The sequence below is a fragment of the Bradyrhizobium sp. ORS 375 genome (assembly GCF_000239775.1).
Classification (GTDB): Bacteria; Pseudomonadota; Alphaproteobacteria; order Rhizobiales; family Xanthobacteraceae; genus Bradyrhizobium.
Genome location: NZ_CAFI01000497.1, coordinates 1 through 108,364, shown reverse-complemented (window position 1 = coordinate 108,364; position 108,364 = coordinate 1). Strand labels below are relative to the sequence as shown.

The 108,364-nt window shown below is 64.3% G+C and carries 107 protein-coding genes and 2 pseudogenes; 70 read left to right on the top strand and 39 right to left on the bottom strand.

Translation table 11 applies throughout. The features are described from left to right. The 11 genes and pseudogenes from nifH to BRAO375_RS35515 form a co-directional block, all read left to right on the top strand. Positions 1-320: pseudogene (gene nifH / locus BRAO375_RS35565) on the top strand (nitrogenase reductase); the annotation flags it as partial. 84 nt (positions 321-404) lie between these two features. Further along, a complete protein-coding gene (locus BRAO375_RS35560) occupies positions 405-1,130 on the top strand; it encodes a nitrogen fixation protein NifQ (RefSeq protein WP_009032262.1) in 726 nt (241 codons plus the stop codon). Between the two features lie 16 nt (positions 1,131-1,146). Beyond that, positions 1,147-1,641, top strand: coding sequence for an iron response transcriptional regulator IrrA (gene irrA / locus BRAO375_RS35555; protein ID WP_009032261.1), 495 nt, complete (start codon positions 1,147-1,149; stop codon positions 1,639-1,641). Positions 1,642-1,970: 329 nt separating this feature from the next. Beyond that, positions 1,971-3,110: a homocitrate synthase gene (nifV, locus tag BRAO375_RS35550; protein WP_009032260.1), complete on the top strand. Its 1,140-nt coding sequence runs from the start codon at positions 1,971-1,973 to the stop codon at positions 3,108-3,110. 2 nt (positions 3,111-3,112) lie between these two features. Then, positions 3,113-3,904: a serine O-acetyltransferase gene (cysE, locus tag BRAO375_RS35545; RefSeq protein WP_009032259.1), complete on the top strand. Its 792-nt coding sequence runs from the start codon at positions 3,113-3,115 to the stop codon at positions 3,902-3,904. Beyond that, positions 3,901-4,239, top strand: a complete 339-nt coding sequence (nifW, locus tag BRAO375_RS35540; protein WP_009032258.1) for a nitrogenase stabilizing/protective protein NifW — start codon at positions 3,901-3,903, stop codon at positions 4,237-4,239. The genes cysE and nifW overlap by 4 nt, the downstream gene beginning before the upstream one ends. 257 nt (positions 4,240-4,496) lie before the next feature. Next, on the top strand, positions 4,497-5,342 hold the full coding sequence (locus BRAO375_RS35535; protein ID WP_009032257.1) for an electron transfer flavoprotein subunit beta/FixA family protein: 846 nt from the start codon (positions 4,497-4,499) through the stop codon (positions 5,340-5,342). A 47-nt stretch (positions 5,343-5,389) separates the two neighbouring features. Further along, positions 5,390-6,496 (top strand): electron transfer flavoprotein subunit alpha/FixB family protein, encoded by a 1,107-nt coding sequence (locus BRAO375_RS35530; protein ID WP_009032256.1) that lies wholly within the window; start codon positions 5,390-5,392, stop codon positions 6,494-6,496. A 19-nt stretch (positions 6,497-6,515) separates the two neighbouring features. Beyond that, the gene (locus BRAO375_RS35525) at positions 6,516-7,823 is read left to right on the top strand and encodes an FAD-dependent oxidoreductase (protein ID WP_009032255.1); all 1,308 of its coding nucleotides are present in this window, start codon (positions 6,516-6,518) and stop codon (positions 7,821-7,823) included. Positions 7,824-7,865: 42 nt separating this feature from the next. Next, the gene (locus tag BRAO375_RS35520; RefSeq protein WP_006609708.1) at positions 7,866-8,162 is read left to right on the top strand and encodes a ferredoxin family protein; all 297 of its coding nucleotides are present in this window, start codon (positions 7,866-7,868) and stop codon (positions 8,160-8,162) included. Between the two features lie 150 nt (positions 8,163-8,312). Next, positions 8,313-8,519, top strand: coding sequence for a TOBE domain-containing protein (locus BRAO375_RS35515; RefSeq protein WP_009032254.1), 207 nt, complete (start codon positions 8,313-8,315; stop codon positions 8,517-8,519). Between the two features lie 32 nt (positions 8,520-8,551). On the opposite strand, the gene BRAO375_RS35510 is transcribed toward BRAO375_RS35515, so the two are convergent. Continuing rightward, entirely contained in the window at positions 8,552-9,115 is a 564-nt protein-coding gene (locus BRAO375_RS35510; protein WP_009032253.1) for a DUF2478 domain-containing protein, read from the bottom strand. Between the two features lie 130 nt (positions 9,116-9,245). Here BRAO375_RS35510 and modD point away from each other — a divergent pair, with 130 nt between their 5' ends. Beyond that, positions 9,246-10,106 carry a ModD protein gene (modD, locus tag BRAO375_RS35505; RefSeq protein ID WP_009032252.1) on the top strand — a complete coding sequence of 287 codons (861 nt, stop codon included), beginning with the start codon at positions 9,246-9,248 and terminating at the stop codon, positions 10,104-10,106. A gap of 13 nt (positions 10,107-10,119) precedes the next feature. Here modD and BRAO375_RS35500 read toward each other — a convergent pair whose 3' ends face one another. The 4 genes from BRAO375_RS35500 to BRAO375_RS35485 all read right to left on the bottom strand — a co-directional run bounded on the left by BRAO375_RS35500 (position 10,120) and on the right by BRAO375_RS35485 (position 15,088). Next, the gene (locus tag BRAO375_RS35500) at positions 10,120-12,468 is read right to left on the bottom strand and encodes an ABC transporter substrate-binding protein (RefSeq protein ID WP_009032251.1); all 2,349 of its coding nucleotides are present in this window, start codon (positions 12,466-12,468) and stop codon (positions 10,120-10,122) included. Positions 12,469-12,573: 105 nt separating this feature from the next. Then, positions 12,574-13,485 carry an SEL1-like repeat protein gene (locus tag BRAO375_RS35495; RefSeq protein WP_009032250.1) on the bottom strand — a complete coding sequence of 304 codons (912 nt, stop codon included), beginning with the start codon at positions 13,483-13,485 and terminating at the stop codon, positions 12,574-12,576. A 500-nt stretch (positions 13,486-13,985) separates the two neighbouring features. Beyond that, a complete protein-coding gene (gene ahpD / locus BRAO375_RS35490; protein ID WP_009032248.1) occupies positions 13,986-14,531 on the bottom strand; it encodes an alkylhydroperoxidase, AhpD family in 546 nt (181 codons plus the stop codon). 2 nt (positions 14,532-14,533) lie between these two features. After that, the gene (locus tag BRAO375_RS35485) at positions 14,534-15,088 is read right to left on the bottom strand and encodes a peroxiredoxin (RefSeq protein ID WP_009032247.1); all 555 of its coding nucleotides are present in this window, start codon (positions 15,086-15,088) and stop codon (positions 14,534-14,536) included. Positions 15,089-15,661: 573 nt separating this feature from the next. On the opposite strand from BRAO375_RS35485, the gene BRAO375_RS35480 reads away from it, so the two are divergent. The 6 genes from BRAO375_RS35480 (at position 15,662) to BRAO375_RS35455 (ending at position 21,377) form a co-directional block, all read left to right on the top strand. Then, a complete protein-coding gene (locus BRAO375_RS35480) occupies positions 15,662-16,708 on the top strand; it encodes an ABC transporter substrate-binding protein (RefSeq protein ID WP_009032246.1) in 1,047 nt (348 codons plus the stop codon). Between the two features lie 17 nt (positions 16,709-16,725). Then, positions 16,726-17,529: an ABC transporter ATP-binding protein gene (locus BRAO375_RS35475; RefSeq protein WP_009032245.1), complete on the top strand. Its 804-nt coding sequence runs from the start codon at positions 16,726-16,728 to the stop codon at positions 17,527-17,529. Continuing rightward, a complete protein-coding gene (locus tag BRAO375_RS35470; protein WP_009032244.1) occupies positions 17,526-18,371 on the top strand; it encodes an ABC transporter permease in 846 nt (281 codons plus the stop codon). The genes BRAO375_RS35475 and BRAO375_RS35470 overlap by 4 nt, the downstream gene beginning before the upstream one ends. A 62-nt stretch (positions 18,372-18,433) precedes the next feature. After that, positions 18,434-19,357: an acetamidase/formamidase family protein gene (locus BRAO375_RS35465; RefSeq protein ID WP_009032243.1), complete on the top strand. Its 924-nt coding sequence runs from the start codon at positions 18,434-18,436 to the stop codon at positions 19,355-19,357. Positions 19,358-19,387: 30 nt separating this feature from the next. Then, positions 19,388-20,143, top strand: coding sequence for an SDR family NAD(P)-dependent oxidoreductase (locus BRAO375_RS35460; RefSeq protein WP_009032242.1), 756 nt, complete (start codon positions 19,388-19,390; stop codon positions 20,141-20,143). A gap of 121 nt (positions 20,144-20,264) precedes the next feature. Then, the gene (locus BRAO375_RS35455; protein WP_009032241.1) at positions 20,265-21,377 is read left to right on the top strand and encodes a mechanosensitive ion channel family protein; all 1,113 of its coding nucleotides are present in this window, start codon (positions 20,265-20,267) and stop codon (positions 21,375-21,377) included. A 2-nt stretch (positions 21,378-21,379) separates the two neighbouring features. Here the strand turns inward: BRAO375_RS35455 and BRAO375_RS35450 are convergent, their stop codons facing one another. The 3 genes from BRAO375_RS35450 to BRAO375_RS35440 are packed head-to-tail and all read right to left on the bottom strand — an operon-like array spanning position 21,380 to position 23,936. After that, entirely contained in the window at positions 21,380-22,081 is a 702-nt protein-coding gene (locus BRAO375_RS35450; protein ID WP_009032240.1) for a DUF1045 domain-containing protein, read from the bottom strand. A 5-nt stretch (positions 22,082-22,086) separates the two neighbouring features. Further along, complete coding sequence (locus BRAO375_RS35445) at positions 22,087-23,277, bottom strand: alpha-D-ribose 1-methylphosphonate 5-triphosphate diphosphatase (RefSeq protein ID WP_009032239.1); 1,191 nt, start codon at positions 23,275-23,277, stop codon at positions 22,087-22,089. After that, a complete protein-coding gene (locus BRAO375_RS35440) occupies positions 23,274-23,936 on the bottom strand; it encodes an LbetaH domain-containing protein (RefSeq protein ID WP_009032238.1) in 663 nt (220 codons plus the stop codon). The genes BRAO375_RS35445 and BRAO375_RS35440 overlap by 4 nt, the downstream gene beginning before the upstream one ends. A gap of 182 nt (positions 23,937-24,118) precedes the next feature. On the opposite strand from BRAO375_RS35440, the gene phnC reads away from it, so the two are divergent. The 4 genes from phnC to phnE (BRAO375_RS35420) all read left to right on the top strand — a co-directional run bounded on the left by phnC (position 24,119) and on the right by phnE (BRAO375_RS35420) (position 27,759). Continuing rightward, positions 24,119-24,928, top strand: coding sequence for a phosphonate ABC transporter ATP-binding protein (phnC, locus tag BRAO375_RS35435; protein WP_009032237.1), 810 nt, complete (start codon positions 24,119-24,121; stop codon positions 24,926-24,928). A gap of 75 nt (positions 24,929-25,003) precedes the next feature. Then, positions 25,004-25,936: a phosphonate ABC transporter substrate-binding protein gene (phnD, locus tag BRAO375_RS35430; RefSeq protein ID WP_009032236.1), complete on the top strand. Its 933-nt coding sequence runs from the start codon at positions 25,004-25,006 to the stop codon at positions 25,934-25,936. Between the two features lie 93 nt (positions 25,937-26,029). Further along, positions 26,030-26,914 (top strand): phosphonate ABC transporter, permease protein PhnE, encoded by an 885-nt coding sequence (gene phnE / locus BRAO375_RS35425; RefSeq protein WP_009032235.1) that lies wholly within the window; start codon positions 26,030-26,032, stop codon positions 26,912-26,914. Then, a complete protein-coding gene (gene phnE / locus BRAO375_RS35420; protein WP_009032234.1) occupies positions 26,911-27,759 on the top strand; it encodes a phosphonate ABC transporter, permease protein PhnE in 849 nt (282 codons plus the stop codon). The genes phnE (BRAO375_RS35425) and phnE (BRAO375_RS35420) overlap by 4 nt, the downstream gene beginning before the upstream one ends. Positions 27,760-27,766: 7 nt before the next feature. Here the strand turns inward: phnE (BRAO375_RS35420) and phnF are convergent, their stop codons facing one another. After that, positions 27,767-28,492 carry a phosphonate metabolism transcriptional regulator PhnF gene (gene phnF, locus BRAO375_RS35415; protein ID WP_009032233.1) on the bottom strand — a complete coding sequence of 242 codons (726 nt, stop codon included), beginning with the start codon at positions 28,490-28,492 and terminating at the stop codon, positions 27,767-27,769. A 119-nt stretch (positions 28,493-28,611) separates the two neighbouring features. Between phnF and phnG the strand changes: the two genes are divergently transcribed. From phnG to BRAO375_RS35370, 9 genes are read left to right on the top strand one after another with little or no spacing between them, the layout of a single operon-like run. After that, positions 28,612-29,067: a phosphonate C-P lyase system protein PhnG gene (gene phnG / locus BRAO375_RS35410; RefSeq protein WP_009032232.1), complete on the top strand. Its 456-nt coding sequence runs from the start codon at positions 28,612-28,614 to the stop codon at positions 29,065-29,067. Further along, entirely contained in the window at positions 29,067-29,678 is a 612-nt protein-coding gene (phnH, locus tag BRAO375_RS35405) for a phosphonate C-P lyase system protein PhnH (protein WP_009032231.1), read from the top strand. Before phnG ends, phnH begins: the two co-directional genes overlap by 1 nt. 3 nt (positions 29,679-29,681) lie before the next feature. Further along, entirely contained in the window at positions 29,682-30,785 is a 1,104-nt protein-coding gene (locus tag BRAO375_RS35400) for a carbon-phosphorus lyase complex subunit (protein ID WP_009032230.1), read from the top strand. After that, positions 30,782-31,666 carry an alpha-D-ribose 1-methylphosphonate 5-phosphate C-P-lyase PhnJ gene (locus BRAO375_RS35395; protein ID WP_009032229.1) on the top strand — a complete coding sequence of 295 codons (885 nt, stop codon included), beginning with the start codon at positions 30,782-30,784 and terminating at the stop codon, positions 31,664-31,666. The genes BRAO375_RS35400 and BRAO375_RS35395 overlap by 4 nt, the downstream gene beginning before the upstream one ends. Then, positions 31,659-32,453: a phosphonate C-P lyase system protein PhnK gene (phnK, locus tag BRAO375_RS35390; RefSeq protein ID WP_009032228.1), complete on the top strand. Its 795-nt coding sequence runs from the start codon at positions 31,659-31,661 to the stop codon at positions 32,451-32,453. The genes BRAO375_RS35395 and phnK overlap by 8 nt, the downstream gene beginning before the upstream one ends. An 11-nt stretch (positions 32,454-32,464) precedes the next feature. Further along, positions 32,465-33,163, top strand: a complete 699-nt coding sequence (gene phnL, locus BRAO375_RS35385; RefSeq protein WP_009032227.1) for a phosphonate C-P lyase system protein PhnL — start codon at positions 32,465-32,467, stop codon at positions 33,161-33,163. 16 nt (positions 33,164-33,179) lie between these two features. Continuing rightward, a complete protein-coding gene (locus tag BRAO375_RS35380) occupies positions 33,180-34,337 on the top strand; it encodes an alpha-D-ribose 1-methylphosphonate 5-triphosphate diphosphatase (protein WP_009032226.1) in 1,158 nt (385 codons plus the stop codon). Continuing rightward, positions 34,334-34,978, top strand: a complete 645-nt coding sequence (gene phnN / locus BRAO375_RS35375; protein WP_009032225.1) for a phosphonate metabolism protein/1,5-bisphosphokinase (PRPP-forming) PhnN — start codon at positions 34,334-34,336, stop codon at positions 34,976-34,978. Before BRAO375_RS35380 ends, phnN begins: the two co-directional genes overlap by 4 nt. Further along, a complete protein-coding gene (locus BRAO375_RS35370; RefSeq protein ID WP_009032224.1) occupies positions 34,956-35,567 on the top strand; it encodes a pyridoxamine 5'-phosphate oxidase family protein in 612 nt (203 codons plus the stop codon). The genes phnN and BRAO375_RS35370 overlap by 23 nt, the downstream gene beginning before the upstream one ends. Before the next feature lie 48 nt (positions 35,568-35,615). Here BRAO375_RS35370 and BRAO375_RS35365 read toward each other — a convergent pair whose 3' ends face one another. The 3 genes from BRAO375_RS35365 to BRAO375_RS35350 form a co-directional block, all read right to left on the bottom strand. Continuing rightward, complete coding sequence (locus BRAO375_RS35365; RefSeq protein ID WP_009032223.1) at positions 35,616-35,837, bottom strand: hypothetical protein; 222 nt, start codon at positions 35,835-35,837, stop codon at positions 35,616-35,618. Between the two features lie 1,296 nt (positions 35,838-37,133). After that, positions 37,134-37,460, bottom strand: coding sequence for a DMT family transporter (locus BRAO375_RS36910; RefSeq protein ID WP_009032221.1), 327 nt, complete (start codon positions 37,458-37,460; stop codon positions 37,134-37,136). A gap of 260 nt (positions 37,461-37,720) precedes the next feature. Beyond that, positions 37,721-37,981 carry a hypothetical protein gene (locus tag BRAO375_RS35350; protein WP_009032220.1) on the bottom strand — a complete coding sequence of 87 codons (261 nt, stop codon included), beginning with the start codon at positions 37,979-37,981 and terminating at the stop codon, positions 37,721-37,723. 222 nt (positions 37,982-38,203) lie between these two features. Here BRAO375_RS35350 and BRAO375_RS35345 point away from each other — a divergent pair, with 222 nt between their 5' ends. Continuing rightward, entirely contained in the window at positions 38,204-39,178 is a 975-nt protein-coding gene (locus BRAO375_RS35345; RefSeq protein ID WP_009032219.1) for a quinone oxidoreductase family protein, read from the top strand. Positions 39,179-39,270: 92 nt separating this feature from the next. On the opposite strand, the gene BRAO375_RS35340 is transcribed toward BRAO375_RS35345, so the two are convergent. Then, positions 39,271-39,546 (bottom strand): hypothetical protein, encoded by a 276-nt coding sequence (locus BRAO375_RS35340; protein ID WP_009032218.1) that lies wholly within the window; start codon positions 39,544-39,546, stop codon positions 39,271-39,273. A 141-nt stretch (positions 39,547-39,687) separates the two neighbouring features. After that, positions 39,688-40,305, bottom strand: a complete 618-nt coding sequence (locus BRAO375_RS35335; RefSeq protein ID WP_009032217.1) for an XRE family transcriptional regulator — start codon at positions 40,303-40,305, stop codon at positions 39,688-39,690. A 143-nt stretch (positions 40,306-40,448) separates the two neighbouring features. Here BRAO375_RS35335 and BRAO375_RS35330 point away from each other — a divergent pair, with 143 nt between their 5' ends. Together BRAO375_RS35330 and BRAO375_RS35325 are read left to right on the top strand one after the other, a co-directional pair. Further along, positions 40,449-40,985, top strand: coding sequence for a GcrA family cell cycle regulator (locus BRAO375_RS35330; protein WP_009032216.1), 537 nt, complete (start codon positions 40,449-40,451; stop codon positions 40,983-40,985). A 51-nt stretch (positions 40,986-41,036) separates the two neighbouring features. Next, a complete protein-coding gene (locus tag BRAO375_RS35325) occupies positions 41,037-41,636 on the top strand; it encodes a DUF6456 domain-containing protein (protein WP_009032215.1) in 600 nt (199 codons plus the stop codon). Between the two features lie 59 nt (positions 41,637-41,695). Here BRAO375_RS35325 and BRAO375_RS35320 read toward each other — a convergent pair whose 3' ends face one another. Further along, positions 41,696-42,052 carry a hypothetical protein gene (locus BRAO375_RS35320; RefSeq protein ID WP_009032214.1) on the bottom strand — a complete coding sequence of 119 codons (357 nt, stop codon included), beginning with the start codon at positions 42,050-42,052 and terminating at the stop codon, positions 41,696-41,698. 257 nt (positions 42,053-42,309) lie between these two features. Between BRAO375_RS35320 and BRAO375_RS35315 the strand changes: the two genes are divergently transcribed. Further along, a complete protein-coding gene (locus tag BRAO375_RS35315) occupies positions 42,310-42,741 on the top strand; it encodes a hypothetical protein (RefSeq protein WP_009032213.1) in 432 nt (143 codons plus the stop codon). A 53-nt stretch (positions 42,742-42,794) separates the two neighbouring features. Here the strand turns inward: BRAO375_RS35315 and bamA are convergent, their stop codons facing one another. Next, the gene (gene bamA / locus BRAO375_RS35310; protein WP_009032212.1) at positions 42,795-45,116 is read right to left on the bottom strand and encodes an outer membrane protein assembly factor BamA; all 2,322 of its coding nucleotides are present in this window, start codon (positions 45,114-45,116) and stop codon (positions 42,795-42,797) included. Positions 45,117-45,350: 234 nt separating this feature from the next. On the opposite strand from bamA, the gene BRAO375_RS35305 reads away from it, so the two are divergent. Further along, positions 45,351-46,406: a hypothetical protein gene (locus BRAO375_RS35305; RefSeq protein ID WP_009032211.1), complete on the top strand. Its 1,056-nt coding sequence runs from the start codon at positions 45,351-45,353 to the stop codon at positions 46,404-46,406. 44 nt (positions 46,407-46,450) lie between these two features. Next, positions 46,451-47,128, top strand: coding sequence for a methyltransferase family protein (locus BRAO375_RS35300; protein ID WP_009032210.1), 678 nt, complete (start codon positions 46,451-46,453; stop codon positions 47,126-47,128). A gap of 136 nt (positions 47,129-47,264) precedes the next feature. Here the strand turns inward: BRAO375_RS35300 and BRAO375_RS35295 are convergent, their stop codons facing one another. Then, positions 47,265-47,495: a DUF6894 family protein gene (locus BRAO375_RS35295; protein WP_009032209.1), complete on the bottom strand. Its 231-nt coding sequence runs from the start codon at positions 47,493-47,495 to the stop codon at positions 47,265-47,267. Positions 47,496-47,931: 436 nt separating this feature from the next. Here BRAO375_RS35295 and BRAO375_RS38820 point away from each other — a divergent pair, with 436 nt between their 5' ends. From BRAO375_RS38820 to BRAO375_RS35280, 3 genes are all read left to right on the top strand, one after another. Further along, positions 47,932-48,120, top strand: a complete 189-nt coding sequence (locus BRAO375_RS38820; protein WP_009032208.1) for a hypothetical protein — start codon at positions 47,932-47,934, stop codon at positions 48,118-48,120. A 371-nt stretch (positions 48,121-48,491) separates the two neighbouring features. Beyond that, positions 48,492-48,794: a hypothetical protein gene (locus BRAO375_RS36905; RefSeq protein WP_083842603.1), complete on the top strand. Its 303-nt coding sequence runs from the start codon at positions 48,492-48,494 to the stop codon at positions 48,792-48,794. A gap of 90 nt (positions 48,795-48,884) precedes the next feature. Beyond that, positions 48,885-49,238 carry a phasin gene (locus BRAO375_RS35280; protein ID WP_009032206.1) on the top strand — a complete coding sequence of 118 codons (354 nt, stop codon included), beginning with the start codon at positions 48,885-48,887 and terminating at the stop codon, positions 49,236-49,238. Between the two features lie 72 nt (positions 49,239-49,310). Here the strand turns inward: BRAO375_RS35280 and BRAO375_RS35275 are convergent, their stop codons facing one another. From BRAO375_RS35275 to BRAO375_RS35270, 3 genes are all read right to left on the bottom strand, one after another. Further along, positions 49,311-49,625: a c-type cytochrome gene (locus BRAO375_RS35275; protein ID WP_009032205.1), complete on the bottom strand. Its 315-nt coding sequence runs from the start codon at positions 49,623-49,625 to the stop codon at positions 49,311-49,313. 131 nt (positions 49,626-49,756) lie between these two features. Next, complete coding sequence (locus BRAO375_RS38940; RefSeq protein WP_283806115.1) at positions 49,757-49,891, bottom strand: hypothetical protein; 135 nt, start codon at positions 49,889-49,891, stop codon at positions 49,757-49,759. A gap of 266 nt (positions 49,892-50,157) precedes the next feature. After that, the gene (locus BRAO375_RS35270) at positions 50,158-50,406 is read right to left on the bottom strand and encodes a hypothetical protein (protein ID WP_009032204.1); all 249 of its coding nucleotides are present in this window, start codon (positions 50,404-50,406) and stop codon (positions 50,158-50,160) included. Positions 50,407-50,776: 370 nt separating this feature from the next. On the opposite strand from BRAO375_RS35270, the gene BRAO375_RS35265 reads away from it, so the two are divergent. Then, a complete protein-coding gene (locus BRAO375_RS35265) occupies positions 50,777-51,928 on the top strand; it encodes an OpgC domain-containing protein (protein WP_009032203.1) in 1,152 nt (383 codons plus the stop codon). Between the two features lie 6 nt (positions 51,929-51,934). On the opposite strand, the gene BRAO375_RS35260 is transcribed toward BRAO375_RS35265, so the two are convergent. Next, positions 51,935-52,216 (bottom strand): hypothetical protein, encoded by a 282-nt coding sequence (locus BRAO375_RS35260; protein WP_035643723.1) that lies wholly within the window; start codon positions 52,214-52,216, stop codon positions 51,935-51,937. Positions 52,217-52,401: 185 nt separating this feature from the next. On the opposite strand from BRAO375_RS35260, the gene rocF reads away from it, so the two are divergent. Continuing rightward, entirely contained in the window at positions 52,402-53,376 is a 975-nt protein-coding gene (gene rocF / locus BRAO375_RS35255; RefSeq protein ID WP_009032201.1) for an arginase, read from the top strand. A 73-nt stretch (positions 53,377-53,449) separates the two neighbouring features. Here rocF and BRAO375_RS35250 read toward each other — a convergent pair whose 3' ends face one another. Further along, a complete protein-coding gene (locus tag BRAO375_RS35250; protein WP_009032200.1) occupies positions 53,450-55,081 on the bottom strand; it encodes an NAD-dependent malic enzyme in 1,632 nt (543 codons plus the stop codon). Between the two features lie 195 nt (positions 55,082-55,276). Beyond that, positions 55,277-56,581 (bottom strand): NRAMP family divalent metal transporter, encoded by a 1,305-nt coding sequence (locus BRAO375_RS35245; protein ID WP_009032199.1) that lies wholly within the window; start codon positions 56,579-56,581, stop codon positions 55,277-55,279. A 114-nt stretch (positions 56,582-56,695) separates the two neighbouring features. Between BRAO375_RS35245 and BRAO375_RS35240 the strand changes: the two genes are divergently transcribed. Next, complete coding sequence (locus tag BRAO375_RS35240; protein ID WP_064742437.1) at positions 56,696-60,607, top strand: ATP-binding protein; 3,912 nt, start codon at positions 56,696-56,698, stop codon at positions 60,605-60,607. A gap of 97 nt (positions 60,608-60,704) precedes the next feature. Then, entirely contained in the window at positions 60,705-61,658 is a 954-nt protein-coding gene (locus BRAO375_RS35235; RefSeq protein WP_009032197.1) for a hypothetical protein, read from the top strand. 12 nt (positions 61,659-61,670) lie between these two features. Here BRAO375_RS35235 and BRAO375_RS35230 read toward each other — a convergent pair whose 3' ends face one another. After that, the gene (locus BRAO375_RS35230) at positions 61,671-61,856 is read right to left on the bottom strand and encodes a hypothetical protein (protein ID WP_009032196.1); all 186 of its coding nucleotides are present in this window, start codon (positions 61,854-61,856) and stop codon (positions 61,671-61,673) included. A gap of 540 nt (positions 61,857-62,396) precedes the next feature. Continuing rightward, positions 62,397-62,537, bottom strand: a complete 141-nt coding sequence (locus BRAO375_RS38315; RefSeq protein WP_175345416.1) for a hypothetical protein — start codon at positions 62,535-62,537, stop codon at positions 62,397-62,399. On the opposite strand from BRAO375_RS38315, the gene BRAO375_RS35225 reads away from it, so the two are divergent. The 5 genes and pseudogenes from BRAO375_RS35225 (at position 62,521) to BRAO375_RS35200 (ending at position 67,558) form a co-directional block, all read left to right on the top strand. Further along, complete coding sequence (locus tag BRAO375_RS35225; protein WP_009032194.1) at positions 62,521-62,781, top strand: hypothetical protein; 261 nt, start codon at positions 62,521-62,523, stop codon at positions 62,779-62,781. The two genes, BRAO375_RS38315 and BRAO375_RS35225, sit on opposite strands and share 17 nt — an antisense overlap. A gap of 650 nt (positions 62,782-63,431) precedes the next feature. Then, complete coding sequence (locus BRAO375_RS38815; RefSeq protein WP_009032193.1) at positions 63,432-63,587, top strand: hypothetical protein; 156 nt, start codon at positions 63,432-63,434, stop codon at positions 63,585-63,587. A gap of 1,113 nt (positions 63,588-64,700) precedes the next feature. Continuing rightward, a pseudogene (locus tag BRAO375_RS38980) lies at positions 64,701-65,222 on the top strand (phage terminase large subunit); the annotation flags it as partial. A gap of 410 nt (positions 65,223-65,632) precedes the next feature. After that, entirely contained in the window at positions 65,633-66,100 is a 468-nt protein-coding gene (locus BRAO375_RS35205; RefSeq protein ID WP_009032190.1) for a GNAT family N-acetyltransferase, read from the top strand. Positions 66,101-66,274: 174 nt separating this feature from the next. Then, positions 66,275-67,558 carry a CaiB/BaiF CoA transferase family protein gene (locus BRAO375_RS35200; RefSeq protein WP_009032189.1) on the top strand — a complete coding sequence of 428 codons (1,284 nt, stop codon included), beginning with the start codon at positions 66,275-66,277 and terminating at the stop codon, positions 67,556-67,558. A gap of 47 nt (positions 67,559-67,605) precedes the next feature. Here BRAO375_RS35200 and BRAO375_RS35195 read toward each other — a convergent pair whose 3' ends face one another. Continuing rightward, complete coding sequence (locus BRAO375_RS35195) at positions 67,606-68,334, bottom strand: CBS domain-containing protein (RefSeq protein ID WP_009032188.1); 729 nt, start codon at positions 68,332-68,334, stop codon at positions 67,606-67,608. Between the two features lie 161 nt (positions 68,335-68,495). Here BRAO375_RS35195 and BRAO375_RS35190 point away from each other — a divergent pair, with 161 nt between their 5' ends. Both BRAO375_RS35190 and BRAO375_RS35185 read left to right on the top strand, forming a co-directional pair. After that, positions 68,496-68,858, top strand: a complete 363-nt coding sequence (locus BRAO375_RS35190; RefSeq protein ID WP_035643710.1) for a hypothetical protein — start codon at positions 68,496-68,498, stop codon at positions 68,856-68,858. A 107-nt stretch (positions 68,859-68,965) separates the two neighbouring features. After that, positions 68,966-70,732, top strand: coding sequence for a PHA/PHB synthase family protein (locus BRAO375_RS35185; protein WP_009032186.1), 1,767 nt, complete (start codon positions 68,966-68,968; stop codon positions 70,730-70,732). Positions 70,733-70,776: 44 nt separating this feature from the next. Here BRAO375_RS35185 and BRAO375_RS35180 read toward each other — a convergent pair whose 3' ends face one another. Together BRAO375_RS35180 and BRAO375_RS35175 are read right to left on the bottom strand one after the other, a co-directional pair. Continuing rightward, a complete protein-coding gene (locus BRAO375_RS35180) occupies positions 70,777-72,321 on the bottom strand; it encodes a bifunctional aminoglycoside phosphotransferase/ATP-binding protein (protein WP_009032185.1) in 1,545 nt (514 codons plus the stop codon). A 17-nt stretch (positions 72,322-72,338) separates the two neighbouring features. After that, entirely contained in the window at positions 72,339-73,334 is a 996-nt protein-coding gene (locus tag BRAO375_RS35175; protein WP_009032184.1) for a zinc-dependent alcohol dehydrogenase family protein, read from the bottom strand. Between the two features lie 257 nt (positions 73,335-73,591). Between BRAO375_RS35175 and BRAO375_RS35170 the strand changes: the two genes are divergently transcribed. Next, the gene (locus BRAO375_RS35170; RefSeq protein ID WP_009032183.1) at positions 73,592-76,285 is read left to right on the top strand and encodes a bifunctional acetate--CoA ligase family protein/GNAT family N-acetyltransferase; all 2,694 of its coding nucleotides are present in this window, start codon (positions 73,592-73,594) and stop codon (positions 76,283-76,285) included. 31 nt (positions 76,286-76,316) lie between these two features. On the opposite strand, the gene BRAO375_RS35165 is transcribed toward BRAO375_RS35170, so the two are convergent. Then, on the bottom strand, positions 76,317-76,820 hold the full coding sequence (locus BRAO375_RS35165; RefSeq protein WP_009032182.1) for a hypothetical protein: 504 nt from the start codon (positions 76,818-76,820) through the stop codon (positions 76,317-76,319). Continuing rightward, positions 76,821-77,090 carry a hypothetical protein gene (locus tag BRAO375_RS35160; RefSeq protein ID WP_244423448.1) on the bottom strand — a complete coding sequence of 90 codons (270 nt, stop codon included), beginning with the start codon at positions 77,088-77,090 and terminating at the stop codon, positions 76,821-76,823. Positions 77,091-77,242: 152 nt separating this feature from the next. Between BRAO375_RS35160 and BRAO375_RS35155 the strand changes: the two genes are divergently transcribed. The 3 genes from BRAO375_RS35155 to BRAO375_RS35145 are packed head-to-tail and all read left to right on the top strand — an operon-like array spanning position 77,243 to position 80,267. Next, the gene (locus BRAO375_RS35155) at positions 77,243-78,379 is read left to right on the top strand and encodes an ABC transporter permease (protein WP_009032180.1); all 1,137 of its coding nucleotides are present in this window, start codon (positions 77,243-77,245) and stop codon (positions 78,377-78,379) included. Positions 78,380-78,381: 2 nt separating this feature from the next. Further along, positions 78,382-79,161 carry an ABC transporter ATP-binding protein gene (locus BRAO375_RS35150; protein WP_009032179.1) on the top strand — a complete coding sequence of 260 codons (780 nt, stop codon included), beginning with the start codon at positions 78,382-78,384 and terminating at the stop codon, positions 79,159-79,161. Positions 79,162-79,163: 2 nt separating this feature from the next. After that, entirely contained in the window at positions 79,164-80,267 is a 1,104-nt protein-coding gene (locus tag BRAO375_RS35145; RefSeq protein WP_009032178.1) for an ABC-type transport auxiliary lipoprotein family protein, read from the top strand. A gap of 22 nt (positions 80,268-80,289) precedes the next feature. Here the strand turns inward: BRAO375_RS35145 and BRAO375_RS35140 are convergent, their stop codons facing one another. Then, positions 80,290-80,607: a c-type cytochrome gene (locus BRAO375_RS35140; RefSeq protein WP_035643706.1), complete on the bottom strand. Its 318-nt coding sequence runs from the start codon at positions 80,605-80,607 to the stop codon at positions 80,290-80,292. A 139-nt stretch (positions 80,608-80,746) separates the two neighbouring features. Here BRAO375_RS35140 and BRAO375_RS35135 point away from each other — a divergent pair, with 139 nt between their 5' ends. Both BRAO375_RS35135 and BRAO375_RS35130 read left to right on the top strand, forming a co-directional pair. Continuing rightward, positions 80,747-81,460 carry a helix-turn-helix domain-containing protein gene (locus BRAO375_RS35135; RefSeq protein ID WP_009032177.1) on the top strand — a complete coding sequence of 238 codons (714 nt, stop codon included), beginning with the start codon at positions 80,747-80,749 and terminating at the stop codon, positions 81,458-81,460. Between the two features lie 577 nt (positions 81,461-82,037). After that, on the top strand, positions 82,038-82,769 hold the full coding sequence (locus BRAO375_RS35130; RefSeq protein ID WP_009032175.1) for a Crp/Fnr family transcriptional regulator: 732 nt from the start codon (positions 82,038-82,040) through the stop codon (positions 82,767-82,769). Positions 82,770-82,857: 88 nt separating this feature from the next. Here the strand turns inward: BRAO375_RS35130 and BRAO375_RS35125 are convergent, their stop codons facing one another. Together BRAO375_RS35125 and BRAO375_RS35120 are read right to left on the bottom strand one after the other, a co-directional pair. Beyond that, entirely contained in the window at positions 82,858-83,856 is a 999-nt protein-coding gene (locus tag BRAO375_RS35125) for a TRAP transporter substrate-binding protein (RefSeq protein WP_009032174.1), read from the bottom strand. Between the two features lie 62 nt (positions 83,857-83,918). Then, the gene (locus tag BRAO375_RS35120) at positions 83,919-84,605 is read right to left on the bottom strand and encodes a GntR family transcriptional regulator (RefSeq protein WP_009032173.1); all 687 of its coding nucleotides are present in this window, start codon (positions 84,603-84,605) and stop codon (positions 83,919-83,921) included. 421 nt (positions 84,606-85,026) lie between these two features. Between BRAO375_RS35120 and BRAO375_RS35115 the strand changes: the two genes are divergently transcribed. From BRAO375_RS35115 to BRAO375_RS35085, 7 genes are all read left to right on the top strand, one after another. Then, positions 85,027-87,114, top strand: coding sequence for a molybdopterin oxidoreductase family protein (locus BRAO375_RS35115; protein ID WP_009032172.1), 2,088 nt, complete (start codon positions 85,027-85,029; stop codon positions 87,112-87,114). Positions 87,115-87,276: 162 nt separating this feature from the next. After that, on the top strand, positions 87,277-87,543 hold the full coding sequence (locus BRAO375_RS35110) for a hypothetical protein (RefSeq protein ID WP_139031543.1): 267 nt from the start codon (positions 87,277-87,279) through the stop codon (positions 87,541-87,543). Between the two features lie 22 nt (positions 87,544-87,565). Next, positions 87,566-87,844, top strand: coding sequence for a hypothetical protein (locus BRAO375_RS35105; RefSeq protein WP_244423444.1), 279 nt, complete (start codon positions 87,566-87,568; stop codon positions 87,842-87,844). Between the two features lie 94 nt (positions 87,845-87,938). Continuing rightward, entirely contained in the window at positions 87,939-91,364 is a 3,426-nt protein-coding gene (locus BRAO375_RS35100; RefSeq protein WP_009032170.1) for an acyl-[ACP]--phospholipid O-acyltransferase, read from the top strand. Next, positions 91,364-92,101 (top strand): alpha/beta hydrolase, encoded by a 738-nt coding sequence (locus BRAO375_RS35095; protein ID WP_009032169.1) that lies wholly within the window; start codon positions 91,364-91,366, stop codon positions 92,099-92,101. The genes BRAO375_RS35100 and BRAO375_RS35095 overlap by 1 nt, the downstream gene beginning before the upstream one ends. Before the next feature lie 72 nt (positions 92,102-92,173). Beyond that, positions 92,174-92,953 carry an enoyl-CoA hydratase/isomerase family protein gene (locus BRAO375_RS35090; RefSeq protein ID WP_009032168.1) on the top strand — a complete coding sequence of 260 codons (780 nt, stop codon included), beginning with the start codon at positions 92,174-92,176 and terminating at the stop codon, positions 92,951-92,953. Positions 92,954-93,679: 726 nt separating this feature from the next. After that, positions 93,680-94,555, top strand: a complete 876-nt coding sequence (locus BRAO375_RS35085; RefSeq protein WP_139031542.1) for a GNAT family N-acetyltransferase — start codon at positions 93,680-93,682, stop codon at positions 94,553-94,555. Between the two features lies 1 nt (position 94,556). On the opposite strand, the gene BRAO375_RS35080 is transcribed toward BRAO375_RS35085, so the two are convergent. The 6 genes from BRAO375_RS35080 to BRAO375_RS35055 all read right to left on the bottom strand — a co-directional run bounded on the left by BRAO375_RS35080 (position 94,557) and on the right by BRAO375_RS35055 (position 101,477). Then, positions 94,557-94,919, bottom strand: coding sequence for a VOC family protein (locus tag BRAO375_RS35080; protein ID WP_009032166.1), 363 nt, complete (start codon positions 94,917-94,919; stop codon positions 94,557-94,559). An 84-nt stretch (positions 94,920-95,003) separates the two neighbouring features. Further along, the gene (locus BRAO375_RS35075) at positions 95,004-96,008 is read right to left on the bottom strand and encodes an SDR family oxidoreductase (RefSeq protein WP_009032165.1); all 1,005 of its coding nucleotides are present in this window, start codon (positions 96,006-96,008) and stop codon (positions 95,004-95,006) included. 106 nt (positions 96,009-96,114) lie between these two features. Then, positions 96,115-96,978, bottom strand: a complete 864-nt coding sequence (locus BRAO375_RS35070) for an MBL fold metallo-hydrolase (protein WP_009032164.1) — start codon at positions 96,976-96,978, stop codon at positions 96,115-96,117. A 65-nt stretch (positions 96,979-97,043) separates the two neighbouring features. Further along, the gene (locus BRAO375_RS35065) at positions 97,044-97,472 is read right to left on the bottom strand and encodes a GlcG/HbpS family heme-binding protein (protein ID WP_009032163.1); all 429 of its coding nucleotides are present in this window, start codon (positions 97,470-97,472) and stop codon (positions 97,044-97,046) included. A gap of 166 nt (positions 97,473-97,638) precedes the next feature. Next, positions 97,639-100,593 carry an FAD-binding and (Fe-S)-binding domain-containing protein gene (locus BRAO375_RS35060; protein WP_009032162.1) on the bottom strand — a complete coding sequence of 985 codons (2,955 nt, stop codon included), beginning with the start codon at positions 100,591-100,593 and terminating at the stop codon, positions 97,639-97,641. A gap of 122 nt (positions 100,594-100,715) precedes the next feature. Next, positions 100,716-101,477 carry a GntR family transcriptional regulator gene (locus tag BRAO375_RS35055; RefSeq protein ID WP_009032161.1) on the bottom strand — a complete coding sequence of 254 codons (762 nt, stop codon included), beginning with the start codon at positions 101,475-101,477 and terminating at the stop codon, positions 100,716-100,718. Between the two features lie 127 nt (positions 101,478-101,604). On the opposite strand from BRAO375_RS35055, the gene BRAO375_RS35050 reads away from it, so the two are divergent. The 6 genes from BRAO375_RS35050 to BRAO375_RS35025 all read left to right on the top strand — a co-directional run bounded on the left by BRAO375_RS35050 (position 101,605) and on the right by BRAO375_RS35025 (position 108,344). Beyond that, a complete protein-coding gene (locus BRAO375_RS35050; RefSeq protein WP_009032160.1) occupies positions 101,605-102,810 on the top strand; it encodes a pyridoxal-phosphate-dependent aminotransferase family protein in 1,206 nt (401 codons plus the stop codon). 208 nt (positions 102,811-103,018) lie between these two features. Continuing rightward, complete coding sequence (locus BRAO375_RS35045) at positions 103,019-104,212, top strand: pyridoxal-phosphate-dependent aminotransferase family protein (RefSeq protein WP_035643698.1); 1,194 nt, start codon at positions 103,019-103,021, stop codon at positions 104,210-104,212. Then, positions 104,212-105,009, top strand: a complete 798-nt coding sequence (locus BRAO375_RS35040) for an enoyl-CoA hydratase/isomerase family protein (RefSeq protein ID WP_009032158.1) — start codon at positions 104,212-104,214, stop codon at positions 105,007-105,009. Before BRAO375_RS35045 ends, BRAO375_RS35040 begins: the two co-directional genes overlap by 1 nt. A gap of 132 nt (positions 105,010-105,141) precedes the next feature. Next, entirely contained in the window at positions 105,142-106,128 is a 987-nt protein-coding gene (locus tag BRAO375_RS35035) for a tripartite tricarboxylate transporter substrate binding protein (protein WP_009032157.1), read from the top strand. 32 nt (positions 106,129-106,160) lie between these two features. Further along, positions 106,161-106,703 carry a tripartite tricarboxylate transporter TctB family protein gene (locus tag BRAO375_RS35030; protein WP_009032156.1) on the top strand — a complete coding sequence of 181 codons (543 nt, stop codon included), beginning with the start codon at positions 106,161-106,163 and terminating at the stop codon, positions 106,701-106,703. A 120-nt stretch (positions 106,704-106,823) separates the two neighbouring features. Further along, complete coding sequence (locus BRAO375_RS35025; RefSeq protein WP_009032155.1) at positions 106,824-108,344, top strand: tripartite tricarboxylate transporter permease; 1,521 nt, start codon at positions 106,824-106,826, stop codon at positions 108,342-108,344. Positions 108,345-108,364: the final 20 nt, after the last annotated feature.

Below are 108,364 nucleotides of genomic sequence, written 5' to 3'. Positions count from 1 at the left end.
CGGACAAGGAGCTGGAGCTGGCTGAAGCCCTCGCCAAGAAGCTCGGCACCCAGCTGATCTACTTCGTGCCGCGCGACAACATCGTGCAGCACGCCGAGCTGCGCCGCATGACCGTTCTGGAATACGCGCCGGAGTCGGTCCAGGCCAACCACTACCGTAACCTGGCGACCAAGATCCACGGCAATGCCGGCAAGGGCATCATCCCGACCCCGATCACGATGGACGAGCTCGAGGACATGCTGATGGAGCACGGCATCATGAAGGCGGTCGACGAGAGCCAGATCGGAAAGACTGCCGCCGAACTCGCCGCAACGGCTTAAGCAGTCTTGGTACCGGCCTTCCTCCCGTCGGGAGGCCGGTACCTCTTCTTCGAACTCTCATCGGCCTCGATAGGAGATCGCGCCATGACCATCGCAATCGTCGACACGTCGCATGCCGCCGCGGTGAACCTGCAAGCACCGCTCGCCTTCGAGGACGACAAGCGGCATCATGGCCGGCAGATCTACCGCCTGCTCACAGGGAACGACCCAGCCGAGGCGGTGATCGACGACGACTTCAACTTCGACCGCCACGTGATCGCATCGATCCTCGCAGTCTCGGCGATGGAGCATGGCGCGCTCGCTGAGCGCGCAGGGCTTTCGACCGTCGAGCTGATCGCGCTGCTGGCGCAGTTGTTTCCCGCCGCCGCGATCGATTCGACCTGGCTGCCGATCAACGGCGCAGCTCCAGCTCCCGATGACGACGAGATCGCGATGGTGCGCGATCTGCTGACGGCGCAGCGCTCGACCGATGGCGACGTCAGCCGCTGGCTCGCGGCGATGGTCGCTCGGCGCGCAATGGAGCCGAACCATCTCTGGGAAGACCTCGGCTTGCGCGAGCGTTCCGAATTGTCACGGCTGCTGATGCGCCATTTCGGGCCGCTGGCCAGTCGGAACACTCGAAACATGCGCTGGAAGCGCTTCTTCTACCGCATGCTGTGCGAGGACGACGGCTTCGTCATGTGCACGACGCCGGTCTGCACCCAATGCAACGATTTCGCGCTCTGCTTTGGCGAGGAGAGCGGTGAGAGCCGGATGGCCGAGCGGCGCCGCGAGGTGGCGCTGCAGGAGGCGGCCAACGCCGCCATGTAAGTCAAGGACTGCGACGATGTTGATGGACCCCCTGCTTGGATCTCCCTGCAACTCCGACCATGGACGCTGTCCCGAAGCGGAGACCTGCGAGGCTGGCGAGGCCCTGATGCGCCGCTGCGAGGACGCGCTGCGGCTGGCCGGTTTGCGCCCGACCCAGCAGCGCCAGCAGCTCAGCCGCATCCTGTTCGGCAATGGCAACCGTCACATCACCGCCGACGTGCTCTATGCGGAGGCGGTTGCGACCGGCATGAAGATCTCGCAGGCGACCATCTACAATACGCTCAATCAGTTTGTGGAGCTCGGTCTGCTCAGGCAGATCGGCGTCGACGGCTCCCGGTCGTTCTTCGACACCAACACCACGGTGCATCCGCACTTCTTCTACGAGGACGAGGGCGAGCTCGTCGACGTGCCGGAGGTCGTCGCGTTCGAGCAACTGCCTGAGCCGCTGCCGGGCTATGCCATGGAGCGGATCGACGTCGTCATTCACTTGCGCCGCAGCCGCCACGGCTGAGGCGCGCCATCGCGTCGATCGCAAGTCTTTCCATCTCCGGCACGTCCGATTTCCGACCCTGTTACAAAGCCGACAATCTCGGTCGTTCGGAAAACACACGCAAATTCATGCGATTAAAGCGATGGTCGGCCCTGGCATGGCCGTTGCTGAGTGACTGACAGGCCGTGGATGGAGCGTCGAGCTCTGGCGGTCGACACAGGTTGCGACGGAGCAAGTGAATGCCTGACGTCCTCGGACCGCGCGGGCCCAAGAATGGCATCAGGAATGCCCGGGATGCCGGCTCTGCTCCCGGGAGCAAGAATATTGGGAGGTCGAGGTCCGGGAGCCCGATGCCCCGGGTCATCCTGAACGACACCACGCTCCGCGACGGTGAGCAGGCTCCGGGCGTCGCTTTTGCCCTCGGAGAGAAGGTCGCGATTGCCCGCGCGCTGGCGCGAGCCGGCGTACCCGAGATCGAAGCCGGGACACCTGCGATGGGCGCGGACGAGATTGCCGCCATCCGCGCGATCGTGGAGGCCCGTCTGCCGGCCACCATCATCGGCTGGTGCCGGATGCGCGAGGCGGATGTCGATGCCGCCATCGCCGCGGGCGTCTCGATGGTCAATGTCTCCATCCCGACATCGGACGTGCAGATCGCGGCCAAGCTCGGCGGTGGCCGCAGCGTTGCGCTGGAGCTGCTCAAGCGCGTGGTCGGCTATGCAAGGGGCCGCGGACTGGACGTTGCGGTCGGTGGTGAGGATTCCTCACGCGCAGATGTTGGTTTTCTCGCTGAGGTGATCGCGACCGCAAAGGCGCTCGGCGCACGGCGCTTCCGCGTCGCCGATACCTTGAGCGTGCTCGATCCGGATGCGACATCGGCGCTGGTCGGAGCCTTGCGCGCGACCACGGACCTGGAGATCGAGTTTCACGGCCATGACGATCTCGGCCTTGCCACCGCTAACACGCTCGCGGCAGTGAAGGCCGGCGCGACGCACGCGTCGGTGACGGTCATTGGCCTCGGCGAACGAGCCGGCAACGCGCCGCTGGAGGAGGTCGCGGTGGCGCTGCGGCAGCTCTACCGCCGCGAGACCGGTATCGTGCTCGCTGAGCTCGATCATGTCGCCAATGTCGTCGCGGCCGCTGCGGCGCGCGCTATCCCGCTCAACAAGGCGATCGTCGGCGAGCATGTCTTCACCCACGAGTCGGGTATTCACGTCGACGGCCTGCTGAAGGATCAGCGGACCTACCAGGCGCTCGATCCCATGCTGTTCGGCCGTTCGAACCGGATCGTGATCGGCAAGCATTCGGGACTGTCGGCGATCACCTCGCTGCTCTCGGATCTGCGCCTGCCGGCGAGCGCCGATCAGGCCCAGCGCATCCTGGCGCGCGTGCGCAAGCATGCGGTCGCTCACAAGGGGCCCGTGCCGAAGGAAGCCGTTGCCGCCATCTGGCGCGAAGTCTGTGATCACCCGCATGCGAGCTTTGCCTGATCATGACCGACATCGTGGACAACCCGATTGCCAAGCCCGTCGCCGCAGAGGCGAGCCCGCCCTCGCTGTTCCGCCTGATCCGCGAGGACATCGGCTGCGTCCGCTCGCGAGATCCCGCTGCGCGCGGCGAGATCGAGACCTTGCTGACCTATCCCGGCATTCACGCGCTGATCTGGCACCGCCTCGCGCATCGGCTGTGGATCCGCGGCTGGCGATTTCCGGCGCGGCTGTTGTCATGGCTCGCACGTTTCCTGTCGAACGTCGACATTCATCCCGCCGCTCAGATCGGCCATCGCTTCTTCATCGACCACGGCGCCTGCGTCGTCATCGGGGAGACGGCCGAGGTCGGCGACGACGTGACGCTCTATCACGGCGTCACCCTGGGCGGAACGTCGTGGTCCCCAGGCAAACGGCATCCGACACTTGAGAATGGCGTCGTCGTCGGCGCCGGCGCCAAGATCCTCGGGCCGATCACGATTGGCCAGCGCACCCGGGTCGGCGCCAACTCCGTCGTCATCCAGAGCACGCCGCCGGATGTCACCGTGGTCGGCATCCCGGCCAAGGTGGTGCGGCCGGAGTTCACGCATCGCCGCACCGTCGGCCGCATCGATCTGGATCATCACCTCATGCCTGATCCGGTCGGCGAGGCGCTGTCGGTGATGCTCGACCGCATCGAGTTCCTCGAAGCGCAGCTCGCGCATGTCCGGCAGAAGGTGCGCCAGGGACCACCGCCGCCGGCGCCGATCAATGGCTGCGAGGTTGATCCGACTTTGACTCAAGGAGCGAAGCAATGACTGCGGCAATACCGAATGTGCTCGAGCAACTGAAGCAGACGTCAGCGGCCGAAGAGTTCTTCAAGCTGCTCGGTGTCGACTACGATCCCAAGGTCCTGAATGTCTGCCGTCTGCACATCCTCAGGCGGATGGGCCAGTATCTGGTCAACGAGGATTTCTCGGACGTCTCCAACGAGGAGATCGCAACCCGCTGTAAATCCTTTCTGGAGCAGGCCTATCAGGACTTCGTCGAGTCCACCCCGCTCGACCAGCGTGTCTTCAAAGTGCTCAAGGAAGCCGTCGCTCCGCCGAAGCCGGCGCCCAAGCCGTTCGTCTCGCTGACGACGCTCAAGTAGCAGACGAACTCATCATGACATGCGCAAGCGCCGCCGGGCTCTGCCGGCGGCGCTCTTGTTTCGAGCGAGCTGAGCGAATCGAAGTCCTGTCGTATTCCCGACGCGTGTTGCTTGCGACGTGTCGGACCTCTGCAGGTCTTCTCAGCAGAATTTCAAGTGCCCGGCGCAAGGCGTTGAAACGGCGACGATAATCATCGCGACTGAAACTGGTACGACAATTGCTGTCCTCATGGCAGGCCCTACACCGGAGAGATCGCATGCATATCGTCGTCTGCATCAAGCAGGTCCCGGACTCCGCGCAGATCCGCGTCCATCCGGTGACCAACACCATCATGCGCCAGGGCGTGCCGACCATCATCAATCCCTACGACCTGTTTGCACTCGAAGCCGCTCTGCAGTTGCGCGACAAGTTCGGCGGCGAGGTGACCGTGCTGACGATGGGGCCGCCGTCCGCCGAGGATTCGCTGCGCCGGGCGCTGACCTACGGCGCCGATCGCGCCGTGCTGCTGACCGACCGCTTCTTTGCCGGCGCCGACACGCTGGCGACGACCTATGCGCTTGCGACCGCCATCCGCAAGATCAGCGACACCTTCGGCGCGCCCGATATCGTGTTCACCGGCAAGCAGACCATCGACGGCGACACTGCCCAGGTGGGGCCTGGCATCGCCAAGCGCCTTGGCCTGCTGCAGCTGACCTATGTGGCCAAGATCAATGAGGTCGATCCAGCCGCGCGCACGATCGAGGCCGAGCGCCGGTCGGAAGGCGGTGTGCAGGTGCTCAAGACAAAGCTGCCCTGCCTGGTGACGATGCTCGAGGCGACCAACGAGATCCGCCGCGGCGCCATGGCGGACGCGCTGCGCGCCGCGCGGGCGCAGATCGTGACCTGGAGCGCCAAGGACGCCGGAGTCGAGGATATCTCGAAGTGCGGCCTGAAGGGCTCGCCGACCATTGTGAAGCGCGTGTTCGCTCCGTCGCCGCGAGCCGAGAAGGCAACCTTCGTCGACTTCGCCAATCGTCCGCCGGCGGAGGCGCTGATCGAGGAGCTGTTCAAGCGTCAGCCCAAGCTCGAGGCTGAGCTGATCTCATCCGCGCACGGCTTCTGACCTCGCCATTTGACACCGCCTTTTGAACGATCAACGGGACGACGACCATGAGCGAACCCACCAAAGCACCGCCCGCCGCTGCCGGTCGCGCCGCGACCAAGAAGGAGCTGCCGGAACACTTCAAGGCCTACAAGCACGTCTGGGTGTTCATCGAGCAGGAGCGCGGGCAGGTTCATCCCGTCTCCTGGGAGCTGATGGGAGCGGGCCGTCAGCTCGCCGACAAGCTGAAGGTCGATCTTGCGGCCGTCGTGATCGGACCGCCTGGAGAGGCTGTGCAGCATGCCGCGGCTGAGTCTTTCTGCTACGGCGCCGATCTTGCCTATATCGTCGCCGATGAGGTCCTCGCCGATTATCGCAACGAGGCCTACACCAAGGCGCTGACGGACACGGTCAACACCTTCAAGCCGGAGATCCTGCTGCTGGGCGCCACCACGCTCGGGCGCGACCTCGCCGGCTCGGTCGCGACGACGCTGCTGACGGGTCTCACTGCCGATTGCACCGCGCTCGACGTCGACGCGGACGGCTCGCTGGCGGCGACGCGCCCGACCTTCGGCGGCTCGCTGCTGTGCACGATCTACACCCTGAACTACCGGCCGCAGATGGCGACGGTGCGCCCGCGCGTGATGCCGATGCCGGAGCGGATCGAAAAGCGGGCAACCCGGATCATCGAGCACAAGCTCGGCATGGTCGAGGAAGACATTGTCACCAAGGTGCTGTCCTTCATTCCGGACCGCGACTCCGCCAAGTCCAACCTCGCTTACGCCGATATCGTCGTCGCTGGCGGGTTGGGCCTGGGCTCGCCGGAGAACTTCCAGCTGGTCAAGGGTCTCGCCGCGGTGCTCGGCGCCGAGTTCGGCTGCTCGCGCCCGCTGGTGCAGAAAGGCTGGGTCACCTCGGACCGCCAGATCGGGCAGACCGGCAAGACCATCCGCCCGAAGCTCTACATTGCCGCCGGCATCTCCGGCGCGATCCAACATCGGGTGGGCGTCGAGGGCGCCGACCTGATCGTCGCCATCAACACCGACAAGAACGCGCCGATCTTCGACTTCGCGCATGTCGGCATCGTCACCGATGCGATCCGGCTGCTGCCGGCGCTGACGGAGGCGTTCCGCGCACGATTGTCGCCGCATTCGCGCGACCGCATCGCAAGCTAGGCACCAGAGGAGCAGGGCAATGATCGAGGAACGTTTCGACGCGATCGTCGTGGGCGCCGGCATGGCCGGCAATGCGGCTGCGCTGACCATGGCCAAGCGCGGCATGAAGGTGCTGCAGCTCGAGCGCGGCGAGTATTCGGGCTCGAAGAACGTGCAGGGCGCGATCCTCTACGCCGACATGCTGGAGAAGCTGATTCCCGAGTTCCGCGAGGAAGCGCCGCTGGAGCGGCACCTCGTCGAGCAGCGCTTCTGGATGCTCGACGACAAGTCGCATGTCGGCCTGCACTACAAGTCGGACGATTTCAACGAGGAGAAGCCGAACCGCTACACCATCATCCGCGCGCAGTTCGACAAGTGGTTTTCCTCCAAGGTCAAGGAAGCCGGCGCGACCGTGCTGTGCGAGACCACGGTGACGGAGCTGGCGCAGGACGCCTACGGCAAGGTCATCGGTGTCAAGACCGACCGTCGCGACGGTGAGATCCATGCCGACGTGGTCGTGCTCGCCGAAGGCGTCAACGGCCTGCTGGGCACCCGCGCGGGCTTGCGCGATCGGCCGAAGCCGGAAAACGTGGCGCTGGCGGTCAAGGAGATGCACTTCCTGCCGCGCGAGACGATCGAGGCGCGCTTCAACCTCAAGGGCGACGAGGGCGCGGTCATCGAGGCCGCCGGCACGATCTCCCGCGGCATGACGGGCATGGGCTTCATCTACTCCAACAAGGAATGCATCTCGCTCGGCATCGGCTGTCTCGTGTCCGACTTCCAGAAGACCGGTGAGACGCCCTATGGCCTGCTCGAGCGCTTCAAGCAGCATCCGTCGGTGGCGCCGCTGATCGAGGGCTCCGAGGTCAAGGAGTACTCGGCGCATCTGATCCCCGAAGGCGGCTACAATGCGATCCCGCAGCTCTGCGGCGATGGCTGGGTCGTGGTCGGCGATGCCGCCCAGCTCAACAACGCGATCCACCGCGAGGGCTCCAACCTCGCCATGACCTCGGGCCGCATCGCGGCCGAGGCGATCTTCCAGGTGAAGTCGCGCCGCGATCCAATGACCAAGGAGAACCTCGCGCTCTACAAGAAGATGCTCGAGGAGTCCTTCGTCATCAAGGACCTGAAGAAGTACAAGGACATGCCGGCGCTGCTGCACAATCAGTCGCAGAACTTCTTCCTGACCTATCCGCAGCTCGTCTCCAAGGCGATGCAGAACTTCGTGCGCGTCGACGGCACGCCGAAGAAGGAGAAGGAGAGCAGCATGCTGCGCTCCTTCGTGAATGCGAGGTCGTGGACGGGGCTGTTCGGCGATGCCTTCAAGTTTGCCCGGGCTTGGCGCTAATCAGTGAATGAACCAAGCAGTTGAAGCGAAGGGAGATCAGAGATGAGCACGGATGTCGCGGTGCGGGTCGAAGACAAGCTGTTCTACAATCGCTACCAGGTCGATCCCGGCCGGGCCCATATCAAGGTCCGTCCACATACGACGCCGAGCCCGCAGCTGAAGGCGCTGCTCAAGGCCTGCCCGGCGCGCTGCTATGAGCTGAATGACTCGGGCCAGGTCGAGATCACCGTCGACGGCTGCATCGAATGCGGCACCTGCCGGGTGATCGGCGAGGCCAGCGGCGACATCGAATGGAGCTATCCGCGCGGCGGCTATGGCGTGCTGTTCAAGTTCGGCTGAATGATGCGGGGGCAATTCGGCGCATGTCAGGCGGGATGCGCCGTGCTCCTAAATGCTATATCGTGATTGATATAGGTCATTGAACTCGCGCGCCTGTTCTGCTTTCATCGGGCCGCAGCAACGATGCTGCTGAAAGATGAGGAGCGGCACGTGAAGCTGAGCGCACGGAATGTCTTGCCGGGAACGGTGATCTCGGTGTCCAAGGGAGCAACGACCGCCCACGTCAAGGTGGAGCTCGCTCCAGGACTGACGGTGTTCTCGGCCATCACGAACGAGGCGGTCGAGGAGCTCGCACTCGCCGTTGGCGACCGTGTCTCGGCCGTGATCAAGTCGTCCGACGTGATGATTGGCAAATAGCTGCCTGTGATGGCGGGAGCCGTCTGTGTGCCTCAGCCGGCACTCGCCGACTGTGAGCTCAGCGTCAGCCACCAGGCGTCCATCGCGGAGCGCGACGGCGGCAGCAATGTGCCGAAGTCACCCGTGAAATCCCGCCAATCCGACATGCATTTCTGCGGCACGGCGGTCAGCACCGGGATTCCGGATGTGATCGCGTCGGCCAGCTCGCCGCGCAATCCGCTTCCCGACGCCTCCTGCTTGGAGAATTTGTTGATGACGATGAGATCGGCATGGGCCGCGATGGCGCGATGAACGGCCATGCCGGCTTCGGCGAGGCCGGCGGCATCGAGCTTGCACGCCGTGGAGCCGCTGCCGAGGTCCTGGCAGATCGAGATCGTGTCGCCATTGGTGAGGTCGATGACGTCCATTCCGCTCTTGCGCCCGACCTCGTCCCTGGTGTTGCGCTGAACGATGCCGCCGACGCGCACGCCGCGTTGCTGGAGACCCTGGACGAAATCATCCAGCAGGGTGTCGGCATCGTCGCCGGGTCCATAGAGAACGGCGGCCAGGCGGGGCGGGGCGGGCTCTGCCGGCTCGGGGTGTTGATGCAGCGTCATGGAGTGACCTCAGGCGGCTGCCGCCATTCCGCTCGGCCGGCCAGAGCATGCTGGGCCGGCGCTCGGACGCGCGCAGGACGCCGTAGATATATCGGGAATATGGCCTCGCGACCAAGAGGAGATCTCGCACGTGCCCACCACCGCCACCTCCCATGATCTGGAGGCGCTGCTTCGCGATGACGTTCCGTATGGCGACCTGACGACGGAGGCGCTCGGGATTGGCGCGGAGCCGGGCGAGATGCAGTTCTGCGCGCGCGACCGGATGGTGCTGGCGCTGGCGGAGGACGCGGCGGCACTGATCGAGCTGGCCGGCTGCCGTGTCGACCAGCTTGCCAGCAGCGGTACGGCGCTCGAAAAGGGAGCTTCGATCCTGCGGGCGCATGGATCCGCCGCCGGCTTGTTGCGGAGCTGGAAAGTGGCCCAGACGCTGATCGAGATCTGGTCAGGCGTCGCCACGGAGGCCGCCGCCATCGTGCGCGCCGCGCGTGCTGTGACGCCGGGGATCGCGGTGGCCTGCACGCGCAAGAACGTCCCAGGCACCAAGCAGTATGCCGTTGCCGCCGTGAAGGCGGGCGGGGCCGTCATGCACCGGCTCGGCCTGTCCGAGACCATCCTCGTCTTTCCCGAGCATCGGGCGCTTCTCGGCGATACGCCGCTCGCCGACATCGCCGAACGGTTGCGCCGCACCGCTCCCGAGAAGCGGCTGGTCATCGAGGTCACGACCATCGAGCACGCCGTGGCGGCTGCGGCGGCCGGCTTCGATGTCATCCAGGCGGAGAAATTCCCGCCCGCCGACATCGCAGCCCTTGTCCGGCGCATGAGAACGTTGGCGACCCTGCCGTTACGGCCGATCGTTGCGGCCGCCGGCGGCGTCAATGCGCAGAACGCGGCGGCCTATGCGGCGGCCGGCGCCGACGTGCTCGTCACCTCCGCCCCCTATCTCGCGCGTCCGTGCGACGTGCAGGTCAGGATCACGCGAGCGGCGGCTTGAGGCCGCGCATCGATCATTGCGGCGGCCGAGCCGCCGGCCGCTTCTGGCGGTTGGCGCGCCATTCGAGGAATTCGCGGAACAGCTTCGCGTCGGTCGACGCGCCCGGCTGCGGATCGCCGGCCTGGGCGTTGGCGCCCATCACCTGGGCGCCCGGCATGTTGCGCTCGAGCCAGTCCTGCGCCGTCTTGAACCGCGTCCAGCCGGCGACCGGCGCCAGCGGTGCCACTTCCAGCCATTTGGGGTGAAACGGCGGGCGCTGCAGGGCCTGAAGGTTGTTGAACAGCGCCTCGACCAGCAATGACAGCCGGCGGTGGCGATCGCTGCCGGGCTGCCAGTTATACGACGCGAGCAGCGCCTCGGCCGCGATCGTGTTCACCGGCGCGCCGCCGCTGACGAGATTCGGATAGTCCTCGGCCGACAACTGCGCCGGCAGATAATCGTCGCGCAGCGCCTTGTCGTAGTCGACCGGCACGAGGTGCAGGTTGGGATCGTTGATCTGGCTGAGCCATTGCAGCGGCTTGCCTTCGACCGCGATGATCGCGTCGATGTCGCCCCGGCGCAGCATGTCCACCGCCAGCCGCGGCTCGATGTACAGCAGATGCGGCCTGATCCCGAGCCGTTCGAACACGTTGATCGAGGTGACGAAGGTTCCGCCGTCGGGAAGGTCGACGGCAATGGTCTTGCCGTCGAGCTCGCTGAGGCTGGTGATGGACCTGGGCGCCACCACGTGCATTTCCTCGTTGAACAGCTTGGCGACATAGGCCAACTGCTCCCGCACATTGTTGGCGAAATCCTTGCGTTCGAGAAACGCGAGCGTGTCCTTGCGGATGATGCCGGCGTCGACGCCACGCAGCAGCAGGATGTCGGCCACCGACTGCACCGAGCCGCGGCCGATCACCGGCAGAACGCGCAGCTCCGCGCCCTTGTCCAGGATCGAAGCGAGGTCGGCGCCCATGTTGGCGTAGGTGCTGCCGAACGATCCGGTCATCAGCGTCACGGTGTTGGCGTTCAACTGGTTCGCCAGATCCTTCTTCGCCGTGCCATAACGAAAGATCGTCTTGAAGGAATCGCTCACGGTTCCAGGATCAATGCCGCTGCGGACCGGGCCGAAGCGCTGCCACTGGCCGCCGGTGAACTGCATCATCTGCATCTGCTCGAGCGGTGCATGGTCGTGGACGCTGGTGTTGATCGTGATGCCCGGCAGCAGCATCGGCAACTGCAGGCCTTTCAGGGAGGTCGCCTGCTTCATGATGTTCTCGCGCGACAGGTCGTCGCCGCATCTCTTCAAGACCGCGACCATCGTCTCGGCGACGATGTAGCCATAGATGGCCAGGCCGTTGCTGCGGGAGACCTGGGGGAGATAGCGGTCCATGAACGAGGCCCACTCACGGTGAGGCGGATCGTCGGTCGTTGCGGCGTCGTCGTCGTCGGTGAAGTAGTTCGCCGACAGGATGCCTTCCGAGTTCTGCGCACCGGCAGCCAGCATCACGGCAGATGCCGAATCCGACACCGAGGTGAGGAGGTGATCCGGACGCCAGCCGATCTCGGCGACACGCCGGATCGCCATGACTGCGAATTTGGGAGTTGTCACGTCGAGCAGGATGTCGGCGCCCGAGGCCTTCAGCGTCGCAATCTGCTGGTTGACATTGGCGTCGGTGACTTTGTAGCCGGCCTCGGCCACCACCGGGATCTTGCCGCCCAGACCATCCTTCAGGCCTTTGATGTAGTCCTTGCCGAAATCGTCATCCTGATAAAGGATCGCGATCTTCCCCCTCGTATGCGTCTCGAGCAGATATTGCGCGAAGATGTGCGCCTCGGTCTGGTAGCTCGGCTGAAATCCCATGGTCCAGGGAAAATCGTGCGGCTGGTCCCACTGGGAGGAGCCGGAGGCGACGAACAGTTGCGGCACCTTGTTGGCGTTCAGATAGGGGCGGGCGGCGAGGCTCGTGGCGGTGCCGAGGCTGGCAAACATCATGAGGACGTTGTCCTCCTCGACCAGCTTGCGCGTCATCTCGACGGTCTTCTGGGGATTGTAGCCGTCATCATAGGAGATGAAATTGATGCGCCGGCCATTGACGCCGCCTTCCGCGTTGATCTTGTTGAAATAGGCCGCAATCGTCTTGCCGATGACGCCATAGGCGAGAGCCGGGCCGCTATAGGGCATGGTGTTGCCGATGCGGATTTCACTGCCGGCTGCCGCGGCGGTGCGCGGCTGCGCGAGTTGCAGAGAGATCAGGAGGGCCAGGCCAAGCCCGGCGGCCTGACCGATCATCCCGACGCGACTCACCGGCCGATCCAACGGCAACAGGCCGCGGCTTCGTTCGGTGGCCACCCCGGCGCGAACCGCGTCGATGCCCTGCATCTCAATCCTCCCGTCGGTGGTTTGGCTTATGCGCGCAGGCCGTCGCGGCCGCCCGTGTTGCCGGGCGGTCCGGATCTTGGTCGAACGCTTCGTTTTTTGGCGGTGTCAGCGCGCTGCGGAGATGCGGCGACTGGCTTCCGGTGATCCTTGCTCCGCAGCCTTCAGATACCAGGCGCGGGCCTTCGCGGCGTCAGGGACGGCGCCGAGGAGACGCGACTTCGTCAGCTCGGTCGGGTCGTAGGTGCGCGCCAGCAGAAGCGATGCGTCGGCGATTCCCGCATCGGACAGCCGGGTCAGGATCAGGCGGGCGCTCGCCACGTCGCCTGCCGCCAGCAGATCGCGTCCGCGCTTCATCAGCGAATCGACTTCCTCGCGCGGCAGTGGAACGCTCGGGCGGGGCGTCGCGACGGGCGCAGCGGCCGGCGCCGCCGGCGGCGCTGTGACCATCGGCGGCGGCGATTGCGGAGCCGACGGCCAGCTGCGGCTCGTCATGTCGCTCGCGCTGGGCGCCGCCAGCGAAGCGACCGTCTGCGGTGGGTCGTCCTGGGCGACCTTGGCTTCGGCGGGGTCGATCTGGGCGAGACTCTCCAGCACCGTCGACGGCATGATCACGCTCTTGCCCGCCGGCGCGGCTCCGCCAGCGTCGAAGGAGACCATGTTGACGACGATCATGGCAACAGAGGCGGCAATGCCGACGGCCGCACCAATCTTGATGATGACGCCAACCCGCGACACCTTGTAGCTGTCTTCCGGCGGCAGCGGCATCACCACGGGATCGAGCTTCGCACTCCAGGCGCGCCGCACCTCCTCATCGTCGAGATCGACGGCCGGAGGTCGCGCCGGCAGGAAAGTTGGCCGCGCGATCAGATGATGCGGAAGTTGGCTGCCATCGGGAGCAGAATCGTATTCCGCCGAGCCGGCATCGGCTGGGCGCCGGCGCGGCGCGTATTTGCGAAGCTCTTCACTGGCCCAAGGCGGCGCCGGTTTGTCCGGATCGTTCTGAACTGGAGCACTCATCACTAGCCTCCTGTCTCCGGCGATCCGATCGTCGGAGAGAGCTTCAGGGCGTCAGGCATGCGCGGTCCAACCGATGATCGCATGTTGCGAGCCGGGAGGAAATGCACCAACGCTTGCGTCGCGACAGACAGGTCCGGTTTCCTTCCGACACACGCGCCACTGTTTTCGCGCGCCCTGGTCACAATCGATGTTGCTTGACTCTAAGCTGATCAATGTTCTTGGCGGGAAGCGTGAGTTGGTAAGGCTATTTGATGGAAATTTCCCGGCTGGCGCGGCGTCGGAATGCTCGCATGGCGCGAACCGGCCGGATGCTCTGCGGGTCTGCGGCAGAGTGCCTGGAGCATCTTGATACCGTGACGATTGCGACTTCTCCGTGCGCTCAGTGACTTAGCTTGACGAACGAGCGCAGTGCGGTCGGGAAAACCACAACCAAAACGAGAAGACGCTAAAAGCAAATGCGGCCGGACAGAGCCGGCCGCATTCACATATCCGGTCGGTTTCTACTCGGCCGCCAGCGCGACGGTCACACCAGCAGCCTCGATCGCCACGGCGACCGATTGAATGATGGCGGCGAAGCGGACGGCCGTCTGGATCGAGGCGGCGGGCACGCCCGCGTCCTGCAGGACCTTTTCGTGCGCGTCGATGCAGGTGCCGCAGCCGTTGATGGCAGAGACCGCCAGCGACCACAGCTCGAAGTCGGCCTTGTCCACCCCGGGATTGGCAATGACGTTCATCCGCAGCCGGGCCGGCATCGTCGCGTACTCCTTGTTCGAGGCAAGGTGCACAAAGCGGTAGTAGACGTTGTTCATGGCCATGATGGCGGCGGCGGACTTTGCCGCCGCCAGCGCCGCCGGCGCGAGATGGGCCGCGGCGACCGATTCCAGCGCCGCGGTCACCGTCGCATTGCGTGTGGCAATCGCGCATGCGACGAACAGGCCGTATTTGGCCTGCGCCGACAGCGTCTCGTCGGACGCCATCGACGACAGGTTGAGCCGGACGTCCTTGGCGAAATCGGGGATCTGGTCCTTCAACTGCTCGATCGACATGATCAAGCGACCTTCAGGGTCTCGCCGCCGACCTCGCGGTTGCACGGGCAGAGCTCGTCGGTCTGCAGGGCGTCGAGCACGCGCAGCGTGTCCTTCGGGGCGCGGCCGACATTGAGGTTGGTCGCGTAGACGTGCTGGATCGTGTTGTCCGGGTCGACGATGAACGTGTAGCGATAGGCGACGCCGTCGGGCGAGCGCACGCCGAGGCCGTCGACCAGCGAGCCCTTAGTGTCGGCGAACTGCCAGATCGGCAGCTTGTGCAGATCCTTGTGGTCGCGGCGCCAGGCCAGCTTGCAGAACTCGTTGTCTGTGGAGCCGCCGAGCACGACAGCGTCACGGTCGGCGAAATCCTTCGACAGGCGCGCAAACTCGGCGATCTCGGTCGGGCACACGAAGGTGAAGTCCTTCGGATAGAAGAAGATGATCTTCCACTTTCCAGGAAAGCTGGCTTCCGTCAGGGTCTCGAAGGCGCTCTCGCCCTTCTCCTCCTGCAGATGAAAACCGGGCTTCACGCCGACGATTTCGAACGACGGCAGCTTACTCCCAATTCCGAGCATGTCGCACTCCAAGAAAATTCTGCGCTGCAATAGCGAGGCCCATTGTGCATTGCAAGCGATATGCCATTAGCTATCAACATCAATGCGTTGGAGGAAATGCGACAGCCCGCCGACTCGTGTTGCGAATGCGAGTAAGGACGATGTTCGAGACCCGACGAGGCGCGCGTGAGCTGATCGCTCAGCGTCCGATTCGCGACAGACGCCCACATGCATGTGGAGCGTGCGTCGATTGCGGGCTCCACTTTTGAGTTGATAAGCTTGTCAAACCGCATGCTGCCAGTCTGGCGCAGGCCATCCGAGTTATGGCGCGGCTGCAATTTCTTTGTGCGGGCTTAGTGGCAAAATTGACATTATCGCCTTTGTTGCGATGCACGTTTGACCACAGCATCCGCTGAAGCGGCAGCCAGACGACAAGCGCTCGGCAAAGCAAGGGCATCGCATACGAAGGCGCGGTTCATCGCGCTTGGTGTTGTCAGCTTTTCAGCAGATCGCGTCTGTTATTTCGCCTTGCTGCGTGGCGGCCTGACCATACTCTCCGCTCAGAGTTTCAACGCCTGGGAGGAGTTCAGCGCCATGAGCGAACGTGTCTCGGCAATATCCGCGAGCACCAATCCATCGATCGATCGCCGTCGTTTCCTGTCGACCTCTGCCGCGCTGGCGGCAGGCTTGGCTGCACCGACATTGATCGGAACCCGGAAGGCGGCTGCCGCCGGTCTCAAGACGGTCCGCTTCAGCGAGGCCGTGCACAATCTCGGCTACATCAATCTCTACGTCGGCATGCATGCCGGCATCTTCAAGAAGAACGGCCTGGACATGCAGGTGAGCGCCGCAGGCGGCGACACCCAGACTTTCGCCGCCGTGCTCGGCGGCTCGGCTGACTTCGCGATCGGCGATGCGACGATGGCGCAGATCTCGCGCGAGAACGGCGGTCCCGGCGTGGTCGTCGGCACCGTCGTGCAGCGCGCGCATTATTTCGGCGTCTCCAAGACGCTCCAGCCGATCACCGACCCCAAAGGGTTCAAGGGCCTCAAGATCGTGACGTCGCCGGAGCCGAACACCAACTACAGCGTCGCCAAGCGGCTGCTGGAGAAAGCGGGCATGAAGGTCGGCGTCGATGCGACGATCGTGCCGGTCAATCCCGGCACCGAGATCGCGGCGATGCTGGCGGGGCAGGCCGACATCGCCATCGCCTATCAGCCCAGCGTCGCAGCCGCGGAAGCGCAGGGTGCCAAGGTGGTGTTCGACTTCTCCAACTATATCGGTCCGTTCTGCAACACCGGGATCATGGTGCTGCCGACCACGATCCAGAAGGATCCGGAGATGGTGCAGGCGCTGGTGACCTCGTTCGAGGAGGCCTCGCGCAAGACCTACGCCGATCCCGCCTTCTCGAAGGAGGTGGCACGCAAGGAATTCCCGGATCTGCCCGGCGAGGTCGTTGACAAGGCGATCGATGCCGAGCTGAAATATCTCATCCCGGCACAGTCGGTCATCACCAAGACCGATCAGTGGGCGAACTTGATGGAAATGCAGGTCTATCTCGGCAACGCCAAGGGCTCGGTGCCGTTCGATCAGATCATCGACAATTCGTTTGCTGAGAAGGCGATCGCCAGTCTCAAATGACTGAGGTGAGCGGCACGATGCAAATGGGGCCGGGCGCTGGTGCAGGGCCCGTACCCCCGCTCGTCGTCGAGCATGTGGCCAAGAGCTACGAGCTCGATGGCGGCCGCGTTGTGCCGGTCATCGGCGACCTCAGCCTGACTTTGCGAGAGGGCGAGATCGTCAGCATCGTCGGTCCTTCGGGCTGCGGGAAGACCACGCTCTTGAACACGCTGTGCGGTCTCCTCGCGCCCGATGCCGGCCGCATCCGCTGGCATGGCAGGGAGGTCGCGGGACAGCCGCAGAACGTCGGCTACATGCTGCAGAAGGATCTGCTGCTGCCGTGGCGCACCGCGCTGGGCAACACGATGCTCGGCCTCGAGATCCGCGGCGTGCCGGCGGCGCAGGCCGAGGACCGCTGCCGCGCGATGCTCGACCAGCTCGGGCTGCACGGCTTTGCCGATCATTATCCCTCGACCCTGTCCGGTGGCATGCGCCAGCGCGTCGCGCTCGCCCGCACGCTGGTCAACGAGCCCGAGGTGCTCCTGCTCGACGAGCCATTCGCCGCGCTGGATTTCCAGAGCAAGCTGCTGATCGAGAACGACACGGTCGATCTGGTGCGAAAAGGACGGCGCTCGCTGCTGCTGATCACCCACGACATCGAGGAGGCGGTGTCGCTGGCCGACCGCGTGATCGTCCTGACCAAGCGCCCGACGCAGATCAAGGCGGTCTATGACATCGCGCTCGGCGACGAGCGCCGCGATGTGATCTCGGTCCGGCAGGCACCGGGCTTCAGCGATTACGTTCGCAGCATCTGGACCGATCTCGACGTGGTGCTGCAATGACGGTCGAGCTCGATGCAGCTCCTGCCGCGAAGGCATCAACCGAGCGCGTCGCACCAACCGGCCGCTGGCCGCGCCTGCGCGGCACGCTCGGGGTGCTGCTGACGCAGCTCGTCGTGCTCGCGGCTTTTCTGGCGTTCTGGGGATACGCGACCGGCCAGAACAAGACGGCGGCCTTCATGTTCGGCTCGCCATCGGCGATCTTCAAGTTCCTGTCGCAGATGGCGGTCGACGGCAGCCTGTGGCGCGACACCTCTGTGACGGGCCTCGAGACGCTGCTCGGCTTCTTCGTCGGCAACTGCATCGGCACGCTGATCGGGCTGTCGCTGTGGTACTCGCGCTTCGTCTCGCGCGTGGTCGAGCCGTTCGTGATCGCGCTCGGCTCGATCCCCATCATCGCGCTGGCGCCGATCATCATCATCTGGTTCGGCACCGGCCTGACCTCGAAGGTGGCGATGTCGACGCTGTCGGTCGTGATCGTGGCGCTGGTCACCTCCTACAAGGGCGCGACCGGCGTCGATCCCGACCAGATCAATCTGTTGCGCACGCTCGGCGCCTCGAAATTCCAGATCTTCCGCAAGCTTGTGGTGCCGGCGTCTCTGACCGACATCTTCGCAGGACTGAAGCTCACGGTCGGCTTCGCGCTGATCGGGGCCATCGTCGGCGAGTTCATGTCGTCGTCGGAAGGGCTGGGGCACGCGATCTTCAAGGCCGGCTCGCTGTACATTATTCCAAAGGTCTTCGCGGCGCTGGTCGCCACCATCGCGCTGGCGCTGGTCCTGACCTTCGCGGTCGGCAAGATCGAGCAGTTGCTGATGCCATGGCGCCGGCAGCTGCAGCGCTGACGACAGGGCCTCATCATCATGTATCACCAGAAACGTAACGGCGGACAAAGCAGGGAGTGATCATGTCGAAGCGCATCGGCAAGGCTGGCAATATCAAATACGCGCTCTCCGGCGATGACGCGTTCATCGCATCCGTCGAACCCGGCGAGATTTTCGTCGTCGAATGCGCGATCAACGTCAATGACGGCACCATCCGCGCGCTCGGCCAGCAACTGGTCGAAAGCGACGTGACGCTGCCTTACGTCAACGGCGCGACCGGACCGATTGAGGTGCGCGGCGCCAAGGCTGGCGACATGCTGCGGCTTGACATTCTCGACATGGAGCTCGACCGGCTCGGATTCACGGCGCTGTGGCCGGGCATCGGCATGTTTCCCGACTGGGTGCGGCGCAAGGAGTTCGGTATCCAGACCCGCGTGGTCGCCGTCGAGAACGGCCACGTGCTATGGAACGAGCATGTGAAACTGCCGGTGCGGCCGATGATCGGCGTCGCCGGCGTGGCGCCGGTGCATGGTGCCGTGTTGACCGTCGACAATGGTCCGCATGGCGGCAATCTCGATGTGCAGGAGATCACGTCGGGCAATTCCGTCTTCTTCCGCGTCAACAAGGACGGCGCGCATCTCTTCCTTGGCGACTGCCACGCCATCCAGGGCGACGGCGAAGCCAACGGCATGGGCGCGATCGAGATCGCGGCGAACCTCACCGTCAAGGTCTCGCTCGACAAGGCTCCGGCGCGGCTCAACCATCCGCGGATCGAGACGCCGACGCATATCTGCACGCTCGGCTGCGCGCGCCCGCTGGAGGATGCGATGCGGATTGCGTTCGAGGAGATGATCAACTGGCTGGAGGATGACTGGAAGATCCCCGCGGCCGAGGCCTACATGCTGCTTGGCCAGGTCGCCGAGGCGCGCTGCACCCAGGTGGTCAATCCGAAATACACCTACATCTGCAAGGTCAACAAGGCCTTGCTCGCCGGCTATCACGGCTGAGGCCGTCCACTCGAGATGAAGGAGAACACCATGGATCTGGGATTAGCCGGCAAGAGCGTGCTGATCACGGGCGGCAGCAAGGGCATCGGGCTCGCGATCGCCGAATTGTTCGCCGCCGAAGGCGCCAACGTCGCGATTTGCGCCCGCGATGCGGAGGCGGTGAGCAAAGTGGTCGCGAAGCTCGCGGCGAAGGGCGTGAAGGCGTGGGGGCAGGGGATCGACGTCGCCGATGCCGTCGCGCTGAAGGGCTGGGTCGATGGTGCGGCCAAGGAGCTCGGCGGTATCGATTGCATGGTCTGCAATGTCAGCGCGCTCGCCGTGGGCGATACGCCCGAGACCTGGGAGAAATCCTTCCGCACCGACATGATGCACACCGTCAATTCGATCGCGGCGGCCGTTCCCCATCTCGAGCAGTCGAAGTCGGCCTCGATCAGCATCATCTCCAGCGTGTCCGGCTTCGAGGTCGACTTCGCCGCGGGATCCTATGGCGCGATCAAGGGCGCGTTGATTCACTACGCGAAGGGCCTCGCGCACCAGCTCGTCAGCAAGGGCATCCGCGTCAACGCCGTGTCGCCGGGGAACACCTATTTCGAAGGCGGCATCTGGCAGAACATCGAGAATGGATCGCCCGATCTGTTCAAGATGGCGATGGGCCTCAATCCGACGGGACGAATGGGAACCGCCGAGGAGGTCGCTTATGGCGTCGTGATGCTGGCGAGCCCACTGGCGAGCCGCATCTCGGGAACCAATCTCGTCATCGACGGGGCCTTGACCAAGGCGGTCTAGATTCCCCTGCATGCAAGCTTGCAAGCCATGCAGCAAGAGAATGCTGCACTGCGGCTAATGTCCGACTCTCCCGGCGGCCTCACGAGTTGAGAGCCCTTGAGGCCGCAAGGGAGAACAAAGCATGCAGGCACTCGTGCAGCAGCTGTCGGCACTGGTTCCAGAGTGGATGATCGGGCCGGCTTTGATCATCGGCGCCATTCTGGGCGCGCTGCTGGTCTACAAGGTCCTGCGCGCCGCCGTGAAGCGCGCCATCGGGCCGCGCAAGTCGATCCTGCTGCCGATCCTGCAGCGCACCGCAGGGCCCGCGCAGCTGGCACTCTGTTTGATTGCGGTGGCCCTTGTGCTGCCGCTGGCGCCATTGAACGAGGGCTGGCGGCGCGCGCTCGCGCATCTGTTCGTGGTGGCGACGATCGCGCTGGTCGGCTGGATCACGATCCGGATCGTCGACATGGTGTCGGCGCGCTATCTGCAGCGCTTTCGCGACGACATCACGGAGAATTTCCTCGCGCGCAAGCACGTCACGCAGGTGCGCGTCTTCAAGCGCGTCATCGATACGCTCATCATCATCGTCGCAGTCTCGGCGGCGCTGATGACCTTCGATTCCGTCCGGCAATATGGCGTCAGCCTGTTCGCATCGGCCGGCGCCGCCGGTCTGATCGTCGGTCTCGCAGCAAGGCCGCTGCTCAGCAACCTGATCGCGGGCGTGCAGATCGCCGTCACTCAGCCGATCCGGATCGAGGATGCCGTGATCATCGAGAACGAATGGGGCTGGGTCGAGGACATCGCCTCGACCTACGTCGTGATCCGGCTGTGGGACTGGCGTCGCATGGTGGTGCCGCTGTCCTACTTCATCGAGCGCCCGTTCCAGAACTGGACGCGCGATGCGGCCTCGCTGATCGGCTCGGTGGTGCTGCATGTCGACTACGCCGCCGATGTACCGCGCATCCGCAAGCGGCTGGAGGAGGTGGCCAAGGAATCCAAGATCTGGGATGGCGCGGTGGTCAATCTTCAGGTCGTCGATACCAATGCCCGCACCATGGAACTGCGCGCCCTGGTGAGCGCACGCAATGCGCCGCAGGCCTGGGACCTCCGCTGCGAGGTCCGCGAGAAGCTGATCGCCTTCCTGCAGCGGGACATGCGCGAGGCGCTGCCGCGCGATCGGGCCGACATCTCGCCGCCATTGTCGGTGTTCAATCCGCAATCGCCGCCGCATTTCGCAGCTGCATCGAACTGACCTCAGCTCCCTGTGATCGGCCAACTGTCCACGATGCTGAAGCGGCTTGTCGAGCTGGATTGCCGGAACAGTGCAATCCGATCGATGGCGAGCCTGGAGAGATCCAGGCCGGCGAAGCGGTCTTGCAGCATCGCCAGAACAGGCCGGCGAGGTTCGTCGGACAGCCGGCGGGTCAGCGTCATGTGGAAACGAAAATCCTCCATGACATACGGATAACCCCAGCGGTCGAGATGCTCCCGCTGGCGCGGCGAGAGCATCTCCGGCTTGCGCCGGGCGCGATCCTCCGCGCTCATGGGGGCCCGAAAGGGCTCGAACCTCTCGACGCAGGCGGCGGCAAACTGTTGCAGCTCTTGCGACGCCTCGCCGGGGATCACAGCGATAAAGCCGCTGATCGCATCGACGACGGGACGGATGATCGGAATGGTCCTCGGAGTTGCAGCGAAAGCGGCACAGGCGGCGGACAGATCAGCTTCGGTCCGCTCATCGTGCAGCGGAAACGGGGCTTTCAGCGTGGCATGGAAGCCGTACTTCCGCGCGTCGGCGGTAAGCTCCGCCCAATCGGGCGTCGCATCCAGTATCCCGCCTGGAAACTCCCTCTCGTTCCCCGTCCAGGCGTCGTAACCGAGCAGGTCGGCACCGAACGTGGCGAGCGCCGTGTCCGGCGCCGGAGTGTAGTAGATGGCGTAGCGCGGGAAGCCGGCCATGACTGTCACTCCGCCGCCGCTGCGCGCGGCGCTGCGCTGGTGCTGAGACGATCGGCTTCTGCGAGGTGGACGAGACGGCCCGCCGCGATCACTGCGACGATACGCGGTCGCAGCGGCATGCTGTCGTCGACCAGGACGATGTCCGCGCGCTGGCCTGGGGTGAGGGAGCCGCGGTCGGACAGGCCTGCGGCCTGCGCAGGGCCGGATGAGATCAGGCTCCAGGCGCGCGCCAGCGACAGAATGCCCTCAGCGACGAGGCGATAGGCCGCCAGCACGGGCGCTGGATAGTAATAGTCGGACGCCAGCACCGAGCACAGGCCCTTGGCGATCATGTCGCTGGCCTTGGTCCAACCGGTATGGCTGCCGCCGCGCACCACATTCGGAGCGCCGAACACGATGGCGTCACCGCCGGCAGCAGCCTCGCGCGCCGTCTCCTCATTGACCGGAAACTCGGCGATTCCGACGCCCTGTCCGCGAAACGCTCGGCGCATCTCTGGACTCTCATCGTCGTGCGACAGCATGCGGAGGCCGGCTTGGCGCGCTGCTTCGGCCAGGCGTGCGATCGACGCCGGCACCGCGTCTGCGCGGGCTACAATGCGCGCGACGAGGCGATCGAATTCGTCGCCGGAGAGGCCGGTGCGGTCGACCATGCGCTGCCGCTTGTGCGGCTTGTCGAGGCTCGCCACCGTCGAATCCATATGGTCGTTGAAGGCGAACAGGTCGATGCGCCGTGCGGCGATCAACTGGCGGATCTCATCCTCGTCGTCGAGATTGTAGGTTTCGTGGCGCAGATGGAAGCGCGTGTCGGCCGCAAGTCGCGGACGCAAGCTCTCGATGGCCTCCAGCAGCTGACGCGCATTGCCGGCGCTGCGCAGGCCAGGCTCCCATGACCATGTGGTCGCGTGGAACACGGTGGTGATGCCGTTGCTGATGGCCTGGCGGTCGCTGTCAACAAGCGCGACGTCGATCGGGAAATCGACGCCGGCCCGCGGCATCATCTGCCGCTCGAACGCGTCGCCATGGATGTCGACGATGCCGGGCAGCACAGCGAGGCCGGCAGCATCGAGCTCCAGCATCGGCACCCGCGTCGTGGCATCGTGCCGGTCGATGATGATGCCTTCGGACACGGCGAGGGAGGTGTCAACGAGCTCGGAGCCGATCAGGCAGCGGCCGGAGGAGATGGAGATGTCAGTCATCGAGCGGCACTCTGCCGCACCTGGCGTCCGCCGTCGAGAGCCGCCTCGTACTTGTCCAGGAATGCGCTGATTTCGAGCTGCCTGAAATCCGGCAGCGCCGCGTGCAGGGTGTCGTGATCCCAGTCCCACCACGCGAGATTGACGAGGCGCTGCTCGATCTCGATCGGAAAGCGTCGCTTGATGATGCGGGCGGGATTGCCGGCGACGATGGTGTAGGCGGGCACGTCCTTGGTGACGATGGCTCCCGCGGCCACCACGGCGCCGGTGCCGATTTTCCGTCCCGGCAGCACGATCGCGCCATGGCCGATCCACACGTCATGACCGATATCGACGTGATGCTGCCTGCGCCAGGCAAAGAACTCCGCATCATCAGCCTCGCCGTGGAAATAGGCGCTGGCCCGATAGGTGAAGTGAGCCTGGGTGGCGCGATGCATCGGGTGATTGCCCGGATTGATCCGGGTCATCGCTGCAATCGAGCAGAACCTGCCAATCGTCGTGTAGGTGATCTGGGCGTCGTTGACGACGTAGGAGTAGTTGCCCATCGTCACCTCGTGAAGGATGGTGCGGGCGCCGACCTCGCAATAGGCGCCGAGCTGCGTCTCGTGGAGCTTTGCGCTGGGATCGACGGTAGGGTCGATGGAAAGCGATTTGCCGGCCATGTCGTTCTCTATTCCCTTGAGACCAAGCAGAACCTGTAAGGCGCTCATCATGACAGTTGCGTGACATGTAAATGACGCGACAGCCGCCGGTGTGGATGAGGGAGGCAGCGTAAACGGACTGTCACATAACTGTTGAATCCAGACGCTAGCGGTAGGGCAAAGCGAGGCGTCTGGAGAATTTCATGCTGGTGGTCAATGGTCTGACGTGCCGTTTCGGCGCGAAAGCCGCGGTCGACAATGCGTCCTTCTCGGTGGCCCCCGGCAGCTTCGTCGGTGTGATCGGACGTTCGGGCGCCGGAAAGTCGACGCTGTTGCGCTCTATCAACCGGCTGAGTCCGATCAGCTCAGGACAAGTTCTATTCAAGGATCTCGACGTGACGGCGCTGCGCGGCCGCGAGCTGCGCCTGTGGCGCGCCCGCTCGGCGATGATCTTCCAGCAGTTCAATCTGGTCGGCCGACTCGACGTGCTCACCAACGTGCTGATGGGCCGGCTCGCCGAAATCTCGTCTTGGCGCTCACTGGCGCAGCTGTGGCCGGCCGAGGACGTCGCAATGGCGCTGTCCGCGCTGGAGCAGTTCGACATGGCCTCGCTTGCCGCGCAGCGCGCCGATCAGCTCTCGGGTGGTCAGCAGCAGCGCGTCGCGATCGCCCGCGCGCTGGTGCAGAACCCCGAAATCATCCTTGCCGACGAGCCGATCGCGTCGCTCGACCCGCGCAACACCAGGATCGTGATGGATGCGCTGCTGCGCATCAACAAGCATTTCGGCATCACCGTGGTCTGCAACCTGCATTCGCTTGATCTCGCGCGCAGCTATTGCGACCGCCTGATCGGCATGGCGCAGGGGCGCGTCGTGTTCGACGACGTGCCGGCGGCGCTGACCGCGCAGATCGCGCGCGAGCTGTACGATCTGGAGGCTGACGAGGTCATGGATGGCGTACGCCCCGTGCCTCCCGCAACCGTTCCGGCCTTTGGCGAAGCTGCCGTGGCCTGAGGCGTGAGTAACGCACCTTTCGACCGTCGCTCGCCGCGGCGGCCCTGACTGCATGACACCAAAAGAGGATTTGCCATGATCAATCGTCGCATTATTCTGGCCGGCATTGCCGCGCTGGGCTTCGCCGGCTCGGCCTCCGCTGAGGACTGGAAGGCGAAATATCCCGAGCTCACCTTTGCGGTGATCCCGGCCGAGAACGCCTCCGGCGTGACCGAGCGCTGGACGCCGTTCGTCAACTATCTGTCGAAGGAGCTCGGCACCAAGGTGACGCTCCGTATCGCCAACGACTACGCGGCGGTGATCGAAGGCCAGCGCGCCGGCAACATCCACATCGCAAGCTACGGCTCGGCCTCGTTTGCCCGTGCACGCCTGACCGGTGTCAAGATCGATGCCTTCGCCAATGACATCAATTCTGACGGCAGCACCGGCTACTACTCGGTGTTCTTCGTCAAGGCCAACAGCGCCTACAAGAAGATCGAGGACCTCAAGGGCAAGAACCTCGGCCTGGTCGATCCGAACTCGACCTCGGGCAACAACGTGCCGCGCTTCGAGCTCAACAAGATGGGCGTGACCGACGCCGAGACCTATTTCGGCAAGGTCGTGTTCGCCGGCAGCCACGAGAACGCGATCCTCGCTCTGGCGCAGGGCACCGTCGACGTCGCCGCCAACCAGTGGACCAGCGACAACGACTCGACCTTGGCGCAGATGCTGACCAAGGGCATGCTGAAGAACGCCGACGGCTCGCCGATGAAGAAGGACGATTTCCGCATCATCCACAAGTCGGCGCCGATCATCAACGGCCCTTATGCCTATAATTCGGATCTGCCCGCGGATCTGAAGGCGGCGATCGCCAAGGCCTTCTTCGACGCGCCCACCAAGGACAAGGCGGCGTTCGACCGTCTCTCCGACGGCCAGAAGAAGGGCTTCCATCCGGCCACGACCAAGGATTGGGACGGCACGATCGACCTGATCAAGTTCGTCGACAGCCTGCGCAAGAAGGCGTCCTGATCGACGTTGCACAGGCAAGAGCCGGGTCGGGCATGACCCGGCTCTTGCCATGACCACGCCCGGCATTTTCAGAACGAGAGCAGCACGAATCCGATGGCGGTCGCCGTTTCGATCCTGCCGAGACAGCAGCTTGAGGCTTTGAACGACGCGTATCGCCGGGCCGTCGCCCGCCGCCGCCTGCGTCTTGCGATCTCGGCGCTGGTGTTCCTGGCTGTTCTCCTCGTCGCCGCCATCGGCGCCGAGGTCAATCTGGCGACGCTGTTCACCTATTTCGGCAATTTCGCCAGCTATTTCGATCGCATTTTCACGCTCGACGACGGTCACCGCGTCTGGACGAACATTCCCGAGTGGTTCTGGGGCTTCAAGAAGTGGATCAAGCTGCTCGGTGAGACGCTGCTGATCAGCTATGTCGGCACGCTCGCCGGCATGCTGGTTGCGTTCTGTCTCAACTTCCTGGCGGCGGAGAATACTACGCCGGCGCCGTGGGTCCGATTCACGGTGCGCCGGCTGCTCGAGTTTGCGCGTACGGTGCCTGGCATCGTGTTCGCACTGATCTTCGTCATCGCCTTCGGGCTCGGCCCTGTGGCTGGCGTGCTCGCGATCGCGGTGCATTCCAGCGGCGCGCTCGGCAAGCTGTTCTCCGAGGTGGTCGAGAATGCCGACATGAAGCCGGTCGAAGGGATCAGGGCCACCGGCGCGAGCTGGCTGTCCTGCATGCGCTTCGCCGTGCTGCCGCAGGTGATCGCCGGCTTCTCCAGCTACACGCTGCTGCGCTTCGAGATCAACGTGCGCGAGGCGTCGGTCATGGGTTTCGTCGGCGCCGGCGGCATCGGCCAGGAGCTCGTGGTTGCGATCCGCAAGTTCTATTATTCGGATGTCAGCGCCATTCTCGTGATGATCGTGGTGACGGTGTTCCTGATCGATATCGGCACCGGCTGGCTACGCGGCCGGCTGTTCGGCGCGGAGGCGCGGACATGAGCCTCCAGGACCCCCCCGACCAGGCGCAGCTGCGCGAGCGCTATCCGTACGTCTTCAACCGGCCGATGTCGGCGCGGCTGGCAACCCCTGTGGTGCTGCTGCTGGCGCTTGCGGTGTTCATCTTCGGTCTCGTCGATCTGGACTTCTCACCGTCGCGGATCCTCTCCGGTCTTAGTCAGCTCGGCTGGATCGCGCGCCTGATGCTGCCGCCCGATCCCGGCTCGTCGTTGCCGATCTATCTCAAGGCGCTCGGCGAGACGCTGTCGATCGCGGTGCTCGGCACCACGCTGGCCGCCTGCGCCGCGTTCCCCGTGAGCCTGCTCGCGGCCCGCAACGTCATTCCCTCCGCGATCTTCCGGTTCCCGGTGCGCCGCCTGTTCGATACGATCCGCGGCGTCGACACGCTGATCTGGGCGCTGGTCTGGATCAACGTCGTCGGCCTCGGGCCGTTCGCCGGCGTGCTCGCGATCGCGGTCTCCGATTTCGGCGCGCTCGGCAAGCTGTTCTCGGAGGCGATGGAGAGCGCCGACCGCAAGCAGGTCGAAGGTGTGCGTGCATCCGGCGGCAACGCACTGCATGAGATCCGCTTCGGCCTGCTGCCGCAGGTCCTCCCCGTCATGGCCGGCCAGGTGCTCTATTTCATCGAGTCCAACACCCGCTCGGCCACGATCATCGGCATCGTCGGCGCGGGTGGCATCGGGCTGCAACTCGCCGAGCAGATCCGCGTGCTGGAATGGCAGAAGGTGTCGTTCCTGATCCTGATGATCCTGGTGGCCGTGGCCGCGATCGACTGGATCTCGAACAGACTGCGCTTCGCCATCATCGGCCGCCGCGCCGTAGCCTAAAGCCGGGCTATCCCTCAATCTCGAAGGTCACGCGCTCCGCCGCAAAGCGGGAGCGCTTGCTGACCAGCGGCGTGCCGTCGGCATCGATGTCGGTGCTGTCGACGACCAGGACCGGCCGGCCCAGCGCGAGATCGAGCCGCGCAGCGTCGCTGGCGTCGACGATCGCCGCCGTGATGCGGGTCGAGCCGCGGCGATAATCGCAGATGCCGTAATGCGCCAGCAGAGCGGTCATGGAGCGGACAGCGGCAAAGATGCGGCCCGCATCCGGAAACCGCTCGGCCGACAGAAATGACGTGCTGACGCAGATCGGCGTCTTGTCGGCGAAGCGCAGCGCCTCGATGCGAGCCAGCGGCGCGCCCGTCTTCAATCCCAAGGCGCGTGCAAGCTCGCGGGTCGCCGTCTCCTCGGACGCCGCAATCAATTGTCCGCGCGGCTCGCGGCCGCCGGCGCCGACGATCTCGGAGAAGCGCGTCCGCGAGCGCAGCGGGTAGGACAGGCGAGGGGCCTCGACATAGGTGCCGCTGCCGCGCTCGGCGCGCACCAGCCCGCGCTCGGCCAAGGTCGCGAGCGCGCGCCGCACGGTATGGCGGTTGACGCGATAGCTGTCGGCGATCTCGGTCTCGCCGGGCAGGCGTGTCCCCGCCGGGAAGCGACCCTCGGCGATGTCGCGCTCGATGCCGTCGGCGACGCGCCGCCACAGCGCCACGCCCGAGGTGGCGTCCTCAATGCTCATTGCGGCTCCCGCCGGCTCTGATCGAAAATCACGGCCATGTCATCAAACAGTCATGGCGTCCTCTTATCAAGTTGTCTATTATCATAGACAACTTCAGCCGGGCAAGATCAGGACGAGGGATGAGCGGCGAGATGGCGTTGCAGGAGAGGCGGAAAGGCGCGATGCGCGTGCTCGCGCATGTCCCCTCGGCTGAGATCGGGGCGCGGATAGCCGAAGTGGCGGTGCCGTCGCATCGGGAGCTCCGGGCCGCCGAGAGCGGGCTCGTGATGGTGCGTGGCCGCATCGGCGGCGACGGCGCGCCGTTCAATCTCGGCGAGGCGACCGTGTCGCGCGCGGCCGTCAGGCTCGACAGCGGACAGGTCGGGTTCGGCTATGTGCTCGGTCGCGACAGCGACAAGGCGCGGCTGATCGCGCTGTGCGATGCGCTGCTGCAATCGCCAGAGCACGCGGGGGCCATCGAGACCAAGGTCGTGGCGCCGCTTCGCGCGCAGATGCAGGCGGCTCAGGAGCAGGGCGCGGCCGAGGCCGCCGCCACGCGAGTGGATTTCTACACCATGGTGCGGGGAGAGGGGTGATGGCGGCGATGACGATCGAGCTGCAGCCGGGGTTCGCCGACAAGGTGCTGTCGGCGCAATCGACGTTCCGCACCGTCATGGAGGCGATGGCGCGTCCCGGCCAGGCGATGCCGGTCCTGGATGTGGTTGATGGTCCGTCCTCGATGATGGCGGGGGTCGCGGCACTCGCACTCACCTTGCTTGATCAGGATACGCCGGTCTGGCTCGACCACGCATTCGCAAGCGCGCCGGATGTCGGTGCATGGCTGAAGTTTCACACCGGTGCGCCGATTGTCGCGCGGCCGGATGCGGCGACCTTCGCGCTGATCGCGAAGCCTGCCTCGCTGCCGGACCTGGCCTCATTCGCACTGGGGACACCGGAGTATCCCGATCGCTCGACGACGCTCATCATGCAGGTGTCGAGCTTGACCGCGGGACAGACTTTTCATCTCCGCGGCCCAGGCATTGATGGCACGACGGCGCTGACGGCCACGATCGAGCCTTGCGATCTGTTCGCGCGGTTGTCGATCAATGAAGCGCTGTTTCCACGCGGCGTCGACATGATCCTGGTCGACGGTCGTTCGCTGGTCGCGATCCCACGCACGACGCGCCTCGCTTCATCAGGAGTCTGACGCATGTATGTGGCGGTCATGGGTGGCGAGCGCGCCATCGAGAATGCACACCGGCTGCTGGCGCATGAGCGCCGGGGCGATCGCAGCGTGCCGGAGCTGTCGCTGTCGCAGATCTCCGAACAACTGGGGTTGGCGGTCGATCGCGTCATGAGCGAAGGGGCGCTGTATGACCGAGAGCTGGCCGCGCTCGCGATCAAGCAGGCACGGGGCGATCTGATCGAGGCGATCTTCCTGGTCCGCGCTTTCCGCGCGACCCTGCCGCGCTTCGGTGCGACGGAGCCGGTCGACACCGGCGCGATGCGCGTGCAGCGGCGGATCTCGTCCACCTTCAAGGACATTCCCGGCGGTCAGGTGCTCGGCCCGACCTTCGACTACACACATCGGCTGCTCGATCCAGGTCTGGCGGAGGGCGGCAATCCGGCGGCCCCGGCCCTCGCCGCGACCTCCGACGTCCCAATGCCGCGCGTGACCGACATCCTCAGGCAGGACGGGCTGATCGAGCCGTCTCCGGTGGCGGAGGAAGACGCGCCAGTCGGCGATCTCACGCGAGATCCGCTGAGCTTTCCTGCAGGCCGTGATCTGCGATTGCAGAATCTCGCGCGCGGCGACGAGGGCTTCCTGCTCGCGCTGGGATACTCGACCCAGCGCGGCTACGGCCGCAACCATCCGTTTGCCGGCGAGATCCGTTTCGGCGAGGTCGAGGTCGAGTTCTTCGCCGAGGAGATCGGCTTCGCCGTGCCGCTCGGTTCGATCGAATTGACCGAATGCCAGATGGTCAATCAGTTCAAGGGCTCGGCGACCGAGCCACCATGCTTCACGCGCGGCTATGGATTGGCGTTCGGCCAGAGCGAGCGCAAGACGATGTCAATGGCCCTGGTCGACCGCGCGCTGCGCGCCCGCGAGCTTGGCGAGGATGTGGTCGCGCCGGCGCAGGACGAGGAGTTCGTGATGTCGCACTCCGACAATGTCCAGGCGACCGGGTTCGTCGAGCACCTCAAGCTGCCGCATTATGTCGACTTCCAATCCGAGCTCGGCCTGTTGCGCAAGCTGCGCCGGGAGTTTGCCGATGCCAATGCCGCTCCTGAGATGAAGGAGGCTGCGGAATGAACGCTCCGACCTACAATTTCGCCTATCTCGACGAGCAGACTAAGCGGATGATCCGCCGCGCCATCCTCAAGGCGATCGCGATACCCGGCTATCAGGTGCCGTTCGCAAGCCGCGAGATGCCGATGCCCTATGGCTGGGGCACTGGTGGTGTCCAGGTCACCGCAGCCATCCTCGGTCCCAAGGACGTGCTCAAGGTGATCGACCAAGGCTCGGATGACACGACGAATGCGATCTCGATCCGCAAGTTCTTCGCCAAGACGGCAGGCGTGGAGACGACGACGTCGACAGATGCTGCGACCGTGATCCAGACCCGCCATCGCATTCCCGAGGCGCCGCTGCGCGCCGGGCAGGTGCTGGTCTATCAGGTGCCGATCCCGGAGCCGCTGCGCTTTCTCGAGCCGCGCGAGACCGAGACGCGCCGCATGCATGCGCTGGCCGAATATGGGCTGATGCACGTCAAGCTGTACGAGGACATTGCGCGCTTCGGCCACATCGCGACGTCCTATGCCTATCCGGTCAAGGTCAATGCGCGTTATGTGATGGATCCGTCGCCGACGCCGAAGTTCGACAATCCGAAGATGGACAATTGCCCGGCGCTGCAATTGTTCGGCGCCGGACGCGAGAAGCGCATCTACGCCATTCCGCCCTATACGCCGGTGGTTTCGCTCGACTTCGAGGACCATCCGTTCACACGCTACAAGTTCGATGCACCCTGCGCGCTGTGCGGTGCGGAGGAATCCTATCTCGACGAGATCGTGACGGACGACAAGGGCAGCCGCATGTTCGTCTGCTCCGACACCGATTATTGCGAGGGTCGCCAGGCGGCCGGACATCGCGGCGTTGAGAGTGCCGCTCCGCACAAGGAGGCCGCCAATGGTTGAGGTAACCGGCGCATCGGATCAGCCGCTGCTCGTCGCCGAAGGGCTGACGAAGAGCTACGGCCGGCTGGCCGCCTGCCGCGACGTGTCCTTCGTGCTCTATCCCGGCGAGGTGCTCGCGATCGTCGGCGAATCCGGCTCGGGCAAATCGACGCTGCTGCAGATGCTCTCGGCCCAGCTCGCCCCAAGCGGCGGCCGCGTCTCCTATCGGATGCGCGATGGCGTGCTGCGCGATCTCGCAGAGCTCGGCGAGGCCGAGCGACGCTTCCTGTTCCGAACCGACTGGGGCTATGTGCATCAGGACCCGGCGCAGGGCCTGCGGATGGCGGTGTCGGCCGGCGCCAATGTCGGCGAGCGGCTGATGGCGGTCGGCTGGAATAACTACGGCCGGATCCGGCAGACCGCGTCGTCCTGGCTCGAGCGCGTCGAGATCGATGTCGCCCGTATCGACGACGCGCCGCGGACCTATTCCGGCGGCATGCGTCAGCGGTTGCAGATCGCGCGCAATCTGGTGACGGAGCCGCGACTGGTGTTCATGGATGAGCCGACCGGCGGGCTCGACGTTTCCGTTCAGGCGCGGCTGCTCGACCTGATGCGCAGCCTCGTCAACGAGCTCGGCCTCGCCGCGATCGTGGTCACGCATGATCTTGCCGTGGCGCGGCTGTTGTCTCATCGTGTGATGGTCATGAAGGAGGGGCGGGTGATCGAGACCGGCCTGACCGACCAGGTGCTCGACGATCCCCGCGAGCCCTACACACAGCTCCTCGTGTCCTCGATCCTGCCGGCGTGAGCGTGAAAGCAATGACCGTGATGCTCAACGTTGAGAATGCGAGGAAGACCTTCACCATGCACCTGCAGGGCGGCATCTTGCTGCCGGTGGTGCAGGGCGTGTCGTTCCAGGTCACTGCCGGCGAGTGCGTCGTGCTGTCCGGACCGTCGGGCGCGGGCAAGTCGTCGATCCTGAAAATGATCTTCGGCAATTATCGCTGCGACGGCGGCCGCATCAGCGTCCGTCACCAGGGCGAGATGATTGATGTCGCTGGTGCCGAGCCGCGCCTGGTGCTCAATGCGCGGCGGCAGACCATCGGCTATGTCAGCCAGTTCCTGCGCGCGGTGCCGCGCGTAGCTGCGCTCGACGTTGTCGCCGAGCCGCTGCTGATGGCGGGCGTCGCCCGTGACGAGGCGCGCGCGCGCGCCGGTGCCTTGCTGGGGCGGCTGAACATCCCGGAGCGGCTGTGGTCGCTGCCGCCGTCGACGTTCTCGGGCGGCGAGCAACAGCGCGTCAACATCGCCCGCGGCTTCATTTCCGAGCTCCCGATCCTGCTGCTCGACGAGCCGACGGCCTCGCTGGACGCGGCGAACCGGGCGGTGGTGGTCGATCTGATCGCGGCAAAGAAGCAGGCTGGCGTCGCGATGATTGCGATCGTGCATGACGATGATATCCGTGCGCAGATCGCCGACCGCACCGTTGACGTGACGACGTTCGCGGCGGCGGCGTAGAAGGCACAGAGAGCAGATGAGCGGGAACATGTCCGACACGGTGATAGGCAACGCCAGACTGGTCCTCGCGGACCGGGTGATCGAGCAGGGCTGGGTGGCAATGGCCGGAGGCCGGATCGAGGGGATCGGCGAGGGCGCAGCTCCCGCCAGCAGCCTGGATGCCGGCGGCGATCTGCTGATGCCGGGGCTCGTGGAGCTGCACACCGATCACCTCGAAGCGCATTTCGTGCCGCGGCCGAAGGTCTATTGGGATCCGGTGGCTGCGGTGATCTCTTACGATGGACAACTCGCGACGGCGGGCATCACGACGGTTCTGGATTCGCTGCGCGTCTGGAGCGAAGAGGGCGCGGAAGGCGTCGACGGTCAGGCCAATGTGCTGGCGGACGCGATCGGTCGGGCGCGCGAGGCGCGCCTGCTGCGCGCCGATCACTTCCTGCATCTGCGTTGCGAGGTGCCGATGCCGACGGTCGTCGAGGAGGCAAAGCAGCTGGCGGGCCGCCCGGATGTCCGGCTGATGTCGTTGATGGACCACACGCCGGGCCAGCGCCAGTTCCGCGACGAAGGCAAGCTGCGCGACTATTACCGCGGCAAGAGCGGCGGCAAGACCGATGCGGAGCTCGACGTCATGTTCGCGCGGCGCTTCGCCTATCAGCAGGCCTATGCGGCGGCGAACATGCGCGACATCGTCGCGCTGGCCAAGACCCATGACGTGCCGCTCGCCAGCCATGACGACACCACCGACGAGAATGTCGCCGACGCGATCAAGGATGGCATCGCCGTCGCCGAATTCCCCACCACCATGGAAGCCGCGCGTGGGCTGCACGAAGCCGGGATCAGCATCCTGATGGGCGCCCCCAACGTGGTCCGCGGCGGCTCGCATTCCGGAAACATTGCCGCCGTAGATCTCGCGCGCGAGGGTCTGCTCGACATTCTGTCGTCGGACTATGTTCCGTCGAGTCTGCTGATGGGCGCGCTGCAGCTGCCACACCGCGTGCCGTCTATCGATCTCGCCGCAGCGGTTCGAACCGTCACCAAGGCTCCCGCTGAAGCGGTCGGGCTGCATGACCGTGGCGAGATCGCAGCCGGCAAGCGCGCGGATTTGATCCGCGTTCATGTCACCGGCGATCACGCTGTCGTGCGCAGCGTCTGGCGGGAAGGGCTGCGGGTGGCATGAGCGCGGCTTCGACTGGCTCGGACGATCAGCACAAGCGACTGGGACCCGGGCGCCTGGTGCTCGTCGTCGGGCCGAGCGGCGCGGGCAAGGACACGCTGCTCAACCTGGCGCGGACCGCATGCGCCGGCGACGATCGTATCGTGTTTCCTCAGCGGGTCGTGACCCGCGAAGCCTCGGCCTTCGAGGACAATCTGGAAATGAGCGAGGTCGCGTTTCGCGAGGCTCTCGCAGCGGGCGCATTTGCATTGCATTGGACCGCGCACGGTCATTGCTACGGCGTGCCTCGCGCGATCAAAGATGATATCTCCGCCGGCCGCACCGTCGTCGTCAATGTGTCGCGAACAGTCATTCCATCGGCGAGGAGAGACTATGCCGATGTCGTCGTCGTGAACGTCACCGCGCCGGCCGAGGTCCTCGCCGAGCGTCTCGGCAAGCGGCATCGTCCGAGCGATACCGACATCGGCGAGCGGCTGCATCGGACCGTCAGCACCGAGGCTGTCACGGCAGACGTCACGATCAACAATGTCGGCGATCCCGCGACACACGGCCGCGAGCTGATCGAGGTGATCAAGAGTTCGCGAGGCAAGGACCTGGCCGAGATGATGGGAGCCGCGAACGATGTCGATCATCACCACGATTGAGCAACTCGAGGCGATCTACGGCGAGACCGGGCTGACGTCGACGGCGAAGGTGGCCGATCGGGTGACGCCGCACTACCGCGTGATGATCGAGACATCGCCCTTCGTCGCGCTGGCGACATCAGGTCCGGAAGGACTCGATTGTTCGCCGCGCGGCGATCTTCCGGGCTTCGTCCGCATTCACGACGAGAAGACGCTGATGCTGCCCGATCGACGCGGCAACAATCGCGTCGACTCATTGCGCAACATCGTGCGCGACCCGCGCGTTGGCCTGCTGTTCCTCATTCCGGGCTCCGGCAACACACTGCGGGTCAATGGACATGGTCATTTGTCCGCCGACCCGGATCTGCTCGAGACGTTCCGGATGGAAGGCAAGCTGCCGCGCACCGTGCTCGTGATGACGATCGACGAGATCTATTTCCAATGCGCGCGCGCCATCGTGCGTGCCGATCTCTGGAACCCCGAGAAGCGCGTCGATCCGCAACGGATCCCGTCACCCGGGCAGATCCTGGCCGCTATGACGGCCAATGCCGTGAATGGCGAAGAATACGACCGGGAATGGCCCGAGCGCGCGCGGAAATCGATGTGGTGATCGCTGAGCTGCGCGTGCCACTTCGGAACGACAGGCAGTTGCAGCCATTCAGGCCGCGACGTCGAGCAGGCGCGACGAACCGCGGACGAGGACCCTCCGTCCATCCGGCGTGAGCGTCGCCGTTCCATCGCTGATGACGGCGAGCCCAAGCGCAACAAGCTGGCCGACGATGAAGCCGTTCGGTCGACGGCCGTCGCGCACGGGACCGCGGAGCGCCTTCAGCGTCTCCCATTGGTCCGGCGTGAGCTCGTGATCGGATTCCGCGTTCATGTTGCCTCGAACCTTGTTGTCGCGCACTCGTCTTAGGAAGTCAGCGTGACGAAGATGCGACCGCTGTGCATCCGTAGTGATCCGGGTCATTCAATACGCACGAGGGGCGCAGCGATTAATTCAAATTTGAATGATCCGCAATGTGCGATGCAGCGTCGACATGTGATGGGCGGCGCAGCATGAGGGTTTCTAGTAGTTAACAACGACTTAAGATTGGCGCAGCGAGATCGATCGGTAACGCAGCTGTCACATCAGCGTGTCAAACGGCGCCATCATCCCGCTCGAATCAGCCGACGCGTTTCGCTTCGGCACAAGATCCACCGAATGGCCGTGCTGAACGATGATTTTCCACCGCAACTGGACCGGAGGGCCTGGCTGCGCGGTCTGGCGGGATTTGCCTCGAGCATCGTCATCGCGGGGATCGCGGTCGCCGTGCTCACCGGTGCGTTGAAGAAGCTCGATATTGCTCATGTGATCTCGATCGCGCAGGCGACGGATCCCAAACTCATCGGTCTCGCACTGGTATTGATCGCACTCTCTTATGGCGGTCTCACGTTCTATGATCTGTTTGCGCTCCGCACGATCGGTCGCAACGACATCCCGTTTCATGCCGCGGCTGTTGGCAGCTTCACGAGCTATCCCATCGCCCATGGCATCGGCGCAGTCGCGCTGATCTCTCCGCTGGTCCGCTATCGAGTCTATCGCCCTTACAGGCTTGGCGCGCTCGATATCGCCAAGATCAGCTTTCTCACGGGCTTGACGTTCTGGCTCGGCAATCTGACGGCGCTGGGTCTGAGCCTGATGATCGATCCGGATGCGTTCGGCTGGGTGGAGTATTGGCCGCCGGCGCTCAACCGGCTGATTGCGGCGGCGCTGCTCTGTGGCATTGTCGCCTTCGTGGTGTGGAGCTGGCCCGGACGCCGCAGCCACCGATGGTCGTTGCGCCTGCCGTCAGGGCCGACGGTGTTGCTGCAGATCCTGATCGGGTTGTTCGATCTCAGCACCGCCGCGCTCGCGATGTATGTCCTGATTCCGGCGGAGCTCGGCGTCGATGTCGCGCGCCTGATGGCGGTGTTCATTGCCGCGACCCTGCTCGGCTTCGCCAGTCATGCGCCGGCCGGCATCGGACTGTTCGATGCCACGATCCTGCTCGGGCTCGGTTGCGATGATCAGGACAAGCTGCTCGCGGCGCTGCTGATGTTCCGCATCCTCTATCACCTGATCCCGTTCGTGTTGTCGCTGGCGCTGTTCGGCGGCATTGAGCTATGGCGCAGCTGGCACGGGGCGGCGCAGCGGTCAGACCGGCGAGTTCAGCTTCAGCCCCATGATGCCGGCAATGATCAGCGTCAGGCAGAGCAGCCGGACCGGATCCGCAGGCTCGCTATACAGCCACATCCCGACGACGATGCTTCCGGCCGCGCCAATTCCCGTCCACACCGCGTAGGCGGTGCCAAACGGCAGTGACCGCAAGGCGAGCGACATCATGGCGAAGCTGAGCAGGATCGCGACGATGGTTGCGACGCTGGGCCAGAACCGGGTCAGGCCGTCGGAATGTTTGAGGCCGAGCGCCCAGATGATTTCCAGCAGTCCCGCGGCCAGGAGAGCGAGCCATCCACTCGTCATGATGGCGTGCTCGTCCGGAGCGGAAGCGGACATGCGCTGCGACGGCAGCTCGGGCGGTCCGCGGTCCTCGACAGCGGAGCAGTCGCACGCGGTGGTCCGGGCATTCTCGTCTCCACGCGATCCGAATGCCGCTCATCTGCAATCTTTGCACGACGTACATGTGACAGTGGTGGCGGCAATCGAGCGCACCCAGGCGCGCCAGATGGCGCGGCTGAAGGCTGCATCGGAGCGCCCGGCCGCGAACGGTCGGTGGGCTTGAACTACCTCTCCTGCATCATCGTGAACACGAAGCCGGTCAAGGTCGCGCCGACCGCGAAGGCCAGCGTGAAGGTGCCGACGAAGACGGTGAAGGTCATATGCGGATCGAGGCTGTGGGCAATCAGGGTCGAGATGCCGAACGCATCGACTTGGGTCAGGGCGAACGCGAGTCCGAGCCCCAGGGCGGTGCCCATGACAGTGTGACAGGCGAGTTCAATCAGGATGGCCGAGCTGACCACGGCGCTGCGTTTTTTCGGCGGCATGAGGCAACTCCAGGACGTTCGCCGGTGAACGCAGGAACGGCGGAAGCGGTTCCTGAGCGGTCCGGCGCCCGGCGCTCCGCATCGAAGCCCGTTGCCAAGCGGCGAGGTGAGCGGCTACCAAATGGGCTGGTCCCGGTCGCCCGATGGAAGTGCCGATGCGGGCAGAACAACCGTGGCAAAGCGGTGCGACCACAGGCGACAAGCAGGGAGGATGAGCAACACATGACGAACGCCATTCGTTTCCATAAGACCGGTGGTCCGGAGGTCCTCGCCTGGGAGCAGGTCGAGGTCGGCAAGCCCGGCCCGGGCGAGGCGCGCATCCGCCACACGGCGGTCGGCCTGAACTTCATCGACATCTACAATCGGTCAGGCCTCTATCCGGTCCAGCTGCCGAGCGGATTGGGCAGCGAGGGCGCCGGCGTGGTCGAGGAGGTCGGGGAAGGGGTTACGGACCTGAAAGTCGGCGACCGCGTCGCCTATGGCTCGTCGCCGCTGGGCGCCTATTCCGAAGCGCGTCTGATGCCGGCCGCGCTGTTGCTGAAGCTGCCGGATGAGATCGACGACAAGACGGCAGCGGCGATGATGCTGAAGGGTCTGACCGCGCAGTACCTGATCCGGCAGACCTACCGCGTCAAGGCGGGCGAGACCATTCTGCTGCATGCGGCGGCCGGCGGCGTCGGCCTGATCCTGAGCCAATGGGCCAAGCATCTCGGCGTCACCGTCATCGGCACGGTATCGAGCGACGACAAGGCCGAGTTGGCCAGGGCGCATGGCTGTGAACACACAATCATCTATTCCCGGGAGGACTTCGTCGCGCGGGTGAACGAGATCACCGGCGGCAAGAAGGTCCCGGTGGTGTATGATTCCGTCGGCAAGGACACGTTCCTGAAGTCGCTCGATTGCCTCGCGCCGCTCGGCTTCGCCGTGCTGTTCGGCCAGTCGTCCGGCGCCGTCGATCCGCTCAATCTCGGGCTGCTCGCGCAGAAGGGCTCGCTGTTCGTCACCCGGCCGACGCTGTTCACCTACGCCGCCAAGCGCGAGAGCCTGGTGGCGATGGCCAACGAGCTGTTCGACGTCGTCAAGTCCGGGGCGGTGAAGATCGAGGTCAACCAGACCTATCCCCTCAAGGACGCGGCGAAAGCTCACGCCGATCTCGCGGCGCGCAAGACGACCGGGTCCACGGTTCTTCTGGTCTAGCGCGAGTCACTGGGCTGGCCGGACCGGAAGGCCGGCCGGCCATGTCCATTGCCGCCACTTAAGCGATCACGCAGGACGCCAGCGGCCAAGCGTCAGACCCGCTCGTGCTTGCGAAGATCGCGGAGATGGTCGAGGCGCGCCGCCTGTAGATCGGCGTCCGCCGCGCCAATCTCGGGCAGGCTGGCCTCCGACAGCAGATCGGCTGTGATGTCCGCGACCGCGTGGCCGGCGATCTCGTGAATGAAGCTGATGTTCGCATATTCGCCCGACGCGATGCGCGCGACGACGTCGCGCCGGGTCATTTCGGGATCGACCACGGCTTCGCGTCCGCGGCGGCCGTAGTCGATCATCACGACGAAATACTGCATGGAGCGCCAGTTCGCCTTCGGCTGACTGTTACCACGCCATTATTCTGCAAATCAGAATTCTGTCAAGACGAATCCTGACCAGGGTCGAGCGGGGCATGAAGGAGAGGCGCCGCAGCGTCTCTCCGGCCATGCCGCAGCGCCTCACTTGGCCGCCGCGCGGGCGCGCGACTTCGCCGCCGCCTTGGCGCGGATCCGCGAAATCTGGCCCCGCGGCAGGGTGACGAAGATCTCGCCGATCCAGTCTAGCTTGACGCCGACGATCGGCTTGGCGTTGAAGCTCTTGAGATTGACCACGGACGGGGTTTTGCCGCGCTCGATGGTCTTCAGGTAGCGCTCGCCGGACTTCAGGCGCACCACGGCCTCCTCGCCGTAGAAGCTCGACAGCGGGTGGCGCTGCTCCTTGTAGACCACGATCACGTCGCCGTTCTCGTATTTCGGCAGCATCGAATCGCCGGTCACCTCGAAGGCGACGGTCTCCTCGGAGATCGGGAAGGGCAGGGCGACCTCGCCGATGCCCTCGAGCGGAACCTGCTCGTAATCCGGCTCGATCACCGAGCCGGCGCCCACGCGGCCCATGATCGGAACGGAGTTCAGCTCCAGATATTCGGTGATCAGCGGGATTTCGGCCGCCTTGATCAGGCGCTGGCCCCCGAGGATCTCGGAGACGGCGCCCGGCCGCACGCCCATGGCGCGGGCCAGCCCTCCCTTGGTCTTTCCTGGCTTCTCGAGTGCACGCTCGATCATGGCGACGTCCAACATGGCTTTGACCCCTTTTGCGAATCTCGGAAACGAGTATATGTTTCGAATTATCAGAACTCAAGCTTGACTTTTTCTTCGGAATAACGGAAATTGAGCCGTCGGGCAAGAGCCTTCGGCACCCGATCCAGAAGAAAGAGGCGAGAATGCAGTCCACCGATTGGCCAGATCACCACTCCAGGATGCTGTGCGAGCTCCACGCCAAGGGGCTCTCTTATGCCGAGATCGCGCGCACGCTCAATGCGCAGTTCGGGACGGCGTATACGCGCAATGCGACGCTCGGTCGCGGCAAGCGCATTGGGTTGGCAACGCCGGCCGCTGCCAAGACCTCGCGCCCCGAGCCGAGGGCGATGTCTGCGGCGTCGGGAACCGGGCGAAGGAGCCCGGAGGCCGCCACCTGGCCAGCGGCGCCGCCGCGCTCGCCCAAGCCGGCGCGCCGGGTCGAGCTGCGCTCGGTCGGCATCAGTCCCCGGCTGCTGGCGTTCGACCAGCTCGGTCCGGATGACTGCCGCTATCCCTATGGTGGCAACCGGGACGGCGACCCGATCACGTTCTGCGGCCATCCGCGCCAGGCGGGCTCCTGCTATTGCACGCCCCATCACCAGCTGACGCGGACTCCGCCCGAGGAGACCGCCATCCGTCCTGCCGGCCCCTTGATCCTGCGGCTGGTCGCGGCCGCCTAGCGCCGCGAACCCGACCAAACCCGACTCTCTTACATTTTCCGGAGACGAGACATGGCGCGCACCCGACGCAGCAAGCCCCTTCGCACGTCCAAAATCCACGACCGCCGCGCTCAGGAGCTGACGCGCAATGCCGAATTGGTGCCGGTCGAAATCGACGATCCGCTGGCGCTCGAGCCGGGCGAGAAGATCGTCGCGCTGCGGTCGGTCCGCAACGATCCACTCGGCCGGCTGCATGCGCACAAGCAGCTCGACGACGCGCAATACCGGGCGGGACGTGCGTTCCAGAACGACTGGGAACGGGCCGAGCGGGGCCCGCAGGCGATCGACCCCTCTCGCGAGCACGTCGACGGCGCCCGCGGGCGCGAGCCGGTCACCGAAGCTCAGCGGCAGGCGGTGCTGCGGCTGAACCGGGCCGAGCGCGAGCTCGGCATGGATGGAGCGGCAATCACCCATGACGTCCTGGTGCATGGCCTGACGATGGAGCAGGTGGGACTGAAGCGAGCACTGGCCAGCCAGCGCTGGAACGATTATTTCGCACGCCGTTTCAAGGAATGCCTCGACCGATTGGCCGTCGTCTACGGGTTTTCCACCGATCGAGTCGCGAGACACCACGATCAGACGGCGCGATCTGGTCAGCGCATCGACCGCTAGCGGCATGCTCGACCGCCGCTCGTGCGATTGGCACGAGCGGTGGTCAACCCATCATTCACTCAAGGATGCGGTGTCACGGCATAGGTCGTAGTGTACGGCTCGACGCGCAGCGACGCGTGCGACAGCAGGCCGATCTTGGCCGACGGCGTCATCTGCAACTCACCATTCGGGCCGCGATGGACGTTGTATTGCCACGCCGTGAGATCGCCCTTCTGCGCGAGAGCGTGGGCCACCGCGCTGGCGTCGCTGCCGCCGATCGCGGCGAGCTCCGCGCCGCTGAGCCCGATGACGATCTCGTCCTTGACGGTCACGACCTTGAACAGCAAGGTCTTGCCGTCCTCGGCCGATGCTGTCGTCCCCGCGGCGAGCAGAAAGGCCAGCGCACCAAAGGTCGTGCGTGTGAATACTGATGTCATGGAAGCTCCTGTCCGCCTTGGATTGGCGTGTCCTCACGTGCAGGCATTAGTTCCCTGTGACGCAGTCCCGGTTCGCGAAAAGATCTAGGCAATTTTGCCTTTGAACCTTGCGGCGTGCGGCGGAGTCCAAGGCTCAGAGAGCAGTCCATGACGTGCAGAACTGCGCACGCGCCGGATCGACCATCGTGTTGATTCAGGTCAACCGGCGCGCCGCAGGCGTACTATACTGCAGCACCAACGTAGAGACGGGGGATATCATGGTCAGTGGTCAAACTCTGTTCCGGTCGGCCAGCGCGAAGATCGCGCTTGCTGCAGTCGCGACGACGGTGCTCATGGCTGGCGACGTCGCGCCGGCCTTGGCGCGGTCGGCAGGCCCGAGCACACATCCGACCGTCGTCAAGGCGGCCGCGGGCGATGTGACTGATTTCAGCGCCCGCCGGCGTTACCGTCGCGTCTACCGGGGCAACCCGGCTGCGGGCCTTGCCATCATGGGCGCAATGATCGGGACGTTCGGTGCGATTGCCGCGCATTCGCATGATGACGACTATTACTACGGGCCGGGCTATTACGCCGGACCCGGCTATTATGGGCCGCCGCCGGTCTACTATGCGCCTCGGCCTTATTACGCACGCCCGTATTACGGCCATCCGTATTACGGCCCGCGCGTGCACTACTATTACCCGTACTGACGCGGTGCTGATGGCGAGGATGAGCGTCGCCGCCCTGGGGCTGCGACGCCGGCCTAGAAGCCGCCTGCGCTGAAGCGGAACGGCTGCACGACGTCATACGCCGCCTTGCTGATCGGCACCGCATAGTCGACCGTCAGCGGGCCGAAGGGCGACGCCCAGGTCATGCCGACGCCGACGGACGAGCGCAACACGTTCTTGTTGGCGACCTGGACGTTCTGGGTCGGGCCGCGATAGCCGAACACGGTGCCGGTGTCGACGAAGGCCGATGCGCGCAGGCCGTACTCCTGCGGCAATCCTGGAATGTTGCTCTGCAGCTCCGCCGTCGTCGCCCAGTAGAAGCTGCCGCCGACATTGTCCATCGTCGATCCCGCCGTGAGATCGCGCGGTCCGAAGCCGCCGGGCGCGAAGCCGCGCACCATCGTCGGCCCGCCGAAGAAGCTGTTGAGCAGCGGCGCCTGCTGCCCGCCAAATCCGGTGATGTAGCCGCCCTGGCCGCGCACCATGGCGGTCAGGTCGCTGTTGATGGATCGGTAGTAGCGGACGTCAGCGGTGGTTTTCAGGAAGCGGACATCGCCGCCGAGGCCGGCCAGATCCTGGCTGAGCTGCGAGCGGACGCCGCTTGTCGGCATCTTGGTGCTGTCGAGCGTGCTGTAGGTGACCGTGTTGCCGAGTTGGGACACCGTCTGCCGCCCTGCGGCGATTGCCTGTCGCACCGGAACGGACACGGCGGCGGGCGAGATCCCCGGCGCGAGCACGACCTTCTGGTCATAGAGCGAGTAGCGCCACAGCATCGCGGTCTGCTCGCTCACCGGCATGCCCAGAGTGAAGGCGCCGCCATAGGTGTTGTTGCCGAACGACTGGAAGGTGGTGGCCATGCTCTGGCGGGCGAACAGCTCGACGCCCGGGGTCAGCCGGCCGAGCGCATAGGGCGAGGTGAAGGACAGCGTGGCGCCGCGCGCGAACTGGCCGTAGGTGAACGTGGCCTGCGCGGTGTTGCCGGTGCCGAGCACGTTGCGGTCGCCGATCTTGACCTCGGCGAGCAGTCCGTCCGTCGACGAATAGCCGCCGGAGACGTTGAAGTCGCCGGTCGCCTGGTCGACCGCCTCGACGTCGAGCACCACGCGATCCCGGCTCGATCCGGGATGCGACGTGATCTTGACCGTCTTGAAGTAGTTGAGGTTGCGCAGCCGCCGCTCGGCACGGTCGATCAGCGTCTTGTTGTAGGCATCGCCTTCGCCGATGTCGAACTCGCGGCGGACGACCTCGTCGCGCGTGCGGGTGTTGCCGTGGATATCGATGCGCTCGACATAGCTGCGCTGACCCTGGTCGATCTGGAAACTGACATCGGCCAGACGGGCCCGGGCGTTGCGATTGATCCGCGGCTCGACCTGCGCGAACGGAAAGCCGAGCTTGCCTAGCTCGGCCGTCAGCACCTCCGTGCTCTTGTCGAGCTTGCTGGCATCGAACCTCTCGCCTTGCTGGGCCAGGAGGAGCGGGCGCAAACGGTCGCAGGCGAGCCCTTGCACATTGCAGGAGACATCGATCGCGCCGAATTTGTAAGCGACGCCTTCGTCGATCGTGAAGCTCAGATTGAAGCCGTTGGATGCGCGATCGAACTCGACGCTGACATTGGTCACCTCGGCATCGGCATAGCCGTGGTTGCGGTAATATTGACGCAGCTGCTCGCGATCCTCGTTGACGCGGTCGGCGTCATAGGCATCACCGCCGGTGACGAAGCTCAGCACGGTGGATTCCGACGTCTTGATCACGGCGCGCAATTGCCGGGCGCCATAGGCGCTGTTGCCGACGAAGCTGATCGCCCGGACCGGCGTTTTCTTGCCCTCGATGATCGTAAAGACCAGATCGACGCGATCGTTGCCGCGGTCGATGATCTCGGGAGCGACGCGGACGTCGTCCCGTCCGACGCGATGATAGGCCTGAAGGATCCGCGCGACGTCGCCCTGCACGGTGGCGCGCTGCAGGGCTGAACGGGGCTTCGACAGCACCGCACTTGTGAGATCGGCATCCTTCACCTTCTTGTTACCCTCGAAGGCGACCCGATCGAGCAGCTTTGCTTCCGCGAGCCGGATCACGATCCGTCCGTCGATGCGGCTGATCTTCACATCCTCGAACAAGCCGGTCGCGACCAGCGACTTGAGGCCGGCGTCGAGCGCGGCCGCATCGTAGCGGCCGTTCGCATCGGCGTGGAAAAACGACCGCACCATCTCGGCATCGACGCGCCGATTGCCCTGCACCGAAAGGGTTTCCGGAGACGCCGCCATCACCGGAGAAGACAGGACCGAGAGCACCGCGACGACCGGCGCAGCCTGTCGCAAGCTGGCGAAGCGAGGGGGACGCCGGTTTCGGGCGTTCATGCTGTGCGCTCCTGCCTGCTCGTCATCGTTCTCATGCAAGTGCGGGTGAAGGGCCAAATCATGTCAGCGCTGTGGAGACTTGGCGTCGCGCGATCACGCCTGCGAAGGGCGGTACGGCTCGGAACCAATGATGGTCGCAGAATCGACGCAGATCGGATTCAAAGGCGTGAAACGATTACGTCGGCTGACGCGCCAGCGGATGCTGGCGCAGCGAACGCCTGTCGGGAGCAGAACATGCGCGCCATCGCCCTGGCCCTCATCGCTTGTACCTTCGTTCAATCGGCGCTTGCCGCGGCGGTCGTCCCCGAGATCGATCCGCGCGCATCGCTCGGTGTGGTCCAGAACTGGATCTACAACTACCGAACCAAGCCCGATTACGCCCACGTGCCCGCAGCCGTGCGGGTGTTGTTCCACTCCCAGACGTTCAAGGAGCCGGAGAACTCCGGCATCTATCTCGGCTTCATCGCCGGCGCGATCGGCTCCAATCCGGCAAAGGCGGAGCAGCTCGTCAACAGCTTCTTCCCCGTTCCGCCCGAGGAGGAATGGGTCATCGTGCGCGCGATCGCCTATTCAGGCTTGCCGGACTGGCGCAACCTGATGCGGAGGGTCGCGTCGAAGATGCCGGGCCGCCGCGTCATGATCGACGGCTATCTCAGCGGCACGCAGCCGGTCCTGATGGAGATCCCGCTGGAGGAAACCAAGCCGGGCATGATGGACAAGCTGCGCGGCGCGCTGACGCAAAACCCGTTCAAGAAGGAGGAGCGCAAGCTGGATACGCGTCTCAGCTACGCGACCCACCAGGATCTGCTCGACATCCTCTGGGGCTATTATTTCGCGACCGGGTCGCGCGTGCCGATCCAGCGCATCGTGCAGATGCTGCCGTGGTCGAAGAGCCGGGACACGGTCGACAAGCTGACCGTCGGCAGCATGGCGCGCTACACGCTTGCGAGCTACGCCGTGCGCGATGCCAGTCTGCGCGACTATCTCCGCGAGGAACTGGCGCGGCAGTCGGGTCCGATCAAGGAGCCGTTGCGCGAGGTGGTCGAGGCGGCCGATACGGTGCAACTCGGCGCCGTGCGCAAGGATGCCGTGGCCGCCGTCGATGAACTCAAGCTCAAGGGCTCCGACGCAAGGCGCAACATGGATTTCTGGGGCCAGCTCGGCGTCGGCGCGCTGGCGCTCGGCTGTGTGTCCGCTGCCGCGCTGGGCCAGGTCGCGGTCGGCATTCCCTGCGTCATCGGCGGATCCGCCTCTCAGGGACTGCTCTCGTTCTGGGAGAAGCAGCAATAGGAATAGCGGTCGGAACGGACCGGCGTGGGCGCTATTGTGCCGGTATGGACGGCCTGAACGCCAAGACGCTGGCAAGCCTTGTCATCCTGCTGCTCGCGATGGGCGCGGTGATCTTCGGCGTTGCCGGCAGCCTGCGCTACTGGCAGGCTTGGCTGTTCCTGCTGACCTATTTCATCCTGTCCCTCAGCGTTTCGATCGATCTCATGCGCCGCGATCGTGCCTTGCTCGAGCGTCGCATGAAGGGAGGACCGCTTGCCGAGAAAGAGCCGGTTCAGCGCCTGATCATGACGATCATTTCGCTGTGGTTCGTCGGGTTGCTGCTGGTGCCGGCGCTGGACCATCGCTTCGGCTGGTCCCGCATGAGCGCACTGGCAGCCGTGGGTGGCGATATCCTGGTTGTCGCCGGCTTTCTCGGGATTTGGCGTGTCTTTCGCGAAAACAGCTTCTCGGCGGCGACCGTCGAAGTCGTTCAGGACCAGGTGGTCATATCAACCGGTCCATACGCGGTCGTGCGTCATCCGATGTATGCGGCGGCTCTGGTGCTGCTGACGGGCATTCCGATCGCGCTCGGATCCTGGTGGGGTCTTTCAATGACGATCGTCATTCTCCCCATCCTGATCTGGCGCCTGCTTCACGAGGAGGTCGTGCTTGCGGAGCGCTTGTCCGGCTATTCGGCCTATCAGGAGAGAGTACGGTGGCGACTATTGCCGCTTTTCTGGTGAGCGCAGCGGCCGAGATTGTCAGCGACCAATCCCGTGCAGGAGAGCACTAGAGGGTTGTGTTGCCGGCTCTGTTGTCTACGGAAAGTTGTATTTCGTGCCGATGACTTGTTCGCGCCGTCCCGCCCTCTAACGATGGTTACAGACTGGCCTTCACGGCGGCTGGGTAGACCGGCTCGCGGTGGATTTCCGCGCCGGACTCATCGACCACGACGATCGAGAGTCGACGGTCGGTGATCCGGGGATCGTGCCGAAGCCGTCGGGCCAGATCCCGGCTGTGCTCGATGGCTCCCGCACTGGTCGCAAATTCCAGACCTGTTCGGTCTCTGGTGGGAACGCCGTCCTTCATATCGAAATAATAAGTGCGCATGGTCTTCCTACGGCCGCTGTATCAAGCAAGGGGAGCGCGACGCGGAGCCGAAGTTCGATCCGCAATCCGTAATCCCCCTGCTCGAACTATAGAAGACCTCTAATATGGAGGACAAGCTTACCTCTTCTGTAATCCCCTTTCCTTGTTCGGTAAACGACCGTTTTTGCTGGTATACAGCGCCAAAAACTGCCAGAAAGCTCAAATTGTGTCGTTAAAATCGACCGCTTGGTCAGTTTGACTTGCTGCAAGAGTTGTTCCCTGGCATACTTTCAACCTGATCGGGTTGCACTCGATCGATGTCCATGCGGGCTATTCTGAGGAAGGGGTCGCAGTCGCCAGACCAAGGCCTTCAGCCGCAAGTGCCGCAGAGTTTCTTGCGTGCAGGCTTTCACGTTTCGCCAAGGACTGGCATCCCCGTTTCCTGCAAAGGTGCGAGATGAAGAATCAAAGTCTCATCGCGGAGCTGCACACGAAGCTCGGAGCCCCGTCGAGCGAAGCGGTCGAGAGCCTTCGGTTGCTCAGGGCCTTTCTGAAACTGGCGCCGGGCCAGCGCATCGAGTTGCTTGAAATGGTCGAGCGGCTCACCTCCGACTCGCATGCGGAGACCGATCGCCCGCTATCCTGATGCCAGTCTCCATTGCGAGTTCTGGTTGATTTTTCGTGAATCGAATTTCTCAAAAGTTGTGTTAGCGCCTTCTGGTCGCCCCATCCTGACCGGCAGCAATCGGCTCTGCCGCAGCGCCCTGACGCCGTCTCCGCTCCCGCGGCGTCGATCGCCCTCCAAGACTCGTTTTGAAAAAGCCGGGCCGTCGCCTGCACGCCTGGTGCTGCGGATGCGGGCTCGGCCGACTTGCTTTCGAGTTAATTGCGGCTCTCGCCTTGGGGCCACTTCCGGCCGCGTTGCCTGCAACCGGTCTAAGGCTTCAGTAAAATGCCGCGTGTATAACAGTGAAAATTTGATTCAGATCCGCCCTCGAAGAGCAGCGGGGAGAGCCAATGACCAACGTCATTCCGTTTCGCTCCCGGATAGTCTCATTTCGTGAAGCGCCCGCAGCCGCTTGCGCGCAGGATGCCGTTGCGATGGCGGGCGCGGGGAGGCACGAGGCGACGCGATCGGGCGTACCAGCCGTCCGGGACGACCTCAGGAAGACCGTCATTCTGCTCGATCTTGCTCTGCAGCACGCGCGTGAGCTCTCGGACCTCGTGATCGATGAGCGGGCGCATCGCATGTTCGACCGTCATCTCGCCTCCATCGAGTATTCGCTTCAGATCGCGCGCGAACGTGTGTGGGCGTCCTGACAGCTCCGCCATCGGCTGCCTACGGATCCATTTGCACGGGGACGCAGGGAGCCAGATATGGTAGTTGGGGTTGTCGTGGAGGACGTAACAATGACCCAAACCAAACTGGAAGTGCCCGCTGAATTGCGCGACCTCGCCGAGAAGACCATCTCGCAGGCGGAAAGGGCCTTCGAGATGTTCTTCGACGCAGCTGGCAAATCAATCGGCTCTGTTCCTGGACCGGCCGCCGACATGTCCAAGCAGGCACTCACTCTCACCGAGCAGAACATCAAGACGGCGTTCGAGCATGCGCGCAAGCTCGTCCACGCGACCGAGCTGGAAGAGGCGATGCGGATTCAATCCGAGTTCCTGCGCAGCCAGTTCACAAATGCCGGCGAGCACATGAAGACGATCACAGCGAGCATCATGTCGGCCGCAACGAAGGCCACTGAACCGAAGCCCTGAGGTGGGACCAAGGCGTTCCGTCATGCGACGGCCGTGATGTGAGGGCGGCGGCCATCCGGCCGCCGACGCTGACTACTTGCGCAGCGAGCCGATATAGGCGGCAATGTCGGCCGCCTCAAGCCGATTGAGGGGAAAGCTCGGCATCTTCGGGTGGGGGTCGAGCAGGAAGAACGCGACCTTCTCCGGGGTGAAATCCGCCTTCTGGGCAATCTCGGAGAAGGACGGGACGTCCGCGCTGGCCTGCTTCTGCGTTCCTTCGATCAGGTGGCACGAGGCGCACCAGCGCCGGGCGAGGTCGGCGCCATGGTCCGCGTCGGCGGCCCGCGCCGAGGTCAACGCGGTGGTCGCCGCCACGACCGCCAGAACTTTGATCAACAAGGCGCGCATTCCGTCACTCCGATCTGGTGAAATGGTGAAATCGAGCTTGACGCCGGCCGTTGCGACAACGTCGGCTCGAGAGAGGACAATCAGTCGCTCCCGCTCAGCTACCTCTCAGTGCACGGGCCCGCGCGTCGCGGTCAGCTGCAGCACGATCGCGGAAAGTGCGACAGATCGATGCGGCTGGCAATCATCTTGACGAGGGTGCAGAGCCGGCGCAGCAGCGACGGGCCGGGTGCATGAACTGCCGTCAGCTCATCCGCGATGGTGGACATGTCGAGCCCTCCCTGTCACTCGGCGTCCTTCCCGTGCGCCTGTTGACGAGGTGCAGGCGCCCGCATGCCGGACATGCGACCGCTTCGTAAGCATCAGCGTGTTCGACCAAGGCCGACGCCGTCAGGCCGATCTGCACGTTCGATCCCGTTTGGGAGCAGCGAAAAACGAGAGTTTCCATTGCCTGACCATGACGGATCGCGGCATGCATGCCTTGATCTGTCTCAACAGGGCAGACGATAGATTGCGTGCCAGATGTACGTGAGACTCAGGTGATGCTATGCGACGTCGCCTTCGCCATCTCGAGTCGGTCAGCGACATTTGCGGCCGTGACGGAACCGGTCTGGGTTGCGCGGATTGCGGCGTCGATCTTTGACTTGACCCGCCGAGCGGCCAGGGCGGCGAGCCGCGTTTGGGTTCGCCCGGTCTTGACCTGATCGCCGAACTCGTACCGCCATTCCCAAATGTCCGGTTCAGCAGTCGCCACGACCGTATATTGGACACCTCGGTGGATCACGGAACCCCCCTTTAACTCTTCCACTGCAAGTCAACGTCTAACCAGCTTACAATCAATCCGGGAAAATACGGGAGTGGAACAATTGCCAGCTGGCGCAATCGTAAGACGGTTAACACCACCATGCCGGCAATGTTCCTTTGCACGCTCGGTTTCCGTGCACACTTTTCCAGCAGTCGCGCCGCTGCGGCGAAACGCGAAGACAAGGGAACCATCTGCGCGATGAAAAGACGTGCACACACCACGCGCAGAATCGGGAACGACATGGCGCGCCTGTGTGAACTGTGTCAGCGATTGCGCGGGATGAGGTTCCCGAACCCAGTAGCCTTGAGACGGCGAATGCCCGATCAGTTCCCAGACGAGGCTCAGCGCGATGCCTGGTGATCCGAAGCCGGCGAAGACCGGTGCTGTCGTTGATACGAGCAACGCACGTCGCGATCTCAGGCTCGATGCATGCCGCGGCCTGGCGCTGTGGTTCATCTTCGTCGATCACGTGCCGGACAATTCGCTGGCGTGGCTGACGTTGCGGAACTACGGCTTCAGCGACACCTCCGAAGTGTTCGTCTTCATCTCCGGCTACACCTGCATGCTGGCCTATGGCGGAGCGGTGGCGACGCAGGGCTGGGTGACGACCGTGGTGCGCGCGCTGCGACGGGCCTGGGAGATCTATGCGGCGTTCCTGGTGCTCCTGCTCGCCTATGCGGCGCTGGTGTGGGTGATCGGCGGTGGCACCCGTTTCGTCGACGAGACCAACACCGGTTTCTTTTTCCGCGAGCCGGGTCCGACGCTCGTGCATGTCGCGCTGCTGCAATTTGCGCCTGTCAACACGGACATCCTGTTGACGTTCGCGATCCTGCACATCTGCTTTCCGATCGTGCTGTGGCTGATGATGACCAGCGCGACAGCGACGCTTCTGCTTTCCTTCCTGCTCTACATGATGGTCCAGCTGTTCAGCTGGCAGGTGCCGGCCTGGCCCAGCGGCGAGCTGTACTTCAATCCCTATGCCTGGCAGTTTCTGTTCGTGATCGGTGCCTGGTACGCCTATGGCGGTCAGGAAAGGCTGCGGCCCCTGTTGCATTCACGCACGCTTCTGATCGTGGCGCTTGCCTATCTCGGCTTCAGTCTGTTCATGGCCTTGAGCTGGGAATTCAAGAGCCTTGAAAGCCTGATCCCGCCGGCCATTACCAATCTGATCTATCCGATCTACAAGAGCCATCTGGCGCCGGTGCGGCTGCTGCATTTCCTGTCGCTGGCGTTTGTGGTGTCGCGGCTGACGCCGCCGCAGTGGCACGGCCCGATCCGTCCGCTGATGACGGCCATGATCAGATGCGGCGAGAACTCGCTGTCGATCTATTGCATCGGCGTGTTGCTGGCCTTCGTCGGTCAGGTGTTGCTGACCGATGTTGCGAGCGGCTTTGCGCTGCAGCTGCTGATCAGCGTCACGGGCATTGCCGTCATGGTGCTCGCGGCCACGCTGCTGACGTGGGAATCTCAGGTCGACCGCCGCGGGCCGCGGCTGTTCTGATGGCGCCTAGCGCCGGCGCGCGACGGCCACGCCGAACAGGAAGGCCACGAACAGGCTGGTGAGCGGAGCCTCGCGCGTGATCGCGCTCAAGGTGGACAGCGCCGTTCCCGGCCGGCGCGCATCCTGTGCGACCTCGCTCAACCGGTCGACCGCGGCACTCAGCGTCCCCATCACCTCTCCGAGCGAGCGGGACAGGTCGGTCGCAGTGTCGAGCGCGCGCTCGGCGACGCCCGGCTGCGCAGGTGTTTCGAACGGTTCGCTCACTTTCGTTGTCCTCTCGACGCGCATCGGCCGGATTGAGATTGCACCCCTCGAAACGATCTCCGGGGAGCTCTGACGCTGCAGGCAATGCCTTCTGACACGAATGGTTCCGTCGCCCGCCTGTGGTCTTTAAACCGGTGGATCGTCGCGCCTCGGCGCACCGTTCCCCCGCCACGCCGGTTAAGGTCGGGCGGATGTGAAAGGACCTGAATGTGGCTTCATCAGACACAGCATCGCCCCACCGCATCGCCGTGCTCGGTGCGCCGATCGACCTCGGCGCCTCCGTGCGCGGCACGTTGATGGGACCGGCCGCATTGCGGACCGCGGGTCTCATCCCGGTCATGGAAAGTCTCGGCCTCGAGGTCACGGATTACGGCGACGTTGGCATTGCCGAGATGGCCGAGCTCGGCGATGAGCCGCCTGCGAGTGCCAAGCATTATCGTCAGATCCAGCGTTGGTCCCGGGTACTGGCGCGCCGCAGCTACGAACTGGCGCAGACCGGGGCCATTCCCGTCTTCTTGGGCGGCGACCATTCGCTGTCGATGGGATCGGTGAATGGCGTTGCGCGGCATTGCCGCGACATCGGGCGCGAGCTGTTCGTCCTCTGGCTCGACGCCCATGCCGACTACAACACGCCGGAGACGACGATCACCGCCAACATGCACGGCATGTCCGCCGCCTTCCTGTGCGGCGAGCCGGGTCTCGACGGCCTGCTCGGCGATGAGCCCCGTGTCGGCATCCCATCGGCGCAGCTCGAGCTGTTCGGCATCCGCTCGATCGACAAGGCGGAGAAGGAGCTGCTGCGGCTGCGGCGCGTCAGCATCGCCGACATGCGCGCGATCGACGAGTTCGGCGTCGGCGTATTGATGCGCCGGATCCTCGACAAGGTTCGCAGCCGCAGCGGTGTCCTGCACGTCAGCTTCGACGTCGACTTCCTCGATCCCGAGGTGGCGCCGGGTGTCGGCACCACCGTGCCGGGCGGAGCGACCTATCGGGAGGCGCATCTCATCATGGAGCTGCTGCACGATTCAGGACTGGTCCGATCGGTCGACGTTGTCGAGCTCAATCCCTTCCTCGACGATCGCGGCAAGACGGCGCGCGTTGCGGTCGAGCTGATCGGCAGCCTGTTCGGCCAGCAGATCATCGACCGTCCGACGCCGACCAATGCGATCGTGCCGGATGCATAACCGGATATCTGACCCTCGGCGTTCGTGAAGAACGCGGATGCCTCCGTCGTGAGAGGCATCCGCACGGGCGCAATTAGTAGCGCGCGTCGTACATCTTCGACTCGACGAAGCCGAGCAGGTCGTTCGGTGCGGGACCGGTCGCCAGTCCGTTCTGATAGGCCACGCCGGCCACGGCCGCGCCGATATGGGCCGAGACCTCGCGGATGCGCGGCAGGGCCGGATACAGACTGCCTTGTTCGAGATCGGCGCCGGTGACGCAATTCGCCAAGGTGTGGGCCGCGGCCATGAACATCTCGTCCGTCACCAGCCGCGCGCCGCTGGCGATAGCCCCGAGGCCGACGCCGGGGAAGATGTAGGAGTTGTTTCCCTGGCGCGGCACGAAGGTCTTGCCGTCGAGCTTGACGGGGTCATAGGGGCTGCCGCAGGCGAACAGTGCGCGTCCCTGGGTGTAGCGATAGGCCGCCTCCGCCGAGCACTCCGCCTTCGAGGTCGGGTTGGAGAGCGCGAAGATGATCGGACGCTCGTTGAGTTCGGCCATCGCCTGCAGCACCTCTGGCGTGAATGCGCCCCCGACCGCTGCCACGCCGATGATCGCCGTCGGCTTCAGCGTCTTGATCGCGGAGAGGAAGTCGCCGATCGGGGCCTGGTCATGCGCATAGCGCAGCTTGTGGCCATGCAGATTGTCGCGGCCCTTGATGACGAGGCCGCGCGAATCCGTCAGCCAGTTGCGCCGCAGCGCCTCGGCTTCGGACAGGCCTTCGGCCATCATCGCCGAGACGACGAGATCGGCAATGCCGGTCGCCGCCTCGCCGGCGCCAAGGAACAGCACGGTCTGGTCGCTCAGCTTGCCGCCGGTGATGCGCAGCGCCGAGAACATGCCGGCGAGCGCCACCGCCGCGGTGCCCTGGATGTCGTCGTTGAAGACGCAGGCCTCGTCGCGATATTTGTGCAGCAGCTTGAAGGCCGCGTGGTTGGCGAAGTCCTCGAACTGGATCAGCACGCCCGGGAAGGCCGCGCGAGCCGCGGTCATGAACTCGTCGACAAAGGCGTCGTAGGCTTCGCCCGTGAGGCGCTTCTGCCGCAGGCCGATATAATAAGGGTCGGCCAGAAACTCCTCGTTGTTGGTGCCGACGTCGAGCATGACGGGCAGGCATTCCTCCGGGTGAATGCCGGCGCAGGCCGAGTACAGCGACAGCTTGCCGACCGGGATGCCCATGCCGTTGGCGCCGAGATCGCCAAGGCCGAGGATGCGCTCGCCGTCGGTGACGACAATCAGCCTGGCGCGATATGGCCAGTTGGCGAGGATCTCGGCGATCCGGCCGCGATCATTGGCCGAGATGAACAGGCCGCGCGGACGCTGGAAGATCAGGCCGTATTTCTGGCAGGCAAGGCCGACGGTCGGCGTGTAGATCAGCGGCTGGATCTCGTCGATGTTGTCGCACACAACGCGGAAGAACAGCGCCTCGTTGCGGTCATGCAGCGCGTTGAGCGCGACGTACTTCTCGAGGTCGTTGGACAGGCTGCGCAGATTGACCAGGATGCGCTCGGCCTGTGCCTGCATCGACATGACGCCCGCGGGCAGGAAGCCGCGCAGGCCGAGCGCGTCGCGCTCCTGCTCGGTGAAGCCGGTGCCCTTGTTGAGCAGCGGGTCGCGCAGCAGCGTCAGCCCGCGCGGGGAGTAGGTGGGGTGCGTCGATGCGCTCATACGTTGCGGTTGGGTCAAGGCAGTCTCCGAGGTCCTTTGTTCGAGCCTCGCCATTCCGGAGCGCGCCAGCGTTGATCGGCATCAACGGTGGCGGGATGGCGGGAGCGGACTGTTAACACAGTTTGGGTTCCGCGTTGCACCAATGACGTTGTGCAACTGCGTTGCAGCGGATGCAGGTGGGGACCGGAGGGATGGCTAGGCTCGGCCTGTGACGAATGACCACAGCAGCGCCAGAACGGCGACCGCCATGATCGCGGTGCCGACCCAGCCGAGGCCGATCAGCCAGGACCGGGCGCGGAAGCGGCCCATCAGCCCGGTGTTGGAGACGATCACCATCATCATCGCCATGATCGGCACCGCGGCGATGCCGTTGAGCACGGCGCTCCACACCAGCATGTGGATCGAATCGATGCCGGTGAAGCCGAGGCCGAAGCCGATGATCGTGGCTGCGGCGATGATGCTGTAGAAGCCGGCCGCTTCGTCCGGCTTGGCCTCCAAGGTCGCATGCCAACCGAAGATCTCGGCGACGCCATAGGCGGCCGATCCCGCCAGCACCGGAATGGCCAGCATGCCGGTGCCGATGATGCCGAGCGCAAACAGCAGGAAGGTGAAGTCCCCGGCCAATGGCCGCAGCGCTTCGGCCGCCTGCGTCGCCGAGTCGATCTTGGTGATGCCGTGGCCGTGCAGCACCGTCGCGGTCGTCACGATGATGAAGAAGGCGATCGCGTTCGATAAGATCATGCCGGCCGTGGTGTCGATCCGCATGCGCCGCAGCTCCGGATGATTCTTCCTGGAGAGCTCGCGCAAGGGGCGGTCGACCTTGCCCTGGTTCATCTCCTCGACCTCCTGCGAGGCCTGCCAGAAGAACAGATAGGGACTGATGGTGGTGCCGAGCACGGCGACGACGGTCAGCAGATAGTCGGCATCCGTCGAGGGGGTCGGCCACACCGCGGCGAGCAGCGCCGTGCTCCAGGGCACCTTGACCATCAATGCGGTGGCGACATAGGCGAACAGACTGAGCGTGAGCACCTTGATGAAGGGCGCGTAGCGCCGGTACGGCAGGAAAACCTGCAACAAGGTCGAGGCGGCGGCGAAGATCAGCGCATGCTCGTGGTTGAGGCCGCCGATCACGAGCGACAGCGCTTCGGCCATGGCGGCGATGTCAGCCGCGATGTTGAACGTGTTGGCGCCGACCAGCAGCGCCACGAGGCCGAAAACGATCCAGCGTGGGGCGAGTGCGCTGATGTTGGCCGCGAGACCCTTACCGGTGACGCGACCGATCCGCGCGCTCACCAGCTGAATCGCGATCATGAACGGCGTGGTCAGGAAAACGGTCCAGAGCAGCCCGTACCCGAACTGCGCGCCGGCCTGGGAGTAGGTGGCGATGCCTGAGGGATCATCGTCGGCCGCGCCGGTGACGAGACCTGGGCCCAGCAGCCGGAAAATACTCGAAGCGGATTTCTTCGGCTTGTTCGGCTCGGATGCAACGATCATCGTCACGGCGGCAGTCCTCAAGAGACAGCGTATGTGTCTCGAAGTCGCAATGGCCGCTTTTTGTTCCGGGCATTGGAACCACAAAGGAATACCGGCGTTCTGATCACGGCGGAATTCGTGATGGGGGGAGGTTTGCCGGACCAGCGGCATTCATTGACTGATGATGGGCTCGGCCTCGCCGAGCGCGAGCGGCTGTTTTCAGGCGGCAGCGAGCTTGCGGGATTGATGCTGCGGCTCGACTGGGCGAGCCCGTCGATCGGGGCGCCCGAACATTGGCCGCAAAGCCTGAAGACGGCCGTCAGGATCATGCTCACCTCGCAGCAGCCGATCTGGATCGGCTGGGGGCGGGAGCTGATCTACCTCTACAACGATGCCTACAAGGCCATCATCGGCGGCAAGCATCCCTGGGCGCTCGGCCGGCCCACGTCCGCGGTCTGGCACGAGATCTGGGAGGACATCGGCCCGCTGCTGGCGAAGGCGAGCGGCGGCGACCAGGGGACCTATGTCGAGGCGCAGCTCCTGATCATGGAGCGCAACGGCTTTCCCGAAGAGACGTACTACACGTTCTCCTACAGTCCCATTCCCGACGATGACGGCTCGCCGGGCGGAATCTTTTGCGCCAACACCGACGACACCGAGCGCGTGATCAGTGAGCGTCAGCTGTCGTTGTTGCGCGCGCTCGCCAATGCCGGAGCCGAGGCGCGCAGCGTCGGCCAGGCCTGTGCGAGCTGCGCACGAGCCCTGGCCCACGAGCCGCGCGACCTGCCCTTCGTCATGATCTACCTGACCGAGCCCGACGGCGAGACGGCGCGGCTCGAAGCCTTGACCGGTATCGCGCGCGAGCATGCCGCCGTTCAACCGAGCTTGCGGCTTCTCTCAGACGGACCATGGCCTCTGGCCGAGGCGCTGCGGCTGCAGTCGGCGGTGCTGGTCCGCGATCTTCCGCAGCTGTTCGGCGTCCCGTTCCCGAGCGGCGGCTGGCGTCAGCCGCCGCAGCAGGCCGTGGTGATGCCGATCCCCTCGTCGGGCGAGAGCGGGCAGGGCGGCTTCGTCATCGCGGGGCTCAATCCCTTCCGTCTTTACAACGAGAGCTACGCCCGCTTTATCAATCTCGTCGCCGGGCAGATTGCCGCCGCGGTCAGCAACGGCGGCGCCTATGAGGCTGAGCGACGCCGCTCCGAGGCGCTGGCGGAGGTCGATCGCGCCAAGACGGCGTTCTTCTCCAATATCAGCCACGAATTCCGCACCCCGCTGACGCTGATGCTGAGTCCGCTCGAGGACATGCTCGCCCGTGACGAGGGCGCCATCGCCCCCGAGGAGCGATCGGTCCTGAACCTGGTCCACCGCAACGGCCTTCGTCTGATGAAGCTCGTGAACACGCTGCTCGACTTCTCTCGGATCGAGGCCGGCCGCATGACGGCGAGGTTCGAGCCGGTCGATCTCGGCGCGCTGACGTCCGAGCTCGTCTCCAACTTCCGCTCCGCGACCGACCGCGCGGGCCTGCGGCTCGTTATCGAGACTGCGTCTCTCCCCGAGCCGGTCCATGTCGACCGCGACATGTGGGAGAAGATCGTGCTCAACCTGGTCTCCAATGCTTTCAAGTTCACCTTCAAGGGCGAGATCGCAGTCTCGATCGGCGTGTCGGCCGACCACCGACATGCCGAGCTCAAGGTACGCGATACCGGCACCGGCATTCCACCCGCCGAGCTGCCGCATCTGTTCGAGCGCTTCCGCCGCATCGAGGGCGCGCGTGGGCGCTCCTTCGAAGGCAGCGGCATCGGTCTTGCGCTGGTGCAGGAGCTGGTGAAGCTCCATGGGGGCGAGATCACGGCCGAGAGCGAGCCCGGTCGCGGCTCGGTCTTCGCCGTGCGCATTCCGCTCGGCGCCGCGCATCTGCCGGCAGGCCAGCTCGGAACTGCGCGAGACGAGGCCAACACCACCCGGCGTGCGCAAGCCTATATCGACGAGGCGCTGGGCTGGATCAGCGGCGATGCTCCGCCCGATCGTCCGCATCCGTCCTCGCCCGATGATCTCGGCTTTCAGACGATCCCGATGTCGGGGCGCGATCGTGTCGTGCTTGCCGACGACAATTCCGACATGCGCGACTATGTGCGTCGGCTGCTCGGCGACGACTACGAGGTCGAGGCCGTCGCCGACGGCGTGGCCGCGCTCGAGGCGATTCGCCGCAATCGTCCCGATCTGGTCGTGACCGACGTGATGATGCCGCGGCTCGACGGCTTCGGTCTCCTCAAGACGCTGCGTGGCGACGCTCAGCTGCGCGACATTCCCGTCGTGATCCTGTCGGCGCGTGCCGGCGAGGAGGCGAAGGTCGAGGGCCTCGATGCCGGCGCCAGCGATTATCTCAGCAAGCCGTTCAGCGCGCGCGAGCTGCTGGCGCGCGTGCGCGTCAACATCGATCTCGCGCGGGTCCGGCGTGCGGCCGAGACCACGTTGCGCGATCTGAACGAGCAGCTGGAAACGCAGGTCTCGGAGCGCACCGCGGAGCTGCAGGCCAAGGAGGCGCGGCTGCGCACCATCTTCGAGGCGAGCTACACCTTCCAGGCGTTGCTGTCGTCGGACGGCACGCTGATCGACGCCAACGCGACCTCGCTCGAGGCGATCGCCGCGCCTTTGGACGAGGTCGTGGGGCAGCCGTTCTGGGAGACGCCGTGGTTTGCCGGCACCTCGGGCATGCCCGAGGTGATCAGGTCGCTGGTCGGTGCGGTCGCCCGCGGCGAAGAGGCGCGACAGGAGCTGCACCTCGACCTGCCGGTCGGCGGCTGGCGCTGGTTCGATTTTCAGATGCGCCCGGTGCGCGACGACACGGGGCAGGTCGTCGCCATCGTGCCCGAGGCGGTGGAGCAGACCGAGCGGCGCAAGGCAGAGGAAGCCTTCCGCCAGGCGCAGAAGATGGAGGCGATCGGCCAGCTCACCGGCGGGGTCGCGCATGACTTCAACAATCTTCTGACCGTGATCCGGTCCTCGGCGGACCTGTTGCGTCGGCGCCAGCTGTCGCCCGAGCGCATGCGCCGCTATGTCGACGCGATCTCGGATACCGCGGACCGCGCGGCCAAGCTGACCGGACAACTGCTCGCTTTCGCACGTCGTACGCCGATGGAGCGCCAGGTGTTCGACGTGGCCGGGCACATCGAGCAGATCGAGGACATGCTGCAGACCGTGCTCGGCGCGCCGGCGGTGATCGAGCTCGATCTGCGGTCGCGCCCACTGCCTGTCGACGTCGATGTCAATCAGCTTGAGACCGCGCTCGTGAACCTCGTCGCCAATGCACGTGACGCGATGAACGGCCGGGGTGTCCTGACCATCCGCGGCGACCGCGTTCAACAGCAGGGGGCAGGCGGAGCGCAGCAATTTGTGTCGATCGCCGTCAGCGACACCGGATGCGGCATCGCGGCTGATCAGATCGACCGCATCTTCGAGCCATTCTTCACGACCAAGGGGGTCGGGCGCGGCACCGGGCTCGGCCTGTCCCAGGTCTACGGCTTCGTCCATCAGTCAGGTGGCCGTGTGCTGGCGGAAAGCGAGATCGGCAAGGGCACGACATTGACCCTGCTGCTGCCGCTCACGTCGAAGCCGCTGGGACAGCGTGAGCGCGGCGACGACAGCTCCGAGATGCCCGCCGCGCGCTGGAACGTGCTGGTCGTCGAAGACAACCCCGAGATCGGCGAGTTCTCCACCCAGCTGCTCGAGGATCTCGGCTATCGCACCGTGCTGGCGCGCAGCGGCCTCGATGCGCTGCGCCTGATCGATGACAATCCCGATGGCTTCGACCTGGTGCTCAGCGACGTCGTGATGCCGGGAATGGACGGCGTCACGCTCGGGCAGGAGATCAGGCGGCGGCTGCCGCTGATTCCGATCGTGCTCAACAGCGGCTACAGCGATGTCCTGGCCGATGGCGACCGCCACGGCTTCAGCCTCATCCATAAGCCCTATTCGGTGGACGAGCTGTCGCGCGTGCTGCGTCAGGTCATGGCTGCGCGCGGCGCGGGTCCGTCGCCGGCGGCGTCCGGATAGATCCACAGCCGATCGTCCCCCGGTCTTCGTGCATCGCGTTCCAGGCTTGAACGTGTCTGCCGCGCCGGAGTAGCTTCGCCCGCTGGGGGACGTCAGAATGGCGTGTGTGGAACTGTTGCCGGGCGAAAGCCGGTCGTTGCGGTGGGCGTACGCCGTGATCGTCGGCATGGCGTTGCTGATCAGCGGCAGTGCGGTCGCCAAGGACCAGAAGGACGAGGAGGACGACAAGGACGCGTCGTCAGCCGGTCTCAGCAATATCTACATCGATTTTCGCACGAACTATGCCTATGTGCCCGGCGGGTCGCTGTCGACCGGTCTCGGCGACGCGTCCTTGTTCGGCACGCTGTCGCAGCTCGCGACCCTGCGCAAGCTGCTCGAGCGTCCGACCTTGCCGGGACGTCCGCAGCTCACGGCTCCGACGAACCAGGGCATCGGCGTCGACGTTCCGCTCACGGTGGATCTCGGCGAGGCGCTGTCGCTCTATGGCGGGTTCACCGGCAGCGCGTCCTACAATGGCCTGTCCGGCTGGTCGGACGTCGCCGTGACGAGCTGGTTCCTCGGCTTCCAGGCCGATGTCTATCGGCAGAACGGTGGCGTGCTCCCGACCTTGACGCTGCAGTCGACGCTGACGCGCTCGGTGCCTGACGCCCCCTTGGCGACGACCTCGTTCAACACGGTCCTCGAGGCCAAATACGCGGTCGACCCTGACGAGATGCGCGGCTGGCTGGCGGGCATCCAATATACGCACACCGAGATCGACACTGTGCTGGCGCGGATCGGAGACACCACCGCCGGCTATGTCGGCGGCTTCTATCAATGGGACAACAATTGGAAGCTCACCGCGCGGGTCGGACTCCAATCATTCGGCGGTGCGCAGCTGCTCGCCCTCGCGCCGATCGCATCCTATACGCAGCCGCTGGTGAGGCTCGATCTCGATCGCATGGACGATGACGACAATCGGCTGTTCGGCGTCACCGCGCAGATCGCCTGGGCGCCAAAGCCGGTCTATCAGCTGACCGTGCGGACGCCGCTCTACGCGGTCAAGAACTGATCGGGCAGGTCGCTATCGCATGCTGACGAACTTGCCCCAGAGGCCGGCGAGCACCGCGCTCGTCATCATGTAGTGGGGCTTGTCGCAGAACAGGCTGCCGACCTGGCAGACATCGGCACCGACAGCTCCGAGCTGGTGCTCGCCGGCCGCGTAGAACAAGGCGGACAAGGCGGCCAGGACGACAGCGACCACATACATCATAAGCCTCCTTTCGGCTCAGCCCGGCGGGCTGCGAGATGAACTAATCGAATGGCCGCGCCTTTGCGCGCTTGACACGTCGGGCAAATCAGGCGCATTTTCCCATCGTCGCAGAAATCATAGAGCCCGCGCCGAAACACGGCAGCGGGCTTTTTGTTTGATCAGGCCGGAATTTGTGCGGCGGTTATCGAACTCGCAAACTCCAATCGCCACCTTTCGATCAAATTTGACACGTCGGGCAAATCACTGACATATTGCCAATATCGAAATATCCGAAATGGCGATGGCCAACGACGCGACAATCGCGGGCGCTCGTTCGGGAAATGCCGCGCGTGACCGCTCCTGGATCGCGCCGTTGCGCCATTCGGCAACGTGTTCACTCCTTGTCATCCAGATATTGATCGTCTCGCGCGAACGGGGCGGTCGCGGGCATGGCGATCGTCGCCGCGCCCGCAGCGGTCCCTCGTGCGAGGGATAGGGTTCGCGCCCGAAGCGATCGCGTTGGCCGCGATCCGCCGCGCCATTCTCTTTTTTCAACGATCAGGAGATGACGATGACCGCCATTCTGATTTCACTTGCCGTGGTCGGGCTCGTCGCGATTGCCGCCGCCGACGCGCTGTCGTGATCACGTCCCACCTCGATCTGCAAAGCTCCGGAAACGACCATGTCGAAGACGATCACCGAAATCCGCTCAATGGCGCGCAGCCACACCAAGACAGCGATCAACACGCTGGTCGGTGTGATGCGCTCGACCAAGGCCACCCATGCCGCGCGCGTGTCGGCCGCCAACGCCATCCTCGATCGCGGCTGGGGCAAAGCGCCTCAGGCGCTGCAAAATGGCGAGGATGGCGCGCTGGAGCTGATCCATCGCATCGAGCGCGTGATCGTGCATCCGGAAGATTCCGATGACGAGCAGGAGAGCTGACGAAGCAGGAATCGCGTTACTACTGGTTCGTTCGCTCGATGTTGACGGTCGAGTTTTTTTGTTCTACCTTTGTTCTGGGAGCGCACCCCGCGCGTCTGTTGGTTGATGCTTCGACGGCATAGTTGAGGATGAAATCGCCGGCCACAGCCCTCTTGCTGAAAGAACTGACCGACTTCTACGGTTCTGCCGAATGCTTGAAAGCGGCCGATCGAGGACAAGATCGCAAGCCTCGGGTTCGGCGTCGCGGGGCGTCCGTCGTCCTTGCTGGCTGCCGTTGACAATTACTGTGAGCGCTGATGTTCTATCTTCGTTCTGAGCGGAGTATCGGTCCGCGCAACTCTGTCGCCTTGCAGTCATCTCAAGGTCGACGGCCGCGAAGTGATGATGGTCGCGGTGAGGGTCGCACGGCAGTAGCTTGCAAGAGTTGCGACGGAAGAGGAGGGGAGTTGTGCGGCTCAACAAGGGAGGGCTGATCGCTTCGGCTCTCTACGTCGTGCATTTTCTGCTGTTCAGCTGCCTGTCTTACTTCGCCAGCTTGAAGGCGAGCGTCTTGTTGGCTGAAGCGGCTGTTCTCCCGGCCGGGGTTGATCCTTGGTTGGGTATGGCCAGCCCTTGGTCTCCAGGATCCGCCCTTCGGCACAGAGAGTTGGATGAACAGCTATCGCTTCTATGCTCCCGTGAGCCTGGTCATCTCCTACCTGTTCGGATGGATGCTCCATACGATCTGGCGTCTGCTTGTCAGATACGTTGGGCCGGGCCTTGAGCAGATCGACACTGTGTTGATCAAGCGACTCAATCGCGATTAGTCGCACGCCGCGAACACGCGTATGGTTGCGATGTCGATGCGGCGGCAAGCGCCGGCTCGCGCAATTTGCATGGGCCGATGCATCTATGCTCGCGCCTCTTGCGGTCGCTCGACTGACACGACGAGGAGCTGCCAGCGGCGTTTGTCCGGATCGCCGGGCTGCCGCCCGGCACGCGACATCGCGGGCGAAGCATTTTACCCGAACATTTCTCAGGAAAGCGGACGCGACGATGGCTGCTCGACACGCGCTCACCTTTCAGATCAACCCCAGTTTGCCCGGTCACGCCGCCGTCGTGGTCAGCGATCCGACCGGGCAGCTGTATGCTGGCTTCGGTCCGCAGCACCATGGCTCGATGTCAGACCAAGGAAAATTTGACGCTCATTGGATGCAGAACGGAAAAGCGCCACCGAACGACTTTTCCAGCGTCGCGGATGACGGTCAGTATGCGACATTCACGATTCCCATCACCAAAGCCAGGCCGATCTCGCCCGTGAGGAGATCGCGAAGATCGGGGCCGAACCTCTCTTGTACAATGGCTGGGATCTTGCCCGTTTCGCGCAAGATCCCCGGATTTGTACTACGATCGTGAACAGGATCCCCGAAGCGGCAGGCGTTGGAAAACACCTCTACCCGGTGCCACAAGCCAATTATGAGTATCTCTCCGATATCGCCGACACGCTTGCCAAGGATCCGAAAGCGCAGCGATTGGCTCGAACGGGATTGCCGATCCCTGAAGCCCTGCGCGGTCTTCAGAAGGATTACGTATATGTCGGCGGCGGTGCCGATACGCCCTCCGAGCGATTGGGACGATTTCCCGCTGGCTCGGCCGACAACGAGGGGCCTGTAGCAACTCCATCCTTCCACGAGCGTTTTGGAGATGCGATCGATCCAAAGGCCGGAGCGGCCCTGCCAAGCTGGGTCGAGCCCGGGCTCGTGACCGCGGACAAGAGTCAGCCCGTTCGCCGTCTCCGATCGCGGCAGGCGACGCCGGCTGGCCCCTCCGTCTTTGATTCCGGGGCTCCGCCCGTGCCCTTTCTGTCGTCCCCGAGGACGGCTCAACCGCCTGACAGCAGCAGGTGATCATTGTCGACATTGAAGATCCCCACCGCGAAAGTGTTCGAGCCGCTGCTGGCGCCTGCGCGCTACAAGGGCGCGTTCGGCGGCCGCGGCTCGGGCAAGTCGCATTTCTTCGGCGAGCTGCTGGTCGAAACCTGCCAGGCCGAGCGCGGCACGCTCGCGGTCTGCATCCGCGAGGCGCAGCGGACGCTGGCGCAATCATCCAAGCGGCTGATTGAAGACAAGATCGCAAGCCTCGGTCTCGGCCAGGGCTTTCGTCCGTTCAGCGACCGGATCGCGACGCCCGGCGACGGGCTCATCATCTTTCGCGGCATGCAGGATCACACCGCGGAATCAATCAAGTCGCTGGAGGGATTCCGCATCGCCTGGATCGACGAGGCGCAGACCCTGAGCGCGCGCTCGCTGTCGCTGCTGCGGCCGACCATCCGCGCGCCGCGCTCGGAGCTGTGGGCGAGCTGGAATCCGCGCCGCAAGGCGGACGCCGTCGATGATTTTCTGCGCGGCCGCAAGCCGGAGGGGGCGGTCGTGGTGAAGGCGAGCTGGCGCGACAATCCGTGGTTTCAGGCGGTGCTGGACGAAGAGCGGCGGCTCGACCTCTCGCTCTATCCGGACCGCTATGAGCACATCTGGGAGGGCGACTACGTGCGTGCGTTCGAAGGCGCCTATTTCGCCGACCTGCTGGCGCAGGCGAAGCGCGACGGGCGGATCGGCAAGGTGGCGGCGGACCCGCTGCTGCCGCTGCGGGCCTTCATCGACATCGGCGGCGCCGGAGCGACCGCCGACGCCTTCACGATCTGGATCGTGCAATGGGTGAGCAATGAGATGCGCGCCGACTTCCAGCACTTGCGACGCTGGCGCAAGAGCGTGGAGCAGGCGCAGAGCTATACGTTCAAGGCAGTTATCACCGTCATCGCCACCGGTCTCGTCGGTGCGATCTGGCTCGGCGTCAAAGTCGTGCTCGGAAAGTGATGTCATGCCGAGCCGTGTCCTGGCATCGGCGACGCCGCTTCCTCATCCGCGAGGTCGATGCGTACGAGCCCGACATCATCGAGACCTTGAAGGATCTTCATGCGCGCACCTTCCTCGACCGGGCGCCTCTGCCGGATTTTGAAATCGGTCATTGGTGGATGGCGACGGAACTGGGACGAGCCACCGCCTTTGCGGGTCTTATTCCGTCCGCGCTCGGTGACGGGATCGGCTACCTCGCACGGGTCGGCGTTCTCCCGGAGCGTTGCGGCTATGGCCTTCAGCGCCGCATGATGCGTGCGATCGAGCAGCGCGGACGGCGTTCCGGCCTGTATTGCATCGTGTCGGACACGACAGACAACATCGTCTCCGCGAACAACTTCATCCGCTGCGGATATGCGCTGTTCCAGCCCGCACGGCCCTGGGCATGGCGCCACTCGCTCTACTGGAGGAAGTTGATCCGCTCCTGAGTTGTGCGTCACGCTGCGTCGCAGCAGAGGCCGCATATGGGGCGGAGTTGCATCGGGGCTGTTGTTGCTGGTGCGATTGAGCTAACCATGCTCTGTCCGTGGCTCGCGAGCTGATGATCGAGCCTCGCATTGAGCGATCGCCTGAGACGATCGACCGAAGGGAGGGGATCCTGGATGCCCATGGAAGTGGCGCTGCCAGATCGGAAGTCGCGTCCCGCAGACGCGCCGGCGGCTTTGTCCGGTCTGCTCGTGATCGATTTCACGCGTGTCGTTGCCGGACCGGCGTGCACCCAGACCTTGGCGGACTTCGGTGCCGAGGTGATCAAGATCGAGCAGCCGATCAGAGGCGACGATACCCGTGCTTACGAGCATGCCGAGCTTGGCGGTGAAAGTGCAGCCTTTCTCAGCCTGAATCGCAACAAGCGAGGGATGGTGCTGGATCTCGCGGTCCCGGAAGCGAGAGACATTGCGCGGTCGCTGATCGCCAAGGCTGACGTCGTCGTGGAGAATTTCTCGTCTCACGTCATGGAGAAGTATGGACTCGACTATCCGACGGTGTCGAGCACCAATCCGGGACTGATCTATTGCTCGATCTCGGCCTACGGCCGGACCGGCCCGTTTGCGTGGCGATCGGGTTTCGATCCGATCACGCAGGCCGAGAGCGGCTTCATGTCGCTCAATGGTTTTCCCGATGGTCCGCCGGTGCGGACAGGTCCTCCGATCGTCGACTTCGCCACCGGCATGTCGGCCTGCAATGCCATCCTGCTCGCGCTGGCGGCACGGCAGCGCCTGGGCCGGGGACAGCACGTCGAGGTGGCTCTGTTCGACATGGCCCTGGCGCTGATCGGCTTTTCCGGGATGGCCTATCTCATGAATGGCGTGAATCCCGCGCGGACGGGGAACTCGCCCAACGACTCGCCGACGGTCGGGGTGTTCGAAGCGTCGGATGGCCCGCTGTATGTCGCCTGCGCCAACGATCGGCTTTACCATCGCCTGGTGACGGAAGTGCTTGGACGTCCGGATCTCCTGGGCGATCCGCGCTTCGCCACGAGGAAGGCGCGCTGGACCAACCGCACCCAACTGCGCGGCATCCTGGCCGAGATTTTTGCGACCGACCGGATGGAGGTCTGGATCTCTCGCATGAATCAAGCCGGGGTTCCAGTCGGCCGCGTCAGAACGGTAGCGCAGGCCTTCGAGGCACCTGAGGTGCGGGCGCGCGATCGGACCTGTCGCATTCCGCACCCGACGGCAGGCGCCATACCCAATATCGAGCCGGCAATCACCATGCAGATGACGCCGGCCGTCGTGCCCACTGCGGCGCCGCGGCTGGGCGAGCACACCGCCGGTGTTCTGCGCGAAAGGCTGGGATATTCCGAGCAGGAGATCGAAGCGCTCCGCGAACGGGGCGCCTTCGGACCAAACGATTCGCGCGCACAAGCCCTAGGCGGCACCAGATAGTTGGCGAATCAGCGCCGCCCGACTGGACGAGCGGCAGCCATCGATCGTCAGCTTGCTTTGGCCATGTCCTCGTCTTCTGGCGAGTTGAGATACATGCCCGACATTGTATCGACCCAGCACAGGTGATCGTGAACCTTCCTCACGCCCGCAACGTTCTCAGCAGCCACGATGGCCGCCTGCCGTGAACGTTCCTCGGTGATGACGCCGCTCAGATGAACGATGCCGTCCTTGACGATGACGGACAATCCGAACGGGCACCAATCGTTTTTCTCGATGGTGTCGATGACCCGGTTGCGGATGTGATCGTCATCGGCGGTCGGGTCCGGAACTTGTCGACCGAGCGAGGCGACGGCCTGCAGCAGGTTGGCGCGCGACACGATGCCGACAACCTGCTCGCCCTTCACCACCGGCAATCGCTTTACATGGTTCTTCTCCATGATCTCGACGATTTCCGCCAGTGCAGCGTCTTCCGTAATGGTCAAAGGTGACTTGGTCATCACCTCCGCGACTTTGCGCCCGTGCTCGTGAACGAAGTCGGCGGCTGATTTCCCGGGGCCCAGGATGAAGCGCAGCCAGCGGCCGCGCTTGCGCCCCGTGCCGATCTCGGTCCGCCGGATGAAGTCGCCTTCGGAGACAACGCCGACCAGCTTGCCGGTGGCATCCACCACCGGAAGGCCGCTGACATGGCGCTGAAGCATGATGTTGGCCGCATCCACAATCGGGGTGTCCGGAGTGACGGTGATGACTGGACGGGTCATGATCTGATGGGCGCGCATGGTGAACTCCAGTGTCGTGGTTTGATTGACGGTAAGCCGCCGGCCAAGTCGTGAATTGACCCAGGTCAAAGAGCAGCTTGCTCGGTCATTGATGCAGCTCAAGGTCTGGGCGCCACCAGTGAGCTATCAGACACAATCATTCAGCAGGAGGAGAGGTGCCCATGTCCGAGCTCTCCGGGCCTAATGCCATAGCCGAGGAAACGGCCCAACTCACCGAGCGTGTCGCGCTTTCCAACAAGCACGCGCTTGAGCTGATGATTGGTTCCCAGCAGATCGTCCTTGAAGAGATGCTGTTCGCCAGCAACGAGCTTCTGGACCGCACGCGGACGGAAACACACCTTCTCGCCGAGTTCGTCTCGAAGCTGGCTGGCGTGCATTCCGTGAAGGGAATCCAAACGATGATCCAGGAATGTGCCCAGCACCAGCTTGACTTCATCAGGCGGGATTGCGACCGCCTTTTCAGGCACGGGCAGCGCCTGATCGATGCCAGTGTCAGTCTCGTGGGGCAACGGTGGCGAAACTGAAGAGCGGGGGCGCATCGCGTCCAGATCGTCGGAAACGTAATGAACAAGCGCAGAATCGGCAGGCCGGTGTCGTCGAGACCGCTCCGGCGGTCGTTGGTCAACTCGTCGTGCCTGATGTAAAGCCCCTTGCTGACGACGCCGGCGTGGGCGCCAGGGAGTTCGGTCGCGAGGATCACGAGCTGGACAAGGCGTTCAGCGCGGTTCTCGCGCGCCTGACCGGCGGCATCTCGCCCGCAGCCCTGTCGATGGCTTACCTGGATTGGGCGTGCCATTTGGCGGCTGCGCCTCAGCGGCAGCTCGATATTGCGCGTGACGCCTGGCACGGCGCAAGGCAGCTCGCCGAAAGGTCATTGCATTTCGCCGATCCTGACCGTGGTCCGTGGGATCTGATCAAGCCGCAGGCCAATGACCATCGGTTTTCCAAGCCACAGTGGGGAATGCAGCCCTTCAACCTGTTCGCTCAGGCGTTCCTCCTCGGAGAGGATTGGTGGCACAAGGCGACAACGAATATTCGTGGGGTCAATCCGGCCAATGAAGCCGTCGTCGACTTCTCACTGCGTCAGATGCTCGATATGTTCGCACCATCGAACTTCGCGGCGACCAACCCCGAGGTCGTGGAAAGAACCTTTCAGAGCGGTGGCGAAAACCTCGTCTTCGGTTGGCAGAACTGGCTCTCCGATCTGATGCAGGTGCTGCGGCCGGGACGAGCATCGCAGAGCGCCGAGTTCGTGCCTGGCGAGACGGTCGCGACCGCACCCGGCAAAGTCGTGTTTCGCAATCAGTTGATCGAGCTGATCCAATACGCGCCGACCACCGAACGGGTGCGCCCCGAGCCGATCCTGATCGTGCCGGCCTGGATCATGAAGTATTATATTCTTGATCTGTCTCCGCACAATTCCCTGGTCAGGTATCTGACCGCTCAGGGCTTCACGGTCTTCATGATCTCCTGGCGAAATCCGGGCCCGAAGGATCGAGACATTGCTTTCGACGATTACCGCGCGGCAGGCGTCATGGCTGCCTTGGACGAAATCGGGAAAATCGTGCCGAATGCTCCGATTCACGCTGCCGGATATTGCCTCGGAGGGACGCTGCTCTCGATCACGGCGGCGGCGATGGCGCGCGATGGCGATACGCGTCTGAAGACGATCACGCTGTTTGCCGCGCAGACCGATTTCACCGAGGCGGGAGAGCTCACTCTCTTCATCAATGAAAGTCAGGTTGCTTTCCTCGAAGACATGATGTGGGAACGCGGCTATCTCGATACGACGCAGATGGCCGGCGCATTTCAATTGCTGCGATCCAACGATCTGATCTGGTCGCGCATCTCGCGCGACTATCTGCTCGGTGAGCGGGCCCATCCGAGCGATCTGATGGCATGGAACGCCGACGCGACACGGCTTCCCTATCGGATGCACTCTGAATATCTGCGCAAGCTGTTTCTGAACAACGATTTGGCCGAGGGGCGATATCGAGTTGAGGGGAAGCCTGTGTCCCTCTCAGACATTCACACGCCGCTGTTCGTCGTCGGAACCCTGCGCGACCATGTCGCGCCGTGGAAATCAACCTACAAGATCCATTACGAGGTCGACGCCGACGTCACGTTCGTCCTGGCGAGCGGCGGTCACAATGCCGGCATCGTGGCGCCGCCCGATGAGCAGGGGCATTCGCATCAGGTGCGCACCAAGGCTGCCGACGCGCCCTACCTTGGGCCCGACGAGTGGCAGAGCTCGACCTCGCGCATTGAAGGATCTTGGTGGCCGACCTGGATCAGCTGGCTTGCGCAACACGCGGGGCCGCTGACCTCTCCGCCGCGGCTTGGCGCGGCTGGCTCGACCGAGTTTGGAAACGCCCCGGGCGACTACGTGCATACGTAGGCCCCAATCTCGGACCGATCCTACCAAGGTGAGAGGTCTGGATCTCACCGACTGATCTTGAGCAACGACAAGCTCCTGTCCAGTGTCGTTTCCGGTGTTCCCGATGCGTCGACCTGAAGCCAATCCAGGATGCCGAGATCATAGCGCTCCTGTTCCTGAGCCACCGCGCTCGTGGCATCGGATGCGTCGTTGATCCGATGCTCAATCCGCTCCCGACGGGTACGCAGGTCGGCCACGAGAAAGAGGCCGGAGAACGGCGCGCTCAGCTGCGTCGCCACCTTGAGGATCGCGTCTCGCTCGTCGTGCCTTGCAAATACGGCATCGGCGACGACGGAAAACCCTTGAGAGAGCACCTGACCGGCTCGCGTCGTCAATTCACGGTAGACGCTTGCACTCGCTTCGGGCGAATAGGCCTCTTTGGGAAGGCGATCGGTCTGCGCCACGCCAAATAGCTGTTTGCGCAAAACGTCGCTGCGAATAACGATGGCTCCCGGTCGTGGGCGCACCACAGGCGCCAGCGCTCTCGCCAGCGCCGACTTCCCGGTTCCTGAGAGGCCGCCGACTGCAATCATCATCGGAGCAGAGGGCTGAATGAGCTCGAGGGCGAGCTGGAAGTAGCTCCTCGCCACTTCGAATGTTGCCGAACCATTTGGATCCGTATGGTCGGAATCTCCGCGATCGAGCTTTGCGAGAAAGACTTGTGCGCGGATTGCGGCGCGGAGAGCCATGAAGAGCGGCAGGGCGGCCAAGCCATCGAGCTGGTCGGACGCGGCGATCGAGAGATAGCGGTTCAGGAGATGATTGGCCGCAACGGGCAGCCCGAAGTGCAGCAGATCCATCAGAGGAAATGCGAGATCATAGAGAACGTCGATTGTGGCTATGCGATCGTCGAACTCGATGGCATCGAACAGCACCGGCTTGTTGTCGATCATCGCAATGTTCGCGAGATGGAGATCGCCGTGACAGCGCCGTACATCGCCCTTGGCCACGCGGTGCTCGAGCAGTGGCGTCAGGCGGGACAATGTCGAATGGCAGAGTTCACGGAGCTCCTCGATCTCTGCCTGCGGAAGTCGCGGGTTGGCTGCAAAACTGGCGATCGAAGCGTCGATCCAACGCGGGATGCAGCCGATCCATCCATCAGGCGAGACCGCAGCTGCGAGCTGATGCGAGGCCGCGATTGCGTCAGCCAAGTCTTCAGCCAGGTTGACGTCTATTTGGCCCTTACGTGCGAGATGATCAAGTGTGCTGCTGTCATCGAACCGACGCATCTCGACGGCATACTCGATCGGTACGCCGGATCCATTGATATCGAGGGATCCATCTGGTGTCCTGGTGATCGCGACGACGCGCTGATAGATGGCCGGAGCGAACGGGCGATTGATCTCCAGCTCCTTTTCGCACGCGGCCCGGCGCAGCGCGAGCGTGGAATAGTCGAGAAACGGCAGCTGGATGGCCCGCTTGATTTTCAAGGCGCGCTTGCCGGACAGGAAAACGGAAGCTGCGTGCGTATCGATCCTGCGGACGTCCGCGTGGCGAGTGGCGTCACCCAAGAACGCGAACACGAGATCCTGGTCGGATGATGAGGTCATAGCCGCGGCTTTCGTGTTCAGGAGTAGAGATCCGGCACGAGGACGGCTGCTCCGAGAACGTCCCCCTGCCTTAAGCGGGCAAGAACGCCGTTGGCATCGGACAAGGGATGGGCGGTGGTGTGGGTCCGGATCTGAGCCTCTCGAGCAATGCGGAGGAAATCCAGGCCGTCTTGTCGACAAAGGTTGGCAACCGACATGACGTGGCGTTCTCCCCAGAGAAGCGAATAAGGGAAGCTCGGGATCGCGCTCATGTGGATGCCGGCGCAGATGACCCGACCGCCCTTGCGAACCGCCTGCAAAGCGGCTGGAACGAGTTCGCCGGCAGCCGCATAGATGATCGCGGCATCGAGAGCAAGACCGGGGCGCTCGTCAGCCGCCCCGGCCCAGGCGGCACCGAGTTGGAGGGCGAGGTCTTGTGCAGTTCTGTCGTTTCGCCGGGTGAACGCGTAGATCTTGCGGCCCTGCCAGCGGGCGACTTGCGCAACGATATGCCCTGCCGCTCCGAATCCGTAGATCCCCAGGCGCTCAGCGTCGCCGGCCATGACCAATGACCTCCAGCCGATCAGGCCGGCGCACAGTAGCGGCGCAGCCGCGACGTCGTCGCTCAACCCATCGAGCGGAAATGCATAGCTTGCATCGGCAACGGCGTGGGTGGCGTAACCGCCATGACGCGTGTAACCAGTAAAGGCAGGCGCATCGCAGAGATTTTCCGTTCCGCGCAGGCAGAATTGGCAGTGACCGCAGGTGTGACCCAGCCAGGGAATGCCGACCCGTGCTCCGAGCTGATGAGTCGTGACACCTGCTCCGAGACGGTCGATGTGACCGACGATCTCGTGACCCGGAATGATCGGATAGACGATGTCGGGCAGCTCGCCATCGAGAAGATGCAGATCGGTGCGACAGACGCCGCACGCGCTGACCCGAACGCGAATCTCGCCGGGACCTGGCTCGGGATCCGCAAGCGCCTCGAGTTGAAGAGGTCCTCCCGGCTTTTGCAACACCATTGCGTGCATGAGAGCCTCCTGGAGCCTTGAGCCTGATCGCATAAGCCGTTCTGAGCCGCGCCATTTGATGTTCCTCAAGGTGCTCAGCAGCCTCGACAGCCTATCAAAAGTCGGTACGGCGGGCGAGGACGGTGCTTCGAGAGCAGCGCGACGTCACATTCGCTGCGACGGTGGGATCATAAGTCACGCTGGACCCGCTAGGGATTGAAACTAAGATGCCTGCGCGGGAAATGGCCGCCTTCCGCAGGCCGAGGCTGGATATCGACATGTCGACTTACCGATTGCGGAACCTGCTGTTGCCTCGCTCCATCGCGCTGATCGGCGGCAGTCCGCGGCAGAATTCGGTGGGACGCGCCATTCTCGACAATCTTGTCAAAGCGCGCTTCGAGGGACAGCTCGGTCTGGTCAATTCACGCTATGCCGACATATCCGGCGTCTCCTCGGCCAACAGTCTGGCTGACCTGTCATTCGTGCCTGATCTTATTGTCCTCACGACACCGCCGCCTTCCATTCCGGCTCTGATCGATCGTGCTGGCGCGCTGGGGACCTCAGGGGCGCTGATCATCACCTCCGGCCTTGGTCATGGAGACGGATCTCTGGCCGATCAGGCTGAAAAGGCCGCGCAGAAACATGGCATGCGTCTGGTCGGGCCCAACTGCCTGGGCATCATGATGCCGACCATCAAGCTCAATGCCAGCTTCTCGGCGCACATGCCGGTGGCCGGCAGCCTTGCGCTGGTTTCGCAATCCGGCGCCATCGCTGCGGGAATGGTGGATTGGGCGGCTCAGCGCGGGGTCGGATTTTCAGGCATCGTCTCGATCGGCGACCAGCTGGACGTGGATCTGGCGGACCTCCTGGATTACTTTGCGATGGATGGCGGCACTCGCGCGATCCTGCTCTATATTGAAGCGGTCAAGGACGCTCGCAAGTTCATGTCGGCGGCCCGAGCGGCGGCCAGGGTCAAGCCGGTTGTCGTGGTCAAATCGGGCCGTGGTTCTGTGGGAGCGAAGGCCGCTGCGACCCATACGGGTGCGCTGGCCGGAGCAGATGCGGTCTATGAAGCGGCGTTTCGTCGTGCCGGCGTTCTGCGCGTATCGGATCTGCGCGAGCTGTTCGACTGCGCGGAAACATTGGGGCGGGTGGAGTCGCCAACCGGCAAGCGGCTTGCCATTCTCACCAATGGCGGTGGAATCGGTGTGCTCGCGGTCGATAGGCTGGTCGAGCTAGGCGGCATCGCGGCAACATTGTCGCCAGCCGTTCACGACAAGCTTGACGCTGTGCTGCCGTCGACCTGGTCGGGCTCCAATCCCGTCGACATCGTGGGCGACGCCGATGCCGCGCGTTATACCGCCTCGCTCGAGGCTCTTCTGGCTGACCAGGCCAATGACGCCATCCTCGTGATGAACGTGCAGACTGCAATTGCGTCCGCAAGCGAGATTGCGACGGCGGTCACTCACTTCGTCAGCGCCTACCGCAAACAGCATCGGCGCTGGGCCAAGCCGGTGCTCGCTGCGTGGGTCGGTGCTGAGCAATCGGTCATCGAAACATTGAGCGGCGCGGGGATTCCAAACTATCCGACTGAGGACGATGCCGTTCGCGGCTTCATGCATCTGGTCCGCCATCGGGAGGTCGTCGAGTCGCTCGCGGCGGTGCCGCCGGCGATGCCGAGCTCGTTTGCCCCCGACGTCGAGGCTGCCCGAAAAATTGTTGTCGCGGCTCTTGCCGACGGGCGAACCTGGCTCGATCCGGTCGAGATAAGCCGTCTGCTCGAATCCTACGATATTGCAATGGTCCCAACCTTCGCTGCGTCCTCGGTGGACGAGGCGGTCGCCTATGCAAGCCAGCTGTTCGCCCAAGGCGCGACAGTCGTCCTCAAAATCCTTTCCCGCGACATTGTGCACAAATCCGACGTCGGCGGGGTCGTTCTCAATCTGACAACGGTGGAGGCCGTCCGCAACGCGGCGAACGAGATCATGGCCCGCGCCAAGGCGGTTCGCCCCGATGCACGCATTTCCGGCGTGATCGTGCAGGCTATGGTCGTGCGCGCTAAGGCTCGGGAGCTGATCATGGGCATTGCCGATGACCCGACATTCGGGACGGTGATCGTGTTTGGACGTGGGGGCACAGCCGTCGAGATCATCAATGACAAGGCGCTCGGTCTGCCTCCGCTCGATCTCCATCTCGCACGCAACCTGATCGAGCGCACGCGTGTTTCCCGATTGTTACGGGCCTATCGTGATGTTCCGGCGGTCAAGCCCGACGCGGTCGCGATGGTCCTGGTCAAGCTCGCGCAGCTTGCCGCGGACGTGCCCGAGATTCGCGAGCTCGACATCAATCCGTTGCTTGCTGACGAGAGCGGCGTCATGGCGGTCGACGCACGTGTCGCGGTCGGCAAGGTTCCGCCAAAATTCAAGGGAGCCGGCCCGTCGAACTTTGCCGTCCGGCCGTATCCGACTCAATGGGAGCGGCATCTCGAAATCAAGGATGGCTGGCGCATCTTTGCGCGGCCGATTCGGCCCGAGGACGAGCCGATCATCCACGAGTTCCTCAAGCACGTCACCCCCGAGGACCTCCGCCTGCGCTTCTTCGCGCCCATGAAGGAGTTCACGCATGAGTTCATCGCACGCCTGACGCAGCTGGACTACGCGCGTGCGATGGCCTTCGTTGCGCTCGACGAGGCGACCAACGAGCTGGTCGGCGTCGTGAGAATTCATTCCGACTCGATCTATGAGAGCGGAGAATATGCGATCCTGTTGCGGTCGGATCTCAAGGGAAGGGGATTGGGCTGGGCGTTGATGCAGCTGATCATCGAATACGCCAAGGCGGAGGGCCTGAAGATGATCTCCGGCGATGTCCTGCAGGAAAACATCGTCATGCTGGAAATGTGCAGAAATCTCGGCTTCGACGTCAAGACAGATCCGACCGAGCGTGATCTCTGCAATGTCAAGCTGAGGCTGTAGAATCTCCTCTCACGTCCAAGCGTCGACGCGTTCAAGCGGCAGGAACGTCATTGGGCGATGGGCTCGTCGCATCGCTCTCAGAGGAGTCGTGCGAGCGCAGCGATCTCAGGATCATCGTCGCAAGCGGAATGATGATGAGCGGAATAAGGCTGTTGAGCGGATGATTGACCACGTTTGAGATGCGGGTTTGCAGGGAGCGCGCTTCCAGCTGAAGGGCGTCCATCGAGGAGGAATGAATCTCGTTGGCCAGCTCCAGTTCGCGGCCCGAAGGCGTGCGGGATGCGATGATCAGCAGAATGGCTGCGATGATGAAATTGCCGGCGCCGAGCGCTGCGGCTGCCAGGACCGCGGATGTAACCTGGACCAATGCGAGATAAGCCGCCAGCTCGAGCATCAGGAGGCCGAAGACCGCTATCAGTGCGGCGAGAGCGCGCAAGCCAAGTCCGGCCAGCAGATGCCGAAGCCTGATCTCGGCGATGGTGCGATCGGTCCGCCAGAGGACATGCAAATGTTTGGCGACATTGTCCGTATCCACTTAACTTCTCCGTAGTACCAGTCCGAGCACCATGCCGCATGCAAACGCTGCGAGCGTCGCCGTGACCGGGCGGTCCCGGATCAATCGTTCAATCTGGACATCGGTCTTGCTCAGACCCGCACTCAGTGCGTCGATCGCAGCTGCGGCCGACGATCCGTTCGACGCGGGCTGATGCCCAGCGCCATCGCCCAACAGCCGGCTGAGCTCGCGCGTCAGAGCATCCAGCTCTTTGCTCAGGAGTGCAGGGTCCATCGCCATGTTTTGTCCCATCTAAAATCCATTGTACAAGCGATGGCGGGCCGGAGCTTGATTTCGCTCAACCGATCGCAAGCCGCAGCCTTGATGCATGTCAAGAGAGGTGGGATGGCGGGATCTAGGAAAACAGGCGTGCCCGGGGAATGCCGAGCGAGGGAGACATTCAGTTGGGTGCTCATCCAGGATTGACTGCCGAAGCGGCGGGCGAGGCGCTTGAGCTCCGTCCCAGTGGACCCTGGGTGTCTCGGAATGTGACTGAGCTCGAAGGCTTGACCGGTTCTGCCAACGCCAAGCTCGGCCATGCGAGCATCGTGAGGCTCGACCTCGGAGCGGTCAGCGAGATCGATACCGTTGGCGCCTGGCTGATCGAAAGGCTCGGGCGCCAGGCGGCCGCTGCTGGCCACCGGGTCGAGGTGACGGGGGTCGCCGAAAGCTACAACGGATTGGTCGAGGAGGTTCGGCAGGTCAATCGGCATGAGGTCGCGCCAGTGCCGCGACCAAATCCGGCGATCGCCAAGCTGACCGAGCTCGGTCGCTCGACGCTCGGAGCGGCGCAGGACATCACCATTTTTCTGGACATGCTGGCCGCGCTGTCGTTTGCGCTCGGGCGGACGTTGCGCCGTCCGCGGTCGCTGCGCGTGACATCACTCGTCTATCAGATGTACCGGATCGGATGGCAGGCGATTCCGATCGTGGTGCTGATCACATTCTTGATCGGCGCGATCATTGCCCAGCAGGGCATTTTCCACTTCCGGAGGTTCGGCGCTGAATCCTATGTCGTCGACATGGTCGGTATTCTGGTTCTGCGGGAGCTGGGTGTCCTGATCGTCGCGATCATGGTGGCCGGTCGATCGGGAAGCGCTTACACGGCTGAGATTGGATCGATGAAGATGCGCGAGGAGATCGATGCGCTCGTGACAATGGGCCTCGATCCGGTCGAGGTGCTTATCCTGCCGCGCATCGTCGCGCTGGTCCTGACCTTGCCGATACTCGCGTTCATCGGGGCGATGGCAGCCCTCTACGGTGGAGGATTGGTCGCTCAGCTGTATGGCGGCATGGGGCCGCAGATCTTCATCGCGCGACTGCATGAGGCCATTTCGGTCACGCATTTCGAGGTGGGCATGCTCAAGGCGCCTTTCATGGCGCTGGTGATCGGCATCATTGCCTGCAGCGAGGGCCTGCGAGTCAAGGGCAGCGCCGAGTCGCTAGGGCAACAAACCACGACGTCGGTCGTGAAGTCGATCTTCCTGGTGATCGTCCTCGATGGCCTGTTTGCCGTCTTCTTCGCATCCATTGGAATGTAGCAATGGATGATCTCGCAGTATCGAGCGCGATCCGCGTGACTGATCTCGTCGTCGGATTCGGTCGGCAGGTTGTCTTGAATGAATTGTCCCTCGAGGTGCGCCGCGGCGAAATTCTGGGGCTGGTCGGAGCGTCCGGCGGTGGAAAATCGGTCCTGATGCGGACCATCATCGGGCTTATTCCCCGCCGCAGCGGGACGATCGAGGTGATGGGAATTCCCCTTGGTCGCGCAGAGGAGCGTGCGACGCAGGAGGTGGCGACGCGTTGGGGCATCCTGTTCCAGCAGGGCGCCCTGTTTTCGTCGCTGACGGTCAAACAGAACGTTCAATTTCCCTTGCGCGAAAATCTGCAGATGTCGCAGACCCTGATGGATGAGATCGCAATCGCCAAGCTCGAAATGGTCGGTCTGCGCGCCGAGGATGGCGACAAATTCCCGGCCGAGCTCTCGGGAGGCATGACCAAGCGCGCTGCGCTGGCTCGCGCGCTCGCGCTCGATCCCGCGATCGTGTTTCTCGACGAGCCGACCTCGGGCCTTGATCCGATCTCTGCCGGCGATTTCGATGCGCTCATCAAGACGCTGCAGCAAACGCTCGGATTGACCGTGTTCATGGTGACGCACGACTTGGCCAGCCTGAATACCGTCTGTGATCGCGTGGCCGCCTTGGCTGACGGCAAGATCGTTGCGATCGGTCCAATGCGCGATCTGCTCCGATCCGAGCATCCCTGGGTGAAGGCCTACTTCCACGGCAAGCGATCTCAGATGCTGCAACCGAAAGTGAGTTGAACATGGAAACGCGTGCGCCATTCGCCGTGATCGGCGGCTTCGTGCTGGCGGCCATCGTTGCGATCTTTGGCTTCGTCTACTGGCTCAATAATACGGGAGGCCTTGGTCCACGGACGACCTACCACGTCCAGTTCGAAGGCTCCGTTCCGGGTCTCCTGGTCGGTGCTGCGGTGCTGTTCAACGGAATTCGGGTGGGCGAGGTGACCGAACTCGGCTTGGCGGCGGATAACCCGCGTCGTGTCAACGCCGCGATCTCGGTTGCGTCGAGCACACCGGTGCGGCCCGATACCAAGGTGGGATTGGAATTCCAGGGACTGACGGGGGTTCCCGTCGTCGCGCTGGAGGCGGGTTCTTGGACGGGCGCAACCGGGGCCGTATCGACGTTGATTGCAGAGCCGGGCGCGGGTCAGAGCATGACACAGGCGGCGCGCGATGCCTTGCGTCGCGTCGACGCGGTCCTGGCCGAGAATGCCGGCCCGCTGAAGGACACGATCGCCAATCTCAAGACATTTTCGGACGGGCTGGCGCGGAATACCGGCAAGCTGGACGGGATCGTCTCGGGCCTCGAGAAAATGACAGGCGGCGGTGCTCCGGCCCAGAAGGTGACCTATGACCTTACGGCGCCGCGAGATCTCGGCCCGGTGAACAAGATCATCAAGGGGCAACTCGCCATTCCCGAGCCGACAGCCGTTGCGATGCTGCAAACCCAGCGCATGCTGTTTTCACCCGCCAAGGATTATCCCGGATTTGGTGACGTGCTATGGGCGGACAGCATCCCGAAATTGCTGCAGGCTCGCCTGATCGACACGTTCGAGAACTACGATATTGCGCACGCCCCGCTGCGAGCCTCGGACCTCGGACAACCGGACGTTCAGTTGCTGATCGATGTGCGTCGATTCCGAATCAATGCCGACGCAACGGCCACAGCGGACATCGGCTTGTCGGCTCGTCTCGTTGACAAGAACGGCAAGGCCCTCGCATCGCGGCTGTTCGATGAGACCCAACCTGTGGACGAACTAAAGCCAGCCGACGCTGTCGCGGCCTTCGACCAAGCCTTTGGCCGGTTGGCTAAGTCAATCCTGATATGGACCGTCCAATCGCTGTAAGAGATCGCTGAGAGCTGTGGATCTATTCCAGGCTCTTCAGATACGACAGCAGGTCGTTGATCTGAGGTGGCGTCAGCTCGAACTGCGGCATGGCCGGATGTCCGGTGACGATCCCTTCGGCGAGAGCCTCGCCCAGGGTTTCGATTGGATACCGCAAGTGCAGCGTTCGAAATGGAGGAGCAGGCTTGAACGAGCTTTCCCCGGTCCGCCCAATGGCATGGCAGCGTGCGCAATGAGCCTTGGCGTAGGTTCGCCCGCGTTGCTCCGGCGTCGAAGCTGCAAATGATGGAGCGGTCAACAAAAGGGTCAGAAAAAGAGCGCAGAAAATCGGGCGCCGCATGCATCACGTCCATGGTACGAGCAGTTTCTGTCACGATAGGGCCCGGATCCTCCCCTCATTTGATTTGAATCAACGGGAACTTCGCGCATCCGGTAGAATGCCGCCATTCTCCTTTGCGTGTGGCCTAGCGGAGCCCTGTATGAAGACGTCTCTTGTTGCAGTCGATTTGCATGGGCAGGGCTGTGCCGACTGTGCAGTACGCGGATTCAGCGTGTGCGCGTCGCTAGATCAGTTCGAGATGCGGGAATTCGAGCACCTGAGCCGCCGCGTCAGTTTCGCTTCGTGCGAGACGGTATTCGCTCAAGAGGATACGTCATCTTTCTTTTACAATCTGCTCGATGGTGTCATGAGGCTCTACAAGCTCCTCCCCGACGGCCGCAGGCAGATCGTCGGATTTGTGTTGCCCGGTGATTTCGTCGGCATGACCACCGAGGAACGGCATGGGTTTTCGGCGGATGCCATCGGTCCGGTCACGGTCTGTCAGTTTGCCAAGATGCCGTTCGGGCGCTTTGCCGAGGACAAGCCGAACCTTCTGCGGCGGATGAATGAATTGGCCGTGCAGGAGCTGAATCAGGCACGGGATCACATGGTGCTGCTCGGCCGCCGCTCCGCCGAGGAAAAGGTTGCGACTTTCCTCGTCGGCTGGAGAGACCGGCTGGTCGAGCTTCGGGGACCCTCCAATATGGTACCGTTGCCGATGAGCCGGCAGGACATCGCTGATTATCTCGGCCTGACTATCGAGACGGTCAGCCGGACTTTCACGAAATTGGAGCGGGAGGGGATCATTGCCATCCTTCCGGGAGGCGTGTCGCTGCGGGATTCGGCGCGTGCCGAGGCGCTGGCAGCAGCCTGAGCGGGCGCCGACACCCGATCGCAAACCTGCATTGATCTGAATCAAAGACCGGCGCGCCCCGACCGGGAACAATGTCTCTCAATTCAAAAAGGGGGAGAGAGACATGCCTTTCGATGCCATGATGGTCAGCTTCGCGGTCGTCGCGGTGTTCGTTGCGTTCGCAGCGGTCCTGCTGTGGGCTGATTCCCAGACCAAACACCACGTCTGACCCTATCGGCCGACGGAAGCTGTCGCCCGAATGGGAAGCCGCCATACGGTGCTGCACGTCGAGCCCCCGACACGAGTTCGGGGGTGAGCGATCCGGGCCGCAAAAAGTAGACCTGCTACCCTCTGCCGCGGCGAAGCGTCTCCAGTTGGGACCGGCTCCCGGGCAGCGGGACGCGGTCTTTGCCGCATTTTCCTGGACAATCTCCCGATCTGCCGTATTTCCAATTGGAGCAGAAATCGAGGGATCGGCTGTCGCGAGGCCAAGGAAGCGTGTGCTGCGAGCTGGAGGGCTCAACCGTCCTCCGGGAGCGGAGCTTGGCCATGGACATCTCTCTTGATCGGCGGTGCATGGACGCCAGGGAGAGTCGGTGTGACTGTGGACAAGAAGGCGAGCAGCCGAACGGCCAGCGGCGGCAAGCTGTCAGTGCTGCGGCAGCATCCGATGTTTCGCGAACTCGAAGCCGATGCCCTGGATCAGCTCTGTCGCTATGCAAAGCCGACCACGCTCAAGCGCGGGGCGACGATCTTCTCGAAAGGGGATCCGGGCTCCAGCCTGTATGCCGTGATCAGCGGGACGGTCAAAATCAGCGTGTCGTCACCTGACGGTCGTAATGCCATCCTCAACTTGATCAGCGCGGGTGAGATCTTCGGCGAAGTGGCCGTGCTCGACGGCAGAGAGCGCACAGCCGACGCGACGGCAAACACCAATTGTGAGATCCTTGTGATCGACCGGCGCGAATTCCTACCATTCGTCAAGAGCCAGCCGGTGCTCTCAATGAAGTTCATCGAGCTACTCTGTGATCGGCTCCGCTGGACCAGTGATCAGGTTGAGCAGGTCATCCTGCAGGATCTGCCCCGACGTCTGGCTAGCGCTCTGCTCGGATTGACCGAGAAGCAAAAGGTTGACTCCGCAAGCCGTACCATCGCGATTACCCAACAGGAGATCAGCGAGATGGTTGGAATGACGCGCGAGAGCATCAACAAGCAACTGCGCGCCTGGGCCGCACGGGATTGGGTTCGCCTCGAGCACGGCGCGATCGTGCTTCTCAATCCTGAGCCGTTGCGAGGATTGGCAGAGGCCGCGCGAGACGACGACGAATAGGCTCCCAGTCCGCTGCATCGGGCCGGCATCGCCGCCGTGACGGCGGTAGAGCTAGCGATACTCCCCCCATTATCCGACCGCGGGCGCCTTAGGCGATCTCCTGGACGCGCTTGATCATATCCTGGTACTTCGGACCGTATTTGTCCCAAACCGGCTTGACCGCTCTTTGGAATGGCGCCTTGTCGGCGATCCCGATGATTTCGCAGCCCGCCGCCTTGGCCTTTTCCATTGCCTCGCGCTCATAGGCCTTCCAGAGCTCGCGCTCCTCCATCTGGGCTTCGCGCGCGAACTTCTTGATCAGCGCCTGATCGTCATTCGACAGGTTGGCCCATGCTCGCTTGGAGAATACGAGCACTTCGGGAATCACGAGGTGCTGGGTCAGGGAGTAGTACTTTGCCGCCGTATGGTGATTGCTGAAGACGTAGCTCGGCAGATTGTTCTCCGCTCCGTCGATCACGCCGGTCTGCAGCGCGCTGAAGACCTGATCGTACCCCATCGCCACACCGTTACCGCCAAGAGCGTTCATCATGTCGATGAAGATAGGATTGCCGATCACGCGGATCTTGAGGCCCTTGACGTCTTCGACGGTCCGGATCGGCCGCTTGGTGTTGTAGATGCTGCGTGCCCCTGAGTTCATCCAGCAGAGTGCCACGAGGTTCGCATTGGCATTGGCGCTGACGCGATCGAGCAGGTCCTGCCCGAGCGGTCCGTCCATCATCTTCTCGGAATGCTCGATGCTTTTGAACAGGAAGGGCATGTTGACGACGTTGATGTCGTCGACGATCGGGCCCAGCGCACCTGCGCTGACGCGCAGCATTTGGATCGCCCCGATTTTGGTCTGCTCGATAGTCTCCTTCTCGCCGCCCAGCTGTGCGGAAGGGTATATCTGGATCGTCAGCCGGCCGTTCGTCGCCGCTGCGAGCTTCTTGCCCAGGCTTTCGGTCGCTGCAACCGTCGGATAGCCGGGCGGTTGCACGTCGGATGCCTTGAAGACTGCGTTTGGCTGAGCGAGCGCGGCCGAGAGCGGCGGCAGCGCGGCCGCACCTGCAATCCCTGTCGTCAGTGTGATGAAATCGCGTCGCCTCATGGCGTCCCTCCCACGGTCTTCGCCCGGACAATCAGACCGCGGTGGATGCCACGGCCGCAGTGCTAGGTCGGTTGATCGAAATACTCTGGATTGAGCATCTGAATTTCGGAAATGTCGTCCAGCAGCCGCTCGAGATGACTGGCCATGGCAGCGCGGGCGCCTTCCGGGCGTCCCTGTTCGATCGCCGCCAGAATCGGCTCGTGCTCGGCGATCACTTCCGACATTCGTCCGATCTGCGGCAAAGTCAGGCGCCGGTAGCGGTCGACGTGAACCTTCACTTGCAGGATCAGCTTCCATATTCCAGGATGGCCGGAGACTTCGGCGATACCTGCATGAAACATCTCATCCGCTTGGTGAAAGGCTTCCCGGTCCTTTGCAGCGCACGCTTCCCGCTGGCGTTCGAGGGTCGCGCGCAAGTTGAGAATCTGGCTGGACGTCGCGTGTTCGGCCGCCATCCGTGCGGTGGTCTCCTCGAGAGACTTGCGGATGATGATCGCCTCGGGAAGCGCGGCGACCGGAATGCGCGACACGAAGATGCCGGACTGAGGAAAGATCTCCACCAGGCCTTCATCGGAAAGCTTCAGGATGGCTTCGCGCACCGGGGTGCGGCTTACTCCATAGGACGTTGCAATCTGCGCTTCCGAAATGGGCTCTCCGGGCCGGCGCACGAGCGAAACCAGTTCGGCACGGAGATCCGTATAGATCCGCGATGCCGCCGTCGCCCCACGCGGCCGGCCGTTGCGGCGCATGCGGGCGACAACGGGGCGTGGCGCGGGCGTCAGTTTCCCTGGGGCGCGGCTGGACATCGAAGCTTCCTCAACTAATATACTAATATATGAATTAGCTTTGGCAACAGCAAATACGGGTTACCCGAAGCCTCCTCTTGGTGCGTTGCGGAAGCAGGGGGGCCTTTCGCAGAGCGAAGCGGCCCAAGCGCTTCTTCAAATGCTCATGCCGCATGTCGCCCTCCACGAACGGGACGCGGCAGGCCGAGACGGATTGGCCTCTATTCTCGACGACAGAACGGACTGCAGAGCTTGGGCGCGCGGTTCAATGATAACCGGAGCCCACCGGGTGTTCCCCACGTCGCGAAGGGCACCGCGATCTCGTTTGTGCAAATGCCTCGCGAATGCTCTCGGCTGCGGCGTGGTTTGATGGTAAATTCCGTTCATGAACCAGCAGCCCCGCATCGACATCCGCCATTCCACCTGTCCACACGATTGCCCGTCCGCCTGTGCGCTCGACATCGAAGTAATCGATCGGAAGACGATCGGGCGCGTTCGCGGCTCGAAGCGGCAGACCTATACGGCCGGGGTGGTCTGCGCCAAAGTGGCCCGATATGCCGAGCGCATTCATCATCCCCAACGACTGACGCATCCCATGCGGCGCGTGGGGCCGAAGGGCTCCGGACAGTTCGCGCGCATGTCCTGGGACGAGGCTCTCGACGAGATTGCTGAGCGATTCCTTCTGGCAGAGCGCGAGTTCGGCTCCGAGGCGGTCTGGCCCTATTATTACGCAGGCACCATGGGATTGGTGATGCGCGACGGCATCAATCGCCTGACCCATGTGAAGAGGTACTCGCGCTTCTATTCGACGATCTGCGCCAACGTCGCGCGCGTCGGATTTGCAATCGGCACGGGAAAGATCGCAGGTGTTGATCCGCGCGAGATGGCGGTCTCCGATCTCGTGGTGATCTGGGGCACGAACCCGGTGAACACGCAGGTCAATGTCATGACTCATGCCGCGCGTGCGCGAAAAGAGCGCGGCGCCAAGATCGCTGCGGTCGACATCTACGACAACGAGACGATGAAGCAGGCCGATATCAAGGTCATCCTGCGTCCCGGCACGGACGGTGCCTTTGCCTGCGGCGTGATGCACGTATTGTTCCGCGATGGTTACGCCGATCGGGCCTATATGGCGAAGTACACCGACTGTCCCGACGAGCTGGAGGCGCATCTGCAGACGCGGACGCCTGAATGGGCGTCGCAGATCTCGGGGGTTCCAGTCGCCGAGATCGAAGCCTTCGCCAAGCTGGTCGGCGAGACCAAGCGCAGCTTCTTCCGTTTCGGCTATGGCTTTACCCGTAGCCGCAACGGGGCCACGCAGATGCATGCCGCATCGTGCATCCCGGCGGTGACCGGCGCCTGGCAGTACGAAGGTGGCGGCGCCTTCTTCAACAATTATGCGCTGTGGCACTTCGACGAGTCGATCATCGAGGGCCATGACGCCATCGATCACTCCATCCGGTTCCTCGACCAGTCCCAGATCGGCCGTATCCTGACGGGAGATCGCGAAGCGCTGTGCGGCGGCCCGGCGGTGAAGGCGATGCTGATCCAGAACACCAATCCGATGACGGTGGCGCCCGAGCAGGATCTCGTCAGAAAGGGCTTTGCGCGCGAGGACCTGTTCGTCGCGGTGCATGAGCAGTTCATGACCGAGACGGCGCAGATGGCGGACATCGTGCTTCCGGCGACCATGTTCATGGAGCACGACGATCTCTATTACGGTGGCGGCCACCAGCATATCTCTGTCGGAGCGAAGCTGATTGATCCCCCGGGCGAGTGCCGCTCAAACCATGAGGTGCTGCAGGGACTGGCGCGGCGGCTTGGGGCGGTTCATCCCGGTTTCGAGATGACGCCGCGTGAGCTGATCGACGCAACGCTCCAGAAGAGCGGCCATGGCGACATCGCCGCGCTCGAGGCCGATATCTGGCGCGACCTGCAGCCGGACTTCCGCACCTCGCACTATCTCGATGGCTTCGGGCACAAGGACGGCAAGTTTCACTTCAAGGCCGACTGGGCCCACCCGCCGTTCGGACGGGTGATGGGAAATCCCGAACGGATGCCGTCGCTGCCCGACCACTGGGCGGTCACCGAGGAGACTGACGCGCAGCATCCATTCCGCCTCGCGACGAGCCCGGCCCGCTCCTTCCTCAACACCTCTTTCAACGAAACGCCGTCGTCCCAAGCGCGTGAAGGGGCGCCGACAGTGATGATCCATCCCATGGACGCCGCATCGCTCGGGATCGCTGACGGCGAGGCCGTGACGCTCGGCAATGCGCGCGGACAGACATCGCTGACAGCCCGCTTGTTCGATGGCGTCCGGCGCGGTGTGCTGATTGCCGAATCCATCCATCCCAACGCCACTCACATCGGGGGGCGCGGCATCAACTCGCTCACCGCAGCCGATACCGTCGCACCGATCGGCGGAGCGGCCTTTCATGACAACAAGGTTTGGCTGCGCAAAGTCGTCGGGTAATTGTCGAAGTAAATCATGGCTTGATGTTTGCTCGGGGCGGAAGTTCTGAGCCGCGCAGCCTGTTGATCGACGGACCTATCCAGGCATTTAGAATCTTCTTGAGCGTCGCTCATTTTTGCGATAGAGATTTGAGCGTTGCTCAAATTATCAGGGAAGATTGCCATGTCGGCTCTCAGTCTCCACGGTACGCGTCCTTTCGCTCCTGAGTTCCGTGCATTCCTGGACGGTCTGGCACGAGCGGTGTCGCAGCCGTTGGCCGCGCGCGTCGAGCGCATCGCCAATGCCTGCGATGTCGCCGGTCTGCTGGACGCCCGCCGACTGCGCGCGCATGCCGCTCAGAGGTTGTTTCGCGTCGCTCGACGCGAAGGGCGCCGGCCGCGCCGTGGCGGTGTGTTCGGCTGCTTTCGTTATCTGAGCGAGCTGAGCTGACCACGTCTCAAATCTCCGGCTCATGCGCAACGAAGCGGTCACCATGTCCTCACGTCCCATGTCCTCGGTGCAACTGCCCTCGCTCCGGATAAGCTTTTTGCACATCACCTTCGCGCTAGCTTTTGCGCTGGTCGGCTGCGGCATCGTTGCGCTGCCGCTCGACTGGCCGCTGCGCGGGGGAAGCGGAGCAGGGCTCGTGGCGCTGGTGTGGTCGTCGTTCACGCTGGCCGAAACGATGAGCCTGCTCTCGCGAAATCTCGCGCGGGGGCGGCGACAGAGCCCGGTTGGTCGCCGCGCATGAAGGGACGCGCGGCGGCGCAGATTTCAATTTCAGCACCGAACTTCAACACTCTCGCGATCCCTGCGGTCCGGCCGCAGCACACCAGGAAACGACCATGATCAAGCAGTTGATGTCGTCGCGCCGCTTTGCCCCGCTGTTCTGGGCGCAGTTCTCCTCGGCGTTGAACGACAACGTCTTGAAGAATGCGCTCGTCATCATGCTGCTCTACGGCGGCATCGTCGACCATGGTGCGACGCTCGTCACCGTCGCCCTCGGGGTGTTCATCTTCCCGTTCTTCATCCTGTCTGGGCTCGGTGGTGAGCTCGCCGATCGCTACACCAAGGGCATCGTCGCGCGGAAGCTGAAGTTCGCCGAGATCTTGGCCGCAGGCTTCGCCGCGCTGGGCTTCTTCCTGCATTCGGTCCCGCTGTTGTTCGTGGCCCTCGGCCTGTTCGGCGTCATCGCGGCGCTGTTCGGCCCGGTCAAATACGCGATGCTGCCCGACCAGCTCACGGTGGGCGAGCTCGCAACCGGCAACGCGCTGGTCGAGGGCGCGACCTTCATGGCAATTCTGATCGGCACCATTGCCGGCGGCCAGCTGGTCTCGGGCTCATCGCACATGGGCTGGGTGTCGTGCGCCGTCATCGGCCTTGCGCTGATCTCCTGGGCAGCAGCGGCGCGCATTCCGCACACGACGCCGTCCGCGCCGGATCTGCCGATCACGCGCAATCCGTGGACCTCGACCTTCCATCTGCTGAAGCTGCTGCGTGCGACGCCGCGGCTGTGGGACGGCTCGGTCATCGTGTCCTGGTTCTGGACGGTCGGCGCCGTGGTGATGTCGCTGCTGCCGGCCCTGATCAAGGACGTGGTCGGCGGCACCGAGGGAGTCGTCACCCTGTGCCTTGCGATCTTTGCGATCGGCATCGCCGCCGGGTCGCTGTTCGCCGCCCATCTGAGCCATGTCCGCCCGAACCTCGCCTTGGTCCCGATGGGCGCGATCGTGATGGGTTTGCTCGGCCTCGATCTCGCCTGGGCGATCGGAACGACCGGGACCGCCAAGGACGTGACGCCGCTCGCCTTCATCGGCTCGTGGGCAGGCCTGCGCATGCTGATCGATTTCGCGCTGTTCGCCTTCGGCGGCGGCCTGTTCGTGGTGCCGGCCTTTGCCGCCGTGCAGGCCTGGTCGGAGCCCGCCGAGCGCGCGCGGATCATTGCCGCGGGCAACGTGCTGCAGGCCGCCTTCATGGTCGGCGGAACGGCGATCGTGGCGATCCTGCAGGCGCTCGACGTTTCGATCGCCTGGATCATGTTCGGCCTCGCGGTGGCCTGCTTCGGCTCGGTCTGGTTCGTGCTCAACAAATGGGGCCGGGAAGGCGTGCGCGATTTCGGCGCGATGCTGTTCCGCGCTCTGTTCCGCACCGAGGTGCGCGGCCTGGAAAACCTGCCTCCGGCCGGCACCCGCATGCTGATCGCGCCGAACCATGTCAGCCTGATCGACGGCCCGCTGCTGCACGCGGTGCTGCCGATCGATGCGACCTTCGCCGTCGACACCGGCATCTCCCAGGCCTGGTGGGCGAAGATCTTCCTGAAGCTGGTCCGCCACATCACGATCGATCCCACCAAGCCGCTCGGCGCCCGCGACCTGATCAAGCTGGTCGCGAGCCAGGAACCGGTGGTGATCTTCCCGGAAGGCCGCATCACGGTGTCAGGCTCGCTGATGAAGGTCTATGACGGCACCGCGATGATCGCCGACAAGGCCGATGCCGTCGTCGTTCCGGTGCGTATCGAAGGCGCGCAGCGCTCGCATCTCAGCTATCTCAAGGACGGCCAGACCAAGCGCTCCTGGTTTCCGAAGGTGACGGTGACGATTCTGCCACCGGTGAAGCTCACCATCGATGCGGCACTGAAGGGCAAGACCCGGCGCAATGCGGCCGGTGCCGCGCTGCAGGACGTGATGATCGAGGCCATGGTGAAGAACGCGATGCTCGACCGCACGCTGTTCGAGGCGCTGGCCCATGCCCATCGCGACCACGACACCGGCCAAGTGATGATCCAGGATCCGCTCGGCACCAAGCTGACCTATCGCAAGTTGATACTTGGCGCGCAGGTGCTCAGCCGCAAGCTCGAGCATGGCACGATGGTCGGCGAGAACATCGGCGTGCTGCTGCCGAACTCGGCTGGCGTCGCCGTCGTGTTCATGGCCCTGCAGTCGATCGGCCGGGTGCCGGCGATGCTGAACTTCTCCGCTGGCCCCGTGAACGTGCTGGCGGCAATGAAGGCGGCGCAGGTCACGACGGTGCTGACCTCGCGGGCCTTCATCGAGAAGGGCAAGCTCGACAAGCTCATTGCCGCGATCGAGGGCCAGGCCCGTCTCGTTTATCTGGAGGACGTCAAGGCCTCGGTCAGTGCCGCCGACAAGCTCAAGGGCATCCTCGACGGCACCCGGCCCCGTGTGGCCCGCAACGCCGATCACCCGGCCGTGATCCTGTTCACCTCGGGCTCGGAAGGAACGCCCAAGGGCGTCGTGCTGTCCCACCGCAACATCCTGGCAAACTCGGCGCAGGCGCTGGCGCGGGTCGACGCCAACGCTAACGATCTCGTGTTCAACGTCCTGCCGGTTTTCCACTCCTTTGGCCTTACCGGTGGCATGATGATGCCCATGTTGGCGGGCATTCCGATCTACATGTATCCGTCGCCGCTGCATTACCGGATCGTGCCGGAATTGATCTATCAGACCGGCGCCACCATTCTGTTCGGCACCGACACGTTCCTGACGGGGTACGCCCGCTCGGCCCATGCCTATGATTTCCGTACCCTGCGGCTGGTCATCGCCGGCGCCGAGCCAGTCAAGGACCGCACACGGCAGGTCTACATGGAGCGCTACGGCATCCGTGTGCTCGAAGGCTATGGCGTCACCGAGACCGCGCCGGTGCTGGCGATGAATACGCCCATGGCCAATCGCGTCGGCACCGTCGGCCGGCTGTCGCCGCTGATGGAGTACCGGCTCGACAAGGTGCCCGGCATCGAGGAGGGCGGCCGGCTCTCCGTCCGCGGTCCCAACGTCATGCTCGGCTATGTCAGGGCGGAAAATCCCGGCGTGCTCGAAGCGCTGCCCGAAGGCTGGCACGACACCGGCGACATCGTCACAATCGACACGCAGGGCTTCATCACCATCAAGGGCCGCGCCAAGCGCTTTGCCAAGATTGCCGGTGAGATGGTGTCGCTGACGGTGGTCGAGCAGATCGCCGCGACCTTGTGGCCGCAGGCAGCCTCGGTCGCGGTGTCGATCCCCGACCAGCGCAAGGGCGAGCGCATCGTGCTGATCACGACGCAGAAGGATGCCGAACGCGCCGCCATGCAGCGCCAGGCCAAGGGGCAAGGCGCGCCCGAGCTTGCGGTGCCGGCGGTCGTGATGGTGGTCGACAAGATCCCGCTGCTCGGCTCCGGCAAGACCGACTATGTCGGCGCCAAGGCGCTGGCTGAGGAGTCCGCCAACGCCTCCGCCCCGGAGCGCGAGGCGGAGGAGCGGGAAGTGGCGTGATGGCATCGCTGCGCCGACGTCGCCAACAGAATGGCCCCCGCGATGCGGGGGTCGTCCTGCTGCATGGCATCGCCGGCCGCTCACTGATGCTGCGACCGCTGGAAAAGCGGCTGCAGCGTGCGGGTTTCGCCACGCTGAACCTGGACTATGAGAGCCGAAAGAAGCCGCTGGAACAGCTGGCCGAGGACATCCATCCGGCCATCGCCGGTTTTGCCGCCGGCATCGACGGGCCGATTCACTTCGTGACCCATTCGATGGGTGGGCTGCTGGCGCGCGTCACGATCGCCCGCCATCGGCCTCAGCGGCTTGGCCGCGTCGTCATGCTCGGCACGCCCAATGGCGGCAGTGAGCTCGCCGATCGGCTGCAGAATGTCGGCCTTTACCGGGCGTATTTCGGACCCGCGGGCCTGCAACTGGTGACGACCAAGGACGTCACACTCGCTTCGCTGCCGCCGCCCGACTACGAGATCGGTGTGATCGCCGGAAACCGTTTCCTTGATCCGATCGCGGCGTTGTTCGTGCTGCCGTGGCCCAACGACGGCCGCGTTTCCGTCGAAAGCTGCAAGCTGGTCGAGATGACCGACTCGACGACGGTGAAGGCCTCGCATATGGGCCTCTTGGTGCATCCGACCTCGTTCCGGCAGACCATCGCCTTTCTCCGCGACGGTCAGTTCTTGCCGGCGCGTCCGCTGCTGCGTGGCGTCATCGCCGAGATGGGCCGCCGCGCGGCCTCCTGACGCAAGTTTTCCTTGCCCCTCGCGGCTATCCCGCGACAATCTCGCATCAGACAGCAAGCGACAGGCAAGGCGATGACCGACGACAGCGTGATTCTCGACAAGCGCGGGCAGGCCCTCTGGATCACCATCAATCGCCCCGAGAAGCGCAACGCGCTCAACGGCGACGTGATAGGGGGGATTTCGCGCGGCTATCGTCAGGCGCATGACGATCCCGAGGTGCGCGTCATCGTGCTGACCGGGGCAGGGGACAAGGCGTTCTGCGCCGGTGCCGATCTGCAGAATTCCGGGGCTGCATTTGCGATGGATTTCTCGCGGCCCAATGTCGACTACGCCGATCTGCTCAGGTTGTCGCAGAATGCCACCAAGCCTGCGATTGCGCGCGTCGGCGGCGTCTGCATGGCCGGCGGCATGGGTCTTCTTTGCATGACCGACATGGCGGTCGCGGCCGATCATGTCATCTTCGGCCTGCCGGAGGTGAAGGTCGGCGTGTTTCCGATGCAGGTGCTGAGCCTTTTGCAGAGCATCGCGCCGCCGCGGCTCGTCAACGAATGGGCCTTGACCGGCGAGCCGTTCGACGCCAAGGCGGCCCAAGCCGCAGGCCTGCTCAATCATGTTGTTTCGGCCGCCGAGCTCGACGCCAAGATCGATTGGCTGATCGGCCGCATCGTCGACAAGTCGCCGACGGCCATCCGCCGCGGCAAATATGCGATGCGTGCCATCGCCTCGATGTCGTTCGACGAGTCCATCGCCTATCTCGAAAGCCAGATCGCGCTGCTGGCGATGACCGAGGACGCCAAGGAAGGCCTGAAGGCGTTCGCCGAGAAGCGCAAGCCGGTGTGGCCGGGGAGGTAGTCTCCCGCCTAAGGTTTCGGCGTCATTCCGGGGCGCGCGCAGCGCGAGCCCGGAATCCATATGCCCGATGGTGGTTATGGATTCCGGGCCCGCGCCTTTCAGGCGCGTCCCGGAATGACGCCGGTGGAGATGTTCGAGCATTCCCAACATCGTCGCTCTAGGTCAAACGACAGAGTACATACATCCGCGATCTCGCGGCGCGTCGCGCCCGAGTTGTTGTTCCGACATCCGCCCTCTCAAACAAGAGGGCGCAGGGAAGGCCGGGAGCTCGCCGCCCCCATGGCCCGCCTGCAGGAAGAAAAGCAGGCGGCAGTCACCACAGGTTTGGCCGCAACTTCCGGCCTTCCCTGCGCGACGGGCTTACGGCTTATACGTGATCTCCCTGGTGCGCCGGCTTTCTGGCCACCATCCCCACGCGAAGCAGAGCCTCGTCGCGAGTTGACATCAGCGTCGGGATGTCAGGACCGCACGATTTCACCGTCCGCCACGTCACCAGTCGTCTTGCGCAAACGCGCCTGATGCCGCGGCGGCCATCGCATCAACGGTCCAACGCTCGTGACGATCGCGAGGCGCCCCTCTCGTGGGCCGTGACGTCGAGAAATGTGCAGCTGATTTGCCCGACAACGCAACGGCTCGTGGGGTGCGACATAGTAACCCGACGGGCAAAGTCTCGAAGAGCCAGTATTTCCTGCTGCAGACTGTAGGGCGTGAAGCTACGATGATATGATGGTCTTACGTGTTGACCCAACTGAAAGCGGGGGTGTCGTCATCCGGCCGATGCGCGCTGACGAGATACCGCTTGCCGTCGAGTGGGCGGCAGCCGAGGGCTGGAATCCCGGCATGTCGGATGCGGCCTGCTTCGCCGTGGTCGATCCCCAGGGCTTTCTGTTGGCCGAACGCGACGGCGTGCCGGTGGCGACCGTGTCCTGCGTGAACTATGATGACAGCTTCGCCTTTCTCGGCTTCTACATCGTGCGGCCTGACCAGCGCGGGCACGGCTATGGCCTGCGGCTCTGGCAGGCGGCGATGGCGCATGCAGGGGCGCGGATTGTCGGGCTCGACGGCGTGGTGGCGCAGCAGGACAACTACCGTCGATCCAGCTTCAGCTATGCCTATGCCAATGTCCGCTATGGAGGGACAGTGCCCGCGGTGCGGTCGGCAGAAGCGCGATCAGATGTCGTCACGCTGACAGATGTGCCGCTAGCCGACATCGAGGTGTCCGATGCGGCTGTGTTTCCGGCGCCGCGCCGCGCGTTCCTGCGGGCGTGGATCGAAGCCCCGGACCATGTCGGTCGCGCTGTCATTCGTGACGGCAGGCTTGCTGCCTGGGGCGTGATCCGGCCGTGCCGCACCGGCTACAAGATCGCTCCGCTGGTCGCGCAAAGCCGGGCTGACGCCGAGGCCGTCGTCGGGGCGCTGCTGAGCGAGATCGGCGCCTCCGAGGTGTTCCTCGATGTGCCCTCGATCAACCCGGAGGCGGTGGCGCTCGCTGAGAGTCTCGGGCTGAAGCCGGTCTTCGAGACCGCGCGCATGTACACCGGACCGATCCCGCCGCTGCGGATCGAGCGGGTGTTCGGCATTACGACGTTCGAGCTCGGTTAGCTCAGCGCCGAAGCGGCCGCGCGAAGCTCAATTCGTGGCCGTCGGGATCGGTGAGGTGGAAAAAACGCTCGCCCCATTCGGCATCGCGCGGCGTGGTCGAGGGCGAGAAGCCGGCGGCCAGCGCCTTGGCGTAGACGGCGTCGACATCCGAGACATGGAAGATGATGCGGCCCCACCAGCTCCATTGCTTGTCCTGGGGCATGGCAATCAGGTTGAGAAAGCCCGCGCCGGTGCGGAAGGTCGTGAACGGCGACTCCGCCCCGCCATACGGGATATCGTCGAAGCCAAGCGCGCGATAGAACGCGACTGCGCGGGCCATGTCGTGGGTGGCGATGGTGATGGCGCTGATGCTCTCGATGGTCATGGGGGCGCTCCGGACCGGAATGCAAGCCGGGGAACAGAGAAGCGCATCTGGCCGCGGCCGCGCAAGGGCGGCATTGCGGCGGGCCTAGCGCCACCGCCGCCGGCTCATCGTCGCCCCCAGCGCGAAGAAGATCGCCGCTCCGATGGCGACCGTCGCGGCGCGGGCGACATCGCCGGGCACGAGCATCGCCTGCTGGGCCGCGCCCTGGCTGAAGGAGCCGCGCGTCCGGTGCAGACGCGTCACGGGATGATCCAGATTGTCGGTGCGGTCGGGCACCAGCGGCACATCGGTCTGCTGCCCCGCGACCGCCTTTGCCGCAAGGTAATGGTCGAGCACCGCCGGTGCGACGGCGTTGCCGAGGATGGTGAGCAGCGTCGGCCAGCCGATCCAATATTCGCGGAAGCCGCCATCGGCGATGCGATAGACCGCGTCGGCGATCACCTCCGGCTCGACCGGTCGTCCCATCGGCCGCGGCGTGTGGGCGAGATGTGCTCGGGCCCAGTCGAATTGCGGCGTGTTCACGGCCGGCAGGTCGACCATGCACAGCGTGATGCGCGAGCGCTCGTGCATCAGCTCGGCGCGCAGCGAGTCGGTGAAGCCGCGGATCGCGTGCTTGGCGCCACAATAGGCCGCCTGCAAGGGAATGCCGCGATAGGCGAGCGCCGAGCCGATCTGGATGATGCGACCCTCGCCGCGCCGGCGCATCGAGCGCAGCGCCGCCATGGTGCCGTGCACGAAACCGAGATAGGTGACCTCGGTGACCCGGCGGAATTCCTCGGGCGTGATATCGGCGACGGTCGAGAACACCGTCTCCATCGCGTCGTTGATCCAGATGTCGACCGCGCCCAGCCGCTGCTCGAGCCGTTCCGCGGCGTCGAACAGCGCCTGCGCATCGGCGACGTCGACCGCTTCGTACTCCGCATGCGCAAAGCGGCCCTGCAGCTCGCGCGCGACGTCGCGCAGCGCCCCCTCGTCGCGGGCGATCAGGCCGACACGGTCGCCAGATTCGCCGAAGCGCTTGGCGATGGCGCGGCCGACGCCGGCCGAGGCGCCGGTGATGATGATGGTGCGGGCTCGTTTGCGAGGCATGTGCGTTTTCTCCATCCGCCCCGTCGTACAAACGTGCTGCGGCCTGCAATGTTTCGGGCACCGGTAGCCCGGGCCGATGAACCCTTGGTAAGCTGCTGCGCCGGGATCAGCTTGGTGGCATGCCGTGCCGCTTGTCCTCGGGAAAGGCCACGCTGTCGAAATCCTGCGCCAGCTCGGCCAGCGCCTGCTTCATCTCCTGGCCGCGCATCGCCGCCCCGTGGCCGGATATCACGATCTCGGGCGACAGCGCGTCGATGGCGCGGACGGAGTCGCGCGCTGCCGTCCAATCGGGCGTGAAGTACATCGGCGGCCCATGCATCTCGGGGGCCTGCGTGAGCGAGGCATAGACCGATTCCTGCGCCGTCGTGACGATGGCATCGCCGGCGATCAGCAGGCGGTCGCGCTCCCGCCAGAGCGAGACATGGCCGGGGGCGTGGCCCGGCGTGTGGATCCAGCCAAACTCCGGCATGAATGGCACCGAGTGATCCGGCGGCAGATCGCGCAGATGCGCGCCGATATCGACCGGGCTGGTCGGGAACAGCGGGGACAGCCTGGCCAGCATGCCGCCTCCGACATTGGGATCGGGCGGCGGGTAGGAGCGGGTGCCGTTCAGGTAGGGGTGTTCCAGCGGGTGTGCATAGACCGGCACGTTCCACTCGCCGCTCAGGGCTTCGAGCACGCCGACATGATCGAAATGGCCGTGGGTGAGGACGATGCAGGCGGGGCGGCCGGTGTCGCCGAACCGCGCCTGCGCGGCGTGACGGATCGCGGGGCCTGAGCCAAACACGCCGGCATCGATAAGCACCCAGCTGCCGTCGCCGGCATTGGGCTGGCCGTAGAACACGACATTGACGATCGCGAGCTGCCGGTAGGCGACATCGGGCGCGATCTCGCGCACGCCGTCATCCCGCGCAGCGTCGGCCTCGTGGTTCTCGGCCAGCGCCGATGCCGGCAGCGGAATCTGAGTCATGCGGCCTCCTTGGGTGAGCTCACCAAGGGAAGCCGCAAAGGATCGAAAGGTTGCTAAGCGCGCGCTCAGCCCGCATTCGCCTTGAGGCCGGCGGCCTCGATGCCGGCGATGGCGCAGATCTCGTCATTGTCGGAGGTGTCGCCGGAAACGCCGACGGCGCCGAGCAGGGTGGTGCCGTCCATGATCAGCACGCCGCCGGGCACCGGCACCATGCGGCCCTGCGCCAGCGTGTTCACGGCGTCGATGAAATAGGCCTGCTCCTGGGCGCGCTGGAACAGCGCGCGGGAGCCGAGGCCGAGCGCGAGCGCGCCATAGGCCTTGCCATGCGCGACCTCGGCCCGCATCAGGCTGGTGCCGTCCTGCGCCGCGGCCGCCTTCAGGCAGCCGCGGGCATCGAGCACCATCACGGCGAGCGGCTTGAGCTTCTTCTCGACGCCCTTGGCGAGGGTGGCGTCGAGGATCTTGCGGGCGGTGTCGAGCGTGAGGTCGGCCATGTTGGTGTCCTTTGTGATCTGGAATGAAAGGTCGGCTCTATCGGCCGTCATTGCGAGCGAAGCGAAGCAATCCAGGGGCTGAGCAAGACACCCTGGATTGCTTCGTTGCTTCGCTCCTCGCAATGACGAACATTGAGGTCGCGCTCCGCGGCTGCCTGCGCATGAACTACGCGCGCGGCTGCGCCCGCTCCAGGCTCATCGCCAGGAGCTGCGCGGCGTGAACGGCACCGCGGGCGGCGCCGTCATGGATCTGGTGGCGGCAGGAGGTGCCGTCGGCGACGATGAAGGTCGAAGCGTCCGCCTTGCGCACGGCTGGCAGCAAGGAGGCCTCAGCCATCTGCAGCGAAACCCCGTAGGTCTCCGCGCCGTAGCCGAACGCGCCGGCCATGCCGCAGCAGGACGACTCGATGGGCTCGACCTCGAGTTCGGGGATCAGCCGCAGCACCTGCTCCACAGGCTTGAACGCGGCGAAGGACTTCTGGTGGCAATGGCCATGCAACAAGGCCTTGCCGGGCAGCGGGCCGAGCGGCAAAGCAAGCCGGCCGCTCTCGGCCTCGCGCGCCAGGAATTCCTCCAGCAGCAGGGCATGCGCGCTGATCGTCTTCGCGGTGGCGTCGTTGCGCAGCGACAGCAACTCGTCGCGCAGCGTCAAGAGGCAGCTCGGCTCCAGGCCGACGATCGGCACGCCGCGCGACGCAAACGGCGCGTAGGTGTCGACCAGCCGCTGCAGTTCGGACTTGGCTTCGTCGACGAGGCCCGCTGAGAGAAAAGTCCGGCCGCAGCACAGCGCACGGCCGCCATCGGCCGGCTTGGGAACGTAGACACGATAGCCGCCGGCGATGAGAACACGCAGTGCGGCGTCGAGATTCTCGCGCTCATAGACCCGGTTGAAGGTGTCGCCGAACAGCACGACCTCGCGGCCGTTCTCGGGGCCAAAAGCCTCGGAGTCGACACGGAAGGTGTCGCTGCGGAATGCGGGCAGCTGGCGCTTGGCGCTGATGCCGGCGATGCGCTCCATCAACGCGCGCAACGGCGCGCTGTGATTACGTAGGTTGACCAATGGTGCGAAGCGGGCGGCCAGATCCGCGTAGCGCGGCAGATAGGCCACGAGCCGGTCGCGCAATGTCAGCCCATGCGTCGTCGCCCGCGCCGCCAGCACCTCGATCTTCATCTTGGCCATATCGACGCCCGTCGGGCACTCGCGACGGCAGGCCTTGCAGGACACGCACAGCTTCAGCGTCTCCATCATCTCGTCGGACGATAGCGCGCCGGGACCGAGTTGGCCGGAGATCGCAAGCCGCAGCGTATTGGCGCGGCCGCGCGTGACATCCTTCTCGTCGCGGGTCGCGCGATAGGACGGGCACATCACGCCGCCGTCGAGCTTGCGGCAGGCGCCGTTGTTGTTGCACATCTCGACCGCGCCCTGGAAGCCGCCGGCGGCGCCGGGATAGGCCGACCAGTCGAGCACGGTCTTGATATCGTCGATGCGATAGTCCGGCGGATAGCGGAACAGCGTGCGGTCATCCATTTTCGGCGGATCGACGATGCGACCGGGATTGAGCACGTTGTCTGGGTCGAAGCGCTGCTTCACCTCCTTGAAGTCGGCAACGATCCGCTCACCGAACATCTGCGCGTGGAATTCGGAGCGCACGATGCCGTCGCCATGCTCGCCGGAATGCGAGCCCTTATAGTCGCGCACCATGGCGAAGGCTTCCTCGGCGATGGCGCGCATCGCCTTGACGTCCTTCTCCAGCTTCAAATTCAGCACCGGGCGGACGTGCAGGCAGCCTTCGGAGGCATGCGCATACATCGTGCCGCGCGTGCCGTGCTTGGCGAACACGTCGTTGAGCCGTGCCGTGTAGTCGGCGAGATGCGGCAGCGGCACGGCGCAATCCTCGACGAAGGACACCGGCTTGCCGGCTTCCTTCATCGACATCATCACGTTGAGGCCGGCAGCGCGGAAGTCGGCGACGGCGGCTTGCAGGGCGGGCTCGATGATCTCGACGACGCCGCCCCATTTTCTGATCTCGTTGCGCCAGGCGAAGCCGAGATCGCCCATCAGCTCGCCGAGCTGCTTCAGCTTGGCGAGGTTGTCGTCCTTCGTCTCCTCGGCGAACTCCACCACGAGAATGGCTTCGGGATCGCCGCGCACGGCCGCCGCAATCACCGGCTGGAACATCGCGATGTCGCGTCCCAGGCCGATCATGGTGCGGTCGACCAGCTCGACCGCGATCGGCTTCAGCTTGACCAGATGCTGGGCCGCGTCCATTGCCTCGTAGAAGCTGCCGAAATGGCAGACACCGAGCACCTTGGTGCGGATCAAGGGCCACAGCTTCAGCTCGATCCGTGTCGAGAAGGCGAGCGTCCCCTCGGAGCCGACCAGCAGGTGCGCGAGATTGTTGGCGGCATTGCGCGGCGTCAGCGCGTCGAGATTGTAGCCGCCGACCCGCCGCTGCACTTTTGGAAACTTGTCGGCGATCTCCGCGGCCTCGCGCTCGCCGAGCGCCAGCATGTCGCGGAACAGCGCGCGCGCCTTCTCCGGCGCACTCACATCGCTGACATCGCGCGGCACCTCGCTGAAGCGGGCCTGCGTGCCGTCGGCCAGCGCCGCATCGATGGCGATGGTGTTGTCGCGCATCGTGCCGTAGCGCAGCGAGCGGCCGCCGCAGGAATTGTTGCCGGCCATGCCGCCGATCGTGGCACGCGACGCCGTGGAGACGTCGACCGGAAACCACAGGCCGTGCTTTTTCAGCTGCCGGTTGAGATCGTCCAGCACGATGCCCGGCTCGACCACGCAGGTGCGACCCTCGACGTCGAGCGAGACGATGCGGTTCAGGTGCTTGGAGACGTCGACGACGATGCCTTCGTTGACGGTCTGGCCGCATTGCGAGGTGCCGCCGCCGCGCGGTGTGACGATGCGGCCGTCGTCGCGGGCGATGGCCAGTGTCCGCAACGCCTCGTCCATGGTGCGCGGCACGACGACGCCGGCCGGGATGACCTGGTAGAACGAGGCATCGGTGGCGTAGCGGCCGCGATTGAACCGGTCGAAGAACACCTCGCCGGTGATCTCGGCACGGAGCTTCTGTTCGAGCCTGGACGGACCGGCTTTGGCGTTCGGCATGGTGATCCCTGGTCGGCCCTGGTCGTGTCGCAGTTCCACGGGCCTGGGCCCGGTGTCAATCATTTGTGGAAGAGCGTCAACCGGATTGCATGCAATTTGAGGAGATCGAACTCGACCTTAGTCTATCCTGCCGGCTTTGCGGCGACGCCGGTTGGAGCGCCATCTACGCCTTCAGCAAAGTAGGCGATCGCCGCGGCGCCCTTGTTGCGCAGATGCTGAAACAGGATGTCGGACAGCTCGCTGCCGGCGCGGCGGCGCAGCGCGTCGAGGATCAGCTCATGCTCGCGCATGGCCTCGCTCCAGCGCTCCCGCTTGCGGGCGAAGTTGGCCGAGAAACGCACCCGGCGAATGCGTCCCGCAAGGCTCTCATATGTGGCGTGAAGCGTGGCGTTGGCGGCGGCATCGACGATCGCGCGGTGGATGAGCTGGTTCATGCGGAAATAGCCCTGCATGTCTTGCCGCATGTAAAAGCCGTACATGTCGTGATGATATTGCTCGATTTTTTCGATGTCTTCATCCGAGATCTTCTCGCAGGCCAGGCGGCCGGCGAGGCCTTCGAGGCCACCCATCAAGTCGAACAATTCGCGGATGTCGGCCGCGCTCAGCGGGCGGACGCGGGCGCCGCGATTGGGCAGCAGTTCGACCAGACCCTCGGCGGCCAGGACCTTCAGTGCCTCGCGCAGAGGGGTGCGCGACACACCGAGCATCTCGCACAATTGCCGCTCGGATAGCCGGCCGCCATCGGCGACATGGCCCTCGACGATGTAGTCGCGCAACCGGGCCAGGATCTCGTCATGCAACGAGATCTCGTCGCGCGCCGCGGGCGGGCGACCGCCAGGATCTGCCACAGAGGGGGTCTCGATGTCGGGAATCGTGGAACTCATGTCGTCACATTGTAGCGGGTGTTACAGATGGGGTCGACCTCATATATGAATGCGTTAATTGCTTGCCGAGCGATATTTTGCATGCAATCATAGGTGCCAGAATGCCGTCTACGCCCGGAGCTCTGTCGTGACCCGTTATCAAGGTCGTCATTTCCTGCATATTCCGGGTCCAAGCCCTGTCCCCGAGCGCGTGCTGCGGGCGATGGACATGCCGGTCATCGACCACCGCAGCGCCGAGTTCGCCGAGCTCGGCAAGGCCGTGCTCAGTGGCTCGCAGGCAATCTTCAAGACCAAGAGCCCGGTGATCATCTACCCGTCGTCCGGCACGGGCGCCTGGGAAGCCGCGATCGTCAACACGCTGTCCTCGGGCGATAAGGTGCTGATGGTCGAGACCGGCCACTTCGCCACCTTGTGGCGGCAGATGGCGGCGCGTTGGGGCATCGTGGTCGACTTCATCCCGGGAGACTGGCGCCGTGGCATCGATCCCGCCGTCATCGAGGAGAAGCTCGCAGCCGACACGGCGCATCAGCTCAAGGCCGTCATGGTCGTGCACAACGAGACCTCCACCGGCGCGACCAGCCGGATCGCCGAGGTGCGGGCCGCGATGGATCGCGCCGGGCATCCGGCGCTGCTGATGGTCGATACCATCTCCGGTCTCGCCTCCGCTGACTTCCGCTTCGACGAGTGGAAGGTCGACGTCGCGGTGTCCTGCTCGCAGAAGGGATTCATGCTGCCGCCGGGGCTCGGCTTCAACGCCATCTCGGACAAGGCACGCGCGGTCGCCAGGACCAACAAGATGCCGCGTTCGTTCTGGGATTGGGAGGACATGCTGAAGCCGAACGCGAACGGCTTCTTTCCCTACACGCCGGCGACGAACCTGCTCTACGGCCTGCGCGAAGCCATTGCGATGCTGCTCGAGGAGGGGCTCGATCAGGTGTTCGCGCGCCACCAGAAGCTCGCGGCCGCGACGCGGGCGGCAGTGGAGCATTGGGGCCTCGAGGTGCTGTGCCAGGAGCCGAAGGATTATTCCCCGGTGCTGACCGCCGTGCTGATGCCGCCCGGCCATGATGCCGATCAGTTCCGCCAGGTCGTGCTCGACAATTTCAACATGTCGCTCGGCTCGGGGCTGTCGAAGGTCGCCGGCAAGGTGTTCCGCATCGGCCATCTCGGCGAGTGCAACGCGCTGACCCTGATGGCTGCGCTGAGCGGTGTCGAGATGGGGCTGCGCGTGGCCGGCGTGCCGCACCGCGCCGGCGGCGTCGATGCCGCGATGGCGCTGTTGGAGCAGCCGCTGCCCGGCAATGCGCCACGGCATCTAGCGGTGGTGAAATAAGGTCAAATCGCGTGCAGCGGCTTGGCCGTTCCGGTCATGCCGCACTGCACAGAAAAGGGAGATGTGTGTGCACCCGAGGGATGTCAGCCCGAAGCGATCGGTGCTTGCGTCTTCTGTGTTGACGCCAGCGGTCTGGCGGGAGAAAAGCGCGGCGAGCGCGTGGGATGCCACGTCCGCGCACCAACCAAATGACCGGGGATGGACGCCAATGACTGTGCACACAGGACGGCATTTTCTTCAGATTCCGGGGCCGACCAACGTGCCCGACCGCGTGCTCCGCGCGATGGACATGCCGACGCTGGACCATCGCGGTCCGGAGTTCGCCGAGCTCGGCTTCGCGGTGATGGCGGCCAGCCAGCGGATCTTCCGCACCAAGCAGCCGGTCATCATCTATCCGTCGTCCGGCACCGGTGCGTGGGAAGCTGCGATCGTCAACACGCTGGCGCCCGGCGACAAGGTGCTGATGGCCGAGACCGGCCAGTTCGCGGTGCTGTGGAAGGGCATCGCCGACAAATTCAAGCTCGACGTCGACTTCGTGTCGGGCGACTGGCGCCATGGCGCCGATATCGCTGCGATCGAGCAACGGCTCGTCGATGACAAGGCGCACAAGATCAAGGCCGTGTGCATCGTGCACAACGAGACCTCGACCGGCTGCCTGACGCCGCCGCTCGAAGTGCGCAAGGCGCTCGACCGCGCCGGTCATCCGGCGCTGCTGATGGTCGACACCATCTCGGGCTTGGGCTCGATGGAGTATGAGCACGACGCCTGGGGCATCGACGTCTCCGTCGCAGGCTCGCAGAAGGGCCTGATGCTGCCGCCAGGCCTCGGCTTCAATGCCGTTTCGGAGAAGGCGCTCGCCGTCGCCAAGTCCAATCCGGGAATGCGCTCCTACTGGGACTGGCAGGAGGTCATCACCTTCAACAAGCTCGGCACCTTCCCCTACACGCCGGCCTGCAATCTCCTGATGGGTCTCAACGAGGCGCTGAAGATGCTGGAGGAGGAGGGCCACGAGAACGTGTTCGCGCGCCACCGCCGCCACAGCCTCGCGACGCGCGCGGCGGTCAAGGCCTGGGGCCTCGACACCCAGTGCCAGGACGCGCAGGCGCATTCGCCGGCGCTCACCGGCGTCGTCATGCCCGAGGGCCATGATGCCGATGCGTTCCGCAAGACCGTGCTCGAGAACTTCGACATGTCGCTCGGCACCGGCCTGAACAAGATCAAGGGCAAGGTGTTCCGCATCGGCCATATCGGTCATTTCAACGACCTGATGCTGATGGGCACGCTGTCCGGCGTCGAGATGGGCCTTGCGCTCGCCAATGTGCCGCATCGCGCCGGTGGCGTGCTCGCGGCGATGGATGTCCTCAAGGCGCGCGAGGCCGCGCCGATCCCGAAGGTGGCCTGATGAACGCGCCTGCGAGCGGCTCCGACGATCTGATCTATGCCGTCGACGACGGCATCGCCAAGATCACCTTCAACCGGCCGCAGGCGCGCAACGCGATGACCTTCGCGATGTACGACCAGATGGCCTCGATCTGCGAGGCCATCAATGCCGACCGGTCGATCAAGGCGCTGATCCTGACCGGCGCCGGCGACAAGGCCTTCGCCTCCGGCACCGACATCTCCCAGTTTCGCGCCTTCAAGACCGCGCAGGACGCGCTCGACTACGAGGCGCGCATCGACCGCGTGCTCGGCACGCTCGAGCTGTGTCGCGTCCCGGTGATCGCGGCGATCGCGGGCGCCTGCACCGGCGGCGGCGCCGGCATCGCCGCCTGCTGCGACATCCGCATCGGCACCGAGAGCACACGCATGGGCTTTCCGATCGCGCGAACGCTCGGAAATTGCCTGTCGATGTCGAACATCTCGCGCGTGGTCTCGCTGATCGGGCCGGCGCGCACCAAGGATCTGATCTTCAAGGCGCGGCTGGTGGAAGCGCCGGAGGCGCTTGCGCTCGGCCTGCTCAACGAGATCGTGCCCGACGTCGAGACGTTGCAGACGCGCGCGCTGGAGACGGCCAGGCTCGTCGCCTCGCATGCGCCGATCACGCTCGAAGTGACCAAGGAGGCGGTGCGCCGCATCCGTCGCACGCTGTCGCGCGACGAGGGCGAGGACCTCATCCTGCGCGCCTATATGAGCGAGGATTTCCGCGAGGGCATGGACGCGTTCCTGAACAAGCGGACGCCGAACTGGAAAGGCAAGTAGTCCGATGCTGGCCTTGCGACCTTATGCCGAGGACATGAGGCCGCATCTCGCTTGTGTTCTTGAAGTGACCACAATAAGCCGGCAGTATCCTGGTAGGACACAAGCTGGCGCTTCGAACGGGGATGAAAACACGTGCGTAACCTGATCAAGATCGCGGCCACAACAGCCGCCCTTTTCGCGACCGCTCCGGCCTTCGCCGGCTGGGAGCCGACCAAGCCGGTCGAGATCGTCGTTGCCGCCGGCGCCGGCGGTGCATCCGATCAGATGGCGCGGATGATGCAAGCCGCGATCCAGAAGAACAATCTGCTGAAGCAGCCCGTCGTCGTGTCGCTGAAAGGCGGTGCGTCCGGTGCCGAAGCGCTGATGTACATGAAGTCCAGCGACGGCGATCCGAACAAGGTGCTGATTGCCTATTCGCTGATCTACATGCTGCCGCTGTCGGCCAAGCTGCCGTTCGACTGGCGTGAGCTGTCGCCGATCGCAGTGATCGCGCTCGATCAGTTCGTGCTGTGGGACAACGTCAACGGTCCGAAGACCGTGAAGGAGTTCATCGACGCCGCCAAGGCCTCGAGCTCGCCGTTCAAGATGGGTGGCACCGGCTCGAAGCGCGAGGATCACGTGCTCACTGTCTTCATGGAGAAGAAGACCGGCGCGAAGTTCTCCTATCTGCCCTACAAGTCCGGTGGCGAAGCCGCGACCCAGCTGGTCGGCGGTCACACCGAATCCAACGTCAACAACCCTTCCGAGAATCTCGAGGTCTGGCGCGCCGGCCAGGTGCGTCCGCTCTGCGTGTTCGACAAGGAGCGCATCTCCTACACCACCAAGGTGACGGAGACGCAGTCCTGGAACGACATTCCGACCTGCAAGGAGCAGGGGCTGGACGTGCAGTATCTGATGCTGCGCGGCATGTTCCTGCCGGGCAAGGTGACCCAGGAGCAGCAGGAGTTCTACGTCGACCTGTTCAGCAAGCTGGTGCAGACTCCGGAATACAAGGACTACATGGAGAAGCAGGCGCTGAAGCCGATCTTCCTCACCGGCAAGGACATGCTGCAGTTCCTCGAAGAGGACGGCTCGCTCAACAAGCAGCTGATGACGGAAGCCGGCTTCGTCGCCAAGTAGGCCGGACGAGACGAGGGGAGTAGGGAAGATCGATGTCCAACGCTGAGCTCGAGATCGCCGTCGACGATCCGACCGCGCCGGAGGAGAATTCTCCGTCCGTCACCTCCAACCGGACCGTCGACGTCGCGGTGTCGCTGCTCTTGCTGGCGCTGGCCGTCGTTCTGGCGTGGGACAATTGGCGGACTGGCGCGTCCTGGGACTCGACCGGTCCGGAGCCCGGCTACTTCCCGTTCTATCTCTCGGTGATCCTCGGCGGCGCCAGCCTGTACGGCATCGGCGCCGCCTTCCTGTCGCGCAAGGAAGCGGCCGAGACCTTCGTGACGCGGGCGCAGCTGCGCCGCGTCATGGCGGTGTTCGTGCCGACCCTGCTGTTCTGCATCGCGATGCAGTTTCTCGGCATCTACGTCGCGAGCTTCCTCTTGATCGCCGGCTTCATGCGCGTCGTCGGCAAGATCGCGATCTGGAAATCGCTGCTCACGGCGTTCCTGTTCAGCGCCGTGATGTTCGTGACCTTCGATATCGTGTTCGACGTGCTCATGCCCAAGGGACCGCTCGAAGCGGCGTTCGGGTACTAATCACCGGTCTCTCTCCCGTCATTGCGAGGAGCGTAGCGACGAAGCAATCCAGGGCTCCGCATTCGACTCTGGATTGCTTCGCTGCGCTCGCAATGACGCGGTAACAGTTGGATTGAAATCATGGAAGCCTTGGGTCTGCTGCTGCACGGGTTCGCGGTCCTCCTGACCTGGAAGACGCTGCTCTTGATGATGGTCGGGCTGGTGCTCGGCGTTTTCGTCGGCGTGCTGCCGGGGCTCGGCGGTCCCAACGGCGTCGCGATCCTGCTGCCGCTGACCTTCTCGATGGACCCGACCTCGGCCATCGTGATGCTGTCCTGCATCTACTGGGGCGCGCTGTTCGGCGGCGCCATCACCTCGATCCTGTTCAACATCCCTGGCGAGGCCTGGTCGGTCGCGACCACCTTTGACGGCTATCCGATGGCGCAGCAGGGCAAGGCTGCGGAGGCGCTGACGGCGGCGTTCACCTCCTCCTTCATCGGCTCGCTGGTCGCGGTGCTGCTGATCACGTTCCTGGCGCCGTGGATCTCGTCGTTTGCGCTGAAGTTCGGTCCGCCGGAGTTCTTCGCGGTCTACCTGCTCACCTTCTGCTCGTTCGTGGGCCTCGGCCGCGAGGACAAGCACAAGACCGTCATCGCGATGTCGCTCGGCCTGCTGCTCGCGGGCGTCGGCATGGACACCGTGTCCGGCCAGCTGCGGATGACCTTCGGCTCGACCGATCTGCTGCGCGGCGTCAACTTCCTGGTCGCCGTCATCGGCCTGTTCGGCATCAGCGAGATCCTGCTGACGATGGAGGAGCGCCTCGCGCTGCGCGGCCATGCCGCGTCGATCTCGCTGCGCACGGTGCTCGCGGTCTGGAAAGACCTGCCGAAATACTGGATGACGCTGTTCCGCTCCTCGGTGATCGGCTGCTGGCTTGGCATCACGCCGGGCGGCGCAATCGCGGCCTCCTTCATGGGCTACAACCTCGCCAAGCGCTTCTCCAAGGACCAGGACAGCTTTGGCAAGGGCCGCATCGAGGGCGTGTTCGCGCCTGAGACGGCGGCGCACGCCTCGGGCACCGCCGCGCTGCTGCCGATGCTCGCGCTCGGCATTCCCGGCTCCGGCACCGCGGCGATCCTGCTTGGCGGCCTGATGGTGTGGGGCCTCAATCCCGGACCGCTGCTGTTCGTCGAGCACAAGGATTTCGTCTGGGGCCTGATCGCCTCGATGTATCTCGGCAACGTCGTCGGCCTCGTGCTGGTGCTCTCGACCGTGCCGATCTTCGCCTCGATCCTGCGCGTGCCGTTCGCGGCGGTGGCGCCGATGATCGTGGTGTCCTGCGCGATCGGCGCCTATGCGATCCAGAACGCGATGTTCGACGTCTGGCTGATGCTCGGCTTCGGCGTCGTCGGCTACGTCTTCAAGAAGATCAAGATTCCGCTGGCGCCGTTCACCCTGGCGCTGGTGCTCGGCAGCCGCGCCGAGGATGCGTTCCGGCAGTCGATGATCATTTCCGGCGGCAACATGAAGGTGTTCTGGGCCAACGGCCTGGTCGGCACGATCACGACCCTGGCCATCGTGCTGTTGTTCTGGCCGTTGATCGATCGGCTGGTGGCGAGCTTCGGGAAGTCGAGCCCGCCAGCGGCGAAGGTGGAGGCGTAGGCGCTCCGCTTGGACCAACA

Coding starts and splice junctions, on each gene's coding strand:
- BRAO375_RS35045 (WP_035643698.1), top strand. CDS start 103,019: ATGACTGTGCACACAGGACGGCATTTTCTTCAGATTCCGGGGCCGACC.
- phnE (WP_009032235.1), top strand. CDS start 26,030: ATGGCGGTCGCCGTTTCGATCCTGCCGAGACAGCAGCTTGAGGCTTTG.
- BRAO375_RS35160 (WP_244423448.1), bottom strand. CDS start 77,090: ATGGGACAAAACATGGCGATGGACCCTGCACTCCTGAGCAAAGAGCTG.
- BRAO375_RS35125 (WP_009032174.1), bottom strand. CDS start 83,856: ATGAGGCGACGCGATTTCATCACACTGACGACAGGGATTGCAGGTGCG.
- BRAO375_RS35060 (WP_009032162.1), bottom strand. CDS start 100,593: ATGCCGAACGCCAAAGCCGGTCCGTCCAGGCTCGAACAGAAGCTCCGT.
- BRAO375_RS35380 (WP_009032226.1), top strand. CDS start 33,180: ATGAGCGGGAACATGTCCGACACGGTGATAGGCAACGCCAGACTGGTC.
- phnK (WP_009032228.1), top strand. CDS start 31,659: ATGGTTGAGGTAACCGGCGCATCGGATCAGCCGCTGCTCGTCGCCGAA.
- BRAO375_RS35080 (WP_009032166.1), bottom strand. CDS start 94,919: ATGACCATCGAGAGCATCAGCGCCATCACCATCGCCACCCACGACATG.
- nifW (WP_009032258.1), top strand. CDS start 3,901: ATGACTGCGGCAATACCGAATGTGCTCGAGCAACTGAAGCAGACGTCA.
- BRAO375_RS35500 (WP_009032251.1), bottom strand. CDS start 12,468: ATGCAGGGCATCGACGCGGTTCGCGCCGGGGTGGCCACCGAACGAAGC.
- BRAO375_RS35180 (WP_009032185.1), bottom strand. CDS start 72,321: ATGACCTCATCATCCGACCAGGATCTCGTGTTCGCGTTCTTGGGTGAC.
- BRAO375_RS35395 (WP_009032229.1), top strand. CDS start 30,782: ATGAACGCTCCGACCTACAATTTCGCCTATCTCGACGAGCAGACTAAG.
- BRAO375_RS35040 (WP_009032158.1), top strand. CDS start 104,212: ATGAACGCGCCTGCGAGCGGCTCCGACGATCTGATCTATGCCGTCGAC.
- BRAO375_RS35025 (WP_009032155.1), top strand. CDS start 106,824: ATGGAAGCCTTGGGTCTGCTGCTGCACGGGTTCGCGGTCCTCCTGACC.
- BRAO375_RS35105 (WP_244423444.1), top strand. CDS start 87,566: ATGCGCAACGAAGCGGTCACCATGTCCTCACGTCCCATGTCCTCGGTG.
- BRAO375_RS35305 (WP_009032211.1), top strand. CDS start 45,351: ATGCGCGCCATCGCCCTGGCCCTCATCGCTTGTACCTTCGTTCAATCG.
- phnL (WP_009032227.1), top strand. CDS start 32,465: ATGACCGTGATGCTCAACGTTGAGAATGCGAGGAAGACCTTCACCATG.
- BRAO375_RS35335 (WP_009032217.1), bottom strand. CDS start 40,305: ATGTTGGACGTCGCCATGATCGAGCGTGCACTCGAGAAGCCAGGAAAG.
- BRAO375_RS35450 (WP_009032240.1), bottom strand. CDS start 22,081: ATGGCCGGCTTCCCGCGCTACGCCATCTACTACACTCCGGCGCCGGAC.
- BRAO375_RS35365 (WP_009032223.1), bottom strand. CDS start 35,837: ATGAACGCGGAATCCGATCACGAGCTCACGCCGGACCAATGGGAGACG.
- BRAO375_RS35150 (WP_009032179.1), top strand. CDS start 78,382: ATGGATGATCTCGCAGTATCGAGCGCGATCCGCGTGACTGATCTCGTC.
- BRAO375_RS35345 (WP_009032219.1), top strand. CDS start 38,204: ATGACGAACGCCATTCGTTTCCATAAGACCGGTGGTCCGGAGGTCCTC.
- BRAO375_RS35090 (WP_009032168.1), top strand. CDS start 92,174: ATGACCGACGACAGCGTGATTCTCGACAAGCGCGGGCAGGCCCTCTGG.
- BRAO375_RS35520 (WP_006609708.1), top strand. CDS start 7,866: ATGAGCACGGATGTCGCGGTGCGGGTCGAAGACAAGCTGTTCTACAAT.
- BRAO375_RS35445 (WP_009032239.1), bottom strand. CDS start 23,277: ATGACTGACATCTCCATCTCCTCCGGCCGCTGCCTGATCGGCTCCGAG.
- BRAO375_RS36905 (WP_083842603.1), top strand. CDS start 48,492: ATGACCAACGTCATTCCGTTTCGCTCCCGGATAGTCTCATTTCGTGAA.
- phnF (WP_009032233.1), bottom strand. CDS start 28,492: ATGAGCATTGAGGACGCCACCTCGGGCGTGGCGCTGTGGCGGCGCGTC.
- BRAO375_RS35295 (WP_009032209.1), bottom strand. CDS start 47,495: ATGCGCACTTATTATTTCGATATGAAGGACGGCGTTCCCACCAGAGAC.
- BRAO375_RS35235 (WP_009032197.1), top strand. CDS start 60,705: ATGGCGTGTGTGGAACTGTTGCCGGGCGAAAGCCGGTCGTTGCGGTGG.
- BRAO375_RS35230 (WP_009032196.1), bottom strand. CDS start 61,856: ATGTATGTGGTCGCTGTCGTCCTGGCCGCCTTGTCCGCCTTGTTCTAC.
- BRAO375_RS35120 (WP_009032173.1), bottom strand. CDS start 84,605: ATGCGCCGCAACGGCCGGCCGCGTGGGGCGACGGCGGCATCGCGGATC.
- BRAO375_RS35525 (WP_009032255.1), top strand. CDS start 6,516: ATGATCGAGGAACGTTTCGACGCGATCGTCGTGGGCGCCGGCATGGCC.
- BRAO375_RS35480 (WP_009032246.1), top strand. CDS start 15,662: ATGAGCGAACGTGTCTCGGCAATATCCGCGAGCACCAATCCATCGATC.
- BRAO375_RS35195 (WP_009032188.1), bottom strand. CDS start 68,334: ATGCGCGCCCATCAGATCATGACCCGTCCAGTCATCACCGTCACTCCG.
- BRAO375_RS35095 (WP_009032169.1), top strand. CDS start 91,364: ATGGCATCGCTGCGCCGACGTCGCCAACAGAATGGCCCCCGCGATGCG.
- phnG (WP_009032232.1), top strand. CDS start 28,612: ATGAGCGGCGAGATGGCGTTGCAGGAGAGGCGGAAAGGCGCGATGCGC.
- BRAO375_RS35265 (WP_009032203.1), top strand. CDS start 50,777: ATGCCTGGTGATCCGAAGCCGGCGAAGACCGGTGCTGTCGTTGATACG.
- BRAO375_RS35055 (WP_009032161.1), bottom strand. CDS start 101,477: ATGAGTTCCACGATTCCCGACATCGAGACCCCCTCTGTGGCAGATCCT.
- BRAO375_RS35460 (WP_009032242.1), top strand. CDS start 19,388: ATGGATCTGGGATTAGCCGGCAAGAGCGTGCTGATCACGGGCGGCAGC.
- BRAO375_RS35175 (WP_009032184.1), bottom strand. CDS start 73,334: ATGCACGCAATGGTGTTGCAAAAGCCGGGAGGACCTCTTCAACTCGAG.
- BRAO375_RS35300 (WP_009032210.1), top strand. CDS start 46,451: ATGGACGGCCTGAACGCCAAGACGCTGGCAAGCCTTGTCATCCTGCTG.
- BRAO375_RS35535 (WP_009032257.1), top strand. CDS start 4,497: ATGCATATCGTCGTCTGCATCAAGCAGGTCCCGGACTCCGCGCAGATC.
- BRAO375_RS35370 (WP_009032224.1), top strand. CDS start 34,956: ATGTCGATCATCACCACGATTGAGCAACTCGAGGCGATCTACGGCGAG.
- BRAO375_RS35530 (WP_009032256.1), top strand. CDS start 5,390: ATGAGCGAACCCACCAAAGCACCGCCCGCCGCTGCCGGTCGCGCCGCG.
- phnN (WP_009032225.1), top strand. CDS start 34,334: ATGAGCGCGGCTTCGACTGGCTCGGACGATCAGCACAAGCGACTGGGA.
- BRAO375_RS35455 (WP_009032241.1), top strand. CDS start 20,265: ATGCAGGCACTCGTGCAGCAGCTGTCGGCACTGGTTCCAGAGTGGATG.
- BRAO375_RS35190 (WP_035643710.1), top strand. CDS start 68,496: ATGTCCGAGCTCTCCGGGCCTAATGCCATAGCCGAGGAAACGGCCCAA.
- BRAO375_RS35320 (WP_009032214.1), bottom strand. CDS start 42,052: ATGACATCAGTATTCACACGCACGACCTTTGGTGCGCTGGCCTTTCTG.
- BRAO375_RS35350 (WP_009032220.1), bottom strand. CDS start 37,981: ATGCCGCCGAAAAAACGCAGCGCCGTGGTCAGCTCGGCCATCCTGATT.
- BRAO375_RS35085 (WP_139031542.1), top strand. CDS start 93,680: ATGGTCTTACGTGTTGACCCAACTGAAAGCGGGGGTGTCGTCATCCGG.
- BRAO375_RS35470 (WP_009032244.1), top strand. CDS start 17,526: ATGACGGTCGAGCTCGATGCAGCTCCTGCCGCGAAGGCATCAACCGAG.
- irrA (WP_009032261.1), top strand. CDS start 1,147: ATGTTGATGGACCCCCTGCTTGGATCTCCCTGCAACTCCGACCATGGA.
- BRAO375_RS35070 (WP_009032164.1), bottom strand. CDS start 96,978: ATGACTCAGATTCCGCTGCCGGCATCGGCGCTGGCCGAGAACCACGAG.
- bamA (WP_009032212.1), bottom strand. CDS start 45,116: ATGAACGCCCGAAACCGGCGTCCCCCTCGCTTCGCCAGCTTGCGACAG.
- BRAO375_RS35205 (WP_009032190.1), top strand. CDS start 65,633: ATGTCATGCCGAGCCGTGTCCTGGCATCGGCGACGCCGCTTCCTCATC.
- BRAO375_RS35260 (WP_035643723.1), bottom strand. CDS start 52,216: ATGCGCGTCGAGAGGACAACGAAAGTGAGCGAACCGTTCGAAACACCT.
- BRAO375_RS35145 (WP_009032178.1), top strand. CDS start 79,164: ATGGAAACGCGTGCGCCATTCGCCGTGATCGGCGGCTTCGTGCTGGCG.
- BRAO375_RS35250 (WP_009032200.1), bottom strand. CDS start 55,081: ATGAGCGCATCGACGCACCCCACCTACTCCCCGCGCGGGCTGACGCTG.
- BRAO375_RS35140 (WP_035643706.1), bottom strand. CDS start 80,607: ATGCGGCGCCCGATTTTCTGCGCTCTTTTTCTGACCCTTTTGTTGACC.
- BRAO375_RS35170 (WP_009032183.1), top strand. CDS start 73,592: ATGTCGACTTACCGATTGCGGAACCTGCTGTTGCCTCGCTCCATCGCG.
- BRAO375_RS35340 (WP_009032218.1), bottom strand. CDS start 39,546: ATGCAGTATTTCGTCGTGATGATCGACTACGGCCGCCGCGGACGCGAA.
- BRAO375_RS35030 (WP_009032156.1), top strand. CDS start 106,161: ATGTCCAACGCTGAGCTCGAGATCGCCGTCGACGATCCGACCGCGCCG.
- BRAO375_RS35240 (WP_064742437.1), top strand. CDS start 56,696: ATGGGGGGAGGTTTGCCGGACCAGCGGCATTCATTGACTGATGATGGG.
- BRAO375_RS38940 (WP_283806115.1), bottom strand. CDS start 49,891: ATGTCCACCATCGCGGATGAGCTGACGGCAGTTCATGCACCCGGCCCG.
- BRAO375_RS38815 (WP_009032193.1), top strand. CDS start 63,432: ATGAACAGCTATCGCTTCTATGCTCCCGTGAGCCTGGTCATCTCCTAC.
- phnE (WP_009032234.1), top strand. CDS start 26,911: ATGAGCCTCCAGGACCCCCCCGACCAGGCGCAGCTGCGCGAGCGCTAT.
- BRAO375_RS35075 (WP_009032165.1), bottom strand. CDS start 96,008: ATGCCTCGCAAACGAGCCCGCACCATCATCATCACCGGCGCCTCGGCC.
- BRAO375_RS35065 (WP_009032163.1), bottom strand. CDS start 97,472: ATGGCCGACCTCACGCTCGACACCGCCCGCAAGATCCTCGACGCCACC.
- BRAO375_RS35440 (WP_009032238.1), bottom strand. CDS start 23,936: ATGGCCGGCAAATCGCTTTCCATCGACCCTACCGTCGATCCCAGCGCA.
- BRAO375_RS35560 (WP_009032262.1), top strand. CDS start 405: ATGACCATCGCAATCGTCGACACGTCGCATGCCGCCGCGGTGAACCTG.
- BRAO375_RS35200 (WP_009032189.1), top strand. CDS start 66,275: ATGCCCATGGAAGTGGCGCTGCCAGATCGGAAGTCGCGTCCCGCAGAC.
- BRAO375_RS35330 (WP_009032216.1), top strand. CDS start 40,449: ATGCAGTCCACCGATTGGCCAGATCACCACTCCAGGATGCTGTGCGAG.
- phnH (WP_009032231.1), top strand. CDS start 29,067: ATGGCGGCGATGACGATCGAGCTGCAGCCGGGGTTCGCCGACAAGGTG.
- ahpD (WP_009032248.1), bottom strand. CDS start 14,531: ATGTCGATCGAGCAGTTGAAGGACCAGATCCCCGATTTCGCCAAGGAC.
- BRAO375_RS35280 (WP_009032206.1), top strand. CDS start 48,885: ATGACCCAAACCAAACTGGAAGTGCCCGCTGAATTGCGCGACCTCGCC.
- BRAO375_RS35275 (WP_009032205.1), bottom strand. CDS start 49,625: ATGCGCGCCTTGTTGATCAAAGTTCTGGCGGTCGTGGCGGCGACCACC.
- BRAO375_RS35400 (WP_009032230.1), top strand. CDS start 29,682: ATGTATGTGGCGGTCATGGGTGGCGAGCGCGCCATCGAGAATGCACAC.
- phnC (WP_009032237.1), top strand. CDS start 24,119: ATGCTGGTGGTCAATGGTCTGACGTGCCGTTTCGGCGCGAAAGCCGCG.
- cysE (WP_009032259.1), top strand. CDS start 3,113: ATGACCGACATCGTGGACAACCCGATTGCCAAGCCCGTCGCCGCAGAG.
- BRAO375_RS35315 (WP_009032213.1), top strand. CDS start 42,310: ATGGTCAGTGGTCAAACTCTGTTCCGGTCGGCCAGCGCGAAGATCGCG.
- BRAO375_RS35135 (WP_009032177.1), top strand. CDS start 80,747: ATGAAGACGTCTCTTGTTGCAGTCGATTTGCATGGGCAGGGCTGTGCC.
- BRAO375_RS35465 (WP_009032243.1), top strand. CDS start 18,434: ATGTCGAAGCGCATCGGCAAGGCTGGCAATATCAAATACGCGCTCTCC.
- nifV (WP_009032260.1), top strand. CDS start 1,971: ATGCCCCGGGTCATCCTGAACGACACCACGCTCCGCGACGGTGAGCAG.
- BRAO375_RS38820 (WP_009032208.1), top strand. CDS start 47,932: ATGAAGAATCAAAGTCTCATCGCGGAGCTGCACACGAAGCTCGGAGCC.
- BRAO375_RS35325 (WP_009032215.1), top strand. CDS start 41,037: ATGGCGCGCACCCGACGCAGCAAGCCCCTTCGCACGTCCAAAATCCAC.
- BRAO375_RS35110 (WP_139031543.1), top strand. CDS start 87,277: ATGTCGGCTCTCAGTCTCCACGGTACGCGTCCTTTCGCTCCTGAGTTC.
- BRAO375_RS35485 (WP_009032247.1), bottom strand. CDS start 15,088: ATGCTCGGAATTGGGAGTAAGCTGCCGTCGTTCGAAATCGTCGGCGTG.
- BRAO375_RS35100 (WP_009032170.1), top strand. CDS start 87,939: ATGATCAAGCAGTTGATGTCGTCGCGCCGCTTTGCCCCGCTGTTCTGG.
- BRAO375_RS35495 (WP_009032250.1), bottom strand. CDS start 13,485: ATGAGTGCTCCAGTTCAGAACGATCCGGACAAACCGGCGCCGCCTTGG.
- phnD (WP_009032236.1), top strand. CDS start 25,004: ATGATCAATCGTCGCATTATTCTGGCCGGCATTGCCGCGCTGGGCTTC.
- BRAO375_RS36910 (WP_009032221.1), bottom strand. CDS start 37,460: ATGACGAGTGGATGGCTCGCTCTCCTGGCCGCGGGACTGCTGGAAATC.
- BRAO375_RS35115 (WP_009032172.1), top strand. CDS start 85,027: ATGAACCAGCAGCCCCGCATCGACATCCGCCATTCCACCTGTCCACAC.
- BRAO375_RS35225 (WP_009032194.1), top strand. CDS start 62,521: ATGTCGAAGACGATCACCGAAATCCGCTCAATGGCGCGCAGCCACACC.
- BRAO375_RS35510 (WP_009032253.1), bottom strand. CDS start 9,115: ATGACGCTGCATCAACACCCCGAGCCGGCAGAGCCCGCCCCGCCCCGC.
- BRAO375_RS35475 (WP_009032245.1), top strand. CDS start 16,726: ATGCAAATGGGGCCGGGCGCTGGTGCAGGGCCCGTACCCCCGCTCGTC.